The 112,613-nt window shown below is 60.6% G+C and carries 107 protein-coding genes, 1 tRNA gene and 2 pseudogenes (1 of these 110 cut by a window edge); 47 read left to right on the top strand and 63 right to left on the bottom strand.

Annotated elements, in window-relative coordinates:
* The 5 genes in view from phnN to ACIQAL_RS04980 are tightly spaced (at most 42 nt apart) and all read right to left on the bottom strand, a layout consistent with a single transcriptional unit that may run on beyond the window.
* Nucleotides 1–853, bottom strand: the 5' end (the start) of a protein-coding gene (gene phnN / locus ACIQAL_RS05000) for a phosphonate metabolism protein/1,5-bisphosphokinase (PRPP-forming) PhnN (RefSeq protein WP_401143110.1). 1,193 nt of this gene lie to the left of the window's left edge; only the first 853 of its 2,046 coding nucleotides appear in the window; the start codon lies at nt 851–853; the stop codon falls past the left edge of the window.
* A gap of 5 nt (nt 854–858) precedes the next feature.
* Nucleotides 859–1,695: a carboxylating nicotinate-nucleotide diphosphorylase gene (nadC, locus tag ACIQAL_RS04995; protein WP_401143107.1), complete on the bottom strand. Its 837-nt coding sequence runs from the start codon at nt 1,693–1,695 to the stop codon at nt 859–861.
* 42 nt (nt 1,696–1,737) lie between these two features.
* Nucleotides 1,738–2,469, bottom strand: coding sequence for an ABC transporter permease (locus ACIQAL_RS04990; protein ID WP_401143104.1), 732 nt, complete (start codon nt 2,467–2,469; stop codon nt 1,738–1,740).
* A gap of 5 nt (nt 2,470–2,474) precedes the next feature.
* Nucleotides 2,475–3,224 (bottom strand): ABC transporter permease, encoded by a 750-nt coding sequence (locus tag ACIQAL_RS04985; RefSeq protein ID WP_401143101.1) that lies wholly within the window; start codon nt 3,222–3,224, stop codon nt 2,475–2,477.
* Nucleotides 3,225–3,255: 31 nt separating this feature from the next.
* Nucleotides 3,256–4,104, bottom strand: a complete 849-nt coding sequence (locus ACIQAL_RS04980; RefSeq protein WP_401143100.1) for an ABC transporter ATP-binding protein — start codon at nt 4,102–4,104, stop codon at nt 3,256–3,258.
* 606 nt (nt 4,105–4,710) lie between these two features.
* On the opposite strand from ACIQAL_RS04980, the gene ACIQAL_RS04975 reads away from it, so the two are divergent.
* Nucleotides 4,711–5,697, top strand: a complete 987-nt coding sequence (locus ACIQAL_RS04975) for an ABC transporter substrate-binding protein (protein WP_401143098.1) — start codon at nt 4,711–4,713, stop codon at nt 5,695–5,697.
* 308 nt (nt 5,698–6,005) lie between these two features.
* The gene (locus ACIQAL_RS04970; protein WP_401143095.1) at nt 6,006–7,247 is read left to right on the top strand and encodes an MFS transporter; all 1,242 of its coding nucleotides are present in this window, start codon (nt 6,006–6,008) and stop codon (nt 7,245–7,247) included.
* A gap of 102 nt (nt 7,248–7,349) precedes the next feature.
* Here the strand turns inward: ACIQAL_RS04970 and ACIQAL_RS04965 are convergent, their stop codons facing one another.
* The 4 genes from ACIQAL_RS04965 to ACIQAL_RS04950 form a co-directional block, all read right to left on the bottom strand.
* Complete coding sequence (locus tag ACIQAL_RS04965; protein ID WP_341958447.1) at nt 7,350–8,024, bottom strand: GntR family transcriptional regulator; 675 nt, start codon at nt 8,022–8,024, stop codon at nt 7,350–7,352.
* A 161-nt stretch (nt 8,025–8,185) separates the two neighbouring features.
* Nucleotides 8,186–9,469 (bottom strand): aspartate aminotransferase family protein, encoded by a 1,284-nt coding sequence (locus tag ACIQAL_RS04960; RefSeq protein WP_401143092.1) that lies wholly within the window; start codon nt 9,467–9,469, stop codon nt 8,186–8,188.
* Nucleotides 9,459–10,469: a transketolase family protein gene (locus ACIQAL_RS04955; protein WP_401143090.1), complete on the bottom strand. Its 1,011-nt coding sequence runs from the start codon at nt 10,467–10,469 to the stop codon at nt 9,459–9,461. The genes ACIQAL_RS04960 and ACIQAL_RS04955 overlap by 11 nt, the downstream gene beginning before the upstream one ends.
* A complete protein-coding gene (locus tag ACIQAL_RS04950) occupies nt 10,466–11,350 on the bottom strand; it encodes a transketolase (RefSeq protein WP_401143088.1) in 885 nt (294 codons plus the stop codon). Before ACIQAL_RS04950 ends, ACIQAL_RS04955 begins: the two co-directional genes overlap by 4 nt.
* 187 nt (nt 11,351–11,537) lie before the next feature.
* On the opposite strand from ACIQAL_RS04950, the gene ACIQAL_RS04945 reads away from it, so the two are divergent.
* The 6 genes from ACIQAL_RS04945 (at nt 11,538) to ACIQAL_RS04920 (ending at nt 18,205) form a co-directional block, all read left to right on the top strand.
* Nucleotides 11,538–12,929 carry an aminotransferase gene (locus tag ACIQAL_RS04945; protein ID WP_401143086.1) on the top strand — a complete coding sequence of 464 codons (1,392 nt, stop codon included), beginning with the start codon at nt 11,538–11,540 and terminating at the stop codon, nt 12,927–12,929.
* A complete protein-coding gene (locus ACIQAL_RS04940; RefSeq protein ID WP_401143084.1) occupies nt 12,929–14,035 on the top strand; it encodes an ABC transporter ATP-binding protein in 1,107 nt (368 codons plus the stop codon). Before ACIQAL_RS04945 ends, ACIQAL_RS04940 begins: the two co-directional genes overlap by 1 nt.
* A gap of 151 nt (nt 14,036–14,186) precedes the next feature.
* Nucleotides 14,187–15,239 carry an ABC transporter substrate-binding protein gene (locus ACIQAL_RS04935; RefSeq protein WP_401143081.1) on the top strand — a complete coding sequence of 351 codons (1,053 nt, stop codon included), beginning with the start codon at nt 14,187–14,189 and terminating at the stop codon, nt 15,237–15,239.
* A 71-nt stretch (nt 15,240–15,310) separates the two neighbouring features.
* Nucleotides 15,311–16,564: an ABC transporter permease gene (locus ACIQAL_RS04930; RefSeq protein ID WP_401143078.1), complete on the top strand. Its 1,254-nt coding sequence runs from the start codon at nt 15,311–15,313 to the stop codon at nt 16,562–16,564.
* 13 nt (nt 16,565–16,577) lie between these two features.
* Nucleotides 16,578–17,396 carry an ABC transporter permease gene (locus ACIQAL_RS04925; protein ID WP_401143075.1) on the top strand — a complete coding sequence of 273 codons (819 nt, stop codon included), beginning with the start codon at nt 16,578–16,580 and terminating at the stop codon, nt 17,394–17,396.
* A 71-nt stretch (nt 17,397–17,467) separates the two neighbouring features.
* The gene (locus ACIQAL_RS04920) at nt 17,468–18,205 is read left to right on the top strand and encodes an SDR family NAD(P)-dependent oxidoreductase (protein ID WP_341958456.1); all 738 of its coding nucleotides are present in this window, start codon (nt 17,468–17,470) and stop codon (nt 18,203–18,205) included.
* 60 nt (nt 18,206–18,265) lie between these two features.
* On the opposite strand, the gene ACIQAL_RS04915 is transcribed toward ACIQAL_RS04920, so the two are convergent.
* From ACIQAL_RS04915 to ACIQAL_RS04905, 3 genes are all read right to left on the bottom strand, one after another.
* Complete coding sequence (locus tag ACIQAL_RS04915) at nt 18,266–19,861, bottom strand: GMC family oxidoreductase (protein ID WP_401143073.1); 1,596 nt, start codon at nt 19,859–19,861, stop codon at nt 18,266–18,268.
* A 73-nt stretch (nt 19,862–19,934) separates the two neighbouring features.
* Nucleotides 19,935–20,819: a sugar phosphate isomerase/epimerase family protein gene (locus ACIQAL_RS04910; protein WP_401143070.1), complete on the bottom strand. Its 885-nt coding sequence runs from the start codon at nt 20,817–20,819 to the stop codon at nt 19,935–19,937.
* 53 nt (nt 20,820–20,872) lie between these two features.
* Nucleotides 20,873–21,883 carry a glycoside hydrolase family 3 N-terminal domain-containing protein gene (locus ACIQAL_RS04905; RefSeq protein ID WP_401143067.1) on the bottom strand — a complete coding sequence of 337 codons (1,011 nt, stop codon included), beginning with the start codon at nt 21,881–21,883 and terminating at the stop codon, nt 20,873–20,875.
* A 650-nt stretch (nt 21,884–22,533) separates the two neighbouring features.
* Between ACIQAL_RS04905 and ACIQAL_RS04900 the strand changes: the two genes are divergently transcribed.
* Nucleotides 22,534–23,448, top strand: coding sequence for an XRE family transcriptional regulator (locus ACIQAL_RS04900; RefSeq protein WP_341958460.1), 915 nt, complete (start codon nt 22,534–22,536; stop codon nt 23,446–23,448).
* Between the two features lie 59 nt (nt 23,449–23,507).
* Here ACIQAL_RS04900 and tatA read toward each other — a convergent pair whose 3' ends face one another.
* Nucleotides 23,508–23,732, bottom strand: a complete 225-nt coding sequence (gene tatA / locus ACIQAL_RS04895) for a twin-arginine translocase TatA/TatE family subunit (protein ID WP_401143064.1) — start codon at nt 23,730–23,732, stop codon at nt 23,508–23,510.
* Between the two features lie 61 nt (nt 23,733–23,793).
* Nucleotides 23,794–25,506, bottom strand: a complete 1,713-nt coding sequence (locus tag ACIQAL_RS04890; RefSeq protein ID WP_401143061.1) for a thiamine pyrophosphate-binding protein — start codon at nt 25,504–25,506, stop codon at nt 23,794–23,796.
* Between the two features lie 783 nt (nt 25,507–26,289).
* Here ACIQAL_RS04890 and ACIQAL_RS04885 point away from each other — a divergent pair.
* The 4 genes from ACIQAL_RS04885 (at nt 26,290) to ACIQAL_RS04870 (ending at nt 30,507) form a co-directional block, all read left to right on the top strand.
* A complete protein-coding gene (locus tag ACIQAL_RS04885; RefSeq protein ID WP_401143058.1) occupies nt 26,290–27,453 on the top strand; it encodes a PotD/PotF family extracellular solute-binding protein in 1,164 nt (387 codons plus the stop codon).
* A gap of 290 nt (nt 27,454–27,743) precedes the next feature.
* Entirely contained in the window at nt 27,744–28,607 is an 864-nt protein-coding gene (locus tag ACIQAL_RS04880; RefSeq protein WP_401143056.1) for an ABC transporter permease, read from the top strand.
* A 33-nt stretch (nt 28,608–28,640) separates the two neighbouring features.
* Nucleotides 28,641–29,432 (top strand): ABC transporter permease, encoded by a 792-nt coding sequence (locus tag ACIQAL_RS04875; RefSeq protein WP_401143053.1) that lies wholly within the window; start codon nt 28,641–28,643, stop codon nt 29,430–29,432.
* A 4-nt stretch (nt 29,433–29,436) separates the two neighbouring features.
* Nucleotides 29,437–30,507: an ABC transporter ATP-binding protein gene (locus ACIQAL_RS04870; RefSeq protein WP_401143050.1), complete on the top strand. Its 1,071-nt coding sequence runs from the start codon at nt 29,437–29,439 to the stop codon at nt 30,505–30,507.
* A gap of 587 nt (nt 30,508–31,094) precedes the next feature.
* Here ACIQAL_RS04870 and hisD read toward each other — a convergent pair.
* Nucleotides 31,095–32,372: a histidinol dehydrogenase gene (gene hisD / locus ACIQAL_RS04865; RefSeq protein ID WP_341958467.1), complete on the bottom strand. Its 1,278-nt coding sequence runs from the start codon at nt 32,370–32,372 to the stop codon at nt 31,095–31,097.
* Nucleotides 32,373–33,337: 965 nt separating this feature from the next.
* Here hisD and ACIQAL_RS04860 point away from each other — a divergent pair.
* Genes ACIQAL_RS04860 through ACIQAL_RS04850 form a run of 3 tightly spaced genes read left to right on the top strand, consistent with a single transcriptional unit; the run spans nt 33,338 to nt 37,487 of the window.
* The gene (locus ACIQAL_RS04860) at nt 33,338–34,018 is read left to right on the top strand and encodes a ThuA domain-containing protein (RefSeq protein ID WP_401143047.1); all 681 of its coding nucleotides are present in this window, start codon (nt 33,338–33,340) and stop codon (nt 34,016–34,018) included.
* 60 nt (nt 34,019–34,078) lie between these two features.
* Complete coding sequence (locus ACIQAL_RS04855) at nt 34,079–35,866, top strand: thiamine pyrophosphate-binding protein (protein WP_401143044.1); 1,788 nt, start codon at nt 34,079–34,081, stop codon at nt 35,864–35,866.
* A gap of 16 nt (nt 35,867–35,882) precedes the next feature.
* On the top strand, nt 35,883–37,487 hold the full coding sequence (locus ACIQAL_RS04850) for a GMC oxidoreductase (RefSeq protein ID WP_401143041.1): 1,605 nt from the start codon (nt 35,883–35,885) through the stop codon (nt 37,485–37,487).
* Nucleotides 37,488–37,535: 48 nt separating this feature from the next.
* Here the strand turns inward: ACIQAL_RS04850 and ACIQAL_RS04845 are convergent, their stop codons facing one another.
* The 5 genes and pseudogenes from ACIQAL_RS04845 to ACIQAL_RS04825 all read right to left on the bottom strand — a co-directional run.
* Nucleotides 37,536–38,627, bottom strand: a complete 1,092-nt coding sequence (locus ACIQAL_RS04845; RefSeq protein WP_401143038.1) for a LacI family DNA-binding transcriptional regulator — start codon at nt 38,625–38,627, stop codon at nt 37,536–37,538.
* Between the two features lie 81 nt (nt 38,628–38,708).
* On the bottom strand, nt 38,709–39,824 hold the full coding sequence (locus ACIQAL_RS04840; protein WP_401143735.1) for an MFS transporter: 1,116 nt from the start codon (nt 39,822–39,824) through the stop codon (nt 38,709–38,711).
* Nucleotides 39,825–39,988: 164 nt separating this feature from the next.
* Nucleotides 39,989–40,996: a glycoside hydrolase family 3 N-terminal domain-containing protein gene (locus tag ACIQAL_RS04835; protein WP_401143035.1), complete on the bottom strand. Its 1,008-nt coding sequence runs from the start codon at nt 40,994–40,996 to the stop codon at nt 39,989–39,991.
* A gap of 63 nt (nt 40,997–41,059) precedes the next feature.
* Nucleotides 41,060–41,590, bottom strand: a pseudogene (locus tag ACIQAL_RS04830) (methyl-accepting chemotaxis protein); the annotation flags it as partial.
* 327 nt (nt 41,591–41,917) lie between these two features.
* Nucleotides 41,918–42,844, bottom strand: a pseudogene (locus ACIQAL_RS04825) (HAMP domain-containing protein); the annotation flags it as partial.
* 701 nt (nt 42,845–43,545) lie between these two features.
* Here ACIQAL_RS04825 and ACIQAL_RS04820 point away from each other — a divergent pair.
* On the top strand, nt 43,546–44,817 hold the full coding sequence (locus ACIQAL_RS04820) for an MFS transporter (RefSeq protein WP_401143032.1): 1,272 nt from the start codon (nt 43,546–43,548) through the stop codon (nt 44,815–44,817).
* A 136-nt stretch (nt 44,818–44,953) separates the two neighbouring features.
* Here ACIQAL_RS04820 and ACIQAL_RS04815 read toward each other — a convergent pair whose 3' ends face one another.
* Nucleotides 44,954–45,703, bottom strand: coding sequence for a glucose 1-dehydrogenase (locus ACIQAL_RS04815; protein WP_401143030.1), 750 nt, complete (start codon nt 45,701–45,703; stop codon nt 44,954–44,956).
* Nucleotides 45,704–45,904: 201 nt separating this feature from the next.
* Between ACIQAL_RS04815 and ACIQAL_RS04810 the strand changes: the two genes are divergently transcribed.
* Nucleotides 45,905–46,771, top strand: coding sequence for an AraC family transcriptional regulator N-terminal domain-containing protein (locus tag ACIQAL_RS04810; RefSeq protein WP_401143027.1), 867 nt, complete (start codon nt 45,905–45,907; stop codon nt 46,769–46,771).
* 21 nt (nt 46,772–46,792) lie between these two features.
* On the opposite strand, the gene ACIQAL_RS04805 is transcribed toward ACIQAL_RS04810, so the two are convergent.
* From ACIQAL_RS04805 to ACIQAL_RS04780, 6 genes are all read right to left on the bottom strand, one after another.
* Entirely contained in the window at nt 46,793–47,770 is a 978-nt protein-coding gene (locus ACIQAL_RS04805) for a saccharopine dehydrogenase family protein (RefSeq protein ID WP_401143024.1), read from the bottom strand.
* On the bottom strand, nt 47,767–48,168 hold the full coding sequence (locus ACIQAL_RS04800; RefSeq protein ID WP_401143021.1) for a VOC family protein: 402 nt from the start codon (nt 48,166–48,168) through the stop codon (nt 47,767–47,769). The genes ACIQAL_RS04805 and ACIQAL_RS04800 overlap by 4 nt, the downstream gene beginning before the upstream one ends.
* 34 nt (nt 48,169–48,202) lie before the next feature.
* A complete protein-coding gene (locus ACIQAL_RS04795) occupies nt 48,203–48,946 on the bottom strand; it encodes an SDR family NAD(P)-dependent oxidoreductase (protein ID WP_401143019.1) in 744 nt (247 codons plus the stop codon).
* Nucleotides 48,947–49,102: 156 nt separating this feature from the next.
* Entirely contained in the window at nt 49,103–50,344 is a 1,242-nt protein-coding gene (locus ACIQAL_RS04790) for a DUF1835 domain-containing protein (RefSeq protein ID WP_401143017.1), read from the bottom strand.
* A gap of 300 nt (nt 50,345–50,644) precedes the next feature.
* Complete coding sequence (locus ACIQAL_RS04785; protein WP_401143014.1) at nt 50,645–51,679, bottom strand: methionine synthase; 1,035 nt, start codon at nt 51,677–51,679, stop codon at nt 50,645–50,647.
* Between the two features lie 26 nt (nt 51,680–51,705).
* Entirely contained in the window at nt 51,706–52,689 is a 984-nt protein-coding gene (locus ACIQAL_RS04780) for a DUF1852 domain-containing protein (protein WP_401143012.1), read from the bottom strand.
* Between the two features lie 321 nt (nt 52,690–53,010).
* Here ACIQAL_RS04780 and ACIQAL_RS04775 point away from each other — a divergent pair, with 321 nt between their 5' ends.
* A complete protein-coding gene (locus ACIQAL_RS04775) occupies nt 53,011–53,907 on the top strand; it encodes an AraC family transcriptional regulator N-terminal domain-containing protein (RefSeq protein WP_401143010.1) in 897 nt (298 codons plus the stop codon).
* Between the two features lie 127 nt (nt 53,908–54,034).
* Here ACIQAL_RS04775 and ACIQAL_RS04770 read toward each other — a convergent pair whose 3' ends face one another.
* Nucleotides 54,035–56,569, bottom strand: a complete 2,535-nt coding sequence (locus ACIQAL_RS04770; protein ID WP_401143008.1) for an ATP-binding protein — start codon at nt 56,567–56,569, stop codon at nt 54,035–54,037.
* Nucleotides 56,570–56,904: 335 nt separating this feature from the next.
* On the opposite strand from ACIQAL_RS04770, the gene ACIQAL_RS04765 reads away from it, so the two are divergent.
* On the top strand, nt 56,905–58,509 hold the full coding sequence (locus tag ACIQAL_RS04765) for an inorganic phosphate transporter (protein WP_401143006.1): 1,605 nt from the start codon (nt 56,905–56,907) through the stop codon (nt 58,507–58,509).
* A gap of 30 nt (nt 58,510–58,539) precedes the next feature.
* Here ACIQAL_RS04765 and ACIQAL_RS04760 read toward each other — a convergent pair whose 3' ends face one another.
* Complete coding sequence (locus ACIQAL_RS04760; protein ID WP_401143003.1) at nt 58,540–59,727, bottom strand: ATP-binding protein; 1,188 nt, start codon at nt 59,725–59,727, stop codon at nt 58,540–58,542.
* A gap of 212 nt (nt 59,728–59,939) precedes the next feature.
* Here ACIQAL_RS04760 and ACIQAL_RS04755 point away from each other — a divergent pair, with 212 nt between their 5' ends.
* Together ACIQAL_RS04755 and ACIQAL_RS04750 are read left to right on the top strand one after the other, a co-directional pair.
* Entirely contained in the window at nt 59,940–60,740 is an 801-nt protein-coding gene (locus ACIQAL_RS04755; protein WP_401143001.1) for an EAL domain-containing protein, read from the top strand.
* 10 nt (nt 60,741–60,750) lie between these two features.
* The gene (locus ACIQAL_RS04750) at nt 60,751–61,080 is read left to right on the top strand and encodes a YceK/YidQ family lipoprotein (RefSeq protein ID WP_401142999.1); all 330 of its coding nucleotides are present in this window, start codon (nt 60,751–60,753) and stop codon (nt 61,078–61,080) included.
* Nucleotides 61,081–61,152: 72 nt separating this feature from the next.
* Here the strand turns inward: ACIQAL_RS04750 and ACIQAL_RS04745 are convergent.
* The 9 genes from ACIQAL_RS04745 to thrS all read right to left on the bottom strand — a co-directional run bounded on the left by ACIQAL_RS04745 (nt 61,153) and on the right by thrS (nt 68,611).
* Nucleotides 61,153–61,229: transfer RNA gene (locus tag ACIQAL_RS04745), tRNA-Pro, on the bottom strand.
* Between the two features lie 89 nt (nt 61,230–61,318).
* A complete protein-coding gene (locus tag ACIQAL_RS04740; protein WP_081566855.1) occupies nt 61,319–61,675 on the bottom strand; it encodes a MerR family transcriptional regulator in 357 nt (118 codons plus the stop codon).
* A complete protein-coding gene (gene ihfA / locus ACIQAL_RS04735) occupies nt 61,656–61,958 on the bottom strand; it encodes an integration host factor subunit alpha (protein WP_002553164.1) in 303 nt (100 codons plus the stop codon). The genes ACIQAL_RS04740 and ihfA overlap by 20 nt, the downstream gene beginning before the upstream one ends.
* Nucleotides 61,959–61,961: 3 nt before the next feature.
* Nucleotides 61,962–64,343 (bottom strand): phenylalanine--tRNA ligase subunit beta, encoded by a 2,382-nt coding sequence (pheT, locus tag ACIQAL_RS04730; RefSeq protein ID WP_401142995.1) that lies wholly within the window; start codon nt 64,341–64,343, stop codon nt 61,962–61,964.
* A gap of 32 nt (nt 64,344–64,375) precedes the next feature.
* On the bottom strand, nt 64,376–65,392 hold the full coding sequence (pheS, locus tag ACIQAL_RS04725) for a phenylalanine--tRNA ligase subunit alpha (protein WP_401142992.1): 1,017 nt from the start codon (nt 65,390–65,392) through the stop codon (nt 64,376–64,378).
* 105 nt (nt 65,393–65,497) lie between these two features.
* Nucleotides 65,498–65,854, bottom strand: coding sequence for a 50S ribosomal protein L20 (gene rplT / locus ACIQAL_RS04720; RefSeq protein ID WP_007905879.1), 357 nt, complete (start codon nt 65,852–65,854; stop codon nt 65,498–65,500).
* Nucleotides 65,855–65,882: 28 nt separating this feature from the next.
* The gene (gene rpmI / locus ACIQAL_RS04715) at nt 65,883–66,077 is read right to left on the bottom strand and encodes a 50S ribosomal protein L35 (protein WP_002553160.1); all 195 of its coding nucleotides are present in this window, start codon (nt 66,075–66,077) and stop codon (nt 65,883–65,885) included.
* 60 nt (nt 66,078–66,137) lie between these two features.
* The gene (gene infC, locus ACIQAL_RS04710) at nt 66,138–66,689 is read right to left on the bottom strand and encodes a translation initiation factor IF-3 (protein ID WP_178115747.1); all 552 of its coding nucleotides are present in this window, start codon (nt 66,687–66,689) and stop codon (nt 66,138–66,140) included.
* Nucleotides 66,689–68,611: a threonine--tRNA ligase gene (gene thrS, locus ACIQAL_RS04705; RefSeq protein WP_166597005.1), complete on the bottom strand. Its 1,923-nt coding sequence runs from the start codon at nt 68,609–68,611 to the stop codon at nt 66,689–66,691. The genes infC and thrS overlap by 1 nt, the downstream gene beginning before the upstream one ends.
* Nucleotides 68,612–69,004: 393 nt before the next feature.
* Between thrS and ACIQAL_RS04700 the strand changes: the two genes are divergently transcribed.
* Nucleotides 69,005–69,319, top strand: coding sequence for a hypothetical protein (locus ACIQAL_RS04700; protein WP_166596874.1), 315 nt, complete (start codon nt 69,005–69,007; stop codon nt 69,317–69,319).
* A gap of 297 nt (nt 69,320–69,616) precedes the next feature.
* Nucleotides 69,617–69,829, top strand: coding sequence for a cold-shock protein (locus tag ACIQAL_RS04695; protein WP_166596873.1), 213 nt, complete (start codon nt 69,617–69,619; stop codon nt 69,827–69,829).
* Between the two features lie 66 nt (nt 69,830–69,895).
* On the opposite strand, the gene ACIQAL_RS04690 is transcribed toward ACIQAL_RS04695, so the two are convergent.
* On the bottom strand, nt 69,896–70,219 hold the full coding sequence (locus ACIQAL_RS04690; protein WP_401142986.1) for an I78 family peptidase inhibitor: 324 nt from the start codon (nt 70,217–70,219) through the stop codon (nt 69,896–69,898).
* Between the two features lie 317 nt (nt 70,220–70,536).
* On the opposite strand from ACIQAL_RS04690, the gene ACIQAL_RS04685 reads away from it, so the two are divergent.
* Entirely contained in the window at nt 70,537–70,734 is a 198-nt protein-coding gene (locus ACIQAL_RS04685; protein ID WP_166596871.1) for a hypothetical protein, read from the top strand.
* Nucleotides 70,735–70,740: 6 nt separating this feature from the next.
* Here the strand turns inward: ACIQAL_RS04685 and ACIQAL_RS04680 are convergent, their stop codons facing one another.
* From ACIQAL_RS04680 to ACIQAL_RS04650, 7 genes are all read right to left on the bottom strand, one after another.
* The gene (locus ACIQAL_RS04680; protein ID WP_401142983.1) at nt 70,741–71,766 is read right to left on the bottom strand and encodes a nucleoside hydrolase; all 1,026 of its coding nucleotides are present in this window, start codon (nt 71,764–71,766) and stop codon (nt 70,741–70,743) included.
* Between the two features lie 43 nt (nt 71,767–71,809).
* A complete protein-coding gene (gene rbsD, locus ACIQAL_RS04675; protein ID WP_401142981.1) occupies nt 71,810–72,214 on the bottom strand; it encodes a D-ribose pyranase in 405 nt (134 codons plus the stop codon).
* Entirely contained in the window at nt 72,211–73,128 is a 918-nt protein-coding gene (rbsK, locus tag ACIQAL_RS04670) for a ribokinase (RefSeq protein ID WP_401142979.1), read from the bottom strand. Before rbsK ends, rbsD begins: the two co-directional genes overlap by 4 nt.
* A gap of 37 nt (nt 73,129–73,165) precedes the next feature.
* On the bottom strand, nt 73,166–74,188 hold the full coding sequence (locus ACIQAL_RS04665; RefSeq protein ID WP_401142976.1) for a LacI family DNA-binding transcriptional regulator: 1,023 nt from the start codon (nt 74,186–74,188) through the stop codon (nt 73,166–73,168).
* Nucleotide 74,189: 1 nt separating this feature from the next.
* Complete coding sequence (locus tag ACIQAL_RS04660; RefSeq protein WP_401142973.1) at nt 74,190–75,185, bottom strand: ABC transporter permease; 996 nt, start codon at nt 75,183–75,185, stop codon at nt 74,190–74,192.
* Nucleotides 75,185–76,735 carry a sugar ABC transporter ATP-binding protein gene (locus ACIQAL_RS04655; protein WP_401142970.1) on the bottom strand — a complete coding sequence of 517 codons (1,551 nt, stop codon included), beginning with the start codon at nt 76,733–76,735 and terminating at the stop codon, nt 75,185–75,187. The genes ACIQAL_RS04660 and ACIQAL_RS04655 overlap by 1 nt, the downstream gene beginning before the upstream one ends.
* A gap of 67 nt (nt 76,736–76,802) precedes the next feature.
* On the bottom strand, nt 76,803–77,762 hold the full coding sequence (locus tag ACIQAL_RS04650; protein WP_341958503.1) for a sugar ABC transporter substrate-binding protein: 960 nt from the start codon (nt 77,760–77,762) through the stop codon (nt 76,803–76,805).
* A gap of 344 nt (nt 77,763–78,106) precedes the next feature.
* On the opposite strand from ACIQAL_RS04650, the gene ACIQAL_RS04645 reads away from it, so the two are divergent.
* A complete protein-coding gene (locus ACIQAL_RS04645; RefSeq protein ID WP_166596863.1) occupies nt 78,107–78,379 on the top strand; it encodes a hypothetical protein in 273 nt (90 codons plus the stop codon).
* Nucleotides 78,380–78,457: 78 nt separating this feature from the next.
* Here ACIQAL_RS04645 and ACIQAL_RS04640 read toward each other — a convergent pair whose 3' ends face one another.
* Nucleotides 78,458–78,682, bottom strand: coding sequence for a YgdI/YgdR family lipoprotein (locus ACIQAL_RS04640; RefSeq protein WP_166596862.1), 225 nt, complete (start codon nt 78,680–78,682; stop codon nt 78,458–78,460).
* Nucleotides 78,683–78,858: 176 nt separating this feature from the next.
* On the opposite strand from ACIQAL_RS04640, the gene ACIQAL_RS04635 reads away from it, so the two are divergent.
* Nucleotides 78,859–79,134 carry a DUF1654 domain-containing protein gene (locus ACIQAL_RS04635; RefSeq protein ID WP_401142966.1) on the top strand — a complete coding sequence of 92 codons (276 nt, stop codon included), beginning with the start codon at nt 78,859–78,861 and terminating at the stop codon, nt 79,132–79,134.
* Between the two features lie 120 nt (nt 79,135–79,254).
* Entirely contained in the window at nt 79,255–80,289 is a 1,035-nt protein-coding gene (locus ACIQAL_RS04630) for an endonuclease/exonuclease/phosphatase family protein (protein ID WP_401142964.1), read from the top strand.
* Nucleotides 80,290–80,344: 55 nt separating this feature from the next.
* Here ACIQAL_RS04630 and ACIQAL_RS04625 read toward each other — a convergent pair whose 3' ends face one another.
* Nucleotides 80,345–80,674: a hypothetical protein gene (locus tag ACIQAL_RS04625; RefSeq protein ID WP_401142961.1), complete on the bottom strand. Its 330-nt coding sequence runs from the start codon at nt 80,672–80,674 to the stop codon at nt 80,345–80,347.
* 485 nt (nt 80,675–81,159) lie between these two features.
* Here ACIQAL_RS04625 and ACIQAL_RS04620 point away from each other — a divergent pair, with 485 nt between their 5' ends.
* Together ACIQAL_RS04620 and ACIQAL_RS04615 are read left to right on the top strand one after the other, a co-directional pair.
* A complete protein-coding gene (locus ACIQAL_RS04620) occupies nt 81,160–81,384 on the top strand; it encodes a DUF6555 family protein (protein WP_166596859.1) in 225 nt (74 codons plus the stop codon).
* A gap of 82 nt (nt 81,385–81,466) precedes the next feature.
* A complete protein-coding gene (locus tag ACIQAL_RS04615) occupies nt 81,467–81,715 on the top strand; it encodes a hypothetical protein (RefSeq protein WP_166596858.1) in 249 nt (82 codons plus the stop codon).
* A gap of 179 nt (nt 81,716–81,894) precedes the next feature.
* Here ACIQAL_RS04615 and map read toward each other — a convergent pair whose 3' ends face one another.
* From map to ACIQAL_RS04600, 3 genes are all read right to left on the bottom strand, one after another.
* Nucleotides 81,895–82,680, bottom strand: a complete 786-nt coding sequence (map, locus tag ACIQAL_RS04610; RefSeq protein WP_401142958.1) for a type I methionyl aminopeptidase — start codon at nt 82,678–82,680, stop codon at nt 81,895–81,897.
* Nucleotides 82,677–82,931 (bottom strand): ParD-like family protein, encoded by a 255-nt coding sequence (locus tag ACIQAL_RS04605; RefSeq protein ID WP_401142954.1) that lies wholly within the window; start codon nt 82,929–82,931, stop codon nt 82,677–82,679. The genes map and ACIQAL_RS04605 overlap by 4 nt, the downstream gene beginning before the upstream one ends.
* Nucleotides 82,932–83,006: 75 nt before the next feature.
* A complete protein-coding gene (locus ACIQAL_RS04600; protein ID WP_401142951.1) occupies nt 83,007–83,357 on the bottom strand; it encodes a helix-turn-helix domain-containing protein in 351 nt (116 codons plus the stop codon).
* Nucleotides 83,358–83,546: 189 nt separating this feature from the next.
* On the opposite strand from ACIQAL_RS04600, the gene ACIQAL_RS04595 reads away from it, so the two are divergent.
* Nucleotides 83,547–83,705: a hypothetical protein gene (locus ACIQAL_RS04595; protein WP_401142948.1), complete on the top strand. Its 159-nt coding sequence runs from the start codon at nt 83,547–83,549 to the stop codon at nt 83,703–83,705.
* A 42-nt stretch (nt 83,706–83,747) separates the two neighbouring features.
* Here ACIQAL_RS04595 and ACIQAL_RS04590 read toward each other — a convergent pair whose 3' ends face one another.
* On the bottom strand, nt 83,748–83,975 hold the full coding sequence (locus ACIQAL_RS04590; RefSeq protein ID WP_401142946.1) for a hypothetical protein: 228 nt from the start codon (nt 83,973–83,975) through the stop codon (nt 83,748–83,750).
* A 120-nt stretch (nt 83,976–84,095) separates the two neighbouring features.
* The gene (locus tag ACIQAL_RS04585) at nt 84,096–85,127 is read right to left on the bottom strand and encodes an Ldh family oxidoreductase (protein ID WP_401142943.1); all 1,032 of its coding nucleotides are present in this window, start codon (nt 85,125–85,127) and stop codon (nt 84,096–84,098) included.
* Between the two features lie 141 nt (nt 85,128–85,268).
* Here ACIQAL_RS04585 and ACIQAL_RS04580 point away from each other — a divergent pair, with 141 nt between their 5' ends.
* Nucleotides 85,269–86,507, top strand: coding sequence for an NAD(P)/FAD-dependent oxidoreductase (locus ACIQAL_RS04580; RefSeq protein WP_401142941.1), 1,239 nt, complete (start codon nt 85,269–85,271; stop codon nt 86,505–86,507).
* Between the two features lie 5 nt (nt 86,508–86,512).
* Here the strand turns inward: ACIQAL_RS04580 and ACIQAL_RS04575 are convergent, their stop codons facing one another.
* The 3 genes from ACIQAL_RS04575 to ACIQAL_RS04565 form a co-directional block, all read right to left on the bottom strand.
* Nucleotides 86,513–86,938 carry a GNAT family N-acetyltransferase gene (locus ACIQAL_RS04575; RefSeq protein WP_401142938.1) on the bottom strand — a complete coding sequence of 142 codons (426 nt, stop codon included), beginning with the start codon at nt 86,936–86,938 and terminating at the stop codon, nt 86,513–86,515.
* A gap of 113 nt (nt 86,939–87,051) precedes the next feature.
* On the bottom strand, nt 87,052–87,318 hold the full coding sequence (locus ACIQAL_RS04570) for a PepSY domain-containing protein (protein ID WP_401142935.1): 267 nt from the start codon (nt 87,316–87,318) through the stop codon (nt 87,052–87,054).
* A gap of 169 nt (nt 87,319–87,487) precedes the next feature.
* Nucleotides 87,488–87,676, bottom strand: coding sequence for a hypothetical protein (locus tag ACIQAL_RS04565; RefSeq protein WP_166596850.1), 189 nt, complete (start codon nt 87,674–87,676; stop codon nt 87,488–87,490).
* Between the two features lie 213 nt (nt 87,677–87,889).
* Between ACIQAL_RS04565 and ACIQAL_RS04560 the strand changes: the two genes are divergently transcribed.
* Nucleotides 87,890–89,710 (top strand): monovalent cation:proton antiporter-2 (CPA2) family protein, encoded by a 1,821-nt coding sequence (locus ACIQAL_RS04560; protein WP_401142932.1) that lies wholly within the window; start codon nt 87,890–87,892, stop codon nt 89,708–89,710.
* Between the two features lie 21 nt (nt 89,711–89,731).
* Here ACIQAL_RS04560 and ACIQAL_RS04555 read toward each other — a convergent pair whose 3' ends face one another.
* Nucleotides 89,732–90,637 (bottom strand): LysR family transcriptional regulator, encoded by a 906-nt coding sequence (locus ACIQAL_RS04555; RefSeq protein WP_401142929.1) that lies wholly within the window; start codon nt 90,635–90,637, stop codon nt 89,732–89,734.
* 115 nt (nt 90,638–90,752) lie between these two features.
* Here ACIQAL_RS04555 and ACIQAL_RS04550 point away from each other — a divergent pair, with 115 nt between their 5' ends.
* Nucleotides 90,753–91,604: an NmrA family NAD(P)-binding protein gene (locus ACIQAL_RS04550; RefSeq protein ID WP_401142926.1), complete on the top strand. Its 852-nt coding sequence runs from the start codon at nt 90,753–90,755 to the stop codon at nt 91,602–91,604.
* Nucleotides 91,605–91,611: 7 nt separating this feature from the next.
* On the opposite strand, the gene ACIQAL_RS04545 is transcribed toward ACIQAL_RS04550, so the two are convergent.
* Nucleotides 91,612–92,487, bottom strand: a complete 876-nt coding sequence (locus tag ACIQAL_RS04545) for a LysR family transcriptional regulator (protein WP_401142923.1) — start codon at nt 92,485–92,487, stop codon at nt 91,612–91,614.
* Between the two features lie 241 nt (nt 92,488–92,728).
* On the opposite strand from ACIQAL_RS04545, the gene ACIQAL_RS04540 reads away from it, so the two are divergent.
* Nucleotides 92,729–94,258: an MFS transporter gene (locus tag ACIQAL_RS04540; protein ID WP_401142921.1), complete on the top strand. Its 1,530-nt coding sequence runs from the start codon at nt 92,729–92,731 to the stop codon at nt 94,256–94,258.
* 20 nt (nt 94,259–94,278) lie between these two features.
* On the opposite strand, the gene ACIQAL_RS04535 is transcribed toward ACIQAL_RS04540, so the two are convergent.
* Nucleotides 94,279–95,100 (bottom strand): helix-turn-helix domain-containing protein, encoded by an 822-nt coding sequence (locus tag ACIQAL_RS04535; protein WP_401142918.1) that lies wholly within the window; start codon nt 95,098–95,100, stop codon nt 94,279–94,281.
* 133 nt (nt 95,101–95,233) lie between these two features.
* Between ACIQAL_RS04535 and ACIQAL_RS04530 the strand changes: the two genes are divergently transcribed.
* Both ACIQAL_RS04530 and ACIQAL_RS04525 read left to right on the top strand, forming a co-directional pair.
* On the top strand, nt 95,234–95,953 hold the full coding sequence (locus tag ACIQAL_RS04530; protein ID WP_401142915.1) for a cysteine hydrolase: 720 nt from the start codon (nt 95,234–95,236) through the stop codon (nt 95,951–95,953).
* 353 nt (nt 95,954–96,306) lie between these two features.
* On the top strand, nt 96,307–96,564 hold the full coding sequence (locus tag ACIQAL_RS04525; protein WP_166596842.1) for a DUF2790 domain-containing protein: 258 nt from the start codon (nt 96,307–96,309) through the stop codon (nt 96,562–96,564).
* Nucleotides 96,565–96,580: 16 nt separating this feature from the next.
* Here the strand turns inward: ACIQAL_RS04525 and ACIQAL_RS04520 are convergent, their stop codons facing one another.
* A complete protein-coding gene (locus ACIQAL_RS04520; protein WP_401142913.1) occupies nt 96,581–97,717 on the bottom strand; it encodes a glycerate kinase in 1,137 nt (378 codons plus the stop codon).
* 282 nt (nt 97,718–97,999) lie between these two features.
* On the opposite strand from ACIQAL_RS04520, the gene ACIQAL_RS04515 reads away from it, so the two are divergent.
* Nucleotides 98,000–99,205: a diguanylate cyclase gene (locus ACIQAL_RS04515; protein WP_401142910.1), complete on the top strand. Its 1,206-nt coding sequence runs from the start codon at nt 98,000–98,002 to the stop codon at nt 99,203–99,205.
* Between the two features lie 162 nt (nt 99,206–99,367).
* On the opposite strand, the gene ACIQAL_RS04510 is transcribed toward ACIQAL_RS04515, so the two are convergent.
* Nucleotides 99,368–100,453, bottom strand: a complete 1,086-nt coding sequence (locus ACIQAL_RS04510; protein ID WP_401142907.1) for a CdaR family transcriptional regulator — start codon at nt 100,451–100,453, stop codon at nt 99,368–99,370.
* 252 nt (nt 100,454–100,705) lie between these two features.
* Here ACIQAL_RS04510 and ACIQAL_RS04505 point away from each other — a divergent pair, with 252 nt between their 5' ends.
* The gene (locus ACIQAL_RS04505; RefSeq protein ID WP_401143733.1) at nt 100,706–101,797 is read left to right on the top strand and encodes an alpha/beta hydrolase; all 1,092 of its coding nucleotides are present in this window, start codon (nt 100,706–100,708) and stop codon (nt 101,795–101,797) included.
* A gap of 263 nt (nt 101,798–102,060) precedes the next feature.
* On the opposite strand, the gene ACIQAL_RS04500 is transcribed toward ACIQAL_RS04505, so the two are convergent.
* Nucleotides 102,061–102,774, bottom strand: coding sequence for a FadR/GntR family transcriptional regulator (locus tag ACIQAL_RS04500; RefSeq protein ID WP_401142904.1), 714 nt, complete (start codon nt 102,772–102,774; stop codon nt 102,061–102,063).
* Nucleotides 102,775–103,114: 340 nt separating this feature from the next.
* On the opposite strand from ACIQAL_RS04500, the gene ACIQAL_RS04495 reads away from it, so the two are divergent.
* From ACIQAL_RS04495 to pncA, 5 genes are all read left to right on the top strand, one after another.
* On the top strand, nt 103,115–104,473 hold the full coding sequence (locus ACIQAL_RS04495) for an MFS transporter (protein ID WP_341958528.1): 1,359 nt from the start codon (nt 103,115–103,117) through the stop codon (nt 104,471–104,473).
* A 60-nt stretch (nt 104,474–104,533) separates the two neighbouring features.
* Nucleotides 104,534–105,877, top strand: coding sequence for a glucarate dehydratase (gene gudD / locus ACIQAL_RS04490; protein ID WP_401142901.1), 1,344 nt, complete (start codon nt 104,534–104,536; stop codon nt 105,875–105,877).
* A gap of 147 nt (nt 105,878–106,024) precedes the next feature.
* The gene (locus ACIQAL_RS04485) at nt 106,025–106,678 is read left to right on the top strand and encodes a DUF1345 domain-containing protein (RefSeq protein ID WP_401142899.1); all 654 of its coding nucleotides are present in this window, start codon (nt 106,025–106,027) and stop codon (nt 106,676–106,678) included.
* 247 nt (nt 106,679–106,925) lie between these two features.
* Nucleotides 106,926–107,891, top strand: a complete 966-nt coding sequence (locus tag ACIQAL_RS04480) for a D-2-hydroxyacid dehydrogenase family protein (protein ID WP_401142896.1) — start codon at nt 106,926–106,928, stop codon at nt 107,889–107,891.
* The gene (gene pncA / locus ACIQAL_RS04475; RefSeq protein WP_401142894.1) at nt 107,891–108,541 is read left to right on the top strand and encodes a bifunctional nicotinamidase/pyrazinamidase; all 651 of its coding nucleotides are present in this window, start codon (nt 107,891–107,893) and stop codon (nt 108,539–108,541) included. Before ACIQAL_RS04480 ends, pncA begins: the two co-directional genes overlap by 1 nt.
* Nucleotides 108,542–108,769: 228 nt before the next feature.
* On the opposite strand, the gene ACIQAL_RS04470 is transcribed toward pncA, so the two are convergent.
* Nucleotides 108,770–109,255, bottom strand: coding sequence for a GNAT family N-acetyltransferase (locus tag ACIQAL_RS04470; protein ID WP_401142892.1), 486 nt, complete (start codon nt 109,253–109,255; stop codon nt 108,770–108,772).
* A gap of 153 nt (nt 109,256–109,408) precedes the next feature.
* On the opposite strand from ACIQAL_RS04470, the gene ACIQAL_RS04465 reads away from it, so the two are divergent.
* From ACIQAL_RS04465 to ACIQAL_RS04455, 3 genes are all read left to right on the top strand, one after another.
* Nucleotides 109,409–110,302: a formate/nitrite transporter family protein gene (locus ACIQAL_RS04465; RefSeq protein WP_401142889.1), complete on the top strand. Its 894-nt coding sequence runs from the start codon at nt 109,409–109,411 to the stop codon at nt 110,300–110,302.
* Nucleotides 110,303–110,518: 216 nt separating this feature from the next.
* Nucleotides 110,519–111,202 (top strand): response regulator transcription factor, encoded by a 684-nt coding sequence (locus ACIQAL_RS04460; protein ID WP_401142886.1) that lies wholly within the window; start codon nt 110,519–110,521, stop codon nt 111,200–111,202.
* The gene (locus ACIQAL_RS04455; protein WP_401142884.1) at nt 111,180–112,571 is read left to right on the top strand and encodes a sensor histidine kinase; all 1,392 of its coding nucleotides are present in this window, start codon (nt 111,180–111,182) and stop codon (nt 112,569–112,571) included. Before ACIQAL_RS04460 ends, ACIQAL_RS04455 begins: the two co-directional genes overlap by 23 nt.
* The last annotated feature ends 42 nt before the right edge of the window (nt 112,572–112,613 follow it).

The following is a 112,613-nucleotide window of genomic DNA, read 5'->3' as shown; positions in this document are numbered from 1 at the left end:
GAACCTTCTGAATCAGGGCCTGACGACTGGCCGGTGATGGCGTGCGGCGCAAGGCGATCTCGGCGCCCTCGGCAACCCGCCAATGGGCGAACGCTTCCTCGCTCAACCCGATTTCGTCCGCCGCCAGCAACCCCGGCGCGTCCAGCCCTTGAATCTGTACGCTCAATGATGCGGTGTCGGCCAGGAGGTCGACTTTCGAGCCGCCCAAATAATCGCCGACCGACAGCACGGCGCTGTGAAGGGGCAAGTAAGCCACCCGTTCCAGGCCCGTCGAGATCGGTACACGGCGCAGACGTACCCGTTGAGAGGCGTTCGCCAACGCATGAACGAACGCGCTGACCCCCTGTTCAAGTGCGCCGTCGTTGTTGACACGGATCGTTTCGATGTCCACGGGCAACGGCTCGACCTGACGCATCACCCGCGCGCCCGCCTCCAGGGCATTTTCCCGGCCACGGGCGAGAATGCGCGCCGCCAGCACGTCGATCGACGCCGTGACTTCCACCACTACGAGCCTGGGCACCAGCCCGGCCAGTTGACGAATCATTTTGCGTGAGCCGTTGGCGATGACGTTGCAGCCCTCGCCCAACGCTGTCAGCAAATCAGCAGACAAACCGTATGACAGTCCATGAGCGTCCCAGGTGACCAGAAACGCCCCTGCACTCACGGACGCCGAGAATTGAGCCTCGGTGACGCCGATGTGGTCCTCGCCCGGTGCGCCCGAGGGGCGCGTGATCGTGCGGCGGGCGAACACGTATCGACCGGTGTCACCGAGTTGGGCGCGGGCGCCTTCGATCAACGAATCCTTACCGGCACCGCTGGGGCCGACGACAAAGAAGAAGATGCCCTGCGCCATGTGACTTACTCCGCCTCGTCCAGGCCGATGTCTACACACACCGCGGCCTGATTGAGCTTGCTGGTCGAGATGTAGTCGACACCGGTCTTGGAAATCGCGCCGATGGTCGACAGGTTGATGCCGCCGGACGCTTCCAGTTTGGTGCGCCCATTGACCATGTTCACCGCCTCGGCCATGTCCGCCACGCTCATGTTGTCGAGCATGATCACGTCGACATTGGCCTCCAGCGCTTCGGCCACTTGGGTGAGGCTGTCGCATTCGACTTCGAGCTTGGTCAGCACGGGCAACTGGCGACGCGCGCGCTGTACCGCCTGGGTGATGCCGCCGCACACCGCAATGTGGTTGTCTTTGATCATCACGCCGTTGTCCAGGCCCAGGCGATGGTTAAGGCCGCCACCGCACGTCACCGCGTGCTTTTCAAGCATGCGCAGGCCGGGCGTGGTTTTGCGGGTGTCGATCAGGCGTGCACGGCTGCCAGCAACGGCGGCCACGTATTTGGCGGTCTCGTTGGCGATCCCCGACATGCGCTGCACGATATTCAGCGCCGTCCGTTCGGCGGTCAGAACGCTGCGCGCGTTGCCACGGACATCGATCATCACCGTACCGGCTTCGATTTTCTGACCGTCCTTCACCCGCACGATCACCTCCAGCGTTGGGTCGTAACGCTTGAACACCCGTGCGGCGATATCGATGCCGGAGACGATCAGCGTCTCGCGAGCGTTCATGTAGAAAGCGCCCACCTCATCCGCTTCGATCATCACTTGAGCGGTCAGGTCGCAATAACCGATGTCTTCGGCCAGCCAAAGGTCGATCAGGCGGTCAGTCTGGAATACGTCATACATCGTGGTTACCCCTATGTGTGGATACAGTTCGGTGAAGGTCGGTTATCGGTGCTGCAATTTTTTGTCGAGCATCAGCATCAGGCTGTTGCAGGTGACGGCGATGACGGTGAGCAACAACGCGACGGCCATGATGGTCGGGATATCCCCCAGCCCCATCGCGTTGACCGCCAGGTAGCCCAGCCCCCGTTGAGAAGCGAACATTTCGCCGATCAGCACCCCCAGCAACGTCAGCGCAAAACCCAGCCGTACGCCGGCCACGATTTCCGGCAGGATCGCGGGCAGCAGAACGTGGAACAGCGATTGGAGGGGGCTCAGGCGCAGGGTCCCGGCGGTGCGCAGGTACACCGGTCGCATCTGGCGAATGGCGTTCATGGTGAACAACAGAATCGGAATCAGCCCGTGCATGACGCCGAACGCCACTTTCGACGAAAGCCCCAGGCCGAAACACAGCAAGACCAGCGGGTAGAGCGTCACTTTGGGGATCGCGTACAGATTCAGCAGAATCGGTTCGGCGACCGCACCGGCGAGGCGGTTGATGCCCAGTAACACGCCCAGCACGATGCCGCCGATCAACGCCAGGCTCATGGCGTAGGCGAACGCCTTGGCGGTCGCCCCCACGTTGGCCCACAGCTCGGCCGTGCCCATCATTGAAATCAGGTGTGTGAGCGTCATCCAGGGCGAGGTCAGCGCGCCGGCCCCAATCATGAGGTGCAACGCCTGCCAGGCGGCAATCAGGGCCATGACCAGTAAAAACGTCGGAACCATTCTTTGCATGGTATTCACCGTTGACGACGCGCTTGCAGGCGACGGTCCATGAAATTGAGCAGCGCGTTGATCAGCGTGACACTGATCAGCACCAGCAACATGAGGGCGTACATGCTGTCGCTCTCGAAATTGTTGTAGGCAAAGGCAATGGCGTAGCCGATCCCGGCGCCTGAGAGGATGAACTCGGAGGCAATGACGCCAATGAAGGCGTAGGCCACCGCCAGTTTCACCCCGCCGAACAGGTACGGCAGCGCGGCGGGCAGCTCGATGCGGTACGCCGTCTCAAGCCTGGACATGCGCATGACCGCAGCGCTCTTGCGCAAGACCTTGGGGATACGATCAAGCCCGGTCAGCGTGGCGGTGATCATGGCGACGATGGCCAGCAGCACCGCGATGGCGATGATCGAGCCGTGACCGACACCGAAAACCACGATGAATACGGGGTAGAAAATGAACGTCGGGACGGCGTAATAGCTCGCCAGCAACGGTTCCAGGGCCGCCCGAAAACGCGGCATCGAATGCACCGCAAGGCCAATGAAGAACCCGCTGATGACCGCGATGAATGCCGACACCAGAATGTTGGTGAAACTGAACAGAATGTCGGCGCCGTAATGCCCCGACGACACCAGTGCCAACAGATGCGTGAGCATTTGCGAGGGTGGAATCAACACGCTTTGAGGGATGATGTGCGTCCGGCAGAGCAGCTCGATCAACCCGATGAAGCTTGCGACCAATGCAGATCGCAGCACGCTTTCGATATTCAACTCGACGTCCTCGCTAGATGGCCCGACCGGATCAGTGCTGGGTGCCCATGACCTTCATGGTTTCCACGCGCAACTTCTCCCAGAGACGGGAATTGATCTCGCCGAAGCGTGGCGTGGACACCACGCGGCTGTCGCGGTCGCGATCCCAGCCGGTGTCCACCATGTCAATGAACAGCCCTGGCCGTGAGGACATCACGCCGACGCGATCCGAGAGCATCGCGGCTTCGTCCAGCGCGTGGGTGATCAGCAACACAGTGGCGGACGTTTCGCGCCACAACCGCAGCAGTTCGTCTCCCATCAACAAGCGCGTCTGTTGGTCCAGCGCACCGAAGGGTTCGTCCATCAGAATCAGGCGCGGCTGCATGACCAACGTACGGGCGATGCACACCCGCTGGCGCATGCCTCCGGAAAGTTGCGCAGGGTAGGCAGTCGCAAAATCCCGCAGGCCCATGAACCCCAATGCGTAGGCCACCCGACGCTCCACCTCCGGGCCATCGACGCCGCTGCGACGCAGGCCGAAAGCGATGTTGTCGCGCACGTTCAGCCAGGGAAACGACGCATCTTCCTGAAACACCACGCCCACGCCGTCTGGCACGCTGGAAATGACCTTGCCTTCGAACATCACCTCGCCCGACGTCGGTCGCGCAAGGCCGGACAGGACGTCCATCAATGTGGATTTGCCGCACCCGGAAGGGCCGACAACGGAGAAGAACTCACCTTTGTTCAGCGTCAGGTCGATGGGCCCGAGCGCCGCAAACAGTTCACGCGTACCCGCCTTTTTGAACGAGCGAGTCACATGACTCAGAGTGACGTGCGCCGTGCGAGATTCCGGGGCCGCCCTTAACGGTTCAACCGCCCCACCCTTCAATGCAAAGGTCATGCTTCACTCCTCCAGATTCGCTGGTAAGCCCTGAGCCCGCCAAGGCTGAAAGCGCTCAACTTATAATGCATACGCTACATATGAAGGACACAGCAAGATCGCTGCCAAGAAATAAAAACTCGCATTAAAGTAACGATAACATTCAATTAAACAAATGATTTATAAGGATTTCTGCAAGATTAAATCTGATTTTAAAGCCGATAAATGAGCACGAGAAAAACTAGCGCCATAAAACAGAAAGTTAATCGATTGCAATGTGTACGCTACTCGCTCCAGCTTAGTGCTGCCGTTCGTACAATCGCACTAAAACGGGACGAACTCACCCGTCTTCCGCTCAGCGGGAGGTGCGCGCAACGGCCGGCAAAAAGCAACGTACACACTGATTCAACGCGGCACGCAGCCGTTTGGGCGAAAGACACTGAAAACACCATAAGTTCATGTTTATCAGCGTGTTAATGCCTGAGACTGCAAAAAGCCTGTTTCAGAAAATACCCTTGGCCTGCATTTTGCTGCCCGCAGTTAATAGCGTACAGAAACTAATAATAACGACGCCTCGCCCCCTCTTGCCATGCCCCATGCACCCTGAAGCCAATAGGAGTTTCAAGAATGACTGCACAGCAAGCCCTTTTGCACTCGACCCGCAAGTTCGCCGCAGCCGGCCTGGCGATGTTGTCGCTGATCGCCACGTCTGCGCACGCCGACGAGATTTCGGTGACTCAATGGGGAACAAGCCTTTATGGCCTGCCTTACGCCGTGGCGATGGAGACCGGGTTGTTCAAGAAGGCTGGTATCGATATCACTGGCATTCTGGGATCGGGCGGTGGGGGCACCACCGTGCGCAATATTCTGGCAAGCGATACGCCCTACGGTGAAGTGGCCGTGGCCGCAGCGCTCGCCGCCCAGCGTCAGGGGCTTGATTTGGTCATCGTCAACATCGGCACCCGCTCGGTGGCCGAATCTTCGGTCGTGACCCTCAAGGGTTCTCCGGTGAAGGACATCGCTCAACTGGAAGGGAAAAAAGTCGCGATCACCTCGCCCAAGGGTGTCTCGGAAATGCTGCTGCTGATGTCGCTCAAAGCCAAGGGCATCGACGCGGACACAGTGACCCGAGTGGCCTCCGGCGGCTACGTGAACGGCCTGACGTTGCTGGATCAGAAAGCCGTGGACGCGGCCGTGCAGATCGAGCCTCTGTCGATCTTGCGCAAAGATCAGTACACCACGCTCTACAAGTCCAGCGACTTGCTGCCGCCGATGACGACCTCTGTGGGCATCACCACCCGCGAATTTGCCAAGGCTCACCCCGACAAACTGCGAGCAATCATCGAAGGCCGCCGACTGGGCGTCAAAGCCATCTACGACAACCCGCAGCAGGCTGCCAACATCCTGGCCAAGAGCTTCAAGCTGGAGCCGGCCATCGCCAAGGAAGCCGTGGACAACATGATCGCGCCCCACATGTGGAGCGAGGGTGATTTCAACACGGTCGAACTGGAGCGCATGGCCGACGGCCTTAGACTCAACGGCGAACTCAAAGGCACGGTGGACTGGGCCGCCATCATGGACAAATCCTACCTGCCGAGCGATTTGCAGCATTAATCGCGGCTGATGCTCCCCTGCGAACGGCCCGTTTGCCTGTGTGACAGGCGACGGGCCGTCGTTTTTTTCACGACCCGGAGGCGGCCATTGGCGATCAGTGTTGAGCACCCTCTCTTGGGGCAGGCCTGCCGACAGCACACGCGAGAGGCTCTATTCAGGGCGTTTCGAGGGGTCTTATCAATCTTACTGATGATTACTATCGAACCGCTCGCCTGTTGGCGCTCGAAAGCTGACTCCTACAATCCCCTCCTCTTTTCCCCCGCTCCTGCGCCTCCTTGAGGCGACACTCTTCCTTGGAATTCGAAACCATGCCAAGCGCCAGTCATACCCCGCCCGAACACAATCAACAGAGCGTCAAACAGCAGTGGCTGGCGATTCTCTCGGTCGCCGTCGGCGCCTTCGCCCTGGTCACCAGCGAGTTTCTTCCGGTCGGCGTGCTCAACGACGTTGCGCGCGACCTGGGCATCAGTGCGGGCCACGCCGGCCTGATGGTGACCCTGCCCGGCATCATGGCCGCCCTCGCCGCGCCGTTGTTGTCGGTGGGCATTGGCGCCATGGACCGTCGTTACCTGCTGATCGGCCTGACGCTGATCATGATCATCGCCAACTCGGTCGTGGCCTATGCCAGCGACTTCAGTCTGCTGCTGTTCGGTCGCGTGCTTCTGGGCGTCAGCATCGGCGGGTTCTGGGCCACGGCGATTGCCCTGAGCGGCCGTCTGGCCCCCAAAGGCGTAGGCGTGGCGCAAGCGACGTCGATCATTATGGTGGGCGTGACCCTGGCCACGGTGCTGGGCGTGCCGGTCGGCACCTGGCTGAGCGAACTGATGGGCTGGCGAATGACCTTTCTGGTGACCGCGCTGCTGGGCGTCCCGGTATTGCTGGCGCAGCTTTTCCTGCTGCCGAGACTCAATCCGGACAAAGCCATTCGCATCAGTGACCTCCCGGCCCTGTTCATCAACCCACAGGCGAGGGTTGGACTGATCGCGGTCCTGCTGATCGGCCTGGCGCACTTCGCCGCCTACACCTACGTCGCGCCCTTCTTCAAACACAGCGCCGGTTTCGACGGCCCGACCATTGGTTCGCTGCTGTTGCTCTATGGCATCGCCGGGGTCATGGGTAACATCTTTGCCGGTTTCGCTGCCAACCGCAGCGTGCGCCACACGCTGATGCTGGTCGCGGTGCTGATTGGCGTCAGCACCGCGTTGTTCCCATACTTCGCCACCGGCCTGACGGGCGCTGCCATGCTGATCGCGCTCTGGGGCTTTGCCTTCGGCGCCTTCCCGGCCTGCGCCAGTATCTGGATGTTTGTCGTGGCCCCCAAAGATGTCGAACGCGGCATGCCGCTGTTCGTCGCGATGTTCCAGGTGATCATTGCGCTGGGTTCGTTCTTCGGCGGGCAGATCGTCGACCAACTGGGCAGCTCGGTGTTGATGAGCCTGGCGACGGCGTTGGTGGGCTGCGGCCTGGCGACGGTGCTGGTGCTGGGACGTAACGTCAGTAACAGCCAGGCCGGAGATGCTGACCCCACGGTTGTGGTCAGTCAGCACTGAAACGGGAGGGCCGGGTTTCCTGCGTAGCGCGCTGGAAACCTGATCCGCGGACCGGCTGCGATGAGCATTGCAGCGCGGTCAGGGCCTCTGGAGAGGCCCTGATCAGGCCAGTTTCTCCTCGGTTTCATCAATGAATTTCAGAATGCTGACACCGCCGCGCAGGATGTCATCAGCAATGGCCTTGCGGGCCTTGGCGGGTTTTTTATCGCGCAACGCATCCATCAGCACCATGTGCTCATCGGCCCCGATGTAAGAGTTGTGGCCGAAGGTATAGAACAGATTCAGGATCGGCCCCATGGAAACCCACAAGCCCTCGATCTGAGCGGTGAGCATGTCCATGCCCGACAGCCTGTAGAGCGTGAAGTGAAACTCTCGGTTGTGGTGCATCGCCGCCAGGCCGTCGTTGTTTCGATCCGCTTCTTCGAACAAGTTGTGAAGCGCCAGAAGCCTGGCCAGGTCGGCTTCAGTCACGTTGTGCGTGGCCATTTCGGCGGCCAGCCCTTCCAGCGCCATGCGGATGGTCCGAACCTCCAGATACCGCGCACGGGTCAATGCCGGCACCGTTGCAAACCGGCCCGAGCGGAGTTCCAGACCGCGTTCGCTGACCAGCCGAAGACAAGCTTCGCGCACAGGCGTGACGCTGGTTCCCAGTCGTTCTGCGAGGTCCTGCATGACCAACCGCTCCCCCGGCTTGAAGTTTCCAGCGATCAGTCCTTCACGAATCGAAAAATACGCCCGAGCGGACAGGTTGCCTTGTTCCAAGGGTTGAATCTGCACAGTGAGCTCCTGATGGTTTCGGTCCCGGATGGCGGCACGACGGCTTGCACACCCATACGCGATAAGGCGCCACTTATAACATATAGGCACTGAGGTGCCGATGGGTGCCCAACGCCAAAGGCGGCTGCAATGCCGTCTTCGGCGCATCGCGACATGAGCGGCTAGACCAGCGTTTTCAACACATCCTCAATCACGCCAAGGGACTCATCCAGTATCTCCCGTGTGTGCGCGGTCGACAGGTACAGTCGCTTGAGTTGCATCGGCTGGAAGATATGCCGTTTCTCGATCAGGCGCTGACGAAAGGCCATGTCGCGCGCGTCATCGTTGCGCAGCAGATCGGTGTACTGCCGGTACGGCCCCTCGAAAAAGTACAGCAGCCAGGCCGAACCATAACCGGCGCTTTGTGCCGGAATGCCCAGGCGTTGCACGATGATGTCCAGCTGTGCGCGCATGTAATCACCCAAGGCGAACAGCTTCTCGTACGTCCCGGGGCGCGCCAGTTCTTCGAGGGTGGCCTGCACCGCCGCCAGCGTTGAAGGGGTGCCATTGCAGGTGCCGCCCATGAAGACGCCCTTGGGACCGGTCAAACCGATCAAGTGCATCAACTCACGCTTCCCGGCAATGAACCCCACGGGATAGCCCGACGAAGCCGCCTTGCCGAACGTGGCCAAATCCGGTGTCACCCCAACGATCGACTGATAGCCGCCCAGCGCGTGCCTGAAACCGGTGATCACTTCATCGAAGATCAGCACGACGTCATGGTCGCGTGTCAGGCTGCGCAGGTCTTTAAGAAAAGCGTCCGTCGCCGCCACCGCCCCCATGTTGTGAGCGATGGGCTCGACGATAATGGCCGCCACCTCCCCCGGATGAGCCTTGAGGTATCGCTCGACCGCTTCGGCATCGTTGTACGGAAGGACAGCCGTGTATTCGGCGGCGGCGTGGAGAATGCCATCGGACATCGGATCGAACTGACCGATCCTGTCTCTGGCGGTCTGGCCGTTCATGGCGACGTAATCGTGCCAGCCGTGGTATCCGCCTTGAAACTTGATGATCCGTTTGCGTCCCGTGGCCGCTCGCGCGAGGCGTAGCGCGTGATAGGTCGCCTCCGAGCCGCTGTTGCAAAACGCAATCTGCTCGGCGCAGGGAATGTGACCGACCAGCGTCTCCGCCACTTCGACTTCCAGGTCGGTGATCCCTGCGCCCATCAGGTCCATGCGCTGCGCGACTTCGAAGACCCGATCACGGATTGCCGGATGCCCGTGCCCCAGGACATGGGCGCCGAATCCGCAATGAAAGTCTGTGTGGCGATGACCGTCGGCGTCGAACAGGTAGGCGCCTTCTGCGCGCACGAACGCATAGGGTTGTCCAAGCTTGCGGCTGGGACTCAGATGACCACCGGGCAGCACTTTTTCGGCACGGGCATACCACGCTTGATTAGCCGACATGCCGCTGCTCCTTGCCTGAAACGTTGGCCAAGGCCTCGCGGGTCACCGCTTCGATGCCTGGCGCGTCCAGCCGGTAATGCCGGTAGAGATGGGTCGGCGGCGCAATAAGGCTGTACTCGTCATGGATGCCATGGCGAACCAATCGAACCCCGGCGCCCTCATCGGCCAGCACTTCGGCCACAGCGCCCCCCAGTCCGCCGAGCACGTTGTGCTCTTCCACGGTGATCAACAGATTCGTTGCGGCGGCAGCGTTCAGAATCGCCTCGCGGTCGATGGGCTTGAGGGTGTGCATGTCGATCACGCCGACCGCAAGACCGCTTTCGGTCAGTGCTTTGGCGGCTTCCAGGGTCGGGTGCAGCATGCTGCCGGTGGCAATCAGCGTCACGTCGCGGCCTACGGAATGCACGATGGCTTTGCCAAACTCAAAGGTGACGTCGTCAGGATAAACAGACGGTTCCTGACCTCGACCGATGCGGAAATAAATCGGCTGCGGATGGTGAATCGAGGCGCGAATCGCGGCTGCGAGCTGCGGGCCGTCTGCCGGAGCAACCACCGTGAGATCGGCGATGCTGCGCATGATCGCGATGTCTTCAGTCGCGTGATGCGAGGTGCCATAAAAGCCGAGGCTGATGCCGGTGTGATGGCCGATCAGACGCACCGGCAACGCCGAATACGCCACGTCCATGCGGATCTGCTCACAGCACAACAACGCCAGGAATGACGCGAAGGTCGCCACGAACGGCATGGTCCCGGTGGTGGCGATACCGGCTGCGGCGCTGACCATGTTCTGCTCGGCGATACCAAACTGGATAAACAGATCCGGGTGTTTCTCGGCGAAGCGGTTCAGGCCGTTGGAGTATTGCAGGTCGGCCGTCCCGACAGCGATGGGATGGCCGTCGGCAACCAGATCAAGCAGCCCTTCCGATAAATAATCGAGCCCCGGATTGATCGCGTTCAGTTGGCGGTACTGCCAGCTTTTCGGGTTGACTGGCGCACTCATTGAACACCTCCATTGGCTTTGATTTCTTCGATGGCGAGCAACTCGTCTTCCGGCGCGAGCCAGCCGAGGTGCCAGCCAGGCTCGGTTTCCATGTATTCCACACCCTTGCCCTTGGCGGTCAGGGCGATCACGCAGACCGGACGTTCCCGCGCAGGCTCGGCCTTCAACTCGCGGAATAACGTCGCCACAGCGGCCACGTCATGGCCGTCCACTTCCCGGACGTCCCAGCCGAACGCCCGCCATTTGTCTGCCAGCGGTTCGATGCCCACGACATCATCGACCTTGCCGTCGAGCTGATAGCCGTTGCGATCGACGATGGCGATCAGGTTGCCGGTCTTGTGATGCGCAGCCGCCAATGCGGCTTCCCAGACCTGTCCCTCTTGCATCTCGCCATCACCCAGCAGCACGTAGACGTCGAATGCATTGCCCCGCAAACGCCCGCCCAGCGCCATGCCCAGGCCGCCCGATAACGCGTGGCCGATGGACCCCGAACTGAAATCCACCCCCGGCACCTTGCGCATGTCAGGGTGATCGCCCAGTGGGCTGCCGAGGCGCGTGTAGTCATCCAGCCAGGCCTTGTCGAAGAAATCCCAGTCGGCCAACAGCGGGTAGAGGCCGACGGCAGCGTGGCCCTTGCCCATCAGAAACCGGTCGCGTCCCGGCCACTTGGGCTCGCCGCGTTTCAAGCGCATGGCGTCGTAGTACAGCGCGGAGAAAATCTCGGCACACGAAAACACCGAGGTGTAGTGGCCAACCTTGGCGATGGAAATCAGCCGCACCGTCTCAAGGCGCACGAACAGTGCGCGCTCTTTCAGACGAGCGATGTGCTCGGGCGTCAACGGCGTTACGGGATCACGAACCGCACGATTTTCAGCGGGCATGAGGGCACTCCTGAGTGGGTTGATCGAGGCCTGATGCGGCCTTCTTCTTACAACTTATAAGTTATATTTTGTAGAATCAACCACCGATTGGCGTTTTTATTTTTTCTCGACGAGGGCTTGCGCGACGTCAATTTCAGTGTCAATCATATAAGTTATAAGTGATCAGTAACGCTCAACGAGGCTTTTCATGATGCAGGAAACCACCCTTCCCTTAACCGAACTGGCCCGCACGGACGTGCGCTTCCACCTGCATTCGCAGACCAATCTGCGGGCGCATCAGCAACAGGGCCCATTGGTCATCGAGCATGGGTCAGGGATTTATGTGACCGATGAACACGGCCGCGATTACATCGAAGGGATGTCGGGCTTGTGGTGCGCGGGGCTTGGGTTTTCCAACCCTCGGCTGGTGGAAGCGGCGCAGCGCCAGATGGCCGTGCTGCCCTATTACCACACCTTCAACCACCGGGTGCCAAATGTGGTCGCACAGCTGGCCGAACGCATTGCCAGCCTGGTGCCGTTCGAACAGCCGAAGATTTTCTTCGCCTGTTCGGGTTCGGAAGCCAACGATTCGATGATCAAACTCGCCTGGGCGTACCATCGGGCGCGCGGCAAGGGCAGCAAGCGCAAGGTGATTGCCCACCAGAAAGGTTTTCACGGTTCGACGGTGATGGGCGCCAGCCTGTCGGGGTTGCCCAACATGCACGCGGCGTTCGGCTTGCCGCTGGAAAACAGCGTCTTGCATGTGCAATGCCCACATTTCTATCGCTACGGCATCGAGGGGGAAAGCGAAACGCAGTTCACCGAGCGCCTGTTGCGGGAGCTGGAAGCGCGCATCGAAGCGGAAGGCGCCGACACCATCGCCGCGTTCATCTCGGAACCGGTGATGGGCGCCGGTGGCGTGATCGTCCCTCCTTCGGGCTACTTCGCAGGCGTTCAGGCGCTGCTGAAGAAGCACGACATTCTGTTCCTGGCCGACGAAATCATTTGCGGGTTTGGTCGCACCGGTCGCTGGTTCGGTCATCAGACCCTGGGCTTTGCACCCGACATGATGGCCTGCGCCAAGAGTCTGTCATCGGGTTATCAACCCATCTCCTGCGTAATGGTGGCGGGAAATGTCTATCAGGCCATCGAGGAGCAGAGCCAGCAACTCGGCGGTTTCGGTCACGGCTTCACCTATTCGGGTCATCCCGTGGCGGCCGCCGTCGCGCTGGAAACCCTGACCATTTACCAGGAAATGCACTTGCCGCAACACACCGAGGAGCTGGGCCACCTGCTGCACCAACGACTGGAACCCTTGCTGGCGCACCCACTGATCGGCGAGCTGCGCGGCATCGGCCTGGTCGCCGGGCTGGAACTGGTCGCGGATAAAACGACCCGTGCGTCCTTTCCGGCTCACATCGGCATTGGCGCGCAAGTCGAGCGGGCAGCCCGGGAACAAGGCCTGATCGTGCGCAACATGGGGGACTCCATCGCCCTCGCGCCGCCGTTCATCATCACCGCCGACGAGATCGCCGAGCTGGTCGCCCGGCTGACGCGCGCGCTGGATGTCGTCGCCTTGGCCAACGGGTTGTCACTGTGATGAACGCCAAGGCCGCTGTCCCTCAAACCACCTTGCCCTTGATCGAGTTCAACGGCGTTCAGAAAAGCTATGACGGCAAATCGCTGGTTATCAAGGATCTGAATCTCGGCATCAGCCGGGGCGAATTCCTGACCCTGCTGGGCGCCTCGGGCTCCGGCAAGACCACGACGCTGATGATGCTCGCCGGTTTCGAGACCCCGACACGGGGCGAGATTCTCATGGGTGGCACGCCGATCCAGAAAAAACCGGCCCATCAGCGGGGCATGGGCATGGTGTTTCAGAATTACGCGCTGTTCCCCCACATGAGTGTCGAGGAAAACCTGGCCTACCCGCTGAAAATGCGGGGTCTGAATCGCCCGGACTTACAGGCCAAGGTCAAGCGCGCCATCGACATGGTGCAGTTGCATGGCATGCAGCAGCGCCGCATCACCGAGCTTTCCGGTGGTCAGCAGCAGCGTGTCGCTCTGGCAAGGGCGATGGTCTTCGAACCGGAAATCATTCTGATGGACGAGCCGCTGGGCGCACTGGACAAAAACCTGCGCGAGCACATGCAGTACGAGATCAAGCAACTGCACAAATCCCTGGGGGTGACCATCGTCTACGTAACCCACGACCAGAGCGAAGCGCTGACGATGTCGGATCGGGTGGCGGTGTTTCATCAGGGCGACATCGCCCAGATCGGCTCGCCGACGGCGCTGTACGAGCACCCGGAAAACGCCTATGTCGCGAATTTCATTGGCGAGAACAACGTGCTGATCGGCGCCGCCCGGCCTCGCGATGAGCAGACCTGTGAAGTGATCCTGGAAAACGGCCTGCAGGTCATCGGCTCTACAAAAGCGCTCAAGGGCCGGCGTCCTGAGCGGGTTGAGCTGGTGATCCGCCCGGAGAACATTCGCCTCGGCCCCATGGCAAGCATGCCCTGGCAGGCCACGGTGACCGATACCGTTTACCTCGGCGACCACCTGCGGGTGCATCTGCGCCTGAGCAACCAGCAAGCGCTGATTGTGAAAGTGCCCAACAACGCCCTTTTCAAACAACTGCGACCCGGCCAGATGACCGGCTTTGACTGGAGTACCGACGACGCCCATCTCTTTGAATTGAGCTGATCCACCGCTGCACCTGATAACGATAAGTCTCGACAACAATAACGATCCGAGAGGCAACCATGCACACCATCCCTGACACCGTTTAGTTCGTCACTGCCCGTTTGTGAACCTTGTCTTCCTTTTACATCCTCAAACAGCAGGAGGGACAAACATGTCCTCGATATTCCGTCGCACCGCACTGGTCTGTTCGATTTGCGCCGCCACTTTGCTTGCCAGCCACGCCGTGCAGGCCCGAGACCTGACCGCGGTCGGTTTCGGTGGCGCTACTCAAGAAGCGTTCGATAAGGCCTACTTCAAGCCCTATGCCGCACAAAGCGGCAAACCCGTGGTGCAAGACACCTACGATGGCGGCATCGCCAAACAGAAAGCCATGGTCCAGTCCGGCAACCCCACGTGGGACGTGGTGCAGATGGACGAAAACGAAATGGCCCTGGCCTGCGAGCAAGGCCTGCTGGAACCCTTGGATCATAGCAAGCTGAGCAACGCCGTCGACATCCCCTCGGACAAGTTCGCACCGTGCGGGGTCGGCGCGATTGTCTGGTCGGAAGTCATGACCTACGACAACAAAAAGTTTGCCAGCGATGACCCGAAAACCTGGGCCGACTTCTGGAACATCAAGAAGTGGCCCGGCAAGCGTGGCCTGCGCAAGCAAGCGCGCATGACGCTGGAAATCGCCCTCATGGCGGACGGCGTCAAGCCTGCCGATGTCTACACGGTACTGGCGACCAAGGGCGGTCAGGATCGCGCCTTCGCCAAGCTGGATGAGATCAAGCCCTACATCCAATGGTGGGAAACCGGCGCGCAACCCCTTGAATGGCTATCGTCCGGCAGCGTTGCGGTCACGGCCGCCTATAACGGTCGGATCGCCATCGCCAATCAGCAAGGCGGACACTTTCCCCTGATCTGGAACCAGCAGCTCTACAGCATGGATTACTGGACGATCATCAAGGGCACGCCAAACCTCGCAGACAGCTACGCCCTGCTCGACTACATGGTCAGCCCCAAAGCCCAGACCGCGTTTGCTCAAGCGATCCCCTACGGCATCGTCAACGCCAAGGCCCAGGCTGCACTGGACAAACAGACGCTGAGCAATTTGCCCACCGCTCCCGCCAACCTGGAAAACGCCTTGCTGCTCGACACGCCGTTCTGGGTCAACTACGAGGAAGACCTGATGGCGCGCTTCACCAATTGGGCGGCGAAGTAAGCCCGTCCTTTGCTTGAATGGCGGCTTCGTTCACCCGAAGCCGCTGCCATCGAATTCCGAGGTCAGCCACTATGTCCGCCCCTGCGCTGGAATCACTTGCAAGCGCCCACCAGAAGTCGAGTCGACAGAAACGCCTCGTCTCAGTGTTGCTGCTGTTGCCCCTGTTGATCTACACCGCCGTCTTTTTCGTTCTCCCCATCGGCATGATGCTGTACCGCGCCGTCAGCAACCCGGAGCTGATTCAGGCGTTCCCACGCACGGTTCACGCACTGGAGCAGCAAGCGCGGAGCGAGAGCCCCGGCTTGCCGAGCGATGCCGTGTTCGAGGCGATCGAGCAGGACTTCATTCACGTCGAGAATCTAGGCGCCGTGGGTGAAGCGGCGCGGCGCATGAACTACGAAAACAGTGGCTACCGTTTTCTGATCACCGCCACCGCTCGCCGCTATCAGTGGCCCGCCAATCAGCAACCGGTCAGCGGTGAATCGCCTCGCGCACGCCTGACCGCCATCGACCCCCGCTGGTCAACGCCTGAGCTGTGGGAAGCGTTTGAGCGCGCATCACCGGCCTACACCTCCTATTACCTGCTCAGCGCCCTCGACCTGGAACGCACGGCCCACGGTATTCAGCGCGTCGCCCCGGAAAAACGGGTGTACCTGGACCTCACGTTCAAGACCTTGAAGATCGCGTTTGTCGTGTCTGTGTTGTGCCTGTTGCTGGGCTTTCCGTTCGCCGTCCTGCTGGTCAAAGCCTCGCGACCGTTTCAGATGCTGCTGATTCTGGCGGTGATGCTGCCCTTCTGGACATCACTGCTGGCCCGAACCACTGCCTGGATCGTGGTGCTGCAAGAGAAAGGCATCGTCAACACCCTGCTGCTCAAACTGGGCCTGATCGAGCAACCGCTGCCGATGATCTTCGATGCGTTGGGGGTGTACATCGTCATGGTGCACATCCTGCTGCCTTTCACCGTGCTGCCGCTGTACAGCGTGATGAAAGGCATTCCGGCTCACTACATGCGCGCGTCGGGGTCCCTGGGTGCGCATCCGGTGCGCGGGTTCCTGCATGTTTATTTGCCCATGACCCTCACGGGCATCGGCTCCGGCACGCTGCTGACCTTCATCGTCGCGGCCGGTTACTACGTCACCCCCACGCTGGTGGGCAGTGCACGGGAACAGATGCTCGGCTATTTCATCGCCTTCTATACCAACACCACGGTGAACTGGGGCATGGCCTCGGCACTGGGACTGGTGTTGATCCTCTGCGTCATGGCGATCTACCTGGTCGCCGCTCGGCTGGTCGGCATCCGCCAGATCGCCGGTCTCACGTAATCGGGAACCTGCCATGAACCATTTCACCCTGTGCTTCATCAGCCGCAATCTGCTGCGTCTGTTCGGGATCGTCATGATCGTTTTCATGATCGTGCCGTTGCTGGCCGTGGTGCCGATCTCCTTCAGCAGCGGCACGTTCCTGTCCTATCCGCTGCCGGGGCTGTCCTTGCGCTGGTACGAGAAAGTCTTCAGTGCCGGTCCCTGGCTTCAGGCCTTGCGCAACAGCCTGCTGGTCGGTTGCGCTGCGACGTTACTGGCCACGTTATTGGGCACCCTGGCAGCGTTGGCATTCGCACGGCGCAACCTGCCTGGAGCCACCAACGTGCTGGCGCTGTTGATTTCGCCGATGATCATTCCGCCGGTGATTTCCGGGCTGGGCATGTATTTTCTGTTCGGCCAACTGGGCCTGACAGGCACGCTGACCGGGATGATTCTGGCTCACACCGTGCTCGCGACCCCCTTCGTCCTGATCAACGTCGCCGCCAGCCTGCAAGGTCTGGACATGAGCCTGCTGAAGGCCGCTGCAATGTCCGGGGCATCGCCGCTGCGCGCCTTCATCAACGTCGCGCTGCCGATCATTGCGCCGGGCGTGATCTCGGGCGCGCTGTTTGCCTTCATGACATCGTTCGACGAAATCGTCGTCGTACTGTTCATCGGTGGGCCCGGCCAGCGCACGCTGCCACGGCAGATGTTCGATGGCATTCGTGACACCATCGACCCGTCGATTGTCGCGATGTCATCTTTCCTGCTGGTGGTGGGCCTGGCGGGTCTGCTAGCCACGACCTGGCTCTCGTTGCGCTCAAGCAGAACCTTGAATCAACCGGCCGCCTGACTTTCAGCGCCACGTCTTCTTTCACAGCCGCCGGCCTGACCATGGCCGGCGATACTTTCAGGAGCAGTACCATGTACATCGTCACAGGCGGCACCCAAGGCATCGGCGCCGCAACCGTGGAAAAACTCGTCAGCCTTGGCCACCCGGTGGTGTTCACCGGACGCGATGAAACGGCAGGCGCACAATTGGCGGCGCGCCTGCCCCACTGCACGTTCGTCCCGGGCGATGTCGTGAACGAAGACGAATGCCGCAACGTCGTCGCAACCGCACTGCAATTGAGCGACGGCAAGCTGGCAGGCCTGGTCAACAACGCAGGCATGTCCGGGCGCAAAGCGTTTACCGAGACCACCCAGCAAGAGTGGGACACGCTGTTCGCCGTCAATACGCGCTCGGTGTTCTTCTACACAAAACACGCGCTGCCAGGTCTGATCGCAGGCCGGGGCGCCGTGGTGAACGTCTCCTCCATCGCGGGCAAAACCGGGGAACAAGGGCTGGCCACCTACTGCGCGAGCAAAGCCGCGCTCTTGGGTCTGACTCAGGCATTGGCCTTGGAATACGGTGGGCAAGTACGTTTCAACGCGGTCTGCCCCGGCCAGATCGCCACGCGCATGATGGACAAAATCGTCAACGACGAAGCCCGCCTTGCAGCCCTGACCGCCCGAATCCCGGAAGGTCGCCTGGCATCGGCCACGGAAGTCGCTGACGCCATTTGCTGGCTGCTTTCGCCGGGGGCCAGCTACGTGAACGGCACCACGCTTACGGTCGACGGGGGTGAGACCGCCGGATTGCTGTCGCCAAAGTCCCTGTAGTGACCGGGGTCGGCAGGCGTGCTCAGGTTTTGTCAGTCGCCTGAGCCTGAATGCACGTATTCATCCAATGTGGGAGTCGCGACGAATCAAGTCCGCCGCCTTCTCGCCAATCATGATGCACACCGAATTCGGGTTGCCTGAAATCAGGGTCGGCATGATGGACGCATCTGCAACGCGCAACCCCTGAATGCCGTGAACCTTGAGGTCCGGCCCGACTACCGACTGCGCATCGACCCCCATGCGGCAAGTGCCGGAAGGGTGCAACGCGGCGTGGGCGTGTTCGATGCAGAACGCCTTCATCTCTGCCCGGGTGCGCTGGGCGCCGTCGGGCACATGGCGCCGGGCAATGTAAGGTTTGAACGCCGCCTGGGACATGATTTCCTCGCCGACCATGCAGCCGTCCACCAGCGCTTCGATGTCATACGGGTCAGAAAAATAGTTGGGCACGATGCGCGGCGGGCTTGAAGGATCAGACGAATACAGCTCGACGTAACCCCGGGAGCGCGGGCGAATCTGCCCAAGGTTCAACGTGCAGCCGTTGCCGCCGGGCACCGAGTCGACGCCCTCTTCGATACCGGCACCGACCACCATGAAGTACTGAATGTCCGGATTCGTCGACGCCTTGTCGCCCCACCAGAACGCGCCGCCCTCGATCAGGTTCGACGCGGCCGGTCCTTGCCTGAACAGCGCGTATTGCAGACCCGCCACGGCCTTCCAGTGCAGCTTCTTGTACTTGTCGTAGCTGTGGGGGCCGGTCAACTCGTACACCAGCGAGATTTCGATGTGGTCCTGAAGGTTTTGCCCCACGCCGGGCACGTCCCGAATCGCGCGAATGCCCTGCTTTTCAAGGTGCGCAGCAGGGCCGATGCCCGAGAGCATGAGCAAGCGTGGCGAGTTGATCGCCCCTGCCGACAGGATGACCTCTTTGGCGGCGTGCATGACCTGGTGCTTGCCGTCCTGCATGTACTCCACGCCAACGGCCTTGGTGCCCTGCATCAGGATGCGCAGCACCTTGCACGAGGTCTTCACGGTCAGGTTCTTGCGCGCGCGAGCAGGCGTCAGGTACGCCACCGCTGCACTGCTTCGCCAGCCGTTCTTCGCCGTGATCTGATACAGCCCGCAACCTTGCGGCGTGCCGGAGTTGAAATCTTCGTTGTACGGCAGGCCATATTGCTGACACGCCTGCAGCCATACCTTGGTCAGCGGGTGCACGTTGATCGGGTCGGACACGCCCAACGGTCCACCGACGCCGTGAGCATCGTTGCAGAAGCGTTCGTTGTCTTCGGCCTTCTTGAAATACGGCAGCACGTCCTTATACGACCAGCCAGCGGCACCTTGCGCGGCCCATCCGTCGTAGTCGGCGGGCACACCACGAATGTAGATCATCGCGTTCACCGAACTGCCGCCGCCGAGCACGCTGGCCTGGACCATGGTCGGCGTCTCGGTACGGCGTTGCTCATCGGTGGGCTCCCACTCATAGCGCTTGAGCAACGGACCTTGCGCCGTTTTGTAATAAGCGCCGGGAATGTGGATGTAGGGGCTGCGATCTCGTGGCCCCTCTTCGAACAGGACGACCGATGCCGACGCGTCTTCGCTCAACCTCGACGCGATCGTGCAGCCCGTCGAACCGCCGCCAATAACAATGAAATCCACCATGAAGACCCCGACCTGTTCTGATTGAAAGCGAGGCTGGCCCTGCGGCGCAGCCCAGTGAGCGCAGCCGGTCGGCTTAGCGTCCGACCAGTGCGCTCATGAGTGTTTTGAGGTTCGCCGCCACGTCGTAGCTGTTGCTTTGCTGCTGCCGGGTGCAGAACAGCTCACAGCTCCACCAGCCCTCATAGCCGGTGGCCTTGACGGCGTCCGTCCAGTCCTGAAGATTCAGGACGCCCTGCCCCGTGGGGATATTGCGCAGCACCCCTTCATCGGGCGTGCCGCCATTGAACGGCAACGAATCGCAGATGTGCACGCCATAGATAACGTCCTTGTCCAGCCGCGCGACGTCATCTGGCGTCACCCCGGCAGTGAAGTAATGCCAGTAGTCGACCACCAGCTTGATGTTGTCGCGGCCAGCGCGGTCGACCAGCTCCAACTGCTGATGCAGATGGTTGAGCGGCGTCCATGACAACGCCTCCAGGTAAAGCAGAACGCCGTACTGGCTAGCCAGATCCGCGAGAGCCGCCAGGTTTTTTGCGGTGAGCGCCAATTGGTCGGCCTGAGAGCGTCCCACCAGCCCCGCGTAGTGATCGCTGCGCCCACGCTGCTGAATATCGAGGACGGCCTGCACGTTGATCGGGCCTGTCAGCACCTGAACACCTTTGGCCCCCGCGAGATTCGCCAGCTGAAACAGCCGCTCGGCCTCCTGAAGCATGTCGTCGCGTTCAGCGCCTTGCCGCTCGATGTCCCTGAGATAGCCGATGCCGGTGACCTGCACATCGCTCAAAAGTGTCTTCAGGTCGGCCTCCGAGAAGCCCGCCGCCAGATAGGCCTCCAGCTTGCCGCTGTACATTTCCACGGCGTCGAAGCCCACCGTTCTGGCGATGTCGAGATCGATGGCCAGCGGCGAATGTCTGGCGACCGTGGAATGCAGTGCCAGGATGTTTTTTTGCATGTCCATAAACCCTCCCAAACCTGTGACAGGGGGTTCTGCGGGCGCAGAACCCTGAGCGATCACGCGACGGCGTTGGCCGTATCGCGAACCTTTTGCGCGGCGGCCAGCAGAACGTCGGCGTGCAATTCGCCGGTTTCCACGGCGGCAACAATGGTGCGCACCACCTCGTCGAGCCCCGCCTCGCTGGACAGCAGCAACAGGTGTGCGCCGGCCGCCAGCGAGGCAACGGCCGCGGCTGCCACGCTGTTGCCGCGACTGATGGAAACGGCATCGAGGTCATCGGAGATGATCAGGCCAGAAAAGCCCAGCGCGTCGCGCAGCATCGAGATCACTGCGGGCGAGGTGGACGCCGACTGGTTCGGGTCGATGGCTGTCACCACGGCAGGGCCCGGCATGATGGCCTGGACGTTGGCCGCGATGAGGGTCTTGAAGACATCAATGCCTTCTTGCAGCACCTCCAGCGAGCCAGGCACGTGGGCCTCAGCGATGGCCGGATCAGATTCGGTGATGTGATGCCCCGGAAAGTGTTTGGCCGTTGCGATGACGCCCGCGCGCTGCACACCCGCGACAAAGGCGCGGGCAATGCGCGCAACCTCGTCGGGATCGGTACCCAACGTACGACCCTCAAGCCAGGGATTGGCGCCAGTGACAACATCCACGATGGGGGCGAGGAACAGATTGACGCCCAGCGACCGGGCGGCTTTGGCGGTCTCGAAGGCGCGTTGCTCAATGTCGTCAGCGCTCAGGCCACCCAGTTGCGACGCCGTCGGCAGCGCTGGCACCAGACGATGCAAACGCTGTATGCCCGCCAGTTCTTGATCGACCGCAATCAGCACCGGCGCATCGGCCAGTTGCTTTGCGCGCTGGGCGATGGCGTGAAAATGCTCGGCAGTTTCGGTGGCCTGACGTTCTGCGCTCATGGCCCTGGCGAGGTATTCCTCGCGGGTTTCACCCAACAGAATCGACACGCCGCCGCGCTCCAGAAAACGCGAGACGGCGTCATCCAGCTGGAGACCGCCGAACGCTGGCAACAGCACGGCATACGCCGCTTTTACGAGATCGCTAGACATAAATACCCTTGAGCCATGTGAGAAGTGACAGGAACAAACTGGGTCGAAACGCGGGCAGGCTTTTCATCGGCGCGTGTGGCCGTGACAGAGGCTCCCCCTCAGGCGTTCGAGTATCCGAGGAAGGCCCTTGCCGCTCAATTTCGCAGCTGCCCACGCAAGCGACGCACGTTGACGCGCACGCTGCGTCAGTTACCCGAAAGGTGCGCATGGAGCGCACGCCTGTTACTGACGGCTTTGTGCCTGTTACCGCAATACGCATGGGTCACAAGCGGGTATCGCAATCCTGAACACCTCTCGATCCTTCGGGTCGCCGACGTCCGAAAAAAACCGATAAAACGCTTACCATTGGACGCACTTTTTCTTGGTTATACGTTTACACTGTGTCACGTCGATGCCTCGCCCACCAGTAGGAATCGGCGTTTCTGGGAAACGGTCATCAATGCCATTTGACGATGTTTTGGTTATATCAGGCGAATTCTATAACTGATCAGAGGATGCCCGGCGGTAGCGTGCCCTCTGCGAATGACCGGCATGGAATTTGCTCATAGAATGGCCAAGCGCGTTGACACTACGCACTGTTTCTTGAGCGGCTTATATAGTTTTTTGTTGAACGGTTTATTCAGCGCTGAAGCTTTTTGAAGATGTGTTCAATGCTTCTTGCGCGTTCCATCCCTATGCAAAGCGGAGACTCCCTAACCATGCCTTCGATGGGTTCCCTCTCTCATCCTGAACGTCAGCAGCTTCGCAGTGACGCGCAGACCCACGTGCAAAAAAACCTCAGCACGCTGGTCGATTCCTGCCGCTCAGTGGCGGATATGTGCAGGAAAATCGACGTCAACCGCCAGCAATTCAATAAATACCTGGTGGGCCAGCACATTCCGTCGCAGAAGATTCTGCAGAAGATCGGGCGCTATTTCATGATGGAGGCCGAGGACCTGTTTCGACCGCCCGCCGAGTTTAAAAAGTTCTACGAGGGGTTCGAAAACGAACTTCCGACCGACTTGCGTGCCTCCACGCAATTCAATCACTTTCTTCCCCTGGCCAAGGGTTCCGCTGATCAACTAGAAGATTACTTGGGCGTTTATTACCGCTATCACAACTCTTCTATTTATAAAGGCAGGATATTGCGTTCGGTCACCTGCCTGTATCGTTCGGACTCGATGGTGCAGTACGTGACGGTGGAGCGTTTCCCGCTGCAGGATGGCAGCGGCAAGATTGGTTATTCGTTTACCTACCATGGCTTTTGCCTGCTCATGGGGGATCGTATCTTTCTGGTGGATTTCGAGGGCAAACAGCGCAACGAGATGACATTCTCGATCCTGACGCCGCAGCATCGTCGGCCTGTTCGCTTTCTGTCGGGGCTGGTGACAGGCGTGGCGTCCTCCTCGTTCCGCCAGCCGTTCTCCACCCGCATCATGCTGGGCCTGGTCGACAAGGGAAACATCCGCAAGCACCACCTGCGCAACGCCACCGTGCTGTTGCCCAGTGATCAATCGCTGCCGCTGGAAGTGCGCGAATACATGACCGGTGAAAATTCCGCGATCATCTGGGGCGGCCAATCCTGACGGCATGGCCGGGAAGCGCGAGCCGCCACTCGCGCATCCTTTGCTTCAGCCCGCGCTCATCAGCGCTGCTGACGAGAGACGTCCGCCACCACCGGTTTGGTGTCAACGCCCTGCCCCTCGTGCGTTGGCACGGGCGAGGTCCCGCCCTCATCGCTCATGGCCTTGCGAAACCCCTTGATGGTTTCCCCCACGTCCGCGCCAAGGTTTTTCATCTTTTTGGTGCCAAAGACCAGCACCACGACGAGGAGGATCACGATCCAGTGTTTGAAATCGAAAATGCCCATGTTGACTCCTGTGACGGCCGTGCCGTTGAGTGATGATTGAAGTGCTAATGCGCTGGCCTCTTCACCCTCCGTGGGCAAGGTGGCTCGCGCGTGCGGTGATGATCTCGACCAACGACGGCCCCGGGCAATTGAGGGCCTTGGTGAACACGGCACTCAGTTGAGAGGCGAACTCCACCCGCCACGCCTGCAGGCCGAAGCTGCGGGCAATGGAGGCGAAGTCGGGGGAATAGGGTTTGCCGTCCGGCAGGTTGAATTCGCCACCCAGGTAATGCTCGCCACGGGCCTGATGCAGTTCGCTCACAGCGCCATAGCCACTGTTATTGAGGACCACGAACACCACCGGAATCGTGTGCATCACGCAAACCGCCACTTCCTGCATCGACTGCAGAAAATCACCGTCGCCCACCACGCACACGACCTGCCTGGCGGGCATCGCCAGCTTGGCGCCTATGGCGGCGGGCACCGCCCAACCGACATCGCCAAAACGACCCGCACACAGGTGGCTGCGAGGGGTGTACACCGGAAAGACCTGACGCACCGCCGCCTGAACGTTGCCTGCACCGACCACCAGAATCGCATCGCGCTCCAGCAGCTGGCGCAGCTTGATCAAGGGCCGCTGCACCGGCAATGCCACACCATCGTTGCCGTTGTCGGCCTGCGCCACGGCGTGCTGACGCTCGCGAAGCAAGGTCACAGAGGCGCGGTATCGGGCGCGTCGGCGCTTGAGATCGCCCAGTCGAGAAGGCGTGATCCACGCAGATACGGCCCTCAATTGCGCTCTCAACCCATCCACGATCGCGACGTCAATCAGTGCCCGTGCTTGAGGCGCAGGCCCAACCGGATCATCGTCGAGGGTGATTAGCGTCGCCTCGATCACCTTCTTCAAGGGCGCCTGGTGGGCAGCGTGCAGGATGTCCGGATCGCACGCGCATCCCATCGCAATGACGACATCCGCCGAGACCAATAGCGTGTTCGCCCCCTCGCGCGCTCCGCGCCCCAACGTGCCGCCGCTCAGCGGGTGATCCTCAGGAAAAGCCCCCTTCCCTTGCGCCGTGGTGATCACCGGGCACAGAAAGGTCTCGGCAACGTTCAACACGTCGGCACTGGCTTCCGCACGGATCACGCCTGCGCCAGCGAGGATCACCGGTTTGCGTGCACCCGCCAACCGCTCACCGACACGCGCAAGCTGCGTATCGTCCAGCGCCACAGCGTCAGCCACTGGCAGCCGCGACGCTCCTTTGAGCACTTTTATCTCGACGCTTTCAGCCTGCACGGCCATGGGAATTTCAAGGATCACCGGGCGCGGCGGGCCCGACATCATGGTGTCGAACGCCCGGCGCAGTGTGGACGACAGCTTGTCGGCGGACGAAACGGTCAGTCGGGTTTTGTCCGCTGATGCGCGGGTCGCGCTGACACCCGATTGCCCGTCAACGGGCTCGAACAACACCGCCACTGAATCCTCGGGCCTGCCCGCCGTCACGACCAGAAGCGCAGAGCCGTCGGCGGAGGCGGTCTCGATGCCGCTCAGCGCTCTGGAGCGTTGCGGCGAGGTGGACAGGAGTGCCGCCATCGGACGACCACAGGCGCGAAAATAACCGTCCGCCATGTGCACCGCGCTCTGCTCTTGCATCACCTGAATGAACGGCACACCTGCACCCGGCGTCGCCAGCGCTTCGACCAGAGGCCAGGAACCGGACGCGGGAATGCCGGCCACGTAATTGACGCCAAGTGCCTTCAACTCTTTTGCAAAAATTTGACTACCAGTGAGCTTCAAGGGCTTCTCCAGTCGTAAGGACGTGGGCTTGGCGCAATGCGCCCAGGAGTCGCCTGAGTATTGATTCGCCTGTCCGCGCGCTCAATTTCGCACTCTCGCGAAATACGACGCACGTTGACGCAAACCCGCGTGGCGACAGAGGACCCACCACCCTGCCGCCCAGACGCTCGCCTTTAACCTCAGGGCGTTCATGGCCAGCAGGGCATTGTATTTGCTTGCATAGCGAGGACCCGACAACGCGGGGTTTTACGAATAAACGCAGGGCGCCGGGATCAACGGAGCACGGCGACAAGCGTTGCCCCACTGAGGCGCATGAGGGGTTGCGCAGGTTCGGTCACATCGATGCGTCAGAGTGCGTCGCTTTTCAAAGCGGTGCGAAATTGAGCCGGTTTGCCCGGCGGGCCAATACTCGACTCAGCAAAACAAGACCCGAACCTATCAGGCGCCAGGCATCCGGTTTCAAGCGCCCGAATCAGCGCTCGATGTCCAGACCGATGCCCGGCAGAAGAAGAGTCAATCGGAACCGTGGAAGCATGCGTCATCGGGCCTTCCCGATGCGACGGAACTGCGCAACGCTCCAGCTGCAAGGACACACGCTGGCCATAACACTGCCGATGCAACTAGCTGCAACTCACGCGACCTGCCCGCACCGCTGCACCTCGAAGGCTGATGCCCGGAGGCTGTTCGGACAAGCAAACACCCGGCTTGGCGGGGTGCACGGGTCGCAGATTGTGATGGGTCAATAACTATTTCAACACCACCACCCTAGGCAGGGCACTCAGAATGAAAAAAGAATCAGAGATGGGTTATGGATCATCTGGCGTCGATCTTCTGGACTCGATCACGATGAAACGTCGCACGTTCTTGCTCGGCGCGGCCGCGTCTGCTGCGGGTCTGTACCTGGGCTCGTTTGCCCCAGGCGTGATGGCCGCTGCGGGCGGTCATCTGGAGCTGTTGGGCTGGGAAGGTGAAACCGGGGACGCGGAACTCGCCGACTGGCGCAAAAGCCGGGGCATCACCGTGCATTCGAGCTACGCCAGCAACCAGGACGACATCACGGCGCGCCTGGCCGGCAGCGACCCGGTGCAGCTTGACCTGACGATGTACGCCCTGGGCTACGAAGTCATCTACAAGGACATGGGCATCCTGCGCGAAATCGATGCCTCGAAAATCCCTAACTATTCGGCCAGCACCATCCTCCCGCTGTTCTACAAGGGCAGCCGTTGGTTCTGGGACGGCAAGCAGTGGGGGATTCCGCTGCTGTGGGGCATGAACACCATCGTCTACAACCCCAAGAAACTCGCCAAACCAAAGCAATACACGGACCTGCTCGACCCTAAACTCAAGGGCAAACTGACGTTCGTGGACGACGGCACGTCCAACTGGTCACTCATCGCCATTCTGGCGGGGTACGGCGACAAATTCCCGAACCTGACCCGCGCCGAATTCGACGATGCGTTCGACAAGCTCAAGCCTTATCGCGATCAGTGCCGCGTGTTTGCCGCGTCCTCGGGTGATGCGGTGTCGCTGCTGGTGTCGGGTGAAGTGGACGCCGTGTTCTCGCTGTCCGCCAGCGGCCCGAGCGAGACCAAAAAGCGTGGCGTGGACACCGAGCTCGCCATTCCCAAGGAAGGCGCGGCGCTGTGGTGCGATGCCCTGTTCATTCCGAAGACTGCCAAGGACGTGCCGCTGGCGCTGGAGTTCATCGACAAGGTGCTGGAACCCGAAACCCAGGCAAAAATGGCCACCACCATGTACTCCGCCGTGGTCAACCCCAAGGCCGTGCCGCTGCTGCCGCCGGACCTTCGCAGCACCTTCGATTACGACCACCTGGACAGCTTTTTCGAGAAGTCGAAACTCTACGGCCAGCCTCCGCTGCAGTCCGATAAATACGTGACCTACGCTGAGTGGATCGATCAGTGGGCGACGTTCAAAGGCTCGTTCTGATCGTCGTTGCTGGTTTACCGAACACGAAAAAGATCCGTTTGAAGCATCGTCAAACAAGCGCGAGCCGCGTGGCTTGCGCTCTCATCCTGACGCAACGGGATGGGGTCTGCGCCGGATGCGCTGCTGCCGTCGAAGGGCCAACGAGGTGACATCACCTTCGGCCGATTCGACGTCAGCCCCTGCCCCATCCCGAAAGAATATGTATAGGCAATTTCGACATGAACGTAATCGACAATCGCGATGCCGTCGCGCTGGCCACTCCTGTTGCTGAGCCCCGCAGGCGAATGAGCATGGACAAGAAGACACTCACCGGTTACCTGTTGGCCTCGCCGCCCTTCCTGTTTCTGATGGTGTTCTTTCTGGTGCCTTCCGTGCTGCTGCTGGTCGCCAGCTTCTGGAAAGCCCAGACCTTCTCCATGGAGCCAGCCGCCACGGTGGTCAGCTATGCGCGGGCCCTGAGCGCCAGCGGTTTCTACAGCTCGCTGTGGATCGCGATGCAGAACGGCTTTTTCACCGCCATCCTGTCTACCGTGATCAGCGCCCCGGTGGCGTATTACATCGTCTATCGCACCCGTTCCAACCTGACGCTGTACATGGCCCTGATCTCATGGTTTTCCAGCTACCTGGTGCGGGTTTATGCCTGGCGTTCGATCCTGGGCACCAACGGCGTGATCAACTCCACCCTGATGCATTTCGGCCTGGTCGATCAGCCGCTGGAATGGCTGGTGTTCAGCAAGTTCGCGGTGGTGCTGACGCTGGTGCACATCATGTTGCCCTTCACCCTGCTCCTGCTGGTCTCGGGCCTGCGCGACATCAAGAAAGACTACCTCGAAGCCGCCGCCGATCTGGGCGCCAGCGGTGCGCTGACGCTGTGGCGGGTGATCGTGCCGATGGCGCACAAGAGCATCGTGAGCTGCTTCATGTTCACGTTCGTACTCGCCGCAAGCGATTACGTGACCCCGCAACTACTGGGTGGACGGGATGCGATGACCACCGGCCTGATGATCGCCAACCAGTTCCGCTCGGTCGGCAACTGGCCGCTGGGGGCTGCCATGGCCTACCTGCTGTTGATCGTGTTCATGCTGGTGTACGCGCTGCTGCTGGCGTTCTTGCGCGTGACGAATCTGGCACCGGGCAAGCGTTACCACGACTGACCGTCGCCCCATCAACATTTGAGGTAGCTCGCCATGATCAGGTTATTCACTTACGTTTACATGCTGTTTCTCTACGCCCCCATCGCGATCATCACGCTGTTCAGCTTTCACGCGTCGGCGTCGCTGTCGTTTCCGTTCGAAGGGTTTTCGACCCGGTGGTTCGACGAGCTGTTTGGCAGCCTGGACTTCATGACCGCTCTGAAGAACAGCGCCATCGTCGCCCTCGCTTCGACGGTCATCACCACCCTGTTGGGCACCTTTTCGGCCCTTGCGTTGATGAGAATGAAAGGCCGCGCCAAGGCCGCGTTCGCTTTTCTCAACTTCGCCCCCATTGCCCTGCCCGGCCTGTTTCTGGGCATCGCTCTGGTGATCTTCTTCTCGCTGATCGGCGTGTCCCGCTCGCTGCTGACCGTGGTCATCGGTCACACACTGTTCACCTTTCCGTTCTTCGTCGAATCGGTGCGGTCGCGGCTTGAATACTTCGACCTGTCGTTCGAGGAAGCGGCGCGGGACCTCGGCGCCTCGCCCTTTCAGGCTTTTCGCCTGGTCACCCTGCCCATCATCGGACCGACCATCACCGGCGCTGCGATCCTCGCCATCGCGCTGTCACTGGACGAGTTCCTGATCACCGTGTTCGTCACCGGCAGCGACACCACCCTGCCGCTGATGATCCTGTCGATGATGCGCCGGGCCGTGAGCCCCACCATCAATGCTGCCTCGGTGTTCATGCTGGCCGTGACCATCGCCATTATCGCCATCGCCGGCCTGGTCATGACCCTGCGCCGTCGCCGCATCGAACTTGAACGCGCTGAACCTGCGGAGTAACCCCATGAACAACAGCATCGAACTGACCGGCATTTCCAAAAGCTACGGCGGCCTCACGGCTCTGGGCAAACTGGACCTGACCATCAAGCGCAACGAGATCCTGACCCTGCTCGGCCCCAGTGGCTGCGGCAAGACCACCTTGATGCGGATCATTGCAGGCTTCGAAGAGCCCTCCAGCGGCCGCGTCGTCATCGACGGCAAGGACGCCACCCGGCTGGCGCCAGAGCACCGCCCGGTGAACATGGTGTTCCAGAAATACGCGCTGTTTCCGCACCTGGACGTGTTCGACAACGTGGCGTTCGGGCTGCGGCTGAAGAAAACTCCCAAGGACGAAATCAAGCGCGAAGTGATGCGCGTGCTGGAACTGGTGCAGCTGGAGAGTTTCAAGAATCGCTGGATTTCAGAACTCAGTGGCGGCCAGGCGCAACGGGTCGCCCTCGCCCGCGCACTGGTCAACCGCCCTGCCGTGCTGTTGCTCGACGAGCCCTTGGCGGCGCTGGACCTGAAAATTCGCCACCACATGCTCAACGAGATCAAGCGCATTCATGAAGAGACCTCCACCACGTTCGTGTACGTGACCCATGACCAGGACGAGGCGATGATCCTCTCCGACCGCGTGGTGCTGTTGAACAAGGGCGGCATCGAGCAGATCGGTGGCCCGGAAGAAATGTACTGGTCGCCGCGTACCCTGTTCGCCGCCAAATTTTTCGGCGACACCAACATCGTCAACGGCACCTACGCACGGGGCAGCGACAGCTACGTGCAGCTGCCGTTTGGCCGCTTCTCGTGCGGCGCCAAAAACGAGGTCGGCGCGGGGCCGGTCAACGTGTCCATTCGCCCTGAAACCCTGACGCTGACCCCCACTCAGGGCAACGCGGCTGAAGGCGAGTTTCTGGGCAAGGTCAAGGACACCTCGTTCATTGGCAACCGCGTGATCTATCGGGTCGCCGTGGCGGGCGAAACCCTGGACCTCAAATGCCAGCAACTGCCAACGCCGGGCGCCCACGCACTGACGCCCGGAACGCCGGTCTCGATGCGCTGCCAGCCTGACAGCTTCGTCGTGCTGCCCGCTTGATCAACGCGTCTGTGCATTAGCACGTCGGCGCTGCTACGTTCGCTGTCCTGAACGCCTGGGTTTTTTCTTCCTCACGAAGACGAACCCAGGCGTTTTTTTATGGGCTGAAAACAGGTGAGTGTCGGGGGCCAATGACAGCGTGGAAAGCGGAGGGTCGACCGGTTGAGGGGTGGCCGCTCGCTTGAGCGAAGAGGCGCCCATTGCTTGGCACCCGCGCCGATTGCATCGCCCTGGTTCTCCCGCAAAGCCGATGCCGCCTTACACCCTGGTCGGAGCTGCAGGGGCCAAGGGTGGCAGACAACATGATTGCGCCAAATCTGTGTCGAGCAACAGCAACGCAACCGCGAGCATGATGGGCGGGAAAGCTGCCGATCAGATTCGTGAGTGGGTCTGATTCGGGCAAAAAAAAGGCCTCCCGAACGGGAAGCCAAATGCACTTGCAGAGCGAAGCCTGAGACCCGCCGTGAGGGGTGACCAAGCCCCTCGACAGCCTTGAGCAAGTGCGTCGACGCGCAACGCCTGGTGAGTGGGTTGCGCGTCGAATTCACGATGGCCAGCGTCGAACGCGCTGGCCGGAGCTCAGCGATTCATTTCTTGTAGCGACGAATCCGGATGTCAGCCTGTTCCTTGTGACCGGCAAAGCCTTCCATCGCGCACAGCCGTGAGCAATATTCGCCGATCAGCACCGAGGCCTCATCGGTCAGCACGCGTTGATAAGTGCAGGTCTTGATGAATTTCCCCACCCACAACCCGCCCGTGTAGCGCGCAGTGCCAGTGGTCGGCAGCGTATGGTTGGTACCGATCACTTTGTCGCCATAGGAGACATTGGTGCGCTCCCCAAGGAACAACGCGCCGTAGTTAGTCATGTGCTCAAGGAAGTACAGCGGGTCGCGGGTCATGACCTGAACGTGCTCGGAGGCGATGCGGTCGGCCTCTTGCACCAGCTCCTCCAGGGTGTCGCAGAGGATGATTTCGCCGTAGTCACGCCATGCCACCGATGCGACGGGCGCGGTGGAAAGGATCGCCAGCTGACGGTCGATTTCGGCAGGCAGCGCGTCGGCCAGTGCGGCGCTGTTGGTCAGGAACACCGCCGGGGAGTTCACCCCGTGTTCCGCTTGCCCCAGCAAATCGGCGGCGATGATTTCAACGTCTGACGAGTCGTCAGCGATGACCAGGGTTTCGGTGGGGCCGGCGATCAGGTCGATGCCGATCTTGCCGAACAGCTGACGCTTGGCTTCGGCGACATAGGCATTGCCGGGCCCGACGATCATGTCGACCTTGGAAAACTCATCGGTGCCCAAGGCAAAACCGGCAATCGCCTGAACGCCGCCGACGCAGTAGATTTCGTCGGCGCCGCCCAGGTGCATGGCGGTGACGATGGCCGGGTGTGGCTTGCCGTCAAAGGGCGGCGCCATGGCCACGACGCGTTTGACCCCGGCGACCTTGGCGGTCAGCACGCTCATGTGCGCCGAGGCCAGCAGCGGGTATTTGCCCCCCGGGATATAGCACGCCACCGAGTTCACCGGGATGTTGCGATGGCCGAGGATGATGCCCGGCAGGGTCTCGATTTCCACATCGTGCAGTGACGCTTTCTGCGCCTCTGCAAACCGACGCACCTGCGCCTGGGCAAAGCGGATGTCGCCGATTTCCTGCTCCGACAGGCTCGCCACACAGGCGGCAATTTCAGCGTCGCTCAAGCGAAAGGAGGTCGGCGCCCACTTGTCGAACTTCTCCGAATACTCGCGCACGGCGGCGTCGCCGTTCTTGGCCACGTTGGCAATAATCCCTTCCACCGTGTCGCGCACATTCAGCGCAATCTCGGCTTGGGCTTCGACCGGTTTACTTGTCTTCAGGTATCGAATCATCACTTGGCTCCAGGTAGATCTTGATGCACGCGGTATGCATTCAGCATGGCGTCATCTTTTCCTACCCCTTGGGCCGGGACAATTTCGCAGCTCCCGCAATGGTGACGCGATATGACGCAGTGGCGACGCATGGACTGGGCAATGGCTGGCTGGCTGGCTGGCTGGCTGGCTGGCTGGCTGGACAACGGTGCAGCCCTCGATATCGACTCAACAACGCTTACGCGCTCAAACGTTCATCCTGAACACGCATGTATCCGTAGCAGTCCCGATTGCCGGGGGCAGTGGTTTCAAGCACGCCTCCGCTGGCAAGCCGTGCTGCTGCGGGGGAAGCGTCACAGGGGGAAACCCGACGCGGGATAAACGGCTTCTGGGCGGAGCCCGTGGGAGCGCAGCTTGCTCGCGATCTGCCTGGAACCGGCAGTCAATCTTGCACACCGGGGTCACCTGACACAGCGCAGGTGGCTGGGTTTGCTGTCGCTGCGCAACAGATCGCGAGCAAGCTGCGCTCCCACGGGCTTCGCCCAGAAGCAGAACGTGTTCCCAGGCGATCACCGATGGCGGCTTCTGGCGGGGTCAACATCTCCCTGAACTCACAGGTATCCGTAACAGCACGGCTTGCCGACGGCAGCGGGGGTTAAAGGACGCTTGCGCCGGCAAGACGTCCTGCCGCAGCGGAGCGATGCCCGGGGGACATGTTTCCCTCAAAACCCGATGCGCTGAGCATTTTTCGGCTAGATCGTTTTCGTATAACCGAATTCATTCATCCAACCGCAAGCGAGCGCCGGGACCGTGTCGCTTTTGTCACGCCTTCTCACATTCAACCCCCTTTAAAACTGCCGATAACGTTGATCGTCAATTCAAAAAACGACAACCGGGATTGACTTGGTCATTTTGAGTGTTAAGTTAAATACGAGAGTTATACGTATAAGTTAAATCACTCCCAACCAACAAGCAGGTGACCTACCGTGAGTCGAGTTTTGTATTTATACGGGGGCTGGCCCGGCCACTTTCCCTATGAAATCGCCGCTTGGGCGCGAACCGTGTTTCAGGAGCTGGACTTCGATGTCGAAGAGTCCACCGACATCTTCACGCTGGATCGTGACCTCACAGGCTACGACCTCATCGTGATCGGCTGGAACAACGCCGTGACCACTGAAACCCTGACCGCCGCGCAGGAAAACCGTTTGCTGGAGGCCATCGAAAGCGGCACCGGGCTGGTCGGCTGGCACGGCGCGGGCGCAGCGTTTCGCGCCAGCCTGAAATACCACTGGGTGCTCGGCGGCTCGTTTCTGGAGCATCCGATGGGCGAAGGCTTCCCGCACCCCTACCAGGTCAACTTCATCGATCGCGAGCATGAGGTGACGCAGGGCGTGGAGGACTTCGAAGTCCGCTCCGAGCAGTACTACATGCAGGTCGACCCGAACATTCACGTGCTCGCCGAAACCACCTTCGACGGCAACCCGTTCCCGTGGCTCAAGGGCAATCGCAGCCCGGTGGCCTGGGTGCGCAACTGGGGTGAAGGCCGGGTTTTCTATCACTCCATCGGCCACGACACCAGCAACCTGGCCGACCCCAATATCCGCCGCCTGACCAAACAGGGCCTGGCGTGGGCCACTCGCGGCCGTAGCAAAAATTCACCGGTTTAACGCCCCTACAAAAGCGCTGAAACCGTTTTACCCGTTCCATCCACCCAAGGAGTCCAGGTCATGGCAAAGCTGACTGGCAGCCAGATCGTTGCACAAACGCTTAAAAATTATGGGGTCGAGTACGTCGCAGGCATCCCGGGTCACGGGATCTGGACACTGACCGACGCCTTCCTGGAAGAAGAATCCAACATCAAGTTCATCCAGGTCTTCCACGAACAGAGCGCGGTTCACCTCGCCGACGGTTACTACCGCGTGGCCGGCAAGCCCATGGCAGCGGTCACCTCCATCGGCGCCGGGGCGAGCAACACCGTTATTGGCCTGGCGACGGCGTTCACCGACTCCACCAGCCTGATGCTGATCACCGGTGGACCGCCCACTCACATGCGCGGCCATGGCCTGCTGCAAGAGCTGGAACGCTACACCGACAACGATTTCCCGAAGATCGCTGAAGCCGTGACCAAGCGTCACTGGGTCGCCACGCGGGTCGAGGAATTGCCGTTCATGATGCACCGCGCCTGGAGTTCAATGGTGACCGGGCGCCCAGGCCCCGTGCACCTGGAAATCCCGATGGACGTGCAAGCCGAAGGGGCTGAAGTCACGCTGCATGCGCTGGAAGAACGCACGCCGATCGGCAAGTCGTTCCCGGACCCGGCCGCCATCAGCGCCGCCGTCGCCGAGCTGCAACTGAGCAAGCGCCCGGTCATCGTCATCGGTGGCGGCGTGATCACCGGCGAAGCCAGCGCAGAAATCCTCGCCCTGGCCGAAGCCTGGAAAATCCCGGTCGTGACTACTTGGAACGGCAAGAGCGGCTTCCCTGAAGACCACCCGCTGTTCGCTGGCAGCGTCGGCCAGACCGGCACGATGTGCGGCAACACCGTGGCCTCGAAAGCCGACGTCATCATCGCCGTGGGCTGTCGCTTCACCGACTGGTCGTCGTCGAGCTACGCCAAAGGCGTGACCTTCGCCATTCCGCCGTCCAAGCTGATTCACATCGACATCGATCCCCACGAGATCGGCAAAAACTACCCGGTCACCGTCGGGATCTGTGCCGATGCCAAACACGCCGTGGCGCACATCGTCGAGGCGCTGAAAGGCCAGACCGTCGACCGCACCGAGTACCTGAATGACCTCAAGGGCTACCAGGACGAGTGGGAAGCCAAGCTGTCCAGCCGTCGTGATTCGGACCGTTTCCCGTTCACGTCGCAACGTCCATTGGGCGCACTGCGCAAGATTTTCCCGCGCGACACCATCGTGGTAGTGGGTTCCGGCAATACCCAAGGTGCGGTGAAACAAACCTTCCCGGTGTACACGCCGCGCACCCACCTGACCTCGGGCGGCTTCTCGTCCATGGGCTGGGCAGTGCCTGCGGCTATCGGCGCCAAACTGGCGGCGCCGAACCAGCCGGTGGTGTGCATCCTCGGTGATGGTGACTTCCTGATGACCTCGCAAGAGATCGCCATCTGCGTCACCAACAATATCCCGGTGGTGTTCATGATCCAGAACAACGCGGGCTACATGTCGATCCGCGGGGGCCAGCGCAAGCAGACCAGTCGCCACATCGGCACCGAGTTCAATCGCCCGGACGGCACGCCGTACAGCCCGGACTTCAAGGCCGTGGGTGAAGCGTTCGGCCTGAAATCCTACCGTGTGGAGCGCCCTGAAGACCTGGAACCTGTGCTGCAGGAGGCGCTGGACCTGAACGCCCCAGTGCTGATCGAAATCCCGACCGACCGTGACGCGGCAGGCCCGTGGGTGCCCGGCTGGTGGGACTTCCCGATTCCCGAGTACATTACCGACGAACGCCAGGACGAATACTGGGAAATCCGTAACTCCGAGCAGCATTTATAAGAAACGGAGCGGCTCCATGACTGATGTACCCAATACGCCTCAGCCAGAGCTCGCTCCACACCCAAAGGCACGCTCCCCGCGTGCCTTCGGCATGGCGCAGCCAGATGCTCAAGGCAACATCGACTGTGATGTGGTCATTATTGGCTCGGGCATGGGCGGATCAACCTTCGCCCATGAACTGAGCGCGACGGGCCTTAAGGTGGTGATCGTCGAGCGCGGTGATTTCCTGCCCCGCGAAATACAGAACTGGGAGGCCTCGTCGGTGTTCGGCCAGGGCCGTTACCGCAACGCCGAACCCTGGCTGGACGCCCAGGATCAGCCCTTCAACCCCGGCGTGTTCTATTACGTAGGCGGCAACACGAAATTCTACGGCGCCATGCTGCCGCGCTTTCGTGAGGAAGACTTTTCCGAGGTCCAGCACTACGAAGGCACGGCGCCCGCCTGGCCCATCACCTACGCCGAGATGGAGCCTTGGTACACAAAAGCCGAGACGCTGTACCGCGTTCACGGGCAAGCCGGAACCGACCCCAGCGAACCCTGGCGCTCGGGGCCCTATCCCCACGCGGCACTGACCCACGACCCGGCGCTGCTGCCGCTGGAGCAAAGCATGCGTCAAGCGGGGCTGAAGCCCTTCGTCATGCCCGCCGCCGTGGATTACGGCGACGGCGGGGATTGCGTGCTGTGTTCGACCTGTGACGGCTACCCGTGTCTGGTCGATGCCAAATGCGATGCGGAGATGTCGGCCCTGCGCCCAGCCCTGCGCACCGGCTCGATTCAGCTGCTGACCAACACCTTCATCGACAAGCTGACCACCAGCGCTGACGGTCGCAGCATCCTGTCGGCCAACGGCTCCCGCCTGGGCCAAGTAGTCTCGCTGCGTGCGCCGCGTTTCGTGCTGGCTTGTGGTGCGGTCAACAGCGCGGTGCTGCTGCTCAAATCCGCCAACGATCAGCACCCCAACGGGTTGGGCAACAGTTCGGGCCAAGTGGGGCGCAACTACATGGTGCACAACAGCACTTTCATGCTGGCGGTGGACCCGCGCCGGAAAAACCCGGTGAGGTTTCAGAAAACCCTGGCGCTCAACGACTGGTACACAGCCGGTGCGCACAACGCCTATCCGCTCGGCAACGTGCAAATGCTGGGCAAGATTCGCGAACCCATGATCACGCCCATGCGGCCCTGGCTGCCGAAATTCGCCTCGCGCTACGTGACCGACCACAGCGTCGATCTCTACCTGACCTCAGAGGACTTGCCGACTCCAAACAATCGAGTGACCTACGACGCCAGGCAGGGCGCCGTGAAAGTGTTCTGGCAACCCAACAACCTCAAGGCCCACGACGAGCTGGTCAGCAAGACCCGGCAGATCATGCGTCTGGCCGGCTACCCGCTGGTGCTGACCGAACGAATGGGCATCGCCACCAACTCCCACCAATGCGGCACCTGCGTGATGGGCACCGACCCGAAAACCAGCGTGCTGGACATCAACTGCAAGCTGCATGATCTGGACAACGCCTGGATCGTCGACAGCTCGTTCTTTCCGTCCTCGGCGGCGGTCAACCCGGCGCTCACCATCGCTGCGAATGCCATGCGCGTGGCAGCGCACTTCATCGCCGCGAACTGAGTGGGTTGTTTCAATCAGAGGGGAAAGCCTGGCCTTCCCCTCCTCTCTTTACTCGGCGAGCCGGGCCGTGGACTGCCGAACGACCAGCTTGGTGGGGAAGATTTTCTGCACGGGCGCAGGCACGAAATCCGGCCCGCCATTGAGCTGCTCGATCAACAGCTGCGCCGCCGTCACGGCTTTTTGCACCATGGGCTGGGCGATGGTGGTCAGGCCGTACTGCACCGCTTCCGGAATATCATCGAAGCCTACGACCGACAGCGAAGACGGCACCTCACGCTGCAATGCCGCAGCGGTCTTCATGCAGGCGATGGCCATCACGTCGGAACAGGCGACGACTGCCGTGACCTCGTTCGAGGTCAGCAGGGTAAACGCCGCCGCCTCGCCAGAGGTGGAATCCAGGCCGCCCGCTTCGACAATCGCCAGATCATCGAAGCTCAACCCTGCCGCTGCTGCGGCTTCGACATAGCCGGTCAGTCGCTCACGGACAATACGCTCGCTGGAGTGGGCAAAACGTTGCGCACTCACCGCGCCGCGCTCGCCGTCCGGATTGAGACGGTCGACCAGAATGCCGATCATGCGATGCCCCAGGTCCAGCAAGTGTTGAATCTGCGCCATCGCGGCCGTCCGGTCGTCAATCCCGACAAAATAGCTGCCTTCCAGCAACGGCGAGTCGATCACCACGTAGGGCAGATTCTGTTTCTGAATGGCCACGATGGCCGGATGATCGTCCGGCAGCGTCGAAATGATCAGCCCATCCACCAGCCCCCGAAGTGCGAGGCTCGATTCAGAGTCGGACTTTCCGCCCCTGAGCAGGCGTTTGGTGTTCAAGGGAAACAGCGTGAGCGCGATGTTCTCCAGCTCGCCGATTTCGCTCACCCCGCGCAACACGGCGATGGCCGAGGGGTCGGCGAAGGCGACGGAGAGTTTGTCCATCATCATCAGGCCGATGGCCCCGACTCTCCCGGATCGCAAGCTGCGGCCCATGATGTTCGGCCCGGGATACCCAAGCTTTTCGGCGACCTCAAGGATGTGCTTGCGCTGCGCCTCGGAGAGCTTGGAGGGACGGCTGTACGCGTAGGACACCGCAGGCTGCGAAACCCCGGCGGCACGCGCCACATCTTTCATCGAAACGTTCGCCATAGCGCCTTCTTAATCAAACTTTCGTAAAAACCCATAGCATACAAGGCCGCAGCCGATGCAAACCAATGCGTGAGTTGAATATCACGCGCTGCGCGCCGCGAACAGCCGTGGCGCACTGGCGATGATCACCAGCATGCCCAGCGCCGTCATGAACAACGCCCAACCCAGCGACGTGGCCTTCGCGGCAAAACCGATGAGCGCAGGCCCCAGCAGGATACCCAGATAGCCGATCGAGGTGGCGATGCTGATCGCAAGCTCACCCGGCATGCTGCGCTGAGCCCCGGCGAGGGACAGGTAAACCGGGGCGATATTGGACACGCCTATGCCGATCACGGCAAAGCCCGCCAGGCTGATCAGCCAGTTGTCCAGAGTAAGCACGACAGCGAACCCCGCCATGGCGATCAGGCCGCTGAGCACCAGCACTTTGCGGCTGCCGAGACGCGCGACGATACGGTCGCCATTGAGCCGTCCGGTCGCCATCATCACCGCGAAAACGGCGAAGCCAAGCCCGGCGATCGAATGATCGACACCCCGGTAGTCGGCGAGGAAGATCGCGCTCCAGTCCAGCACCGAGCCTTCGGTGAGAAACGCCAGCAGACACAACGTGCCGAGGGCCAGCACTTGCCGCGTCGGACGAACGAACAGGGGCGCGCCCTTCTCACCTGAGACTCCCAGCGCATGACGGCCAGCCGTCAGCAGAAAGAGAACGATGCCTGCGATCAGGACGCTGGAGGCGATCAGTGGCGACGCCCCCAGCCACAGAAAGAAGGTGATGCCCGCCGCGCTGACGATGGTGCCGAGGCTGAACAGACCATGAAACCCGGACATCAGGGACCGGCGCATGCTGCGCTCAACCATCACGCCCTGCACGTTCATGGTCACGTCCACCAGGCCGCAACCCGCCCCAAACAGGGTCAGGGTGAGCATCAGCCCGTAGAAATGATCGAGGGTGGCGAGCAATGGCAGCGTTGCGCAAACCAGCGTCAGGCCAAAGTACAGGGAAAAACGACAGCCGTTGCGGGCGTTCATGATGCCTGCAAGCGGCATCATGACCAGCGACCCCAGGCCCAGACAGAGCAACAACAGCCCCAGTTTCCCGTCATCGATACCCGCACGCTCGCGGGCATAGGGCACCAGCGGCGCCCAGGCGCCCATGCACAGGCCGGACATCAGAAAGGTCAGCCGGTAGGTGAGCATGTGCGGCGTTGCGTGCAGCCGCGGAATTTCCTGTGATGACACGTAAACCTCTTCGACCCGTCGCGCAAGTTCACGCGCCATAAAAGTTATACGTATAACGTATTTATCATCGGATGGCTATTCCAACGCACAGGGGCCGCACCCGCCGCGGAAGACCGGTCTGATCAGAGACCCGCCGCGACACGACTCACCGCTTGCGCCGCAGCATTCAACCGCGCCACGCTCAAACGCCCCTGCGTCACCGCATCGACAATCGCCTGAGCCAGAACGCCGGCCTTGGGCAATAACCGGGGGGAGATCAGCAGCAGATCGGCCCCGGCATTCAGGGCAGCCACCACCACCGCTTCAATGGGCGCGTCGCGCTGCACCGAGCGATGATCCAGGTCGATGGTCATGACCAGCCCGTTGAAGCCCAATTCGCTACGCAGGATGCTCACCAGATCCGGCGACAACGAGGCCGAGACCGCCGGGGTCACCGCCTCGACAATGGCCGGCCCCAACATCACCGCGTCGGCCCCCGCATCGATGCCGGACCTGAACGCCGACCAGCCGCTGCGCAATGCCGCCATCGAGGAGGTGAGAAAGGCCTCCTCGGTTGCCGGAAGTTTTGCCAGCTGCGGATGCCCCGGAAAATGCTTCAACGTGCTGCCCACCTTCGCCCGTCGCACGCCCCGCACGTAGGCCGCTGCCATTTCGGCGGCCTTGGCCGGATCGCTGGCGAGCGTCTTGCCGTCCAGCCAGACGTTCGGTCCACTGAGCACATCAGCGGTCGGCGAAAGCACCAGATTGACACCCGCCTCGCGCACGCCCAAGGCCATCTGGAAACACACCTCCTCAAGCTCGTACGCGTTCATGGCCCGCGCAACCTCCGGCGAAGGCAGCGCGCAGGCGACGCCCTGCAAACGGTGCACGGCAGAAATGTCGGCGTCAGCGGCCAGGATCATGTCGCCCGCCAGTTCCCGAGCCTGGCCGACGAATCCCTGCCATTTGTCCAGGGTTTCGATGTGCAGACGCTCGGCGCTCATCTGGCCAAGCCGGTATTCCTCGGCGGTTTCGCCAAACAACACGCTGCGCCCTCCGCTGCCGAGGAATCGGCGCAGGTCGTCGTTGAGCTCAAGTGGGTCGACCACGGGGAATAACACGCTGAACGCTGTCGCTAAAAGCTGGCTCATGGGAAGTCCTGAGAAGGGAGGGGTTGGAGGAACAATCATGCTCGGGTCAACGGCATCCGCGACCTAAGCCCGAAAGTGACTCATCAGGTGTTGCTGGTAATTGGCCAAGGCATTCAGGCTTTTGCTGACCCTGGCGGATTCGTCTGCCTGCTCCGCCAGCGATTCCGTGACATCGCGAATGGCAGAAACGTTGCGGTTGACCTCTTCAGAGACGGCGCTTTGTTCCTCGGCGGCGCTGGCGATCTGCAGGTTCATCTCGTTGATGATGTCGATGCTCTGATTGACGCGCGTCAACGCCTCCACCGCTTTCAACGCATGGAACGCACTGGCATCGGCCTGTTGCCGATGAGCCTGCATCGTCTCGACCACCGCATGCGTGCCGGTTTGCAAGGTTTCGATCACGCCCCGGATTTCGCCCACGGACGTTTGCGTGCGCCTGGCCAGATGACGAACTTCATCGGCCACCACGGCAAACCCACGGCCGCTTTCCCCTGCCCGCGCGGCCTCTATAGCGGCATTCAGCGCCAGCAGGTTGGTCTGTTCGGCAATCGACTGGATCACTTGCAGGACGTTGCCAATCTGCTCGCTGTTCTGCGCGAGCAGGGTCACCTCCTCCATCGACGTGTGCATGTGTTGCGCCAGGTTCTGGATGGAGGTCGCGGTGGTTTCGAGCGTGCCCTTGCAAGATTGCGAGGCCGCCTCGCCGTCACGGGCTGCCGTGGCGGCCTTCGACGCGTGGCGTGCGACTTCCTGGGAAGTGGTGCTCATTTCGTGGGCGGCGGTCGCCACCTGCTCGACCTCGCGCAACTGATGCTGCATCCCCGCGCTGGTCAGGCTGGCGATTTCTGATGCCGTGTCAGCGGTTGTCCGCGTCTCGCCCACCCCTTGACTGACCTGCGCAATCACCGGTTGCAGCTTGTCGAGGAAACGGTTGAACCCACCCACCAGACGGCCCATTTCGTCAGTGCGATCAAAGATCAGGCGCCGCGTCAGATCGCCCTCGCCCTCGGCGATGTCTTCGAGCATGTCGGACACGCGACGGATTGGCTTCACTACGCTGGACGCCATCAGCCACATGAGCACACACCCCAGAAGCAGCACGCCCAGCCCGACTGCCAGTTGCATCTGGACGGCGGTGTGGCTGGACCGGGTCAGCGTCTGATCCAGTTGGGCGACGGCGGCCATGAGGGTCGCCTGAGGCACTTCGATGATCGCCATCCACACGCCGGAATCCGGGATTGGCGTGAACGGCACCATCACTAGCGCGTGGCCAGTACTGGCATTGGTGCCGACGAACGTCGCGCCACTTCGTGCACTGCCCACCAGTGCCTCCGACTGATTGGGATAACTTTCGGCCAGGGTTTTGCCCAATAACGCCGGGTCGTTGCTCTTGCCCATGACCGTGCCCGCCGCACTGACGAAGGTGACTTGGCCTTTGCCCTCGAACAGCGACGCGCTGGCCTTCTGCGAGAGATTCTGCAGGCTGCTCAGGGTCAGGTCGACACTGGCGACGCCGATCAGCTTCCCACCATCGATCAGCGGGACGGCCACACTGGAGGTCAACGTGGGCACGCCGTTCAACAAGAAACTGTAAGGCTCGACCAGGCAGGGTTTGCGGGTCGTGTGCGGGCATTTCCACCAGGCTTTGTCGGGCTCGTCGCCGAGGATGTCTTTCTCTTCGACGGTGAAGTTTTCCACGCCCGACACGTAGGTGGCGAAACGGCCCGAAGCGTTGCCAGTGTGGTCGGGGCCGTTGATCGAAACTGCGTCCCCCGCATCCAGACCGTTGGGTTCGAATGCCACGCCAATGCCCAGCAACTCAGGGGTGGTCGCGATCATCGCCCGCATCAAGCGGTAAAGATCGCCGCGTATCTGCGGCGGCGTCAGGCCATTGAGTTTTGCCTGGCGCTTTAGCATGACCAGTTGCGTCGCCAGGGTGCGGGTGAACATCAGGCTGCTGACGAATCGCTGCTGCACCACGTCAGCCTGAACCCGCCCCATGGCTTCCAGATATCGTGTGGACGCCTCACCCAGCGAGGCGCCGCTGGAAGCGGCGACCACCGACGCTGTGCGCTGCATGTGCTCAATCGAGAAGGCCAGCAGAAACACCACCATGCACAGCATGCACACGCCTGCGACCACGGTGATGCGGGATTTGATGGTCAGGCGTGTGCGGGTCATTGCGGGGCCTCGGAGCATTCTGTCGACACGACATTGGGATTGTTGTGACGCCTTCAAGACCGCCTGCATCGTCGGCCAGGCGTACCTGTCCCGCGCCATCTTCCTCAGCCGCCCTTTCGTCCACAATTTCGCAGCGCCGCCCCTGCTGACGCAGAGTGAAGCGCCGCTGACGCGCCCCGCGCAGCAGAACGCGACACAGACATGTCGCAATCCAGCACGCCGATAACCGTTCGCGACATTGCCGGCGAATCAGTCCTTGTCATGCATTGACATCGCACCTGCATAGCACGTTGAATGAAAACTTATACGTATAACAAAAAGAGCGGATTCCTCTTTGATCCGACTCTGCGCACTGAAAGGCAAACGGTATGAACAGCGACAACAATCCTCTGATCTCCAGCCGCATCCGAAAAGCCCGCGTGGCGACGTTCATGAGTTTCATGATGATCGGCGCGATGATGTACATCTGGTCCACCGGCGTCAGCGTGTTCCGCCAACAGCTTGGCCTTGCGGGCGCACCAGGGGATGGCGATTTCGGGCTGATCGCGTTGAGCATCGGCGTGGGTTCGGCGGCGGGGTCGCTGTTCGTCGGCAAACTGCTGGACCTGTACGGCGCCCGGCCAGTCATCAGCCTCTGCGCCATCATTTATCCCCTGTCCATCATTCCACTCGGGTACATCAGCGGCTTCTGGTTCGCGTTGGTATTCGGCGCCGTGCTCGGTCTGTTTCGCGGCGCGCTGGACACCGCCCTCAATGCTCATGGCGTTCAGGTCGAACGCTTCTATCGACGCTCGATCATGTCGGCCTTTCACGCGTCGTATTCGTTCGGCGGATTTCTGCTCGGGATGATCTGCAGCTGGCTGACCGGCCTGTTCACCGAGAGTGTTGCCGTGCCTTTTTCCGTGCTCGGCGGCGTGATGTTGATCACCGGTTGTCTGCTGAGCCGCTGGCTGCTGGGCAAAGACGATGTACCGCTCAAACAGCCCGAGACGCAGCACCCGCTTGCCGCCCACGCCGCTCACGCGCCGAACACCAAGACCGTGCTGCTGATGATCGCGTTCGGCACCCTGTTGCTTGGGAGCATGATGGGCGAGAACGCCATCGGTGACTGGGGTCAGGAGTACGTGCACCGCGTACTGGGCGCCAGCACGTCGTTCGGCGGCATGGCCGTTTCAGTATTCATCGGCGCGGTGACGTTCGGACGGCTGTTTGGCGACAAACTGGCCGGACGCTTCGGCAACGCCCGGGTGATCGGCGGCAGCGGTGCGCTGTGCGTGGCGGGCACCCTGCTGACCCTTCTCGGCGCCAGCGCCGGGACCGGCATTGTCGGCTTTGCCCTGTTCGGTCTGGGACTGTCCTGCATCGCGCCGCTGATGGTGTCGTCGGCCGGGCGCAAAGACCCCGAGAACGCCGGTCGAAACATCGGCATCGTCAACGGCATCGGCTTCTCCGGCATGCTCATGGGCCCCGCCGCGATCACCGTGATTGTCGGCCACTTCGGCCTGGAATCGCTGATGTACTTCCCACTCATTCTGCTCGGCCTGCTGGCCGTGTTCGGCCCGATGCTAGTGCGCACGGGCACGCCGAACGCCCGACCGCTGACGCATACACGGCCAGGCAGCGTCGTCAAAACCGGATGAATGCCGGGGGATCGTGACGCTCTCTGGCTGGCCCTTGTACTGATGGACCCGGCGTGTGTGCGTTTTGGTGGATCGCGGAGAGGAAGACTCTCCTGACGTCAAACCGTACAGTTGTCCTCAAGGGGCAACTGTTGCATCAGTAACCCACCCCGCGAACACCACCCGAAGCGCGAATGGATTCGCCGGTCACCCAGTGCGCGTCTTCGGACGCCAGAAACACCGCCAATGGCGCGATGTCCTCGGGCTCCCCAAAACGCCCCAGCGGGGTTCCAGCCACCAGCTTTTCTCCGAACTCGCCGGCAAAATTCCCATCAGTCGCCGGGGTGTTCGTGTGCCCTGGCAGAATCGAATTAACCCTGATGCCGCGCGCGCCCAACTCCCTGGCCAGTGCGAAGGTCAAGGTATCGACCGCGCCTTTGGTCGCCGAGTACACGCTTGACGCCAGATAGGGGTCGGTGCTGAGGATCGAGCTGATGTTGATGATGCTGCCTGTCGGCCCCAGCAATTTGACGGCCTCACGCACCGCCAGCAGATAGCCCAGCACGTTCAGGTTGAATTGCTTATGGAAAGCTTCTTCGGTCAGGTCATCGATCATCTGGAACACTGCCACACCGGCATTGTTGACCAGGATATCCAGAATGCCGTAGTGCTCACGGACCGTTTCAAACAGGCGCACCACATCGGTCGCCTGACCCATGTCTGCCTGCATGGCGACCGCTGATCCGCCGTTGGCCTCGATCCCGGCAACCACGGCATCGGCATCCGCCTGGCTGGTGGCGTAATTGACGATGACCGTTGCACCCTGCGCCGCCAAAGCCTTGGCGATCCCGGCGCCGATGCCTTTCGATGCGCCGGTGACAACCGCTATTTTTCCTTCGAGTTTCATGACGTGCCCTTTTGAAGTTGCGTGACAGGTGACTGCATCGCGCTTGGTCTTGAAAAACGCAGGCAACGCGCCGCTTGCCATCATTATTCAGCCAGCGAGGGCGCCGACGTTTGCCGGTTACTCGCACATGCTTGCCTATTCTTCTCAGTCGGCTTGCCATGCATTGGGATATGGCTCACGGTGGGCGGCATGGAACGATCAATGGCAGAACTGCGCAGCATCGTGATGCGCGCGCAAGACAAGTGGACCGAGACCGGGCTACCCCGCGTGACAATGGTGCGTGCCGAGGCCTGTGCAAGTCAGGTCTATCAACCGATGCTGCACCTGGTGCTTCAGGGCACCAAGACCTTGTCGATTGGGGATGAGGTTTCCAGGTATTCAGCAGGCCACTATTTTCTGGTGCCGGTGGATGTGCCCGCCACCGGGCAGGTTCACGCAGACGCGGTTGGCCAGCCCTATCTGGCGGTCAGTCTGACGCTGGACCCGGATGTGATCGCCACGCTGTTGATGGACGAAGGCAAGACGCCGAGGCCACCGCAGAACACCTGTTTTGAAGGCGTTCTGGCGCCTGCGCAAATGATCGATGCGTGGTTGCGCATGATGCGGCTCATGGATCATCCCCACGAGGCCACGATCCTGGCGCCGATGATCGAACGGGAGATTCTGTTCCGCGCCTTACAGGGGCCGTTGGGCGGCATTCTGCGTGACGTCGCGCGGCCGGATGGCCGGATGACGCAGATCCGCCGCGTCACCCAGTGGATTCGTGACCACTACACCGAGCCTTTTCGAGTAGAGCCGCTGGCACTCATGGCGGACATGAGCGTTGCCGCGTTTTACAGGCACTTCAAATCGGTGACGGCCATGACGCCGATCCAGTATCAGAAACGCCTGCGTTTGCTCCGGGCGCGGTGGTTGCTGCTGTTCGACACACTGGACGCGACGTCGATCGCCTATGCCGTGGGTTATGAAAGCGCCTCGCAATTCAACCGTGAATACGCGAGATTATTTGGCCTGCCGCCCGCGCGGGATGCGGCGCGATTCAAGTCCCCCCTCCCCGCCACAGGCTGACAGCGCCCGGTTGAGCTGCCTTCAGAAATCGGTGATCAACGTCCCCTCGATACGCTCGGCAAACCCATCACCGAAGACATTCGCGGGTGTGGCGAACCCGGATAGACGCTCGCCTTCTAATACGCGCCGCGCTGCCTCTACTGCGGCCAGCGGCGTGTAGGAATAGCCGTTCACGGTTTCGATCACGGACCGGGCGATGGCTCCGTCAACGCCAGTGACCTCAACCACTGCACGGGCATGATGCGCGTCCCGCTGCGCTTGAGTCGGGCCATCGGGCAGTTGTGAGAGATCGCCTTCTGGAAACGCGTCGCCTGAGATGTGCACGAACATCGCGATGTTCGGGATGCCCGTCGAATGCCAGGCTGTCACCAGATCTCCAAACGACAGCGGCACACACAGGACCGGGCCTTCTCCAAAATCGAAATGACGCGGCGTTGCATCCGGTGTGGCGACCAGTTCGCCATCAATCCTCGCCATGACCCCTGCCCCGATGATTTCACTGACGCTCATGGCCGAGCCACGTGACATCGAACCTGGAACGTGAAGCGCAATGCTCAGCGCAAAAGGCTGTTCGACCCGCTTGGCGACCTGCACCGCCAGCGAATCGGTCGGCACGACGTCCCAACCCACACCCGGCAAGAGCATGACCTGATGCGCAGCGGCTTCCGCTCCCAGTCGCTGGGCCAGCCGGTAGACGTTGATCTCCGCGGTGATGTCCAGGTAGTCGACCCCGGCCTTGATGCATGCGCGCATCAGCGGCTCGGCGGTGTGCGCAAAGGGGCCGGCGAAGTTGAGCAGGACCGAGATGCCTGAGAGCGAGCTCGCCGCATCCGCATTGGCATCGAACATTCGAAACGGCACGTCCAGTTGCGCAGCGAGTTCCGCCAGACGTGCGTGATTGCGCCCGGCGATTTCAAATGGCAGGCCCAGCGCTTTCGCCCGTTCAGCGGCCATGCGACCGGTGTAGCCGGTGGCGCCGTAGATCAGAAGAGTGCTCATTGGACGTGCTGCCATTTTTTATGAACGAATTCGAGGCTGTACCCATCCGGGTCAAGCACATTGGCGGCGTAGTAATCGGGATCGTAGTGCAGACGCGCACCCGGCGCGCCGTTGTCGACAGCGCCCTCCTTCATGGCGGCGGCGTAAGCGGCGTCCACTACGGCCAGGCTGTTAGCGACGAACCCCACGTGCGCGGCGCGTCCCTCGACGACCCCTTCACGCAGCCAGAAAAACATCCGGCCATTGGCACCAAAGCCCTTGAGATCGGGGTGGCCAGGTGGGCCGTCCTTGCCGTCGTAGTCAAGGCGCGCAGTAATGCCCAACGGGGTTAACGCCGCTTCGTAGAAACGGATGGAACGGGTGATGTCGCTGACCGACAAAAAGACATGATCCAGCATTGCGTGCTCCTCAAAGGATGTAGCTGTCGGCGGTTCAGACGTTGTAGCCGCCTGCGACTTCGATGGTCTGGGCATTGATCCAGCTGCCGTCGTGCGACAGCAGCATGGCAATCACGCGGGCGACGTCTTGCGGCTCACCCACTCTGCCAAGCGCGGTCTGCGCTGCGAGCATGGCCTCGAATTCGTCGTTCAAGCCGCCGCCTAGCTCCGTGCGGATCGCGCCGGGTGACACGGCGTTGGCCCGAATCCGCCGCTCGCCAAACTCCTTGGCCATGTAACGCGTGAGCACTTCGAGCCCGCCCTTGAACGCTGCGTAAGGCGCCACACCCGCCGTGGCAACGCGGGTGGTTGCGCTGGTCAAGTTGACGATACTCGCACCGTCCGCCAGCAGCGGCAGCAATGTTTGCGTGAGGAAAAAGGGGCCTTTGAGATGAACATTGAAAAGGCCATCGAACTGCGTTTCGCTGACAGTGGCCAAGGGGTTGAACAGGCCATACCCGGCATTGTTGACCAGGCCGTCGAGCGTGGCGACGCCCCAGGTCTCGCGCAACGCCAGTGCCACCGACTCACGAAACCCGGAGAAACTTGCCACCTCCGACACATCGAGCTTGAGCGCTACCGCCTTGCCTCCCGCGTGCTCGATGCGCTCGACGACCGAAACCGCCTCCTCTGGATGACTGTTGTAGGTCAGGATGACACCCATGCCCCGCTGAGCAATGTGCTCGGCGGCACTGGCACCGATGCCGCGACTCCCGCCCGTGACGACGATTACGCTCATGTGCTGTTCCTCTGTGCTTCGAATGAGGACCCAGCCTACGGATCAGCCCGATCAAGAGCGCACCCGTTCCTGCTCGAAACCTGCCTGTTTCTGCTTTTTGCTCGCAGCATCCGAGCGTCTGCCCTCAGCCTGTGCGAGCTGGACAGATGGATCGACTCAACGCCGCCACACCTGGCCTTGATCGCTCACGACCCACGGTTGGTCATCGGACACGACATGGACCCCGCCGACCCATCGCTCTGCTGGTGCGTGGTCGAGCCAGTTCAAGCGGCCCGACAATACCTGCTCGCCCAAGGCAGTGATTCGGATAACCCGCTTCTGCCACTCGGGTCCCGGCTGCTCATGCACGAGAGGCTGCGGTGAATCGATCAGGGGGCGCAGCAGTGCGTGGAACATCAAATCCCCCAGAAAGGGCAACGGCTCATAACTCATCATCAAATGGCCAAAGACTTTTCCGGAGGGCAGCTCACCGTGATCGGCCAGCACGCGCAGTGTCAGGCGCTCGGTCATGCTTAATCCGTCATTGGCGCCTGGAAGCTCTTGCAGTTGCCTGGCCAAAGCGGGCCCCAGCAGCGGCAGTGCTGGATGCGCTCGCCCAGCAATGCGGGCCCAATCGGCCGGGGTCGTCGACGTGTAGGCGGCCCATGCTTCACGCGCCACTGCCAAGGCGTCTTCGCCCAACGGGCGCCGTTGTGGCCACAGCCAGGCGAGCAGATCGGGCGCCAGTTGCCCAATGCCGATAAATCGCTCCACGCCGGGAACCTGAGCGAGTTCGATCAATTCAAGTCTGCGCGGTAACGCGGGCAAGCTCGCCAGTATCCGCGCCAGAAACAGTTGATCGTAGGCGTCGGCTTCGCACCACAACACCAGTTCGCTTTCGGCATCCAGTTGCGCCAATGCCTTGCGCTGCGTGGCTTGGCGCTGCTGGATATCTCGCGTTGGCAGACCGAAGGCCTGTTCGGCGAAAGCCGCTCGCACGGCCCAGTAATCATCCTCAGGCAAAGCCGGCACCGGGCCCATCACCATCGGATCATCGAACATATGGAACGCACCCGAGAAACCGGCGATTCGCAGGCTGTGCTCGATATCGTTGCCGCAGCGCCAGTGCTGGACCGCCGCCTCACCCGTTGCGATAAAATCCGGATGACGTGCAGCGAAGGCAATGCTGTCGGCATGGGCAATCAGTTTGGGCCAACTGGCGAAACCCGCCTCGCGCGCCACCAGCCACTGCGTGTCAGCGAGTCGATAGTCAGGGCCCGACAAACCGATCACCCGCAACTGCATGCGGGCATCGTCGGCTTCGTGGTTTTTCAGTGCTTTCAAAAGACGCTTGGCGCGCTTGCGCAGCGAGGCCAGATCAGGGAGGCCGTGATGACAGGAAGCGTTTATGGCAGGCATGCCAACTCCTTTTAGGGCTCGGTCCGCCGACAAGCCGGGAGCTGGAATGAAAAATTGAAGACGCCTGCCTGGGTGACCCCTTCGCGCGGACCGCAGGCGTAGCAAACGCCCGGCGCTGACTGTAGCGGGAAGAGCCGAAGGAAGCAAAGCCCGATTGGTAATCCCCAAGCGCTTCGCGAAAGCTCAATGGCTCAATCGCCGTACCGGGGAATGACATGGCAAATCCTGAAGCGTGTCGGCGCACACCTGAAGCCGCCCGTTCAACAGGCTGACTTCAGGCTTTCCAATGACGAACGCGATTCAACGCGCGTCCAACAGTTCTCTGCGAACGATGTCTGCGCCCGCACTCAGCGCCTTCAACTTGCCGCTGGCGATTCGTCGCGGCAATGGCGCCATACCGCAATTTGTGCAGGGGTAGAGTTTGTCAGCATCCACGAACTGAAGCGCCTTTCTCAAGGTATTGGCGACGTCTTCCGGCGTTTCGATCGCGTGGTTGGCCACATCGATGGCCCCTACCATCACCTTTTTACCCCGGATGAGTTCGATCAGGTCCATGGGGACGTGGGAGTTGTGGCACTCCAGGGAGACGATGTCGATGCTGGATTTCTGCAGCTTGGGAAAGGCGTCTTCGTACTGTCGCCATTCGGAACCCAGGGTTTTCTTCCAGTCGGTGTTCGCCTTGATGCCGTAGCCGTAGCAGATGTGCACCGCCGTTTCGCATTTCAGCCCTTCAATGGCCCGCTCCAGGGTCGCCACGCCCCAGTCGTTCACCTCATCGAAAAACACGTTAAAGGCAGGCTCATCGAATTGAATGATGTCGACCCCCGCGGCCTCCAGCTCCCTGGCTTCCTGATTGAGAATCCTGGCAAATTCCCAGGCCAGTTTTTCCCGGCTTTTATAGTGGGCATCGTAGAGGGTGTCGATCATCGTCATCGGGCCTGGCAGCGCCCACTTGATCGGCTGATCGGTCTGCTGGCGCAAGAATTTGGCATCTTCAACGAACACCGGCTTTTGGCGAGCGACTGCCCCGACCACCGTCGGCACGCTCGCGTCATAACGGTCACGAATCCTGACGGTTTCGCGCTTTTCGAAATCAACGCCATCAAGGTGCTCGATGAAGGTCGTGACGAAATGCTGGCGGGTTTGTTCGCCATCGCTGACGATATCGATGCCCGCCCTTTGTTGTTCTTGAAGTGCAAGCAATAGCGCGTCTTGCTTGCCTTCAATCAATTCGCCTTCCTGCAACTTCCAGGGTGACCAAAGCGTCTCCGGTTGTGCGAGCCAGGAAGGCTTAGGCAAGCTGCCAGCCGTCGACGTGGGCAACAATTTTTTCATGAAAAAAGACCTTGTGTATTAATGAATCAAAGCGCGCAGCTAACGGACCACTGTTTAAGAGCGGTCTGGTAGGGCTTGATAAAGTGCTCTTCGGCAAACTTTCCTTGCTCGATGGCCAACTGACTACGCTCTTCGCGGTCATACACAATTCGGGTCAATGAATAGTCCTCGTGCTTCAAGCTGGGCTGATACGACTTTCCTGCGGCGGAGTTCGCGTTATAAATCTCAGGCCGATAGATCTTCTGAAAAGTGTCCATCGTGCTGACCGTGCCAATCAGCTCAAGGGCGGTGTAATCAGTCAACAAATCTCCTGAGAAATAAAAGGCCAACGGCGCTGCGCTATTAGGGGGCATGAAATAACGAACGTTCAAGCCCATCTTTTTGAAATACTCATCGGTCAACGAGTCGTCATCCTGCTGGTATTCAAAGCCCAGCACCGGATGTTGATTCTCGGTGCGGTGGTAAGTCCTGGCGCTGGAGACGCTCAAGCAGATGACGGGGGACTTGTCGAAATGCGCTTTGTAAGCGCTTGAATTAACGAAGCACTTGAAGAGTTTGCCGTGCAGCTCTCCAAAGTCCTCGGGCGTGCTGAACCCGGATCGGTTCTTGTTGTGCTCTGTCAACCGCACGCTAAAGTCGTAATCTCGAACGTAAGAAGAGAAATTGTTCCCGACGATGCCATTCAGGCGCTCGTTCGTTGTTCGATCGATAATGATCGTTTTCAACACCTCAATCATGGGGATGGCGTGGTCACCGTCTTCACCATGGATGCTCACTTCAACAGAGATGATGTCCAACTCGACCGTGTAACGATCAGCGGCAGGGTTGTCCCAGTGCGCCAAGGCATTGAAGCGGTTATCAATCATCTTCAAGGTGTTGCGCAAATTCTCCTGCCGACGTTCTCCTCTGGCGAGGTTTGCGAAGTTGGTTGTGATGCGCGTCGTGTCTGACGGAATATAATGCTCATCAAAACTAATGCGCTTGATCGCAAATTCAAATGCTGTGCTCATGTTGATCCGACACCCTGTTTTTTAGCCAGACCTGAATAGGCTGTTTGTCTTTATCAGGAATGGCTGTCGTTCCGTTCTTTCACCCGGCTGGATTAACAGTGCCTGCAGTGAAAAGCTGTACGAAGTTTAGGCGGGGACCCTGCATGAATAAAAACGAATTGAATTCAGTGAAGGCATTAGCCGGGCTCATGATCAACTTTAAAGAATGCGGTCCCTCCGTCTTGATCGTCCGGATAAGGAACGCACCTGTTCCTGCTCAAAACCTGCCTGTTTCGGCTTTTCACTTGCGGGGTACGGCCGTCACCCCTCAGCATGCCGGTCATGGACAACTCACTGAACGAACTCAGGTCACTCGCGGCCCAAGCTGAAAACCGGCGAACCGACACCGGCATCCCTCGCGTGGCCATGGTCAAGGGAGCAGTTCCCGAGCACCTGCTGGCAGCGGTGTACGACCCGATGATCAATGTGATTTTGCAAGGCAGCAAGACCATGACAGTGGGTGACCGGACGCTGCGCTATGACCCCGCCACCTACTTCGTCATGTCCATCGATTTGCCTGCCGTGGGTTCGGTGCACCCGGCTGCCACCGGCGAGCCCTACCTCGCGGTCAGCTTGACACTCGATCTCACTGTATTGTCCACACTGTTCGCTGACCTGCCCGAACCTGCGCTTCGAGCCGAAACGAATCCCGGTTTTTCAGTCGCCCCCATGACCTGCGATCTCACGGACGCCTGGGTGCGAATGCTCAGGTTAATGGGTGACCCGCCAGCCATCGCAGCCCTCGCGCCAGTCTACGAACGAGAGATTATTTTCCGCGTGCTTCAAGGCCCGCTTGGCTGGATGCTTCGGGAAATCGCCGCACCGGACAGCGCGATGGCCCGCGTGAACCTGGCAGTCCAGCGGATTCGTCGCGATTTCGCCCAACCCATCCGCGTCGAACACCTGGCTGAGCGAGCCTCGATGAGCGTCTCGGCATTCCACCGCCATTTCAAGGCCGTGACCAATTTGAGCCCGTTGCAATATCAGAAACGTGTGCGCCTGCTTCAAGCCCGAATGCTCATGGTTGCCAGTGCAAAAAGTGTCATGTCGGCAGCGTTCGAAGTGGGTTATGAAAGCGCGACACAGTTCAGCCGGGATTACGCGAAAGCCTTCGGGCTGCCCCCTTCGCGAGATGCCAGCAGGATAGTAGGCGATGGCGCATTCGCAGGCGGCCAGTGAGTGGTGAGCAGGTCTGGTCGCACCCGCCAGCGTGGAGGTCGATGCTGGTAAAATCCCGCGCCGAATCGCACAAAGATCGCCGGCGCGCGCACGTCTTTGGTCGGTCCGGAGTGGGCGTTTGGCGGTTTCAAGCCCCACGACCAAGGTGCACCAGACTCTCCGCCAGCTCGTTTTTGCGGAAGGGCTTGGTGAGACGAGGCAGATCTGGGTCGAGGCCCTCACGTTCCGCGTAGCCGGAGACGAGCAGAATCGGCGTCCCCGGCCGGGAGTCCCGAACCACCTTCGCCAAGTCGGTCCCGCTGATACCGGGCATGAGGTGGTCCGTGACGAGCAGGTCAAACGACTCCCCGCCCTTCATCAGCTCCATGGCCTCTTCTCCTGACGCGGCTTCGATCACGCAATAGCCCAGTTCGGCCAACATATAGGACGTGCTGGCGCGAACCAGTTCTTCATCATCGACCAGCAGCGCAACCCCGCGCGTCAATGGCGGCTCCGGCGCCTCCGCCATGCGGAGTACCGCCGCAGGTACGGTCATGCTGCGCGGAAGCCACAGCTCCACGTTCGTGCCAAGGCCGGGCGAACTCTGGATCGTGAGGGCGCCGTTCAACTGCGACGCCAGGCCGTGCACCATCGAGAGCCCCAGGCCCGTCCCTTTGCCGACGCCCTTGGTGGAAAAGAACGGCTCGACCGCGAGGGCGAGTGTCGCGGGGTCCATACCGACGCCGGTGTCGGCCACCGACAGACACAAGTATTCGCCAGCGGGAAGCCTGGAGCGGTGGTCGACGCCCACTGCCTCCATGGTGGCCGAAATGCGCAAGGTGCCGCCTTCCAGCATCGCGTCCCGCGCGTTGACAGAGAGGTTGAGCAGTGCCATTTCGAGCTGATTGAGGTCGGCGATGGCGGCCGGGAGATGGTCAGGTGCATCGACAACCACCTTGATTTGCGGCCCGGTGGTGCTGGCCACCAGATCACCCATGTCACTCACCAGCTTCGCCACATCGACGGGCACCGGTTGCAGCGGCTGACGGCGGGCGAACGCCAGCAGCCGCTGGACGAGCGTCTTCGCCCGCTCGGCGGACTGCATGGCGCCTGAGATCAGCCGTTGCTCCCGCTCGCCGCCCACGCCCCGGCGTTGAAGCAGGTCGAGCGTACCGACGATCGGAGTCAGCAGGTTGTTGAAGTCGTGGGCGACGCCGCCGGTCAACTGCCCCATGGCTTCCATTTTCTGGCTCTGCCGCAGGGCCTTTTGAACCTCTTCCCGTTCGGCGATGGCTTGGGCCACCCGCCCTTCCAGCGTGGCGTTGAGTTCTCGAAGGGCGTCCTCGGTCGCCTTGCGGGCCGTGATTTCCATCGCCGTACCGGTCACCCGCAAACAGCGACCCGTGGTGTCGAACACGCCCCGTCCCTTGGCCGCCACCCAACGCACGATGCCGTCCTCACGGCCCACCGTACGGTAGTCAACGTCATAGAGCGCGCGATGCTCAGGGTCGATGGCGGCGCTAAATGCCTCAATCGTTGCGTCACGGTCCTCGGGGTGCAAACCGTCGTAAAAATCCTGCAGCGTGACCGGCACGTCCGCCGAAATACCAAACATGGCCTTCGTCTGTGCGGGCCATACCAAGGTGTTCTGCACGAAATCCACATCCCAGAAACCCACGTCTGCGTGGGCCACGGCCAGGCGCAAACGCTCCTCGCTGATCCGTATCGAAGCATCCGTCCGCGCCCGGTGCACGACCAGCCCGACCGTCTGAACCACGAAATCGACGATCTCGATATCCGCCAACAACGGATCGCGGCGCTCGGGGTGATACAGCACAAACGCGCCCAGCGTGACACCCTGCGCCGAACGGATCGGGATTGACCAACACAGGTGCAGACCCTGTTCGATGGCCCGCTCCCGGCACGTGAACCAGAGCGGATCGGCACTGACGCCAGCGATGGCGTCCCTATAAGCAGCGGGCAGGCTCGGGCCGGAGCAGGACTGGAGACGCCGGCCGTCGTCGTCCAACAGCACAATGCTGCCGAGAAAACGGGACGGGGACAGCGCTTCCACCTCGCGGACGATAGCGTCCAGTGAAAACGCAAGCGGCGTCTGCGCGACGGCCAGCTCCAGAATGCGGTTCTGAGCGGCGCCCAGTGCTGCCGCACGATTGCGCGCTTGGGTCAGGCGCGCATTCTCGATGGCGATCGTCGCCAGACGCGCGAGGCTTTCCAGACGCTTGAGCGTGTCCTGATCATGATCCCCGACTTCAGCCCAATAGGCCCCGAGCGCGGCGACTGGAACAGGGCGACCGATGGGCACCATGACGAGACTGCGCACAAAAGTCGCCGCATAGGCGTCTTGGGGGACACGGGAATCCAGCCGGACATCAGGAATCGCGACGGTCGCGTTATGGCGCATCGCCCAGCCCGAAACGCAGTGGTCCGCAGGAAACGTCTGGCCTTGCCAGAGTGGCGAGACCGCGTCCTCCGCCACATAGGAACAGAAGCCGCCCGTCTCGATGACGATCGCGACGCCTTCTGCCCCGACCGCCGCGCGCGCCGTGTCGCGGAGCACGGCGACAACTTCGTCCACTGAACCGGCCAGCGCCAGCCGTTCGCTGGCATTCAACACGTGGGACAAACGGTCATTACGGTCGGGACCGACGAGATCAGTAGGCAAACGGGCTTCCTCATGAACGCCGCACAGACGTTCTGCGGGCGGGTTCAGCGTGAACGTGAGGAAAGCGTGCCGTGCAGCCCCCTCCCTGTTCGGCAGTGTGAAATCCAGTCTGTCAGAAATGTGGCCACGAAGCATCACCCCACCGGCCGCGACCAGGAACACGACGTCCGATGGCACGCCGTTGTACGAGAAGGGGGCGAAAACAGGGTCGTTTGAGTGGCGTTTCAGGCCGTTAGTCTAAAGGCCCGACGTATCGGCCCTGATTGCGTCCCAGGTAAGAAAAGCGTCATCTGCCCTGACTAGGTTGAAAGCTCACTCCGAGCTGAGACAAGAACGTGAACACTTCAGCCACCCCCGACAACGCCCACCTCTCCCGCCCAAAACTCGATCACGCGCTGAGCCCCCGAAGCCTCGCGCTGTTCATCGGCCTGCTGATCGTCGGCGTCCTCGTCAGCGGCTGGGGCATCGTGCAAGACGTTGACGAGGCTGGCGCCGTGGCCACGACCTGGCTGCCGTACGGCCTGCTGTGTCTGGCACTGGTCATCGCGCTGGGCTTCGAGTTCGTCAACGGCTTTCACGACACGGCCAACGCCGTGGCCACGGTGATCTACACCCATTCGCTCCCGGCCAACATTGCGGTGGTGTGGTCGGGCCTCTGCAACTTCAGCGGGGTGCTGGCGTCAAGCGGGGCCGTTGCGTTCAGCATCATCGCGTTGCTGCCAGTGGACATGATCCTCCAGGTGGGCTCCGCAAACGGTTTCGCCATGATCTTCGCGCTGCTGATCGCCGCCATCGTCTGGAACCTGGGCACTTGGTGGCTCGGGCTGCCGGCGTCTTCATCGCACACGCTGATCGGTTCGATCCTTGGCGTCGGCCTGGCCAATGCCTGGCTGCAAGGCCGGTCGGCCGCGGACAGCGTCGACTGGTCACAAGTGTCTAAAGTGGCCTACGCGCTGTTGCTGTCTCCGCTGGTGGGCTTCGTCTGCGCGGCAGGGTTACTGCTGTTACTGAGGCTGCTGGTCAAACAGAAAGCGCTGTACCAGGAGCCGAAGGGCCAGAATCCGCCGCCACCGTGGATTCGCGGGTTGTTGATCCTGACGTGCAGCGGCGTGTCCTTCGCCCACGGCTCTAACGACGGCCAGAAAGGCATGGGGCTGATCATGCTGATTCTGGTGGGCACACTGCCCATGGCTTATGCCTTGGACCGCGCCGTGCCGGTCACCCAGACGATTCAGTTCGTGGCGGTTGCGCAGGTCACCCATCAAGGGCTGACGACCGAAGCCAAAGGGCGTCAAGTGAATGACCCGCGCACGGTGTTAATGGAATACGTCCGCACCCGAAAAGCCAGCGACGACACCGTGCCTGCGCTGGCGGCCGTGACCGGAATCATCGCCGACGAGGTGAAGAACTACGGCACCCTCGCCAAGGTGCCAGCACAGGCCATGACCAACGTGCGCAACGACATGTTCCTGACCTCGGAGAGCATTCGGCTACTCGGCACTCAGCACCTCGATAATTTCTCTGCGGGCACCCGCACCAACGTCGCGGAATTCAAACGCCAGATCGACGCGGCCACGCGCTTCATTCCGTTCTGGGTGAAGATCGCCGTGGCCATCGCCCTGGGGTTGGGCACGCTCGTGGGCTGGCGCCGGATCGTCATCACCGTGGGCGAAAAGATCGGCAAGGCGCACCTGACTTATGCCCAGGGCGCCAGTGCCGAACTGGTGACCATGGCCACCATCGGCGCGGCGGACGGCTTCGGTCTGCCCGTCTCCACGACCCATGTGCTCTCCTCCGGCGTCGCCGGGGCCATGGCGGCCAATGGCAGCGGGTTGCAGATGGCGACTGTGCGCAACCTGATTCTCGCGTGGGTGTTCACCCTGCCCGCCGCCATGGTGCTCTCGGCACTGCTGTTCTGGCTGTTTCATGCCATTTTTTGAAGGGTGAATCGTGACAGGCCGTCAATCCGCTCATTTCACTCTGGCGGGAAATCGGGCGGTAAAAGCAGTTCCGGCCGCAAGCGTCGACGTCACCCCCAGGGTGCCTCTGTGGGCTTGGGCAATCTGCGCTGCGATGTATAAGCCCAGCCCCAACCCTTCCCCGCGCTGCCCGGCCTCCGAGCGCGTAAACGGTTCGAACAGTAGCGGCATCAACGCGACCGGAATCGGAGGGCCCTGGTTGGTCACCAAGATGACGATGTCCCCGCTTTCCTGCCACGCTTTCACCCGAACGGGCGCATCCGTCGCCCCATGCGTCACGGCATTGCCCACGAGATTGGACAGCAATTGCGTGATGCGCAGCGAATCGCAGTAGATCCCGGTGGGCAGATCGAGCGAGTGGCTGATACGTGCCTGCGGGTTGGAGTGCTGCACCTCACTCAGCGCCTGCTCCAGAACAGGCCCCAGGTCATCCACCCATTGCGGCTTCACCGGAATCCCGCCGCCCATGCGACCCCGAGCAAAATCGAGCACGTTCTCGATGAGCATGCCCATGCGCGATGCGCTGTGGCGGATGGCAGCCAGGAGCCGCAGCGGACGCGTTTCCGTGGTCTGGGTTTCCAGCAGATCGGTGCTCATGCGGATCGCACTCAAGGGCGTGCGCAGGTCGTGCCCCAGCACCGCCACGAATTGATCACGCAAGCGCTCGTGTTCCCTGGCGGTCGCCAGCGCAGCTTGCGTCACCTCCAGGTCTTTCTGGGCATCGAGGCTCATCCCGATCAACTGTGCGAACAGGCTGAGCGTCTTGAGAATGGAGGGTTCCTCCAGATTGGCCGGCAGTGAATCAATGGCGCAGAGAGTCCCAAAAAACGCGCCGTCGCCCGTGATGATCGGAATCGAGACATAGCTCTCCAACCCATAGGTCTGGGGCGTGTGATGCAACGAGAAATGCGGATGCGCACTGGCGTGGCCAAAAATAACCGGGGTTCGGTGCTGGCGGATTTCGTGGCAGATAGTGGATTCGAGCCGCAACTCCCCACCGGGCTCAAGGCCAAAATCGATGGAGTCGTCCACCGCGCAGGCCACCCAGTTCTTGTCCGTGACTCGGGCCACCGCCGCGAAACGCATCCCGGTCAAATGCTTCACCATGCTCAGGATCACGGGCACGGCCCCAATTGCCTGCACGGCGTCAATGTCAGCTGAAAAATCCGGGCGGACCATACGGGGCGGGCCTTTGATCGAAGATTGGAGCGGAGACTACAACGAATAGCGCCCGGCTTACAGACACACTCGCTCCGATTCCACCATGAGTCCCTTAGTGCACCTCCAAGAAGAGTTAGCGATGACGCTTGCCACACGCAAATGAAGGTAGAAAAAAGAGATCATGCGTGCATTAATTGGCCATCACTGGCGACATCAATCGGAAGGTTGGCATGACTCAGATATATCCTTCCCTGCCTTTCGAACCGATTGGCTGTGCCCAATGCCGCAACCTCGAAGGCCTGGGCTTCGACTTCACCATGGCTTTTCAGCCGATTTTCAACGTTCACACCCAGACAGCGTATGCCTACGAGGCTCTGGTTCGCGGCATCAATGGCGAATCGGCTGCGAGCATCTTGAGCAAAGTGGATGACACCAATCGCTATCGCTTCGATCAGGCCTGTCGTGTCAAAGCCATCGAACTGGCGGCCACGCTGGGGCTGTTACAGCAGCCCAGGTGCAAGCTCAGCATCAACTTCCTGCCCAATGCCGTCTACCGGGCCGAGACTTGCATCCGGGCGACACTTGAGGCAGCCCACCTGTTCGACTTCCCGTTGGACAGGCTGATGTTCGAGGTGACCGAAGGCGAACGCGTCGATGATCCCGATCACTTGAAATCCATTTTCCAGGCGTACGAGCGTCACGGCTTCACCACCGCGATCGATGACTTCGGGTCAGGCTATTCAGGCTTGAACTTCCTGGCCATGTTCCAGCCCCACGTGCTGAAAATTGACATGGCACTGACCCGAGGCATCGACGCTGACCCGGTGAGAAAAGCCATCGTTGAAGGGATCGTGCTGGTTTCGAAACGCCTGAACATCGAAGTCATCGCCGAAGGGATCGAAACGCCTGAAGAATATTGGGCGCTCCGGGGGCTGGGCATTTCGCTGATGCAAGGGTATCTGCTGGCACGCCCGGCCATTGGCGCGTTGGTGTCCGGCGACTTTTCGCGAGTCGGCGCTACGGCTGAATAAGGAGTCTCACATGAACCCAAGGATTGCAGGCTGTCTGGCCATAGCCGTATCGATGTCCGGCTGCGGCACGATCGCGACGTTGACCAACGAAAAAGATGCGGCCGACGAACTCGCCAGCTGGCATTCGCACTGCCAGACCATTCCCCGCGCCTACAGCGGCGTGGCCTACGATTTCTGCACGCTGAATGGCCCGGAGCGACATGGACAACCACCTTCAGCCACCGGGATGGTCATCGACATCGCGCTGTCCAGCATTACAGATACGCTGGTCATTCCGTACACCGGTTATCAGCAGTATCAACGGGGAAGTATTCCGGTGCGCAGGAAACATCTGGATTAGGCACCGCCTCAAGCATCCAGAAATGAAAAAGCCCAACCTGAGAAGGTTGGGCTAAGTCATTGAAAAATAAGTTGGTCGGGACGGAGTGATTCGAACACTCGACCCCTAGCACCCCATGCTAGTGCGCTACCGGACTGCGCTACGCCCCGACTAGGCGTGAATCTATTGGTCTTCCTGCGAAAGCGTCGAGAAATATACCCTAAGCATTTGAATGATGGAAGTATTTTGAGTCATCGGCCTACTTGCGCAGAACGACCAACACGTCTTCCAACTCAGCAATCATCTGCTTGATCAATTGCTTGTACTGCAGGGAATCGTCCTTGACCTCATCGCTGGACATACGAAGGCGCGCGCCACCGATGGTGAAGCCCTGGTCGTACAGCAACGCGCGGATCTGTCGGATCATCAGCACGTCCTGTCGCTGATAATACCGACGATTCCCGCGGCGCTTGACCGGGTTGAGCTGAGGAAACTCCTGCTCCCAATAACGCAGAACGTGCGGTTTTACCGCGCAGAGCTCACTGACCTCACCGATGGTGAAGTAGCGTTTGCCGGGAATAGGCGGTAGCTCGTCGTTATGACTTGGTTCCAGCATAAGCCTCAACTCGGGCCTTCAGTTTCTGCCCTGGGCGAAAGGTGACCACACGGCGAGCTGTAATCGGAATTTCTTCCCCTGTCTTGGGATTTCGACCCGGTCGCTGGCGTTTATCTCGCAGGTCGAAATTGCCGAATCCGGACAATTTGACCTGCTCGTTATCTTCCAGAGCGTGCCTGATTTCCTCAAAGAACAGCTCAACCAGTTCCTTGGCTTCTCGTTTATTCAGGCCTAGCTCTTCGTACAGACGTTCGGCCATCTCAGCTTTCGTCAGAGCCCCCATACGCTACTTCCTTAACGTGGCGTTTAACCTTTCCTCTAGCGAGGTGAGAATTTGCTGCGTCGAAGCGTTTACCTCATCGTCAGTAAGAGTGCGCGATGGATGTTGCCAGGTCAAGCCAACTGCAAGGCTTTTTCTATGCGGATCAATGCCTTTACCCTGATAAACATCAAAGAGCCTGAGGTCTGTTAGCCATTCCCCTGCATTTTCACGAATAACGTCCATTACCGCAGTTGCTGCAACATCACGATCCGCCAGCAACGCCAGGTCACGACGGACCTCCGGGAAGCGTGACAACTCGTGGAATTTCGGCAGACGCCCCTCGACCACATCGGCCAGCACCAGCTCGAACACGAACACCGGACGATCCAGACCCAACGTCTTCACCAGCTCAGGGTGCAGTGCGCCGATGTAACCGACTTCGCGGCCTTCGCGCTCGATGCGGGCAGTTTGGCCTGGGTGCAGTGCAGGATGTTTGCCCGGTACGAAACGGAAATCATCCAGTGCGCCCGCGAAGCCCAGTACCGCCTCCACGTCAGCTTTGACGTCGAAGAAGTCCACTAGCTCACGACCCTGTGCCCACCCCTCCGGCAAGCGACTGCCGCAGATCACACCTGCCAGCATAGGCTCTTGTTTTAAACCGTCCAGCTGACCGACAAAACGCAGGCCGCTTTCGAACAGGCGTACACGGTCTTGCTGACGATTGAGGTTGTGCTGGAGCACCTTGATCAGGCCGGGCCACAGCGACGAGCGCATGGCAGCCATGTCGGCGGAGATCGGGTTGGCCAGCAACAATGGCTCAACACCCGGATTGAACAGCTCAAACCATTTCTGATCGATGAAGCTGTAGGTGATCGCTTCCTGATAACCGCGCGCGACCAGCAGACGGCGTAGCGCAGGCAGATCGCCACGGGCTTCGGCGCGGGCTTGCGGGGCCAGACGCGCTTGCGGGTAACGAACCGGCAAACGGTTGTAGCCGTAAAGGCGGGCCAGCTCTTCGATCAGGTCGACTTCGAGGCTGATGTCGAAACGGTGGCTAGGCACCTCAACGCGCCACTGGCCAGCCGTTTCATTGGAGACTTTCAGGCCGAGCGCAGTGAGCAGACGCTCCACTTCGGCTGCATCCATGGTCATGCCGAGCATTTGCTCGATGCGCTCAGCGCGCAGGATGACCGGCGCAATCGACGGCAAATGTTGCTCGCTGACGGTTTCGATGACCGGACCGGCTTCGCCGCCCGTGATTTCCAGCAACAGGCCAGTGGCACGCTCCATGGCTTCGCGAGCGAGCTGCCAGTCAACGCCACGCTCGTAGCGATGCGACGCGTCGGTGTGCAGACCGTAGGACCGAGCCTTGCCGGCGACCGCGATCTGATCGAAGAACGCGCTTTCCAGAAAGATGTCACGGGTGGTCGCGGTATTCACGCCGCTGTGCTCGCCGCCCATCACGCCAGCGATCGCCAGGGCGCGCTGATGGTCGGCGATGACCAGGGTATCGGCGCGCAGGCTGACTTCCTGACCGTCCAGCAACACCAGCTTTTCGCCTTCTTCCGCCATGCGGACGCGGATACCGCCGTTGATCTCGGCGAGGTCGAACGCGTGCAGCGGCTGACCCAATTCGAGCATCACGTAGTTGGTGATGTCGACGGCGGCGTCGATGCTGCGCACTTCCGAACGACGCAGGCGCTCGACCATCCACAGCGGGGTCGGGCGTGACAGATCGACATTACGAATGACACGGCCCAGGTAACGCGGGCAGGCAGCCGGTGCCAGCACTTCCACCGAACGCACCTCATCGTGCACGGCAGGAACGACCGCCACTGACGGGCGAGTGACCTTGGCGTCGTACAGCGCACCGACTTCGCGAGCCAGACCTGCAACGGACAGGCAGTCGCCACGGTTCGGCGTCAGGTCGACTTCGATGCTGGCGTCATCCAGCTCCAGATAATCACGGAAATCCTTGCCAACTGGCGCATCGACCGGCAACTCCATCAAACCGTCGTTGCCCTCGCCCACTTGCAGTTCGGCCTGAGAGCACAACATGCCGTTGGACTCGACGCCGCGCAGCTTGGCTTTCTTGATCTTGAAGTCGCCCGGCAGTTCTGCGCCGATCATGGCGAACGGAATCTTCAGGCCTGGACGCACGTTGGGCGCGCCGCAGACCACCTGAAAGGTTTCCGAGCCATTGCTGACCTGACACACGCGCAACTTGTCTGCATCCGGGTGCTGTTCGGTGCTCAGCACCTCGCCCACCACGACCCCACTGAAAACACCGGCGGCCGGGGTCACGCTGTCGACCTCCAGACCTGCCATCGATAGACGGGCAACCAACTCGTCACGGGACACTTGCGGGCTTACCCAGCCGCGCAACCACTGTTCACTGAATTTCATCCTGCTCTCCTAAAAAGTTCGTTACGGGCGACCTAGCGAAATTGCGCGAGGAACCGCAAGTCGTTGTCGAAGAACAGGCGCAAGTCATTGACGCCGTAACGCAGCATGGCCAGACGCTCTGCGCCCATGCCGAAAGCAAAACCCTGGAATTCTTCCGGATCGATACCGGACATGCGCAGCACGTTCGGGTGAACCATGCCGCAGCCCATCACTTCCAGCCAGCCAGTCTGTTTGCAGACACGGCAGCCCTTACCGCTGCACATCACGCATTCCATGTCGACTTCAGCGGATGGCTCGGTGAACGGGAAATAGGAAGGACGGAAACGCACTGCCAGTTCTTTTTCAAAGAACACGCGCAGGAACTCTTCGATGGTGCCCTTGAGGTCGGCGAAGTTGATATCGCGGTCGACCAGCAGGCCTTCGACCTGGTGGAACATCGGAGAGTGAGTGATATCGGAGTCGCTGCGGTACACACGGCCTGGACAGACAATGCGGATCGGCGGCTTGTTCGCTTCCATGGTGCGGACCTGTACCGGCGAGGTATGGGTGCGCAGCAGCATGTTGGCTTTGAAATAGAAGGTGTCGTGCATCGACCGGGCCGGGTGATGGCCTGGGATGTTGAGCGCCTCGAAGTTGTGGTAATCGTCTTCGACCTCAGGGCCTTCGGCAATGCCGTAGCCGATGTGGGTGAAGAACTGTTCGATGCGTTCCAGAGTCCGGGTAACCGGGTGCAGACCGCCTGTCGTTTGGCCACGGCCTGGCAAGGTTACGTCAATGGATTCGGCAGCGAGTTTCGCGGCAAGATCCGCTTCCTCAAGCGACGCCTTTCGCGCATTGAGAACCTCTGTGACACGCTCCTTGGCAACGTTGATGAGCGCGCCAACCTGCGGACGCTCTTCAGCCGGCAAATTCCCCAGGGTCTTCATCACCTGAGTCAATTCACCCTTCTTGCCGAGGTAGTGAACCCGGATTTGCTCCAGGGCATTGATATCTTCGGCGCTTTGCACAGCCTCAAGTGCTTGAGAGACCAGCGCGTCCAGGTTTTCCATGTACAGACTCCAGATACGAAATAGGGGAAGAGCTTACAAGGCTCTTCCCCTATTTATGACGTTTAACACCGAACCCCGAAACGAGGCCCGGTGATTGCCGGGGACTTAGGCCAGAGTGGCTTTAGCTTTCTCGACAATCGCAGCAAACGCCGCTTTTTCGTTCACTGCCAGATCAGCCAGAACCTTACGGTCGATTTCGATCGACGCTTTTTTCAGGCCAGCGATGAAACGGCTGTAAGACAGACCGTTGATACGCGCACCAGCGTTGATACGAGCGATCCACAGAGCGCGGAACTGACGTTTTTTCTGACGACGGTCACGGTAGGCGTATTGGCCAGCCTTGATTACCGCTTGCTTGGCAACACGGAATACGCGTGAACGCGCGCCATAGTAGCCTTTAGCAAGTTTCAGAATTTTTTTGTGACGCTTACGGGCAATGACGCCACGCTTTACACGAGCCATGAGTTACTTCCTCTATTCTTGATCAAAATTAACGAAGGCGCAGCATGCGCTCGACTTTTGCGACGTCAGACGGATGCAGCAGGCTGCTTCCGCGCAGTTGACGCTTACGCTTGGTCGACATTTTGGTCAGGATGTGGCTCTTGAAAGCGTGCTTGTGCTTGATGCCATTCGCGGTTTTCAGAAACCGCTTAGCTGCACCACTTTTAGTCTTCATCTTTGGCATGTTCGGATACTCCGCATTCAGTTGATAAACATAACCGCAAGGCCTGCCGTGCCCTGGTGGTTATTTCTTCTTTTTCGGGGCGATGACCATGATCAGCTGGCGTCCTTCCATCTTAGGATGCTGTTCGACGGCGCCGTATTCGAGCAGGTCAGCCTCAACCCGCTTCAACAGCTCCATACCCAGCTCCTGGTGGGCCATCTCACGACCGCGGAATCTCAACGATACCTTGGCCCTGTCCCCGTCACTCAGGAAACGTACCAGGTTGCGTAGTTTTACCTGGTAATCCCCTTCCTCCGTCCCTGGACGAAACTTGATTTCTTTAACCTGAATCTGCTTCTGGTTTTTCTTCGCCGCAGCAATCTGTTTCTTCTTCTCGAAGATCGATTTGCCGTAGTCCATCACGCGACAGACAGGTGGTACTGCGTCGGCAGAAATCTCTACCAGATCAAGCTTGGCTTCTTCAGCTATACGAAGCGCTTCATCAATCGAGACGATGCCAATCTGCTCGCCGTCAGCGCCAATTAACCGAACCTCGCGTGCCGAGATATTCTCGTTGATCGGGGCCTTCGGTGCAGCTCGTTTATCTTGTCTCATTTCACGCTTAATAATAATTACTCCGAATCTTGGCGACCACGCCGGGAAACCGCTTGTGCGAGGAACTCCGAGAATTGGGCGACCGGCATCGAGCCGAGGTCTGCGCCTTCACGGGTACGCACAGCGACAGTTTGCGTTTCAACCTCCCGATCTCCGATGACGAGGAGATAGGGAACCTTGAGCAAAGTATGCTCGCGGATTTTAAAGCCGATCTTTTCATTTCTCAAGTCGGACTTGGCACGAAACCCGCTTTCAGCCAGAGTTTTTTCCACTTCAAGGGCAAAATCTGCCTGTTTATCAGTGATATTCATGATCACTGCTTGGGTTGGAGCCAGCCACGCAGGGAATGCACCTTCGTAGTGCTCGATCAGAATTCCGATGAAACGCTCGAAGGAACCGAGAATCGCACGGTGCAACATGACCGGATGCTTGCGACCGTTGTCTTCCGAAACGTATTCGGCGCCCAAACGGATGGGCAGGTTGAAATCGAGCTGCAATGTACCGCATTGCCACACACGACCCAAGCAGTCCTTGAGAGAAAATTCGATTTTCGGACCGTAGAACGCCCCCTCGCCCGGCTGCAGATCATAGGGCAGACCGGCGCTATCGAGTGCTGCGGCGAGCGCGGATTCGGCGCGGTCCCACAGATCATCGGAGCCCACGCGCTTTTCAGGACGAGTGGAGAGCTTCATTTCGATGTCCTTGAAGCCGAAATCGGCGTAGACATCCATGGTCAGCTTGATGAAGGCTGCGGACTCGGCCTGCATCTGCTCTTCAGTACAGAAGATGTGGGCGTCGTCCTGAGTGAACGCACGCACACGCATGATGCCGTGCAATGCACCTGATGGCTCATTACGGTGGCAGGCACCAAATTCGGCCAGGCGCATCGGCAGCTCGCGGTAACTCTTCAGACCTTGATTGAACACCTGCACGTGGCAAGGACAGTTCATCGGCTTGATGGCGTAGTCGCGACTTTCGGATTCAGTGGTGAACATGTTTTCGGCATAGTTCGCCCAGTGACCCGACTTTTCCCAAAGAGAGCGATCCACCACTTGCGGGGTCTTGATCTCAAGGTAGCCGTTTTCACGCTGGGTCTTGCGCATGTACTGCTCAAGCACCTGATACAGGGTCCAGCCGTTCGGGTGCCAGAACACCATACCCGGCGCTTCCTCCTGGGTGTGGAACAGGCCAAGGCGCTTGCCGATTTTACGGTGATCGCGTTTTTCAGCTTCTTCGATACGCTGAATGTAAGCCGCCAGCTGCTTTTTATCGGCCCAGGCGGTGCCGTAAACACGCTGCAACTGTTCGTTCTTGGCATCACCGCGCCAGTAGGCACCAGAGAGTTTGGTCAGCTTGAACGACTTCAGGAAACGGGTATTCGGCACGTGCGGGCCGCGGCACATGTCCACGTATTCTTCGTGGTAGTAAAGACCCATGGCCTTTTCATTCGGCATGTCCTCGACCAGACGCAGTTTGTAATCCTCGCCACGCGCTTTGAACACTTCGATCACTTCGGCACGCGGAGTGACTTTCTTGACGACGTCGTAATCTTTTTCGATCAGCTGCTGCATGCGCTGCTCGATGGCCGCCAGGTCATCAGGGGTAAACGGGCGCTCGTAGGCGATATCGTAATAGAAGCCGTCATCGATGACGGGGCCAATCACCATTTTGGCTGTCGGATACAACTGCTTGACGGCATGACCCACCAGATGCGCGCAGGAGTGACGAATGATCTCGACGCCTTCCTGATCTTTGGGGGTGATGATTTGCAGGCTCGCGTCGGCGTCGATCAGGTCGCTGGCATCGACCAGTTGACCGTTGACCTTACCGGCGATGGTAGCTTTGGCCAGACCTGCGCCAATGGACGCGGCGACCTCGGCGACGGAGACCGGGTGATCGAAAGAACGTTGACTGCCGTCGGGAAGAGTAATAGTTGGCATGGCGCCTCCTCTCCTAGTGGTGACCCCTACCAAAGGTCACGTGGGTTGGGATAGAGCCAGTACGCGATTCGGCGGTGTACCTGCCTCACAGTGGCAGGAGCCCAAGGGCCAACCATTTGACCGAACCAGAGTGACTGGAATGTACGAAATCGACAGGTGCGCACTCGGCGAAACCTGACCCGCGAGACGCGAGCGAATCTGCAGGACGCGCATCCTAACACAGCCTGACAGCTCTACGTCAGGCCGACCCCGGCGAGTTGTGAATAAAGATGCTGACAATTGCCGTGAGAATTGTCCGGAACTGAACTGCGACATCTCGCTGTCGTCAGATAATCCGAGATCACCGTTCCAGGCCCTTGACTCTCGGGGCCCATCGACAAGAAGGAAACCACCATGAAGCTTCTACGTGTTGCCGCCCTCCTCGCACCTTTGGCGCTGGCTCTTCCGATCAGCGCTCATGCCGCCATGGATGCGAACACCAAGACCACCTATATGAATGAATGTGCCGCCGCAGCGACTCAAAATAATCCCGGCATGGATACCAATGCAGTCAAGGCGCACTGCGAATGTGGCGCACAGCAGATCAACAAGAATTTCTCGGACAAGGAAATTGCGTCACTGAATGACAAAACGACGCCTCCGAGTACCGAAATGACCGCTCGACTGCAAAAAGCCGTGAGCGAAAACTGCCTGAAGGGCAAAAAATAAAAAATTTACATTCTGCAGTCATGGGTCAGAGGCATTGGGTAGGTAATGCTCAGCGCAACCTTCTGAAGCCCTCGCCGTTCGTGGGCTTCAGCCACTTCAAAGGCATGAGAAGGCTTCAGTTGAGCGCCGGTGATCCGGCTGATCCCACGCGAATTTTCCCTATATATTTGCGGCACTGGCGCAAAGTTCTAATCGAAAAAGTCCAGCATCGACACAATTCGACTATGATAGCCCCCGTGTGCCCAGTTGGCCTGAGCAGCACAGCACTACTGAATATTATGTTTCTGGAGATACACCATGTCTAATCGCCAAACCGGCACCGTAAAATGGTTCAACGATGAAAAAGGCTTCGGCTTTATCACTCCACAGGGTGGCGGTGACGACCTGTTCGTACACTTCAAGGCTATCGAATCCGAAGGTTTCAAAAGCCTGAAAGAAGGCCAGACTGTTTCCTTCGTGGCTGAGAAAGGCCAAAAGGGCATGCAAGCCGCTCAGGTTCGCGCGGAGTAATCCGAGCGCGCTAAAAAAAACCCGTCTCTGACGGGTTTTTTTATGCCTGCAAACAACCTGGCGCCATCAGCCGCAATTTACGCGGGTTACCGTGGCGCCTTGGTCAGTATTGAGGTTCAGTCGGTCGGAGCGATACTCCAGAGTCACCATGTCGTCTGGCCCCAGCACCCTGGCCGTCTGGGCACCCGCTTTCGCCCGGGCCTGATCGAGCAACGCAGGTGAAGCTGGCTTGCCGACCGCGAACTGTGCCGCGGCCGCATCACAACGGGACTGGCTGGAGTCTGACGTCGCCGCACCTTTGGCGGGGGATGAAGACTCTGATGTGGTGCTGCATCCCGCCAGCAGCGCCACTGCCAGAATCAATCCCGATGATGCATATTTCCAGGGCATACGAACTCCTTACGTTTAACGAAAACCAGAACTTCTGCGACAGCGTCACTACGGCTTGGTTTCGCAAGCCCAGGCAGAACAGGCCCTTGGACGGTGTCGGGATGCGCTGGAGTCTGCCCGAGCCCGATCCCGATCCCCTGCGGGCAATCAAATCGTCACAAAACGTAAGCCATTTTGTGTATTCATTGCGCAAATTAACCGTCATGCCTAAGTCGCAGTGCGCAACGTTGTCCGGGATGCTTTACTGCACGCCCGCCCAGGGGTAACCCGCGCGTCAGGGCAGCGCCAACACCTATTTCGCAGAGGAATGTTTCACCATGGCACTCGTGTCCATCGATGCTGATATCAAGGCCAAGTGGTCGCAAGGGCAATGCGCCCACAGCCCGGGCAGTCCTGAAGAATTGGCAATCATTGCAATCGATTTGCTGGTGAAGGAACTGGGCACTGAAAGCGCCCAGAATTTCATGAACCAGGTATTTCTGCGCTACTCGACCGAGGTGTTGAGCAGCGCATGATTGGCGTTATTTGAGCCGTGCCAGACGCTGCGTCAGCAGGTCGAAGAACCCCTGTGCATCGCCGTTCTCAATCCAGAAAACATTTTTAGGCTGTCCCAGCGTGTCATACCAGTCGGCCACGGTCTGACCGAAGCCTGGCCCCTCCCGGCTGTCAATCGCCACATTGATCAGCCTGCCACTAAACAACTCCGGTTTCAGCAGCCAGGCAATCACACTCGCATCGTGCACCGGTCCACCCGGCAAACCGTAATGCACCATATCGGCCTTGACGTACTCGTTGAGGATGCTGCTGACCAACTTGCCCGCGTGATTGTTCAGCCCCTCTATCCGCTGAATACGCTGATCGCTGGTGAGAACCTTGTGCGTCACGTCCAGCGGCACGTAAGTCAGCTTGACGCCACTGGCCAATACCACTTTGGCGGCATCCGGATCAGCGTAAAGATTGAATTCAGCCACTGGCGTGATGTTGCCACCGTTGAAGTGTGCCCCGCCCATGACCACCACTTCCTTGATGCCCTGCGTGATCTCCGGTGCCTGAATCAACGCCAGCGCGAGGTTGGTTTGCGGCCCGAGCATGGCGATGGTGATGCTGTGGGGCTCGGCCTTGCTCAGCGTGTCGATCAGATACTGCACCGCGTTACCGTCGGCGAGCCCCTTTTTAGGCTCATGGACGTCGACGCCCGGCAGGCCTTCCTTGCCATGGATGTTTTCGGCGTAGATCGGTGGTCGTACCAACGGCCTGCCTGCCCCTGCATAGACCGGAACCTCTTCACGCGCCGCCCACTCCCGGGCCAGACGCGCATTACGTGAGGTCTTGTCGATCCGCACGTTACCGGCGACGGTGGTGATCGCACGGATGTGCAGTTCTTCCGGCGACGCCAGCGCCAGCAGCAGCGCGACCACATCGTCTGCCCCTGGGTCGGTGTCGATGATCAGGTCGCGTTTTTCGGCGGCGTGGGCAGCAGTGGAAAAGATGGCCAACAGTGCAATGCTCCTGATCAAGCGAAGGAGAAAGTGACGGCAAAGGTGCATAGGAAACTCCCTGTTTCATGAATGTGACGCGAATCGCCAGCGATCAGAAGACCACGCCCGCGATCAACGCCACGTTGGTGTATGGCTGGCATTCTCCCGTGCGCACGACGGCCCGGGCGTTGCGACTCAGTTGTTTCAACGCCTCGTGACTCATCAGCCGCTGTTGCCCCAAGTGTCCAGCGGCATTGAGCTGATCGATGACCGACAAGGCCGGGGGCTGCTTATCCCGCATTTCATCGGCGATGACGTGGCTTTCGACCTGCATTTCCGCCAGCACCGTGTTCAGCACACTGACGAAATCCGGCACGCCGTGCGTGACCGCCAGGTCGATGAGCTCTACACCGGGCGGGACAGGCATCCCCGCGTCCACGATCAACAGCACATCCCCATGCCCCAGGGACGCGACCACGCGGGACAGTGCGATATTAAGCAACGGTGTTTTCTTCATGGTTGATAACTCTGAACGTCGACGACGGTGGGTATGGAAGGCTGGGCGCCTGAACGCGTGACCGACAGTGCCGCTGCAATCTGTCCGAAACGGATGGCGTCCGACTCGGATTTCCCTTCAGCCAACGCAGCCGCGAAACCGCCGACGAATGTGTCGCCCGCCGCCGTGGTGTCGACCGGCTGGACCTTGGGCGCCGGGAAGTGCTGAGAACGGGCCTGACTGGCAAACAGCGCACCCTGCTCGCCCAATGTGACGATCACTTTCCTGACGCCCGCCTTCATCAACGCCGTGGCGGCGGCATCGGCACTGCCTACGCTGTCGACCGGCAAGCCTGTCAACGCGGTGGCTTCGCTTTCGTTCGGGATCAGGTAGTCAATCCAGCCGTACCATTCTGCGGGCAAGGGGCCACTGGCTGGAGCCGGGTTGAGGATAACCGTCTTACCCAGTTCGCGACCCCGCTTGAGCACATACCCCACCGTCGTCATCGGGACTTCCAACTGGCAGATGATGACATCGGCCTGGCTCAAGAGCGTGTCGAATCCGTCGACCACCGCCGAAGTCACGTGTCCATTGCCGCCGGCCACGATGACGATTGCATTCTGGCTGCTGTCATCGACCACGATCAAAGCCACCCCCGAGGACTCGCCCTCGATCCGGGTCACGGCCTGGCAATCGATCCCTTCGGCCAGCAGCGCTGAACGCAACTCTTCGCCATACGCATCGCTGCCCACGCAACCGATCATGGCCACGCTGGCCCCGAGGCGGGCTGCCGCCACTGCCTGATTGGCGCCCTTGCCCCCAGGCACGGTCACGAACGACTGGCCGGCAAGTGTTTCACCCGCTTTCGGCAGCCTTGGCGCTCGCGTGACGAGGTCCATATTGAGACTGCCCACTATCACTACTTTTGCTTGCATGACGTTGTACTCTTCCATCCGGACCCTTCGATCCGGCTCAGCGAAACTCATTGAATGCGTTGGTGGGCGGCGCCGTGGATTCGCGCAATACGATGCTCGGCGCCACGATCATCCGCTGCACCGGACTGTCGCCCCGTGCCGAAATTCGTCGCAGCAACACTTCAGCGGCGCGTTCCCCCAGTTGCAGAATCGATTGTCCGACCGTGGTCAGCGCAGGATAAACGTACTGGCTCATCTGGATGTCGTCGAAACCGATGACCGACAGATCCGCTGGAACGCGCACATTGCGCTCGGCCGCCGCACGCAATGCGCCGATGCCGACCATGTCGTTGGCCGCGAAAATCGCCGTGGGGCGATCACCGTCCAGCAACAGGCTCGCCGCCTGGTAACCGCTGGGACCGGTGAAGTCGCTCTCGACTACCCAATTGTCAAGCACGTTCACGCCGGCTTCCTGCATCGCCCGGTGATAACCGGCAAGACGCATCCGCGCGACGCTGGTTTCAGCCGGACCACAGATACAAGCGATGTGGCGATGCCCCAATTCGAGCAGATGCGAAGTGGCGAGATAAGCGCCCAATTCGTGATCGATTCGCACCAGATCGGCACTGATGTTTTCCAGATCGCGGTCGACAATGACCATCGGGGTGCGCACCGACGACAAACTGTCGACAAGGCTGTCACCCCCGCCGACCGACGACACGATGAGGCCATCGACCCGCTTTTCCAGCAGCACGCGTAAATAGTTGCGCTGCTTCTCCAGGTTGTCGTCGGAGTTGCAGAGGATCACGCAAAAACCGTTGCGCTCGCAGAAATCCTCGATGCCCCTGGCCAGTTCGGCAAAGTACGGGTTGATGCCGTTGGGAATCAACAAACCGATGGTCGCGGTGGACTTGGCCTTCAATGAGCGGGCGACGGCGCTGGGCACGTAATCCAGCTGCGCGATTGCCGCCTCGACTTTCTTGCGAACCTCGTCACTCACCGGCCGTGTCCGGTTTACGACATGGGACACAGTTGTGTAGGAAATGCCGGCAATGGCGGCCACGTCTTTGATGGTGGCCATATCAGCCGCGCCGCCGTGCGCGGTTGCTGCGGTAGGTGTCCAGCACGACGGCCACGACGATCACAGCGCCGGTGATGATGCGTTTGGTGGGCTCGGTGGCGCCAATTTGCGCAAGGCCTGCCGCCAACACCGAGATGATCAGAACACCGAAAAACGTGCTGATCACTGACCCACGCCCGCCCATCAGGCTGGTGCCGCCAATCACCACCGCCGCGATGACCTGAAGTTCGAGGCCCGATCCGGCATTGGGGTCAGCCGCTTCAAGACGGGAAATCTGGAGCAAGGCAGCGACACCTGCCAACAGTCCCATTAAGGAAAAGACCAGAATCTTGTAGGGCTTCGGATTGATCCCTGCCAGACGCACGGCTTCTTCGTTAGTCCCGATGCCGATCAGGTAGCGGCCGAAGACAGTTCGGGTCAGCACGGCCTGGGCGGCAAAAATCACAATCAATGCGATGACGAACGAAGGCGAAATGCCGAACGCGAAGGGGTTGGACAGCCAGGCGAAGGAATCGCCGATGTACGCCGTGCGCGAATCCGTCAATTGGTACGCGACGCCGCGTGCCATCTCCAGCACACCCAGCGATACGATGAAGGACGGAATGCGCCAAGCCACGGTGATCGAGCCGGTCACGGTCCCTGCCACTGTTGCGCACGCCACACCGAGCAGCGCGGAAGGCAACACGCCCCAGCCCCAACCCAGCATGGCGACACTGACGGCGGAAGCAGCCAACGCCAGCACCGAGCCGACAGACAGATCGATACCGCCAATGATCAGAATGAAGGTCATGCCAACAGCCAGCACCATCAGATCCGGGATCTGGTTGGCCAGCGTGCTGAAGGTTTCGTAAGACAGAAAGTGATCGCTGAGAAAGGAGAACAGCACGATCATCGCCAACAAGGCGCCCGCCAGACCGAGGTACGTGCCAAGGCCAAAATAATTGCCGGCGCGCTTGCCCGGCGAAGGCAGTGCGGCAGGAGTAGTCGAGGTTTTCATTAGTCGTTCCTGGGCGCGGCTTCAGAGAGCAGCGCATCACGTTTTTGGTAGCCAGCGAAGGCCGCGGCGAGCAGTTCGTCCTGGGTCCAGCTGTCGCGCTCGAATGTGTCGATCAACCGACCGGCCGACAACACGCCGATGCGATCACAGATCAACATCAGTTCACGCAAATCGCTGGAGACCACCACCAATGCCCTGCCCTGTCGCGTTAACTCGCCGAGCAGCGCGTAGATGTCGAACTTGGCGCCCACATCGATTCCTCGCGTCGGCTCGTCGAACAGCATCACTTGGCAGTCGCGCTCCAGCCAGCGGCCGATGACGACTTTCTGCTGGTTACCACCCGACAGCTCCGAAACCAGTTGCGTTGGGCTGGAGCTGCGAATGCGCATGGCTTCGACCTGACGTCGGGCGAGAGCCATTTCGGCGTTGCCGTTGACCACGCCGCCGCTGGAAATCGCCTCCATGTTGCCCAAGGCGATGTTGGCGCTGATGGACTGCGACAACAGCAGACCTTCGCCTTTGCGGTCCTCGGTAATGAGCGCGATGCCATGACCGACGGCGTCCACTGGCGAGCTGACGCGCACGGTTTGCAATGGGCTGCCCACCTGGATGCTGCCGCTGTCGGCGGTGTCCGCTCCGTAGATCAGACGCAACAGTTCAGTGCGGCCTGCGCCAATCAGCCCGGAAATGCCAAAAATCTCACCGGCGCGGACATCGAAAGAAACATCCCGCACTTTGTCCGAGCGGCTGAGGCCTTTGACTGAGAGGGCGACGCCGCCAATCTTGCGCTCGCCAAGGTCGATGTGTTCGCCCAACTCGCGCCCCACCATGAGCGTGACGAGTTGTTCGCTGTTGTAATTGGCCATGGCATCGACACACACGAGCTTGCCATCGCGCAGCACGGCGATGCGCTGAGCGACACGGGCCAACTCTTCCAGGCGGTGAGAGATATAAACGATGGAAACGCCGCGATCCTGCAGCCGGGTAATCTGCTCGAACAACATCTCCACTTCACGGGCCGTCAGCATCGCGGTCGGCTCGTCGAGAATCAGCACATGGCAATCGCCGATCAGGTTGCGGGCGATCTCGACCATTTGCTGATGACCAATGCCCAATTCACCGACCAGGGTGTCGGGATCAATGGCCTCGAGACCCACTTGCGCCATGGCCTTGATCGAGTCTTCGCGCAATTTTTTGCGGTTGATGAACCCGGCCCGACTGGGCAGGTTATCGAGAAACAGATTTTCAGCGACCGACAGCGTCGGCAGCAGATTGAGTTCTTGCATGACCATGCGCACGCCCAGTTTTTCCGCTTGGGTGCGGCTGGCCGGTGCATAGGGTTGCCCCTGAAACTGCATGTCACCTGTGGTCGGGGTAACCAGTCCACCGATGATTTTCGACAGGGTGCTTTTGCCCGCGCCATTTTCACCGGTCAGCGCCAACACTTCCCCGCGCAGCAGCGTCAGGTCGATGTCGCCGAGGACAGGTTGGGCGTAGGTTTTGCCGATGTTGCTGACAGACAGAACAGCGGCCTGAGCAGACGCTGACATAACGCTCTCCACGCGCCCGCTCCCGGTGAGGAGCAGGCGGTATGTACGGATGATTGACGGGTCAGGCTTATTGCGGCTTGGTGACCAGCTCGACCGGGGTCTCGATCACACCGTCCTTGATGTCGAGCTTGTCGCCCTTGATCATCTTCAACGCGGTGTCGATGCCGAATACAGCCTGACGCGCAGCGAACTGGTCAGCGGTAGCGAGCACTCGACCGTCCTTGAGCATCGGCTTGATGGCGTTGATGTTGTCATAGCCCACGACCTGCACTTTGCCCGCCTTGCCTGCGGCACGTACCGCCGATACTGCACCCAGCGCCATGCTGTCGTTACCGGCCAGCAGGGCTTTCAGGTTCGGGTATTCGTTGAGCATGGCCGAAGCGACGGCGTTGCCCTTGTCGATTTCCCAGTTACCCGACTGCGTGGAGACGATCTTCATCTGTGCAGCGTCCATCGCGTCCTTGAAGCCCGCGGTGCGTTGCTGCGCGTTGGTGGTGGTCGGCACACCTTCGATGATCCCGACCTGATCGCCCGCCGTCAGTTGCTTGGCGAGGTAGTCACCCACCAGCTTGGCGCCCTTGCGGTTGTTCGGGCCTACGAACGGCACTTCGATACCTTTGCTTTTCAGCACGTCCGCGTCGAGCTGGTTGTCGATGTTGACGACCTTGATTCCCGCTTTCATGGCCTTGTCGATCACCGATGCCAAGGCCTTCGAGTCAGCGGGTGCGATCACCAGCGCGTCGACTTTCTTGACGATCATCTGGTTGACGATATCGATCTGCGCGGCCGTATCAGACTCGTTCTTGATGCCGTTGGAGATCAGGTCGAAATCACTGGAATGTTGTTTCTGGTACTGCTTCGCCCCGTCTTCCATGGTCAGGAAGAACTCGTTGGCGAGGGATTTCATTACCAGCGCGACGGTGGGCTTTTTGGCGTCGTCAGCGTAGGCAGAAGAGAGAGGCAGGGTTACCGCACTGGCGGTGAGCATGGCAACAGCAAGAAGACGTGCAGCGAATGGCAGCTTCATGGAATCACTCCGACATTATGATTATTGTATCGGCATCGTCCGCGAGGTCAGGGTACACCCGGCCAATCGCAAACGTTTGCGTGAACGAAACTATGAGAATGGTTGCATCGTTTGTCAACAGCCTGAACCCTGGCGACAGGCTTTTTCAGATTTGCCCTACAACCGCCGGATGGATTATTCCCCGTTCACAGGCCACGATGTGATGGCTTAAACGTGCGCAATACCGCATTAAATACGCTATTTAGTCCGCTGCACCCCTCAATGCTGCGCTAATATGACGGCGATCTGACATCGCGCATCGCCAATGTCGCTGTCACTCACATAAGAACGTCGTTGGAGTGGAAATGATAGACCCGGCCGTACAGAACACCCTCGCAGAGCAAGGCAACGACCCTGCTTCGGATTTCATCCAGTCGATGATTTCCGCCTTACCCGGTGTGGGTCCTGTAGGAAAAAGCCGCGCAGCTCACCGGCAGTGGTATGAATCGCTGTCCGAAGAAGATCAAATGAAAGTCCGTGACAAGCTGCGAGAAGAAATTGCCAAGGTCAGGGAGCAATTCGGCCGTCGCTCCAACGCCGTGTCAGCGCAATCCGTCAGGCTCAGAGACCACGGCTGATCCGCGGCCCTCATCTTGGGTTTAGACCGATCGCCTAAACCCCACCAGGCCTGATCGCCTCTTTCGGTCAGGATCTGTTCAATCCTCCTTCTTCACCGTCGCCACTTCATCGGCGCGCACTCTGACAGTTTTGCCAGAGATGTCTTTGAACTCATAAAACCCGTCAACACTCTTGGTCTTGGGCACATCCTCGGTGATGTACTGCGTGCCGTTCTGCAACGTGACCACGGTCGCGGTCGAACACCCCGCCAACGCCACGCAACCTACGAGCGCCAAGGACAGCCCCAACCCTCTGATCTTCATGCCGACTCCTCTATTTTTCCAGGTCATTGCGAACCGATTCGCCAATAGGGACTCTGATCGACGCAATCGCTTTTGGTTCGCGAAGAAAAGAATTGGTCGGACAAATCAACGACTTGGGTGGCGATGAATATTCTTCTTACTGCACGGTTGCGAAACGTCCCACACTGAAATACTGTATGCGCATACAGCTAAAACAAGGGATCACTCTCGTGTCTACCACCGCCGCTACAGCCCCTGCGCCGTACGAACGTATGGCCATCCGCATTCAGAAAATCATCAATGCCCCGACCGCACAGAAATCGCGCTCTGCCCTGATCTTTCGCCTGACCGACGAACTCGAAGAGGACTGGAATCAACTGCTTGAGGAGATCGCCGAGAACGACAACGTGACCCTCGCATGGCGTGATGACGGTGGCGTGCAGATTTTCTGGACAGTGCCCAAAGAGGACTGAGCTGACCTGACCCCTCTTGCAGCCACATACCCGCCCTATCGGCGAGTCACAACTGTGCCTCGCCCCGCGCTAATCAGCCCGTAGTTGGATTCAATGCTCAGACTTTTCGTGTCATGCCTCTTGCTTATCTCCTCCCTGCAAACCGCACTCGCCGACGTCAACATCGGCACCTGGAACCTGGAGCACCTGAGTGTGCGGCCCAACAAGGATTTCCAGAGCATCGCTAAAGTCGCGAAAAACGTGGACTTTCTTGCGGTGCAAGAACTCATGAGCGAAGACGCACTGAACACCCTCGCCAAGGAACTGACCCGGCAGACGGGTAAACACTGGAGCGCGATGGCGTCACACGCGGTGGGTCGATCGACCTACAAGGAAATGTACGGTTTCGTCTGGCGTGATGACATCGTGGCCTACGAAGACGGCGCAGTGACTTATCTGGATCGCGGCGACACCTTCGAACGCGAGCCCTACTCCGCCCGCTTCCGATCGCTCAAGGACGACACGACCTTTGTGGTCGCCACGGTGCACATTCTTTACGGCAAGAATCAGGCTGACCGCGCTTCGGAAATCACCGCGCTGTCCAGCTACTGGGCGTGGTTGAAAGACACGTACCCTGGCAACAACCAAATCATGTTGATGGGCGACTTCAACACGCCGCCGAACGCACCGGCCTGGAGCAACCTGGACGCCAGCGCGAAGCCATTAATGCTGGAAGGTGCCTCAACGCTGTCCACCGTCGACGGCAAATTCGCCAACCTTTACGACAACGTCTTCGTGAGCAGGCAATCCGCGATCAAGGCCAGCGAGATCAAAGTCTTCAAATATCCAGAGTACCTGGGGATGACCAACGCAAAAGGCCGTGACAGCGTGTCGGACCATGCGCCGATCTTCTTCCGCGCCAGCTTTACGGGGGGCCGTCAGGTGGCAGCGTCTGCGGCGCCGAGCTCATCCTTGCCGAACCCGATGAAACCGGCGTCGCCGGATTCCAGCGGAAAAAACTTGACCGTGGCGATTCGCGGGAACAAAAAAACCATGATCTACCATCGCCCGGACTGCCCGTCATACAACTCGGTTTCAGAGAAGAACCGTATCGATTTCGCCAACGCCGCCGCTGCTGAAGCCCAGCATTATCATTTGGCGGGCAACTGCCGCTGATAGAGACCTCGTCGTGAAGGGCGCGCCTGATATCAGGTGGCGCCCCTGGCCTGGCTTATCGACGTGCCAGATCGTGCTGGATGCAGCCGTCATAATACGTTCGCTTGACGGCTGCCGGTTTCAATCGCGATGGACTCTTATACGTCTGTTCGGTGATGCCTAGCGCCATTTTGCGCATCCAGGGTTGAGAAAACTTCTGTGCCTGAAGCTTCCGGCGCTGGCTGTATAAAGTCTTCCCGGACAGCTTCGATTGCTGCGCGACGCCAGCCATACCCGCTCCCCATTTACACACCTGTACGTCCTGCTTACTGACAGTACGCGCTTGTACAGGGAGTGCCGCCATCATCAAAACAAAGGCCGTCACGCCCAATCCCATCTTTCGCATACGCCCTCGTCCCGGAATCACTTGAAAGAAAAGGATTTTTCCAGAAAACCCACGCCCTGCGGGCCATCAGATTGCCTTTTTTATGCGGGAAGGCTTCTGTTGGCTCTACGGTCGCTGCCCACCGGGTCCCTGTCGCTCTTCGTACACCCAAAAGCGCATGGATTTGAGGCCATGCATCGCATCAAGGGCACATGGACACTCAAACAGATATGGCACATGGCCGCTTATCGGCGAGCGATTCAAAATGCCATGAAACAATGCAATTCTCTCTCGGTCGGTAGCCATTCGCAGCTGCAGAAGGCTACTCGTCTCAGGCAGAGAACACGCATTACGATCCATGGCCGGAATCCTGTTTTTTTGCAGCCTGTATCGATCTCGAAATGAAGTGACAGCACCGCTGATGCATTCCGCGGACACCCTGTCAGGTACATAAGGACGTACTCAATTTCAGACCGGCGTACTCGACGCCCAACAGGCCCATGACGATGAATGATTCCAGGGATTTTGAAATTCATTACCGTTTCCGAGGCGAACCCCGGCACTTCTGCCACCATGCCAGTCACTTGTGTGAAAGCGAGGCGTTGCACTTTGCGACCTTGCACGCGGGTGTGGGCAATCTGGATGGCGGTGTCGCTGCGGGCCCCATGCGTTTGGCCATGCTCTATGCCGAAGGGCTGGGCGTGACTCAGGTTCAGTGGAAGCGAACCTGACGCCACAAATCTCCAAACAAACCGCGAATCAAGTGGTCGGTATTTACTGCAGCGCTCATTAAATCAGCAACGCGAGGTAAATATGTCCATTGATAACGCGCTTAAACACGAGGTTCTGACTCGACTCTTGCACGCCCACCCTGCGGGTTTGGGGAAAGAAGTTCTGGACAACTATCGAGGGGAAAACGCGGTTGCGGATACCCTCGAGCATTTGCAGAAAGCCGGCTTGATTCACCACGGCTGTGTCGACAGCCCGGCAAAAGGTGAGCGAACGCTCAATTACCCGGTGAAGTTGAGTTCCGCTGGCGTAGAAGCCGCCAAGCAGCTTTGACCTGAATACCGTCGGTATCGAAAAGGGGGGAATGCTGGTGTTCTCCCCAAGTGCTGCAGACCCGATCATCCATGAGCCGGTCGGGTAGCAGCACTACAGGGGAACGAGAAGAATCCTACAAGCTACGTCTGTTTTCAGTCACTCAGACAATTGTGACTTAATTAGTCGAACAAGCCGCATCACACCGCTGGATAATCGCCCGTGCCGTCCGGCCAGGGCGTCAGCAACTCAAAACCCGTTTCAGTGACCACCACCATGTGCTCCCACTGTGCGGACAGCGACTGATCACGGGTCAACACGGTCCAACCGTCGCTCAACACGTGGGTGCCCGGCTTGCCGGCGTTGATCATGGGCTCGATGGTAAAGACCATGCCCGGCTTGAGCTTGAGCCCTTTGCCTGCTGCGCCATAGTGCAAGACCTGAGGTTCTTCGTGGTACTTGCGGCCGATGCCATGGCCGCAATACTCCCTCACGACGCTGAATCCCTCACGGTGGGCAACGGTTTGAATGGCGTGGCCGATATCGCCCAGCGTCGCGCCCGGTTTCACCACGCGAATACCCGCCAACGTCGCTTCGTAGGTGGTCTCGACCAGACGTTTCGCCAGCGGGCTGACCTCACCCACGTAATACATCCGGCTGGTGTCGCCGTACCAACCATCCTTGATGACCGCCACGTCGATATTGACGATATCGCCTTCTTTGAGGATGTCGTCTGGTGACGGGATGCCGTGACAAACCACCGTGTTGGGCGAGATACAGGTGGTCTTGGTGAAACCGTGGTAACCCACGTTGGCCGGAATGACTTTCAGTTCATTGACGATGAAATCGTTGCAGATGTCGTCCAGCGCTTCGGTGTTGATACCGGGTTTGACGTGCTGACCGATCATGGCGAGCACGTCTGCGGCGAGACGACCTGCAATGCGCAGTCCGACCAGATCGGCTTCGGTCTTGATACTCACGCTCATTGCGACACCACCCTGACCTGAGTCTCGACAGCCGCGCTCTCGTCAGGCAAGGCACCCAACAATGTATTTCCGGAAGCCTCGGCGCGGATCAGCAATTGACAGATATCGGAGTAGTTCAGCCCCGGATTGAGCTCAGCGAGCATGCCGACCCGCATCCAGTGCTCGGCCTGGGCATTGATTGAGCGGCTTAGCGCGGCGCTGGCCGAGCGAATATTGGCGTGCATCTGTTCGGAAATCTTGACCAGTCCCATGACTTACCTCGCGTTCGATATACGAAGCATATATGTTTCATATATTTTCACGCAAGCCGCAGAACTGTTCTCGCATCACGCCGACGCCTGGGCAGCCGCATCCATCGCACATTCCGAGAGCGACGTCGCCAGCTGAGAAATGGCCTCCTGATCGTCCTCGCTCAAAGCGCGGTAGTGAGTGATGATCGCGCGCTCGGCCTCATTCAACGATTCAGCGGCCATCGGCGTACGCTTGCCGGAAAGAACGTAAAGTACGTCAACGCCCTTTTTATCCAGGGCGGCCAGGTAATCGGAACGGGGAATGCGCTCTCCGCTTTCGTATTTCCCTTGGGCATTGGCTTCAACGCCCCCGACGGTGCCGAATTCCTGTTGCGAAAGACCGAGGCGTTTGCGTTCTTCTTTCAGGCGTGAACCAAGATCTTTCATAAACGCGGGCCTCGAATGTGACTGTGTCTAAACCAAGACCCCATTGGTCGAGGGGAGTTGCGAATCACCCGACAATTGTTCAAGCTTCGCGCTTTTCGGCTCAAGGAAACGCTCGACGCGGCCGATAACTCGGATGGACAGCTTGTCATTGATGTGGCAACCCGATTCTTGCAGTTCGGAGTACCAGACGTGATTACATTTTTGCTGGGTTGGTGTGCCGTTTCGGTCGTGGGAACGGTGATCGCAGTCGGTCTCATCAGAGCGGGCAAGAAGCGCCAGCCCGAAGTCGATGACGAGCCCGCCACCGAGGCTGTTCCTGTCGCTACGCCTGCGTCCTACGACCGCTAAGCCGTCCTTCGCTCTGCGTCACGCAGCGCTCGAGGCGAAGGCTCACTCCACGGCACAATGCGCCTGTTCACCTGAGTAGGACAACGGGCCTGTCGCAAAGCCCATCTGCTCCAGGCCAATGCTGAACTGGCGGACCCCTGCCGCCAGCGCCAGAAAATCCTCACGCTGCATCTCGTTGCCCCAAACGCTGCTGAACGACGCTTCGCGCACTTGGGAGGGTTGGGCCTGGGCCGGGAAAGCCAGGGTGGTTTCGGCTTGGTTCATTTGCATGGTCGATCCCTCTTCACTAAACACTGTGTGGATATACAGTATTTTCTTGGACAACCAAATGCAAGCCTTGATTCGACGAGCGGTCGTCTTTGAAACGAACCGCGCGCTGATGCGAAACGGTCAGACCCCGGCGAGGCCCTTGAGACGCTGGAGATCTTCGGCCGTGAGAACGATGCCTTCCGCGAGCGATATTTCACGCTGTTGATAACGGCGATCCCCCGGCATCCGCTGCTGACCCACCCCGTGCATCTGTCTCACCAGCTGTTCGCTGCGTTGCGCGAAGGCCTGTCCGCTGCCCTTGTCAGGGTCGATGACGATAATCGTCTGTCCAGTCCACGGCGTCTGGGCGCCCGGCTTGGTGGACATGTCGAACTCGAAGGAAAAATTGCCCCCCGTGAGCGCCGCTGACAGCAGTTCCACCATCATGGAGAGCGCCGAACCCTTGTAACCCCCAAAGGGCAGCAGCGCGCCGCCGTCAAGAATCGCCTTGGGGTCTTCGGTCGGTTCACCGGCGCGATCAACGCCCATGCCCGGTGGCAACAGGCGCCCTTCCCTTGCGGCGATCTGCACGTCACCGTGGGCAATGGCGCTGGTGGCCATGTCGAACACAATCGGCTGGCCACCGGCACGCGGCGCCGCGAAGGCGATCGGGTTGGTGCCGAAGAGCGGCTTTTGCGCATCATGGGGCACGACGCAGGTCATGCTGTTGACCACGCTCAACGCCACCAGCCCTTCTTGAGCGAAAGGCTCGACGTCGGGCCAGAGCGCCGCAAAGTGGTGGGAGTTGCGAATCGCGAGGATGGCGATCCCGGCCGTGCGCGCCTTTTCGATCAGCAGCGCCTTGGCGGCTTGCATGGCGGGCTGTGCGAAACCGCCACCGGCATCCACCCGAACGAATCCCGCGCCAACATCCTCGACGTTCGGCACTGCCTGACCATCGACCCAACCGGCTGCGAGGGATGACAGGTAGCCTTTGATGCGGAAGATGCCGTGACTGTGCGACCCATCGCGCTCGGCGCTGGCGCAATTTTCCGCCAGCACGCGCGCTACGTCTGCCGAGGTCCCATGGCGCAGAAAGATCTGGCGCAGGAGTTCGGTCAGGTCGCTGAAGGAAATCGTCTGGGTGTCAACCGCGTCGCGGGGTGAGGACATCTGAAGCTCCGGTGTGATTATTGGAAGTGGAAGCCGAACAGAACGTAAATCAGCGCCTGAGAGTACTGTGGGCGAGCAACCGGGTAAACTGCGCGCCTGCATCTTGCCCCTCGTTCGCTTCAACTGATCAAGGATCGTTCCATGGAGTGTCAGACCCTCGTTCTCGGCGCCGGCATCGTCGGCGTGTGTTCCGCCCTGCACCTGCAAGCCGCAGGCCAGAGCGTCGTATTGCTCGACCGCGATGAGCCTGGCACCGGGACCAGTCACGGCAACGCGGGGCTGATCGAACGCTCCAGCATCATTCCCTACGCCTTCCCCCGGGAATGGATGCGTCTGGTTCGCTATGGCCTCAACCGGCAATCGTCGATGCGCTTCAACCCGGTGTTTCTGCCTCGCCTGTCGCCCTGGCTGCTTGAGTACTGGCGGCAGTCCTCGCCGGAAAACCTGGCCCGTGCCAGCCAGGCCATGCAGCCGCTTATCGAACGCTGTGTCACCGAGCATGACCTGCTGGCCGAGGCGTCGGGCATGACCGGCTTGATGCGCGCCAAGGGCTGGATCGAGTTTTACCGCGATCAGAAGGAGTTCGATCTGGCATCCGCTGACGCCCGATCCTACGAGCAATACGGACTGCGCTTCGAGATTCTCGACGCCAGCCAACTGCGCGACCGCGAGCCGGACCTGAAAGGCGTTGTCGGCGGCATTCATTGGCACGATCCGAAGAGCGTGACCGATCCTGGTGCACTGGTGCGGGGATACGCGGCGCTGTTTGCCCGGCGCGGCGGCGTGGTGCTCAAGGGGGATGCGCGGACCTTGAAGCAACAGGGCGATGGTTGGGAGGTCGACAGTGTCGAGGGCCGAATCAGTGCCAGCAACGTGGTGGTGGCGATGGGGCCGCAATCCGCCGAGATCTTCTCGACGCTGGGTTACCGCATCCCGCTGGCCATCAAGCGCGGCTACCACATGCATTACGCATCGCTGCCGGGCGCCGAGCTGCAACATTCGGTGATCGATGCTCAGGCGGGTTTCGTGCTGGCGCCGATGGCGAGAGGGATCCGCCTGACAACGGGTGTCGAGTTCGACGCCAGCGATGCACCGCCCAATGAAATCCAGTTGCGTCGCTGCGAAGCCATCGCCCGTACGCTCTACCCATTGGGCGAACGGCTGGATGCCGAACCGTGGCTGGGGCGCAGGCCTTGCCTGCCAGACATGCGCCCGGTGATCGGCCCTGCCCCTCGTCACACGGGGCTGTGGTTCAACTTCGGTCACGCCCATCACGGGCTGACGCTGGGCCCCGTCACCGGACGCCTGTTGGCCGAGATGATGACCGGCGCGCCGACGTTCACCGACCCGACCCCTTACAGCCCCGCGCGATTTCAGTAAGGAGGTCAGCTCAGCCGTTTCTGGAAGAACAGGCGCTGATGCCCCGGCGGGTAATCGTCGAGCTGGCCGAACGAGGCGTAGCCGTGTTTGCGATAAAACTCGGGGGCCTGAAAGTCGAAGGTGTCCAGCCAGACGCCCACGCAGTTGCGCTCACGGGCATAGTCTTCGGCCATTTCCATTAACTGGCTGCCCATCCGCTGCCCACGGGCCTGCTCGGGCACGACCAGCAGTTCGATGAAGCACCAGCGATAGAGAACCCGACCGTGAAGCCCGCCGATCACTGCGTCGGTGGTTTCATCCCTGACAAAGAACGCGAACTTTTCCGACAGGCCATCCCCCGCTTTCGCCGCGTTGTAGGCCTTGAGGGGTTCGAGAATCTGCAGACGTTCGTCTTCGCTGGGGTTGCTCTTGAATTCGATTCGCACGCTCATGCGTCGCTTCCTGCTGACATGGAAAAGGAACGCAAGCGTGTGGGATTTGGCGGAATGAGTAAAGCGGGAGCAAACAGAAGGAGCCGCCGGATGGAGGCTCCCGGTGGGGTGGATCAGTCTTTCTGGTCGCGGAGGATGTTGCCGGAGGTGCCGTCTATGCGGAATTCGTACGTCAGGCTATCGGCCTTGCGGCCTTCACCTTCCCAGTATCCTTTGTCATCGGCCTCGATCTTGTAGATCTCCGTGTAACCGGACGACTTCGCCTTTTCGATGGCCTTCTCGATGGTGATCCAGCCTGGGCCGGGCTTGTCCGCGAGGGCGAACGGGGCAGTGGCCAGAGCGGCGGTGGCGAGGACGACAGCGGTAAGTGTCTTGATCATTTTTGAACTCCATTTCCCTTTGCGGGCTATTGACTTGCAGGGGGTTGGAGTCGGTCGAAAGACGGATGGTTCAGGCGAGGTTTTGTAACGGGGTGCTGCACGGCGACCGGCGAACATCATCCTGGGATGACGAGCGCCGGGAAGCCGGTGTTGCAGGGAGCCACATCAATCAGCGCTTGACCTTGCGACGCAGGATGCCGTTCAGCACCACGACCACCACGGCCACGAAAATGGCGATGTACTGGAATTTCTTCTCGTCGAGCACGCCGATGGTTTGCAGGTGCGACAGGCCGAGCATGATCACCAGCACGCTCAGGGCGATGAGAATCGAATAAATCAGACGCTGTTTGTTGGTCATTACGGAGGTTCCTGAAAACGGGTCTAGATCGTTTGCACTGCCGCAAACGCGCCCGACATCTTACGCCGTCACAAAGGTGATAGCACCCTGGGCCTGCGCCTTCGATACTGCGGCGAAGCGTCTCGGTGACTGAACCCTGTCACTTTGCCGTGGTTTAATACCGGCAGTTTACGTTCGTTGTACGCAATTTTTCGTCGTTGAAAGGAGTCCCCAATGCCCCATGAAGGCAGCCTGTTGCAGGCCGCAGTCGTGTTTCTGCTCGCCGCCGTTCTAACGGTTCCCCTGGCCAAACGCCTGCAACTGGGCGCGGTGATCGGTTACCTGATCGCTGGCGTGATCATCGGCCCGTCGGGGCTGGGCCTGATCGGTAACCCGCAGAGCGTGGCGCATATTTCCGAGCTGGGCGTGGTCCTGCTGCTCTTCATCATCGGCCTTGAGCTGTCGCCCAAACGGCTGTGGGTGATGCGCAAATCAGTGTTCGGCGTGGGTCTGGCGCAAGTGCTGCTGACGGGCCTGGTGATTGGCACCGTGGCGCTGCTGGGATTCGGCCAGCCGCTGAACAGCGCCGTGGTCCTCGGCTTGGGTCTGGCCCTGTCGTCCACGGCCTTCGGCCTGCAAAGCCTGGCCGAACGCAAGGAGCTGAACGCGCCCCACGGTCGCCTGGCCTTCGCGATTCTGCTGTTCCAGGACATCGCGGCCATCCCACTGATCGCATTGGTGCCGATGCTGGCGGGCGGCGATCACGAAGCGTCGTCCGGCGATTCCCTTCGCCATGGTTTGCAGGTGCTGGGCGGCATTGCCGTGGTCGTAGTCGGCGGGCGGTATTTGCTGCGGCCGGTGTTCCGCATCGTTGCCAAGACCAAGCTGCAGGAAGTGTCCACGGCCACCGCGTTGCTGGTGGTGATCGGCACGGCCTATTTGATGGACCTGGTCGGCGTCTCGATGGCGCTGGGCGCGTTTCTCGCCGGTCTGCTGCTGGCGGATTCGGAATACCGCCACGAGCTGGAATCGCAGATCGAGCCGTTCAAGGGCCTGTTGCTGGGCCTGTTCTTCATCAGCGTCGGCATGGGCGCCAACTTGGGTCTGTTGCTGAGTTCGCCAATCACCGTGCTGGCCCTGACCGTTCTGCTGATCGGCCTGAAGCTGCCGCTGCTGTTCTTCGTTGGCCGGTTCGCCGGAGGCCTCGGCAAACAGAGCGCCTTGCGCCTGGGGCTGGTGTTGGCGGCGGGCGGGGAGTTCGCCTTCGTGGTGTTCAAGATTGGCCGCGATCAAGGCCTGTTCGATGCCACGCTGTACGACACGCTGGTGCTGACCATCACCCTCTCCATGGCCCTCACCCCGCCGCTGTTGCTGGTGATGTCGCGCTGGCTCAAACCCAAGGCGGTGGTCAAGGAAGTGCCCGAGGAATACCGGGACATCGATTCGGACAACCCTCGCGTGGTGATCGCGGGCATGGGCCGGATGGGGCAGATCGTGGCGCGTATCCTGCGGGCGCAGAAAATTCCTTTCATTGCGCTGGACACCTCGGTGGAGACCATCGAATTCACCCGCAGCTTCGGCAATGTCCCGGTGTTTTACGGCGACCCGCTGCGCCCGGAAATCCTCCGCGCGGCCAAGGTCGATCAGGCGGAATACTTCGTGATCGCCACCGACGACCCGGACACCAACATCAAGACCGCCGAGCTGGTGCGCAAGCTGTACCCGCACCTGAAAATCATCGCCCGGGCCCGTAACCGGCAGCACGTGCATCGCCTGTTGGACCTCGACGCGCAAGCGGTTCGGGAGACCTTCTATTCCAGTCTGGAGATGACTCGCCGCACCCTGATTGGTCTGGGCTTGACCGAGGCGCAGGCGGCGGCGCGCATCAATCGCTTCAAGCGTCACGACGAACAGGTGCTCAACCGTCAGCACCTGATCTACGACGACGCGGCGAAGGTCATGCAAAGCGCACTGGAAGCCCGGACCGAACTGGCTGAGCTGTTCGAGTCCGACCGCATGGACGAAGAAGCCGAACTGGCGGCCAGCAAACCCTGACTTCGTCCTGCGCTGAGTCGGCTAACGACTCAGCGCAACGACGAACTCCAGAAAGGCGCGCACCTTGGCCGGTGGCAGATGGCGGGACGGGTACAACGCATACAGCGGGAAATACTCGTCCGGCCAGTCGGGAAACAGCTCCACCAGTCGCCCCTCCCGCAGCGCCGGTTCCACGCCCAACGCCAACACTTGCGCCACCGCCTGCCCTTCCTCGCAGATGCGATGCATCGTTCCCACGTCGTTGACCATCAGCCGCCCACGCGTGTTGACGAACAATCGCTCATCACCCCGATGAAATTCCCACGGAAACGGACGCCCGGTGTGTGAGTCGCGAAAATCGATGCAGACGTGCTGAGGGCTTTGCAGATCAGTCGGGTGGTGCGGCCTGCCGTGCTTTTTCAGGTACGCCGGGGACGCGACGGTCAACACCCTCGTTTTCAGCAATTGGCGACCGATCAGCGATGACGACGGCTGCTCCCCGAAACGCACGGCCAGGTCGACGCCGTCCGCGATCAGATCGCCCAGTTGCTCGCGGGTCACCAGGTCCAGTTCCAGCTCAGGATAGGTGGCCATGAAGTCGCCCAATGCCGGGGCCAGAATCAGCCGGGAGAAATACGGATCGACGTTGACCCGCAAACGCCCGCGCACGGCCATGGCGCTCCCGGACGCCTGCGTGGCCGCCTCTTCGAGCCCGGCCAGCAGCGGCGCAATCTCTTCGTAAAGGCGACGGCCCTCGTCGGTCAGCTTGACCGAGCGCGTGGTGCGGTCGAACAGGCGAATCCCCAGCCGCGCCTCCAACCGGGCCACTGCGCGACTGACACCGGATTGGGTCATGTCCAGCGCTTCGGCGGCCTTGACGAAGCTGCCGCTGTCGACCACCGCCGACAGCACGCCCATGCCACTGGCTAAACGTCCGTCGAAACTCATTGATGATTCTCCAGCATGGATGCAATGACACCCATGCTATCGGAGAATCAAACCGCCCGGCGCGATAATTCTCGCAACGGCGACATCAGGTCGCCCCGAATGAGGAAACGGATTCATGTACACGATCATGGGTGTAACCGGGCAAGTGGGCAGTGAAGTGGCGCGCAATCTCCTGGCAGCGGGCAAACCGGTGCGTGCAGTGGTGCGCAGCGCCGAGAAAGGTCAGGTTTGGGCGAATCAAGGTTGCGAGGTCGCGGTCGCCGATGTGGACGACGTGTCGGCGTTGACGACTGCCTTCCAGAACAGCACCGCGGTGTTCATTCTGCTGCCGCCGAATTTCTCGCCGACCGAAGGCTTTCCGGAAACCCGCAAGGTCATCGCCAACCTTCACGAAGCACTGGCCACGGCGGCCCCCGGCAAAGTGGTGTGCATCTCCACCATCGGCGCTCAGGCGACGCAGCCCAACTTGCTGAATCAGCTGCAACTGCTGGAAAAAAGCCTGAGCACGCTGGAGCTCCCGGTGACCTTCCTGCGTCCGGGCTGGTTCATGGAAAACTGCCTGTGGGACGTGGCGCCTGCGACAGAAACCGGTGTGATTCCCAGCTTTTTGCAGCCGCTGGACAAACCGGTGCCGATGATTGCCACGGCGGACGTCGGACGCGTCGCCGCCGAACTGTTGCAGGAACAGTGGTTCGGCAAGCGCATCGTCGAGCTGGAAGGTGAGCGCCACGTCACGCCGAACCAGATCGCCGACACCTTTAGCGAACTGCTGGGCAAGCCGGTGTCGATGCAGGTGGTGCCCCGCGACACCTGGCATGACCTGTTTACCTCGCAAGGCATGAGCAATCCGCTGCCGCGCATGCAGATGCTCGACGGCTTCAACGAAGGCTGGATTCGCTTCGAAGGGCTGCCGCGCAAGGGCCATGTGACGCTGAAAACCGTGCTGGCCGGGCTGTTGGCGCGCTAAGCGGCGATCAGGCCTCCCGCGAGTTTTTCACGTGTTCGATGAAGCGCGTGACCGCGGGGGCCTTTTCGTAGCGGCGATGGATCAGCGACAGGTATGAGGTGGGCTGACAGTCTTCGATGCGTCGATACAGCACGTTCGGCAACTGGATGTGATCGACCACCGATTCTGGGACCACTGCCACGCCCTGCCCCAGGCTCACCAGCGCGACCACGGACACCAGACCGCCCGGTTGCGGCCCCAGGGTCGGCGCAAAGCCGCCTTGGGCCGCCACCTCCAATGTCCCGGAAATCTGCTCGGGCAGAATGAACGCCTCGTTTTGCAGGTGCATCGCGTTAATCACCTTGAGCTTGCACAACCACGACGCGCTCGGCAGCGCCAGGGCAAACCCTTCGGTCAGCAGCTTCACGGCGCTGACCGATTCCGGCAGGTTCATGGGTGAACGAATGAAGCCCACGTCCAGCCGCCCCTCTTCAATCATCCTCGGCAACGCCGGCATCAGGTATTCGGTGATCGCGAACTCGACGTCGGGATGCCCTTGGCGAAACGCCCCCACCTGACGCTGCAACACGCCCGAAAACACGGCCGAAGCGACGTACCCCAATTCGATCTTTCCCGCTTCGCCCCGTCCGGCCCGCTGCACGTTGTATTGCGCGGTCTCGAACTGACGCACCGCCAGCTCGGCCTCGATTTGCAAGGCGCGGCCTGCATCGGTTAGACGAACCTCCCGTTGCTCGCGGACGAACAACCGTGTACCCAACGCGCTTTCGAGATCCTGAATCTGCCGGGTCAACGTCGGCGGCGCGATGCCCAGTTGCTCGGCGGCGCGCGTGAAATGCCGGTGCCGGGCAACGGCGAGGAAGTAGCGAAAATGACGGATTTCCATAGCACGTTACCTGGCAGGTAATTGATTCGTGGGAGTCAGGTAACGAAGCATACGCCTTTCGACGATATTCTGAATGTCACCGGCCCCCCTATCTGTGGGGCGTGCCGGGAGTGCGAGTATTGGTGCGCCTGCGTTGGCATGCCCGACCACTACAGGAGGTGCGCGCTCAGCCTGAAACATACGCATCGTGCCCCGAATGTCGCTCACTGAGCATTAGTCAAAACCTAACACTGGAGCTGCCATGCCTCATCCCAGCCCCCGCATGACCCTGCTCACCGCTTCCGGCGTGTGCTCGCTGATCGTGCTCGACACCAACATCGTCGCCGTGACCCTGCCGAGTATCGCCCGGGACCTGGGCGCCGGGTTCGCAGACATTGAATGGGTGGTCAGCGCTTACATGCTGGCGTTCGCCGCCTTGCTGCTGCCCGCGGGCAGTCTGGCGGACCGCTTCGGGCGCAAGAAGATGCTGCTCACAGGACTGGTGCTGTTCATCCTCGCATCAGTCGGATGTGGCGCCGCGCCGAACATTGTGTTTCTCGACATCGCCCGGGCGGTCAAGGGCGTGGGGGCCGCGCTGCTGTTGACCTCGGCACTGGCCACCATCGGCCACGTGTTTCACGACGAAGTGGAACGGGCCAAGGCCTGGGCGTTCTGGGGCGCGTGCATGGGGGTGGCGATGACCGCCGCGCCCACTGTCGGTGGCTTGATCGCGGAACTGGTGGGCTGGCGCTGGATTTTCTACCTCAACCTGCCAGTCGGTCTGCTATTGCTGGCGATGGTGTCGCGCAATATCGGCGAGTCGCGCAATGAACAATCGGCCCGCCTGGACCCTATCGGCAGTCTGTTTTTCAGTGCCAGCCTGCTGAGCCTGATCTGGGGTTTGATCGAAGCCAATCGCATCGGTTGGGACAACCCGTTGACCTTCGCCCGCCTGGCCGGGGGCGCACTGTTGCTGGGCCTGTTTGTGGTTGCGGAACGCTTGCAGCCTCGGCCCATGGTGGATTTGCAGTTGTTCAGACACCCGCGCTTCATCGGCGCGTTGCTGGGCATGTTCGCCTACGCCGGGTGCGCTCAGGTGATGATGACGCTGCTGCCCTTCTATCTTCAGAATGGACTGGGTTTCAGCGCCATCAGCTCGGGGCTGGGCATGCTGCCGTTTGCAATCACCATGCTGCTGTTCCCTCGGCTGGGGCCAAAACTGGCTCGGCACCTGTCGCCTGCCGCGATGATGGCGCTGGGGTTGACGCTGGTCAGCGCCGGCAACCTGCTGTGCGCTTGGGCCACCACGTTGGGCGGCTATCCGGCGTTCGCGCTGGCCATGGCGGTGACCGGTGCAGGGGCTGGGCTGCTGAACGGTGACACCCAGAAAAACATCATGGCTTGCGTGCCTCGGGAGCGCACCGGCATGGCGTCGGGCATGAGCACCACCATGCGTTTCAGCGCGATCATGCTGGCGGTGGGCGTCTACGGCGCGCTGCTCGCCAGCCACACGTTGAAAGCGTTGAACCTGAGCCTGCTCAACCTCGCGCCGGAATGGCTCGACCAGGCCGAATACATCGCGTCTCGCGTAGTGGCCGGTGACATGAGCGCCGCGTTGCAGGCTGTCGACACGGGCGCCCGCGTCGTGGTGCAACCCTTGGCGCAGCAGGCGTTCGTGACGGGTTTCGGCTCGGTGTTGTGGGTCGCCGGGTGCATTGGTCTGGTGGGCGCGGTGTTGGTGGGCACGCTGATGCGCAAACCCATCCCGGCCCTGCAACTCAATCCCGCCTGACTTTCCTTGATCCAAGGGGGTCAGTCCTGCCGTTTGAGCCATTCCCCAGGCGGCAGGCCCATTTCCTGGACGAACGCTTTGCTGAGCGCGGCTTGGGAGCTGTAGCCCACCGACGCGGCAATCACCTTGAGCTTCACGCCTTGCTTCATCAGGTCCCGCGCCAGCTTCATCCGCCACGCCGTGAGGTAGGCGATAGGTGACACGCCGACCACCTTGAGGAACTGCGCCGAGAATTTGCTGCGGGACATGCACGCCAGCTCGGCCAGTTGCCTGAGGTTCCAGTCCTGCTCCGGGTTCAGGTGAATCGCGTTGATCGCAGCGCCCAAGTGCGGGTCGAGGATCGCGCTCAGCCCGCCCCGCGCAATCATCCCGTCCTCCATCGCCCGCCGTACCAGCACGATGAAGATGTATTCGAAGAGCACGCTCAGGCCCTTGCGATGCCCGGCACCCTGAGCGCGAAATTCGGCCAGCAGCGCCGTGATCACCGGCACCAGCGGCTCGATGTCCTTGAACGGAAACACCAGCGTGTCGGTGACGCCCAGCGGAAACGAGCGGCCCATGCTGACGCCGAATTCGAAGGTGGCGCAGAGGATATCGGCGCCCTGCTCGGTGGTCGGTTGTAGCTTGTAACGACAGGTGCTCGGGCACAGGAGAACGGTGGGGCCGTCCAGCGCGATGCGCGGGTGGCCAGGACGAATCAACGCCAGGTCGCCGCGTTCGACGATGTGAATGAACGCCGTGCCGTCGGGCTTGTTGATGTCGAGGGTGTCGAACACCGTCCCGGCGTAGAACAGCCGTCCGTTCATGTGGATTCGGTCGAAAAACTCGGATAGCGCGTCCATTGAGTCACTTCAGGAAAAAAACGCGGACGTTGGGACAAAACCCCTCCGACGTAAAGAACGAGGATAATCCTCACTTGCGACGCCCCGGTCGGCGGCGACCGCAAGAGGTTATTCCAATCCGAGGAGCCTCACAATGAGCACTGATTCGAACGTCAATTCCCTCTACCGTGACCCCGAAAACGGTGTGTTGCCGAAGGTCGACTTTTCCCTGGACCTCACGCGTGCCGCGCTGGTGGTGATCGATCCGCAGGTGGATTTCTTGAGCGAAAAAGGCGTGACCTGGCCGTTGGTGGGCAACAGCGTCACCGAGAATGGCGTGGTTGGCCACCTGGAGCAGTTATTCGCGGCGTCCAAACAGGCCGGGATCGCGGTGGTCATTTCCCCTCATTATTACTACCCCTGTGACCACACCTGGGAGCATGGCGGACCGCTGGAAAAAATGATGCACGACGTCGGCATGTTTGACCGGACATCGCCGCTGGACCTGACTGGCTTCGACGGCTCCGGCGCCGACTTCATGCCGCAGTACAAACCGTACATTCTCGACGGCAAAACCATCATCTGCTCGCCGCACAAAATCTACGGCCCGCAGACCAACGACCTGACCCTGCAACTGCGCAAACAAGGGGTCTCGCAGGTGATTCTGGCGGGGATGGCGGCCAATTTGTGCGTCGAATCGCACCTGCGTGATCTGGTGGAGCAAGGCTTCGAAGTGATCGTGGTGCGCGACGCGACGGCCGCGCCACAAGTGCCGGAGGGTGACGGGTATCAGGCGGCGTTGATCAATTACCGGTTCATTGCGCATGGGTTGTGGACCACGGCGCAGGTGTTGGAGCAGTTGCAGAGCCGGTGATCGGACTGCGGCACGAGACCTTCGTGGGAGCGAATTCATTCGCGAATGGGTTCACAGGCGACATATCTGCGTCGGCTGTACCTCCTTCGCGAATGAATTCGCTCCTACAGTTACTCCTGCGTCACGCCGCGGATCTCGTGGCGATATCGAACCCCTGTGGGAGCGAATTCATTCGCGAAAAATGGGCCAGACCCTGGAGATGTACCGACTGTTCCACCGCCTTCGCGAATGAATTCGCTCCCACAGTTGAATCTGCATCAGGCAAAGAATTTTCACGCCTCCGGGAATAACCCTCCCCCGGCTTCGTCATACGGGCTCAAGAAGTTATTAACCCTGAAATGAGGAAGCCTCCCATGAAAACCACATTGATCGCCCTGACCCTGACCGTGCTGAGCAGCGTTGCCCTGACCGCCCACGCCGACATGAAGAACATGCCGCAGGTGCAGGAATACACCTACGGCACCAAGCTCGATATCGCCGAAGTCACCAAGACCCCGAACCTGAATTTCTGCGGCGTGCGTCCGGTGGACCTGGGCTACGTCGATCACATGGGCAAGGCCCACACCCTGCGTTATGAAACCAGCGGCAACACCTGCCTGGGCGACAACTGATTGACCGATCGCTCGGTCACTGCGCGGCGAGGCGCCACACCCGCGCCAGGTCCCGTGCCCGGTCGTGCAGCAGAGACGCGGCGTTGTCGCAGGCCTGCTCCAGCGTCATCGGCCCGCTGGCCAAGGCAAACGCCGCGCTGATGCCGTGTTCGTAAAGGTCCGCGTAGCCCTCGCCCAAGGTGCCCGCAAGCACGATCACCGGCACGCCATGACGCTGGGCGATTTTCGCGACACCGAACGGCGTCTTGCCGCGCAGGGTCTGGGCATCGAAGCGCCCTTCCCCGGTGATCACCAGATCGGCGCCCTGAAGGGCGTCGGCCAGACCGGTCAGGTCAGCAACCACTTCAACACCCGGACGGAACGAAGCATTGAGATAGGCTTTCGCAGCGAACCCCATTCCCCCTGCCGCGCCGGTGCCAGGGTACTCGCTGTCATCCTTGCCCAGCACGCGGGCAGAGACTTCGGCGAAGTGGCCCAACGCTGCGTCCAATGCCAGCACCTGCTCCGGCGAAGCGCCTTTCTGTGGCCCGAAAATATGTGATGCGCCGTTGAGTCCGCAGAGTGGGTTGTTGACGTCGGCGGCGACTTCGAACTGCACGTCCTTGAGGCGGGCGTCCAGCCCATCCAGATCAATCTGTGCGACCTGGCCCAGTGCCAGACCGCCGGGGGGCAGCGGCTCGCCCTCTTGATCGAGAAAGCGCGCACCCAAGGCCGACAGCATGCCCGTGCCCGCATCATTGGTGGCACTGCCGCCGATGGCCAGAATGACCCGCTGCGCACCGGCGTCCAACGCGGCGGCGATCAATTCGCCGGTGCCATACGTCGTCGTCACCGTGGCATCGCGCTGTTTCAGGGTCAGCATCTGCAAGCCGCTGGCCATCGCCATTTCGATGATCGCGGTACGGGTGTCAGGCAGCCATCCCCACTGCGCCTGGGTCGATGCGCCCAACGGTCCTGTTGCGTCGGTGGTCATCCATTGCCCGCCACAAGCGGCCAATACCGCTTCGATGGTGCCTTCGCCGCCATCGGCCATTGGGCATTCGACCAGCCGCGCGTCCGGCCACACCTCACGCAAGCCGCTGGCGATGGCCTGGGCGACACCTTGGGCGCTGAGGCTGTCCTTGAAGGAATCCGGGGCGATGACGATGTTCATGGTGTTCTCCTTATCGATGGTCGCGATCTTCGCACGGGTGCCGGAAAATTCCGCCTGCCCTTCGCACAACGCGGTCAGACGCTGTGTTGTTCATCTGAACAAAAGGCCCGGAGATGTCGACGGTTGGCGGGTTGTTCTCTATAACGTCTGCTGTATCGGAGACATTTCGGCCACACAAACCGGCGAATATGACACTATATAGCCACTATTTTTCTACGGGTTATCGCCACCTCATGGCCGGTCTGCCCGTTTTGGTTTTTTCATGATGAAAGCCGCAGCCCTATGCTTCTGAACGATCCTGTCACCCTGCTGTTCATCATCATCCCGTTCGGACTCATGACCACGTTGATGCTGTGCCTGTCCTACGTCGGCACCAGCCGTCACCGCGCGCCGCTGCACTGGTGGATTGCCGGGGATCTGGTGTTGGCGGCCTATCGCGCGGTCGACCTGTTGCAACCCGGCGTCATTCCCCAAGGCCCCGACTGGCTAGGCATTCTCACGCCAGAAACTGCCTTTATCGCCAACACTGCAGGGCTGTTGCTGGCCATCGGTTGCCACACCCTGGCGCTGCATCAACTGGCCGAACGTGCCCACGGTGTCGCGTGGCACCTGCGAATGCTGCTCACGCCGGTGCTGCTGTACGGCATCGGCGCCAGAGTGCTGCTGCACAACGATTACATGCTGTCGTGGTTTTTCCTGTTTTGCGTGCTGACCATCGGCGTGCAGTTCTACGTGACCTGGCCTTTGAGAACACGCTTTCGTGGGGCCTGGGCGTTGCTTGCCGGGCACGTCGCGCTGCTGATCTTTCATGCCCATTCCGCGATTACGCTGGCCGTCGATCCCCCGCCGCCCTTGACCTTCGACGAACCGGACATGTTCTCGCTGCCTGCGCTGGCAATGGATTTCATGGTCTCGTTCCTGTTTACGCTGAGCTTCGCCCTGATGTTGCAGGAGCAATTGCGCCAGCAGGTCGTGCAATTGAGCATCACCGACACCCTGACCGGCGCCCTGAACCGACGCGGTGCGGTGGCGAGCATTCTTCATCAGGAGCGTCGTCAGAACGGGCCGCAACGCTACCCGCTGGCCGTGGCGATGATCGACCTGGACAACTTCAAGCGCATCAACGACCAGTACGGCCATGCAATGGGGGATTCAGCCCTGCAACTGTTCGCCAACACCGTGACTCGGTTGATGCGCAAGGAGGACGTGTTCGTGCGTTGGGGCGGCGAGGAGTTTTTGTTGGTGTTCCCCGGCACCGATGTGCAACAGGCGCAGATGTTCATGAAGCGTTTGCGCGAGGCGCTGGACCCGCCGACGGGAGAATCGACGCTGCCGTTTCCGATTGGCTTCAGCGCAGGGCTGGCTCAGACCTCGACGTTGAACAGCCGGGAAGACTTCGAAGCCCTGTTGCGCTCGGTGGACAAGGCGCTGTATCGGGCCAAGCAGGTGCGCGGGCGGGTTGAGGTGGTCGAGGCGATGGATTTGTGAAGCGTGGCGGGTACCGGACTCAACCTGTGGGAGCGAATTCATTCGCGAGACATTATTGGCACAGGCCCCGCATCTCCATCGCCTGAAACAGCGCTTCGCGAATGAATTCGCTCCTACAGAGGACCCGGGATGCCATGGATTGCAGCGTCGGGGGCTGATGACTTAGCGCGGGACCATCTGCATCCCCAAGTACAACCTCAGCAGCTCATCGGTCCGGTACGGGTCACACCCGCTCACCTCGGCAATCTTCTCCAGCCGATAGCGCAGGCTGTTGCGATGAATCCCCAAGGCATCGGCGCAGGCCTGGCTTTCGCCGCTGTAATCGAACCAGGCGCGCAGGGTGTCGAGCAGTTGGCCGTTACCCTGCAAACGCAGCACCGGTTCGGCGATTTCCTCGGCCAGCCAGTCATGGCGATTGCGCCAGAACAGCACCGCGAGCCGATGACTCGCCAACCTCAACAGCCGGTGTTGCGGTTGAACGTGACGGGCGTAATCCAGCAGATCGCGGGCGGCCGTGCAGGCGTGGCGTAAAGAGGTCAAGTCTGACGACGGCTCGACCGTGGCCATGCGCGACACCGGCCAGCCCTGCTCGTCGAACTGCTCCAGTAACAAGGCATCATCGCGATCCTTGCCCGCCGCACGACACCAATACACCAGGCTCGGCTCGCACGACACACACCAACTGTTGGCGTAACGTCCGTTCAACCAGGCCGCCAGTGGACCCGCATAGCCCGCACCGTCAGGCAGTTCGATCAACACCGCCTGACGCGGCAATTGCGGCTGCAAACCCAGCTGTTCGGCCTCATCGACCAGATGCTCGGCGCTGTCGCCCCACAACAGCCGCGCCAGCAAATCCTCACTGCGCTGATGCCGCCACTGCTGGTCGGCCTGCTGACGACGGTGCTCCATGAGCATTTCCGCCGTCATCTTCACCAGCTCGGCATAGACCCGCACCTGATCCGGCTCCCCCGTGATGCCCAGCACCCCCACCAGCTTCTGGTCCAGCATCAACGGCAGGTTCACCCCCGGTCGCACACCGTCCAGTTGCCTGGCCGTGTGCGCATCGATTTCCACCACCCGACGATTGGCCAGCACCAACTGCGCGCCCTCATGCCGCGTGTACAACCGCTCCGCCTCACCGCTGCCAATGATGATGCCGAGGTAATCCATCACATTGACGTTGCACGGCAAAATCGCCATCGCCCGATCAACGATGTCTTGGGCCAGCGCGTGATCAAGGGCGAACATGGGGCACTTCCGGGGAGCGGCGCGTTAAACGGGTCATACAGGTCACATCTTGTTTTTAGGGTTCTGCGAAGTCTGCCTGATTTTTGCCGCGAGTTCCCGCATGACAATCACCCGCCCCGGATACCCAAGGCATCGACAGCATGGCAGAGTGCCAAGCATCGCCGATGCTTGTGAGGTCACACCACTTTGCCCCTATCCCGCCTCGCCCTGCTCCTTCCCCTGCTGACCTTGCCCGCCTGCGCGTCCACCGAGGTGCCGTTGGGTCAGTCGAGTTTTGCCGAGTATCGCCAGCAGACCCTGGCCTGGCTCCAGCAGAACCGTACCTTTCAAACCGATGATCACGCTGCCGAGCTGGAGTGGAATGCGCCCCGCGAATGGCGGCCTGTGGGGGTGGCGAAGCGCGGGATTCTGTTGGTGCATGGGCTGGGGGATTCGCCCTGGTCGTTCAATGATGTGGGGCAGGCGCTGGCTGATCAGGGCTTTCTGGTGCGCACGGTGTTGTTGCCGGGGCACGGCAGCAAGCCGTCGGACATGCTCGATGTGACGCTCAAGCAGTGGCAGCAAGTGGTACGCGAACAGACGCTGATTCTGCGTCGCGAGGTGCCGACGGTGTATCTGGGGGGCTTTTCCACCGGGGCCAATCTGGTGCTGGATTATGCCTATGCGCATGCGGACATCGCCGGGTTGGTGCTGTTTTCTCCCGCGTTTCGCCCGGAAAACACTTACGCCTGGATGACGCAATACATCGGCTGGTTCCGGCCGTGGCTGGCGAAGCCCGACGATGGCGTCCGACCGATGCAGACGCCGGTTCGTTATCTGAATGTGCCCACCAACGGTTTCGCCCAGTTCTACCGCAGCGCTTTGCTGGCGCAGGACCGTATTCAAGAGCGGCCTTACGACAAGCCGGTGTTCGTTGCGATCACGCAGCACGACTCGGTGCTCGACACGGCGTATGTGCTGGACACGTTCAATGCGCGATTCAGCCATCCGGACAGCCGCCTGATCTGGTACGGGGATCAACCGGCGAACGCCGCCCAATCTCCGCGCGTGCTGGTGCGCACTGACTACCTGCCAGAGTTTCGCATTGCCCAGTTTTCCCATATGGGCCTGCTGTTCTCGCCGGAAAATCCGTTGTACGGGCAGGATGGGAGCCAGCGGATCTGCTGGAACGGGCAGGAAGCGGCGGACATGCAGACGTGTTTGAAGGGTGATGCGGTGTGGTACTCGGACTGGGGGCATCGCGAGCCGGGCAAGGTGTTTGCGCGGTTGACGTTCAACCCGTATTTCCAGTGGCAGATGGGGGTGATGATGGGGGTGTTGGGGGCGGTATCTTCGACCGACTGAAGCATTAGGCAGGATCACACGCTTTTGATTCTGGCCGAAGGCCGTAGGAGTTGGCTTGCCTACGATCTGCTGCGAAGCAGTAGTAAAACCTGAGTATCGGATATGCCTGACACAACCGAGGTGTCTGATTTTGCTGCCGCTTCGCAGCAGATCGTAGGCAAGCCAACTCCTACGCCTCTGGCAGAAGCACACCCGACAGATCTCAGGCAAACCTACGCCCACGGCCTTCGGTCAGAAGCCTGAACAGCCGTCACCGTTCAACATCACTCCCCCGGCGCCAGCCGCTCTCGGCTGTTGCTCAAATGGGTCAGCATCGCGGCGCGGGCGGCGTCGGGGTCCTGGCGGCGGATGGCGGCGAGGATGGCTTCGTGTTCGAGGTTCGCCAGATACGCATGGTTCGTCAGACTAGTGCCAGCCCGTTCGCTGGTGGCGATGCGGCTGCGGGGGATGACGGCGTTGCCCAGGTTCTGCAGGATCTCGACGAAGTACGGGTTACCCGTCGCTTCGGCAATCAGCAAGTGAAAGCGGCGGTCCGCCTCCACGCAGCTGTCTTCCTTGGCCAGCAGGTCCTGATAGTCATCCAGTGCCAAACGCATGGCCGACAGTTGTTCCTGGGTTCGCCGCTGAGCCGCCAGCGCCACCGCCTGGGTTTCAAGGCCCAGCCGCAGTTCGATGATGTGACGCACGCTATACGCGGTCTCGACGTTCAAGCGCATACCGCTCTGCTCGGTGCGTTGCAGCACGAAAGTGCCCTTGCCTTGATGGGTTTCCACCAGCCCTGACGCCTGCAACTTGGAAATCGCTTCCCGCACCACGGTCCGGCTCACCCCGTGCTGACGCACGATTTCACTCTCGGACGGCAGCTTTTCCCCCGGCGCGATGCTGCCCATGAGAATCCGCTGACTGAGGTCTGTGACCAGGTCCGTGGCCAGGTTGTGCTGCCGCCGTTTGGGAAGTGTATGAGAGGGTGTTTGCATGGAGGTTGTCCTGACAGTGGCCTCGAATGATGGAGTATCTGCCCTGATTGCACTTGTCTTTTTTCAACCCGACAGACCGGAACGAGTGATCGCCACGCACCTCGCCCGTCTTGAGAAAATCCCGAGAGAATCCCTGTGGAACAGGCCACTCGACGGCTTGACCAGACTCGTCCAACTTGTCAGACAAGCAAGCCTATGACACCGAAATATTTCCCACAAGCCCATGAAAACCGCTTGCGGAGATAACGCGTACTTGTATGATGACTAACAACAAGGCGCACACACCTTGTCACACACATACGAAAGCCCCGCATAAAAATAATCAGTGGGAGTCAACAGAGTGAACACACCCTCATCACGAGTGGATGACGTCAACGATTCCGTCTTGCAATCGGCGGTTTCCAAAGTCAAACGTCATATCCTGCCGCTGTTCGTCATCATGTTCATCGTCAACTACATCGACCGGGTCAACATCGGTTTCGTCCGTAGTCATATGGAACACGACTTGGGCATCGGCGCAGCCGCCTACGGTTTCGGCGCTGGCCTGTTCTTCGTCGCCTACGCGCTGTTCGAAGTCCCCTCCAATATCCTCATGCAGAAAGTCGGCGCCCGCCTCTGGCTGACCCGCATCATGTTCACGTGGGGCCTGGTCGCTGCCGGCATGGCCTTCATTCAAAACGAAACCCACTTCTACATCCTGCGTTTCTTGCTGGGCGTGGCCGAAGCCGGTTTCTTTCCGGGGGTGATCTACTACTTCACCCGCTGGCTGCCGGGCGTCGAGCGCGGCAAGGCCATCGCCATCTTCCTCAGCGGCTCGGCATTTGCCTCGCTGATCTCTGGGCCGCTGTCCGGCATGCTCCTGCAAATCGAGGGCCTGGGCATGCACGGCTGGCAGTGGATGTACCTCATTGAAGGCCTGTTCTCCGTTGCACTGTGCGTGTTCGTCTGGTTCTGGCTGGATTCGAAACCCCAGGACGCCAAGTGGATGACTCAGGCGGAAAAAGATGCGCTGACCGAAACCATCGACGCCGAACAGCGCGCCCGTGAAGCCGCCAGCCCGGTGAAGCTGTCTATCGGCCAATTGCTGAAAGACCCGCAAATCATCCTGTTCTGCCTGATGTACTTCTTCATTCAGTTGACGATCTACGCAGCGACGTTTTGGCTGCCGAGCATCATCAAAAAGATGGGCAACATGAGCGACTTCCAGGTCGGCCTGTACAACTCGATCCCGTGGTTCATCGCCATCGTCTGTATGTACGGCTTCGCCAGCCTCTCGGCGAAGTGGAAGCACCAGCAGGCCTGGGTCGCCGCGGCGCTGTTGATTGCGGCGGCCGGGATGTTCATGTCCACCACGGGCGGTCCAGTGTTCGCCTTCGTCGCCATCTGCTTTGCGGCCATGGGTTTCAAATCGGCCTCGTCGCTGTTCTGGCCAATCCCGCAAGGCTATCTCGACGCCCGCATCGCCGCTGGCGTGATCGCCCTGATCAACTCGGTGGGCAACCTCGGCGGCTTCGTCGCACCGACCGCGTTTGGCATCCTCGAACAACAGACGGGCTCGATTCAGGGTGGGCTGTATGGCCTGACCGCCACGTCGATCATCGCCGCGATCCTGGTGTTCAGCGTGCGCACGACACCGAAACCCGGCGCGGCGCCCGTCACCGCAGGGTCAAAACCCGACGCCACGCCCAGCCATTCGTAACGACTTGAACCCCGATTCAACGGCGCCCTCGCGGCGCCCTGTACAACCAAGGATTTCGCCATGACGACACAGACTTCCGGCAGCACCCCCGTCATCACCGACATGCAGGTCATCCCGGTCGCGGGCCACGACGACATGCTGCTCAACCTGAGCGGCGCCCATGGTCCATATTTCACGCGCAACATCGTGATCCTGAAAGACAACGCGGGTCACACCGGCGTCGGTGAAATCCCCGGCGGCGAGAAGATCCGTCAGACCCTGGAAGACGCCCGCACCCTGGTCGTCGGCAGCACCATCGGCAACTACCAGAAGATTTTGAACGACGTGCGCCGCACCTTCGCCGAGCGCGATTCGGGCGGTCGCGGCCTGCAAACCTTCGACCTGCGCATCACCATTCACGCGGTCACCGGCATCGAAGCCGCCGTGCTCGACCTGCTCGGTCAACACCTGGAAGTGCCGGTCGCGGCCCTGCTCGGCGAGGGCCAGCAGCGTGACGAAGTAAAGATGCTCGGCTACCTGTTCTACGTCGGCGACCAGAAGAAAACCAACCTGCCCTACCGCACTGAAGAAGACGCCGACAACGACTGGTTCCGCGTGCGTCACGAAGAAGCCCTGACCCCGGAGCGCGTGGTACGCCTGGCGGAAGCGGCGTTCGAGCGTTATGGCTTCGAAGACTTCAAACTCAAAGGCGGCGCACTGAGCGGCGACGCGGAAATCGAGGCGGTCACTGCGCTGGCCGAGCGTTTCCCGAAAGCCCGCATCACCCTCGACCCGAACGGCGCTTGGTCGCTGAAAGAAGCCATTCGCCTGTGCCGTGATCAGCACAAGGTGCTGGCCTACGCCGAAGACCCGTGCGGTGCCGAGAACGGCTACTCAGGCCGTGAAGTGATGGCTGAGTTCCGTCGCGCCACCGGCCTGCGCACCGCCACCAACATGATCGCCACCGACTGGCGTGAAATGGGCCACGCGATCCAGCTGCAATCGGTGGACATCCCGCTGGCCGACCCGCATTTCTGGACCATGCAGGGTTCGGTGCGCGTGGCGCAGATGTGCAACGAGTGGGGCCTGACGTGGGGCTCGCATTCCAACAACCACTTCGACATTTCCCTGGCGATGTTCACCCACGCGGCCGCAGCGGCGCCGGGCAACATCACCGCCATTGACACCCACTGGATCTGGCAGGACGGCCAGCGCCTGACCAAAGCCCCGCTGCAAATCATCGGCGGCAATGTGCAGGTGCCGAAGAAACCGGGCCTCGGGGTCGAGATCGACATGGACCAGGTGGCCAAGGCCCACGAGCTGTACAAAGGCATGGGCCTCGGTGCGCGGGACGACAGCGTCGCGATGCAGTTCCTGATTCCGAACTGGAAGTTCGACAATAAGCAGCCTTGCCTGGTCCGTTAAAACGCAATCGCAGGGTTGCTTGAAACAGAACCACGATAACTGCCATATGGCGACCGGCGCGTAACCCCTTGCGCGCCGTTTTTCTTCATCCGCTCCACCGTTCATGGCGTGCTAAGGTTCCAGCATCTCACTGCCGTGAAGCCGTCCATGTCCCATCTGACCCAGACCCACCCTCGCCTGACCATCGCCATCGCGTTCGGTGTTGTCGCGGGCATCGTTGCCGCCTTCATCGCCCCTGCCATCACGGTTACCAGTAAATGCCTTATCGCCTGGAACGTCGCCGGTTGGGTGTACATGCTGCTGATCATGATCCGCACGTTTAAATCCAACGCCGAAGCGGTGCGACGCATCGCCGAAGTCGAGGATGAAAACGCGGGCTGGGTGCTGGTGATGGTCTGCGTGGCGGCGATTGCCAGCCTGGCCGCCATCGTGCTGGAACTGGCCGGCATCAAGGACATGTCTTCCAGCGACAAGGCGCTGCATTACGCGTTTACCGGGTTCACCATCGTCGGTTCGTGGCTGTTGATCGGGGTGATTTTCAGCCTGCATTACGCGCGAATGTTTTACACCTGGAACGGCGACGACGCGGCGTTGCGGTTTGCCGACGGTGAGCAGAATCCGGATTACTGGGACTTCCTGTACTTCTCGTTCACCATCAGTGTGGCGGTGCAGACCTCGGACGTGGGCGTGGCGACCCGAAATTTGCGCAAGGTGGTGCTGGCGCAGTCGTTGATCGGGTTTCTGTTCAACACGTCGATATTGGGGTTTTCGATCAACATCGCGGCGGGGTTGTTCAACTGATCCCAGAATCGACACCAATCCCCCTGTAGGAGCGAATTCATTCGCGAGACGTCGGTACAGCTGGCCGATTTTCGGGGTCTGAAAGGCCGCCTCGCGAATGAATTCGCTCCTACAGGTATGCATTCCAACGTATGGGGCAAGGTCAACAACACCCGGCGCAGAGCGGCGATGGGGTTCCACTGACGGTTGGGCAGGCGTATGTTGGCCTCCACAAATCCAATGTGCTCTTGAACGAGGCTTAACCGAAATGACTCAGGGTTCCGCGCTGAGAATTGCCGTGCTCGATGACTGGCAGTCCGTTGCCCAGAATGTGGTGGACTGGACCGTACTCAACCCGATTGGCGAGGTCAGCTTCCTCCACGACTTCCCCGCCGACACCGCGACCATGGTCGCCCGCCTCAATGACTTCAACGTGATTTGCGTGATGCGCGAACGCACGATTTTCGACGATGCCCTGCTCAGCCAGTTGCCCAACCTCAAGTTGCTGGTCACCGGCGGCATGCGCAACGCGGCGCTGGACCTCAAGGCCGCCGCGCGGCTGGGCATCACGGTGGTTGGCACCGAGAGCTACAAATACGCCGCCCCCGAGCTGACCTGGGCGCTGATCATGGGTGTCACCCGCAACATCGTCGACGAGGCCAATTCCCTGCGCGCGGGCAACTGGCAGATCGGCCTTGGCAGCGACCTGTATGGCAAAACCCTGGGGATTGTCGGCCTCGGCAGCATTGGCCAGAAGATCGCCCGCTACGCGCTGGCCTTCGACATGAAGGTCATTGCCTGGAGCGAAAACCTCACCGCCGAACGGGCCGCCGAGCATGGCGTCACCTACGTCAGCAAAGACGCGCTGTTCGAGCAGTCCGACATCATCTCGGTCAACCTGGTGCTCAGTGATCGCAGCCGGGGGTTGGTGGACGCCGATTCGCTGAGCCGCATGAAGCCCACGGCGTATCTGGTCAACACTGCACGCGGGCCGATTGTCGATGAAGACGCGCTGGTCGACGTGCTCAAGCAGAAGAAAATCGCCGGGGCGGCGCTGGACGTGTACAGCATCGAGCCGCTGCCCGCCGATCACCCGTTCCGCAGCCTGCCGAACCTGCTGGCGACGCCTCACGTCGGCTATGTCACGGAGAACAACTACCGGATGTTCTTCAGCCAGATGATCGAGGACATTCAGGCCTGGCACGCGGGTTCGCCGATTCGGGTGTTTGGCTGATGGCCGCCGCCCTCTCCCGGACGCCTTCAGACCCTCGTGCCGCGCTGTTGGTCATCGACATGCAGTACGACTTCATGCCCGGTGGCGCGCTCGCAGTGGCCGAGGGTGATCAACTGGTGCCGCTGATCAACCGCCTGGGCGCGCAATTTCGCAACGTGGTGATCACGCAAGACTGGCACCCGGCCGGGCACATTTCGTTCGCGTCGAGCCATGCCGGGCGCGCGCCGTTCGACAGCATCAACCTGCCTTACGGACCGCAAACGCTATGGCCGGATCATTGCGTTCAGGCCACGCGCGGCGCCGAACTGCACGCCGACCTCGACATTCCCCATGCGCAGTTGATCCTGCGCAAAGGCTGCAACGCCGGGATCGACAGTTATTCGGCGTTCGTCGAGGCGGATCGCACGACCCAGACCGGGCTGGCCGGGTATTTGAAGGAGCGAGGGGTCGACAGCGTGTTCGTGGTCGGCCTGGCGCTGGACTTCTGCGTGGCGTGGTCGGCGGTGGATGCGCGGACGGCGGGGTTCAATACGTGGGTGATCGCTGACGCGTGCAAGGCGATCGACCTCGGCGGGTCGCTGGAAAAGGCGTGGCAGGACCTGACGGCGGCGGGTGTGGTGCGGATCGACAGTGCTGATCTGACTGGCTGAACCGGATACCCGTCGCCTTTGCGCCAGACTGAGGCCTGGCGTGCGCTGACGATCCCGCAGTTAAACCTGCGTCAGACCGCACATTTCGTGGCGATATCAAACCCCTGTGGGAGCGAATTCATTCGCGAAAAGACTTGGCAGGCGCTACATCTACGTCGGATGTACCGGACTCTCGTCGGAATGCCGCCCAGAATGAATTCGCGCCTACAAACCATCCACCGTGCCAGCCTACTCGTTACCCAACGCAAACCGCTTCAACCCTTCCCCTTCCATCCGATACCGCACCCACTCGTCCTGCGGCTCGGCGCCAATCGATTTATAAAAATCGATCGCGGGCTGGTTCCAGTCCAGCACGCTCCATTCGAAACGACCGCATCCGATGTCATGGGCGATCTTCGCCAGATGCCGCAACAGTTGCTTGCCCGCGCCAATCCCGCGTTGGCTGGCAGACACGAACAGGTCTTCCAGGTACAGCCCCTTGCGGCCCTGCCACGTCGAGTAGCTGAGGAAGTACACCGCAAAACCGATGGGCTGGTCATCCAGCAGGCAGATCAGCGCCTTGGCCGGTGACGGCTCGTCAAACAGGCTGCGCTCGATGTCAGCGACGCTGGCCTTGACCTCGTGCTCGGCTTTTTCGTAGATCGCAAGCTCGGTGATGAAGCCCAGAATCACGGCGGCATCGGCGCGGGTGGCGTCTCGAATATGAAGGGTCACGGTGGGGTCTCCCGAATCAATGAAAAGGCCGCCGCGCAGGGGCGAACGACGGGGAGCGGATTGTGTCTCAACCAACAGCACGGCGCAGCAGGTACACCGAAAAAAACTGACCGTCTCCCTCAGCAAACCGCCAGACTACCCAAGAGAAGCAGCATGGACACTGAACAAGACGGCAAAACCCCCGGCCTTACCCCCGAGGAAGAACGCGACATCGACGAGAACCAGCCACCCCGCGCCGCCGTGCTGCACGAGACGATCCGCATGCAGGGCGACCAGGAGCTGGAGCGCAACGTCGCCGCGCTGTTCTGGTCGGCATTGGCGGCGGGCCTGACCATGGGCCTGTCGCTGATGGCCATGGGGCTGCTCAACTCGCGACTGCCGGACGGCGAAGCCTTTAAGGTGATCGCCAGCGTTGGCTACAGCGCAGGCTTTCTCGCGGTGATCCTCGCTCGCCAGCAACTGTTCACTGAAAACACCCTGACTGCCGTGCTGCCGGTGATGAGCAAGCCGACGCTGAACAATTTCGGCCGTCTCCTGCGGCTCTGGAGCGTGGTGCTGGTGGGCAACTTGTGCGGCACGCTGCTTGTGGCATACGTGATGCTGGAACTGCCGATTTTCGACACCAAGACCGACGCCGCCTTTCTGGACATCGGCCGCAAGGTGATGGAAAACGGCACCACGCAGATGTTCGCCAAGGGCATCGTCTCCGGCTGGATGATCGCCACCATGGTCTGGATGATCCCGTCCATGGAAAACGCCAAGATGTGGATCATCCTGATGATCACCTACCTGATGGCGCTGGGGGATTTCACCCACATCGTGGTCGGCTCGGCGGAGGTCTCGTACCTGGTGTTCGCCGGGGAATTGTCGTGGAAAGAGTTCTGGCTGGTGTTCGCCGGGCCGACCCTCGCGGGGAATATCATCGGCGGGAGCTTTATCTTCGCGCTGATCAGCCATGCCCAGATTCGAAGTGAGAGCGGGACGCCGAAGAAAGAACAGCGTTCGGATAAAAAGCGCGAGGGCAACCGCGACCCCAAGGCGGAATAAGTCATCTGTGGGAGCGAATTCATTCGCGATACGTAGGTACAGTCGATAGAGATGTGTTGCCCGCACCGACGTATCGCGAGTGAGTTCGCACCCACAGGTCATAGATCGTTTGCGAAATAAAGGCCGCAGTTCGTACTTAAATAATTTTTAAGAAATACCGGCTACGTTTAAAGGCAAAATGCAAGTCTCCAGTCGCAACGTGGTTCAGGCACTCCAATGACCCGAATTCTGACAATCGAAGACGATGCCGTCACCGCCAGGGAAATCGTCGCCGAGTTAAGCAGCCATGGCCTCCAGGTGGATTGGGTCGACAATGGCCGTGAAGGGTTGGTGCGCGCCGTCAGCGGCGATTACGACCTCATTACCCTCGACCGCATGCTGCCCGAGGTGGACGGTCTGGCGATTGTCACCACCATGCGCGCCCTCGGCATTGCCACGCCGATCCTGATGATTAGCGCCTTGTCCGACGTCGATGAACGCGTCCGTGGCCTGCGCGCCGGGGGCGACGATTACCTGTCCAAACCTTTCGCTTCCGACGAAATGGCCGCTCGGGTCGAGGTCCTGCTGCGCCGCAGCAACCCCGTCACCCAGGCCGAAACCATGCTCAAGGTCGGCGATCTGGAGCTGAACCTGATCACCCGCGAAGCCAGCCGCGCCGGGCAGCCGCTGAACCTGCTGCCCACCGAATACAAGCTGCTGGAATTCCTGATGCGCAACAACGGACAGATCATCACCCGCATGATGATCTTCGAGGAAGTCTGGGGTTATCACTTCGACCCCGGCACCAACCTCATTGATGTGCATATTGGTCGCTTGCGCAAGAAAATCGATCCCCCTACCCTGACGCCGCTGATACGTACCGTTCGAGGCTCAGGTTATGTCATTGCCGAACCCGTCTAAGGGCTGGCGCTCCTCCAGCAGCCGGCTACTGGCGCTTTACAGTTTTCTGTTCGTGGCCTGGAGCAGCATCCTTATGGGGGTGCTGTACTGGGAAGTCACAAGTTACCTGAACAACCTCGCCCGCCACTCGCTGATGCAGCGCCAGCAACTGTTCTCGCGCTTCGAAGGCGCCCAACTGGACGACGCGCTGCACACCAGCGAGCGCTTCGACATCCGCACCGTCGACGCCTATGGCCTGTTCGACAAGGACCTCCAGCCCATCGCCGGGCCGATCCGCGAGATTCCAGAGGGCCTGAAGCTGACCGGTGAAATCCAGGAACTGGACACCTGCATCGACTCCGACGACCCGAACCTGCCGCGCGCCAGTTGCGATGCCGTGGCCATTCACACGATGGACAACCGCTGGCTGGTGCTGGTCCGGGACAATGGTTCGCTGTTCGCCGTGGCCACGCTTATCCTGCGTGCGTTGCTCTGGGGCGTCTCGCTGACGATCATCCCTGGCGCCCTGGGCTGGCACCTGCTGCGCCGTCGACCCTTGCGGCGTATCGGCGCGATTCAGGCCAGCGCCGAAGCCATCGTCATCGGCGACCTGACCAAGCGCCTGCCGGTCTCGGACCGTCGGGACGAAATCGACATGCTCGCCGACATCGTCAATGCCATGCTCGACCGCATCGAGCGGCTGATGAACGAGGTCAAAGGCGTCTGCGACAACATCGCCCACGACCTGCGCACCCCGCTGACTCGGCTGCGGGCGCAGCTGTACCGCATTCAACAGCAATCCCCGGAACACTCGCCCCAGGGCGAGCAGATGGCGCAAGTGATTGCAGATGCGGACACCCTGATGGCCCGTTTCCGGGGTTTGCTGCGCATTTCCGAGCTGGAAGACCACCAACGCCGCTCCGCCTTCGGCCAACTCGACCCGGTGCCGTTGTTGCATGAGCTGTTCGACTTCTACCTGCCGCTGGCCGAAGAAGGTCGCGTCTCACTGCACCTGAAAGTCGCGGAAAATCTGCCGCCGCTGGTGGGCGACCGGGCGCTGTTGTTCGAGGCGTTATCGAACCTGCTCAGCAACTCGATCAAATTTACCCCGGCCGGTGGCCAGGTGCTGATAATCGCCCGGGCCGAAGGCGACACCACCTTCATCGAAGTCCAGGACACCGGCCCCGGCATCCCCGACGCCGAACGCGAAGCCGTGTTCAAACGCTTCTACCGCAGCGAAACCGGCAACAACCACAGCGGCTTCGGCCTCGGCCTCTCCATCGTCGCCGCCATCGTCAACCTCCACGGCTTCAAACTGCGCATCGGCAACAGCCCCTCCGGCGGCGCGAGCCTGGTGCTGGAGTGTCGGCAGGTGATGGCGCTGGGCTGAAACGACAAAGCCGCCTTGAGGGGCGGCTTTGGCGGGCGGGAT

Source organism: Pseudomonas sp. NPDC088368 (assembly GCF_044753445.1).
Taxonomy (GTDB): domain Bacteria; phylum Pseudomonadota; class Gammaproteobacteria; order Pseudomonadales; family Pseudomonadaceae; genus Aquipseudomonas; species Aquipseudomonas bambusae.
The sequence above is the reverse complement of the archived record's forward strand: the minus strand, read 5'-3'. Positions and strand labels throughout refer to the sequence as shown.

What these genes read in the sequence shown, in the direction of transcription:
- ACIQAL_RS04520 (WP_401142913.1), bottom strand. Translation starts at nt 97,717, where the DNA reads ATGAACATCGTCATCGCCCCGGATTCCTTCAAGGACAGCCTCAGCGCC.
- ACIQAL_RS04655 (WP_401142970.1), bottom strand. Translation starts at nt 76,735, where the DNA reads ATGTCAGCGTCTGCTCAGGCCGCTGTTCTGTCTGTCAGCAACATCGGC.
- pheT (WP_401142995.1), bottom strand. Translation starts at nt 64,343, where the DNA reads ATGAAATTCAGTGAACAGTGGTTGCGCGGCTGGGTAAGCCCGCAAGTG.
- ACIQAL_RS04685 (WP_166596871.1), top strand. Translation starts at nt 70,537, where the DNA reads ATGGCACTCGTGTCCATCGATGCTGATATCAAGGCCAAGTGGTCGCAA.
- ACIQAL_RS04565 (WP_166596850.1), bottom strand. Translation starts at nt 87,676, where the DNA reads ATGACCAACAAACAGCGTCTGATTTATTCGATTCTCATCGCCCTGAGC.
- ACIQAL_RS04810 (WP_401143027.1), top strand. Translation starts at nt 45,905, where the DNA reads ATGGCAGAACTGCGCAGCATCGTGATGCGCGCGCAAGACAAGTGGACC.
- ACIQAL_RS04800 (WP_401143021.1), bottom strand. Translation starts at nt 48,168, where the DNA reads ATGCTGGATCATGTCTTTTTGTCGGTCAGCGACATCACCCGTTCCATC.
- ACIQAL_RS04555 (WP_401142929.1), bottom strand. Translation starts at nt 90,637, where the DNA reads ATGAGTTTCGACGGACGTTTAGCCAGTGGCATGGGCGTGCTGTCGGCG.
- ACIQAL_RS04845 (WP_401143038.1), bottom strand. Translation starts at nt 38,627, where the DNA reads ATGGCGAACGTTTCGATGAAAGATGTGGCGCGTGCCGCCGGGGTTTCG.
- ACIQAL_RS04570 (WP_401142935.1), bottom strand. Translation starts at nt 87,318, where the DNA reads ATGATCAAGACACTTACCGCTGTCGTCCTCGCCACCGCCGCTCTGGCC.
- ACIQAL_RS04590 (WP_401142946.1), bottom strand. Translation starts at nt 83,975, where the DNA reads ATGCAAATGAACCAAGCCGAAACCACCCTGGCTTTCCCGGCCCAGGCC.
- rbsD (WP_401142981.1), bottom strand. Translation starts at nt 72,214, where the DNA reads ATGAAGAAAACACCGTTGCTTAATATCGCACTGTCCCGCGTGGTCGCG.
- ACIQAL_RS04785 (WP_401143014.1), bottom strand. Translation starts at nt 51,679, where the DNA reads ATGAAAAAATTGTTGCCCACGTCGACGGCTGGCAGCTTGCCTAAGCCT.
- ACIQAL_RS04775 (WP_401143010.1), top strand. Translation starts at nt 53,011, where the DNA reads ATGGACAACTCACTGAACGAACTCAGGTCACTCGCGGCCCAAGCTGAA.
- ACIQAL_RS04640 (WP_166596862.1), bottom strand. Translation starts at nt 78,682, where the DNA reads ATGAAGATCAGAGGGTTGGGGCTGTCCTTGGCGCTCGTAGGTTGCGTG.
- ACIQAL_RS04760 (WP_401143003.1), bottom strand. Translation starts at nt 59,727, where the DNA reads ATGGTCCGCCCGGATTTTTCAGCTGACATTGACGCCGTGCAGGCAATT.
- ACIQAL_RS04975 (WP_401143098.1), top strand. Translation starts at nt 4,711, where the DNA reads ATGACTGCACAGCAAGCCCTTTTGCACTCGACCCGCAAGTTCGCCGCA.
- ACIQAL_RS04935 (WP_401143081.1), top strand. Translation starts at nt 14,187, where the DNA reads ATGTCCTCGATATTCCGTCGCACCGCACTGGTCTGTTCGATTTGCGCC.
- ACIQAL_RS04535 (WP_401142918.1), bottom strand. Translation starts at nt 95,100, where the DNA reads ATGGACGCGCTATCCGAGTTTTTCGACCGAATCCACATGAACGGACGG.
- ACIQAL_RS04585 (WP_401142943.1), bottom strand. Translation starts at nt 85,127, where the DNA reads ATGTCCTCACCCCGCGACGCGGTTGACACCCAGACGATTTCCTTCAGC.
- ACIQAL_RS04815 (WP_401143030.1), bottom strand. Translation starts at nt 45,703, where the DNA reads ATGAAACTCGAAGGAAAAATAGCGGTTGTCACCGGCGCATCGAAAGGC.
- ACIQAL_RS04480 (WP_401142896.1), top strand. Translation starts at nt 106,926, where the DNA reads ATGACTCAGGGTTCCGCGCTGAGAATTGCCGTGCTCGATGACTGGCAG.
- ACIQAL_RS04515 (WP_401142910.1), top strand. Translation starts at nt 98,000, where the DNA reads ATGCTTCTGAACGATCCTGTCACCCTGCTGTTCATCATCATCCCGTTC.
- ACIQAL_RS04955 (WP_401143090.1), bottom strand. Translation starts at nt 10,469, where the DNA reads ATGAGTGCGCCAGTCAACCCGAAAAGCTGGCAGTACCGCCAACTGAAC.
- ACIQAL_RS04600 (WP_401142951.1), bottom strand. Translation starts at nt 83,357, where the DNA reads ATGAAAGATCTTGGTTCACGCCTGAAAGAAGAACGCAAACGCCTCGGT.
- ACIQAL_RS04485 (WP_401142899.1), top strand. Translation starts at nt 106,025, where the DNA reads ATGTCCCATCTGACCCAGACCCACCCTCGCCTGACCATCGCCATCGCG.
- ACIQAL_RS04945 (WP_401143086.1), top strand. Translation starts at nt 11,538, where the DNA reads ATGATGCAGGAAACCACCCTTCCCTTAACCGAACTGGCCCGCACGGAC.
- rplT (WP_007905879.1), bottom strand. Translation starts at nt 65,854, where the DNA reads ATGGCTCGTGTAAAGCGTGGCGTCATTGCCCGTAAGCGTCACAAAAAA.
- ACIQAL_RS04790 (WP_401143017.1), bottom strand. Translation starts at nt 50,344, where the DNA reads ATGCCTGCCATAAACGCTTCCTGTCATCACGGCCTCCCTGATCTGGCC.
- ACIQAL_RS04840 (WP_401143735.1), bottom strand. Translation starts at nt 39,824, where the DNA reads ATGCTCACCTACCGGCTGACCTTTCTGATGTCCGGCCTGTGCATGGGC.
- ACIQAL_RS04560 (WP_401142932.1), top strand. Translation starts at nt 87,890, where the DNA reads ATGCCCCATGAAGGCAGCCTGTTGCAGGCCGCAGTCGTGTTTCTGCTC.
- ACIQAL_RS04915 (WP_401143073.1), bottom strand. Translation starts at nt 19,861, where the DNA reads ATGGTGGATTTCATTGTTATTGGCGGCGGTTCGACGGGCTGCACGATC.
- ACIQAL_RS04990 (WP_401143104.1), bottom strand. Translation starts at nt 2,469, where the DNA reads ATGCAAAGAATGGTTCCGACGTTTTTACTGGTCATGGCCCTGATTGCC.
- ACIQAL_RS04930 (WP_401143078.1), top strand. Translation starts at nt 15,311, where the DNA reads ATGTCCGCCCCTGCGCTGGAATCACTTGCAAGCGCCCACCAGAAGTCG.
- ACIQAL_RS04510 (WP_401142907.1), bottom strand. Translation starts at nt 100,453, where the DNA reads ATGTTCGCCCTTGATCACGCGCTGGCCCAAGACATCGTTGATCGGGCG.
- ACIQAL_RS04540 (WP_401142921.1), top strand. Translation starts at nt 92,729, where the DNA reads ATGCCTCATCCCAGCCCCCGCATGACCCTGCTCACCGCTTCCGGCGTG.
- ACIQAL_RS04625 (WP_401142961.1), bottom strand. Translation starts at nt 80,674, where the DNA reads ATGCGAAAGATGGGATTGGGCGTGACGGCCTTTGTTTTGATGATGGCG.
- ACIQAL_RS04905 (WP_401143067.1), bottom strand. Translation starts at nt 21,883, where the DNA reads ATGTCTAGCGATCTCGTAAAAGCGGCGTATGCCGTGCTGTTGCCAGCG.
- ACIQAL_RS04875 (WP_401143053.1), top strand. Translation starts at nt 28,641, where the DNA reads ATGATCAGGTTATTCACTTACGTTTACATGCTGTTTCTCTACGCCCCC.
- ACIQAL_RS04870 (WP_401143050.1), top strand. Translation starts at nt 29,437, where the DNA reads ATGAACAACAGCATCGAACTGACCGGCATTTCCAAAAGCTACGGCGGC.
- ACIQAL_RS04465 (WP_401142889.1), top strand. Translation starts at nt 109,409, where the DNA reads ATGGACACTGAACAAGACGGCAAAACCCCCGGCCTTACCCCCGAGGAA.
- pncA (WP_401142894.1), top strand. Translation starts at nt 107,891, where the DNA reads ATGGCCGCCGCCCTCTCCCGGACGCCTTCAGACCCTCGTGCCGCGCTG.
- ACIQAL_RS04620 (WP_166596859.1), top strand. Translation starts at nt 81,160, where the DNA reads ATGAATGATTCCAGGGATTTTGAAATTCATTACCGTTTCCGAGGCGAA.
- ACIQAL_RS04680 (WP_401142983.1), bottom strand. Translation starts at nt 71,766, where the DNA reads ATGCACCTTTGCCGTCACTTTCTCCTTCGCTTGATCAGGAGCATTGCA.
- ACIQAL_RS04780 (WP_401143012.1), bottom strand. Translation starts at nt 52,689, where the DNA reads ATGAGCACAGCATTTGAATTTGCGATCAAGCGCATTAGTTTTGATGAG.
- ACIQAL_RS04910 (WP_401143070.1), bottom strand. Translation starts at nt 20,819, where the DNA reads ATGGACATGCAAAAAAACATCCTGGCACTGCATTCCACGGTCGCCAGA.
- rpmI (WP_002553160.1), bottom strand. Translation starts at nt 66,077, where the DNA reads ATGCCAAAGATGAAGACTAAAAGTGGTGCAGCTAAGCGGTTTCTGAAA.
- ACIQAL_RS04455 (WP_401142884.1), top strand. Translation starts at nt 111,180, where the DNA reads ATGTCATTGCCGAACCCGTCTAAGGGCTGGCGCTCCTCCAGCAGCCGG.
- ACIQAL_RS04940 (WP_401143084.1), top strand. Translation starts at nt 12,929, where the DNA reads ATGAACGCCAAGGCCGCTGTCCCTCAAACCACCTTGCCCTTGATCGAG.
- ACIQAL_RS04850 (WP_401143041.1), top strand. Translation starts at nt 35,883, where the DNA reads ATGACTGATGTACCCAATACGCCTCAGCCAGAGCTCGCTCCACACCCA.
- ACIQAL_RS04660 (WP_401142973.1), bottom strand. Translation starts at nt 75,185, where the DNA reads ATGAAAACCTCGACTACTCCTGCCGCACTGCCTTCGCCGGGCAAGCGC.
- ACIQAL_RS04980 (WP_401143100.1), bottom strand. Translation starts at nt 4,104, where the DNA reads ATGACCTTTGCATTGAAGGGTGGGGCGGTTGAACCGTTAAGGGCGGCC.
- thrS (WP_166597005.1), bottom strand. Translation starts at nt 68,611, where the DNA reads ATGCCAACTATTACTCTTCCCGACGGCAGTCAACGTTCTTTCGATCAC.
- nadC (WP_401143107.1), bottom strand. Translation starts at nt 1,695, where the DNA reads ATGTATGACGTATTCCAGACTGACCGCCTGATCGACCTTTGGCTGGCC.
- pheS (WP_401142992.1), bottom strand. Translation starts at nt 65,392, where the DNA reads ATGGAAAACCTGGACGCGCTGGTCTCTCAAGCACTTGAGGCTGTGCAA.
- ACIQAL_RS04970 (WP_401143095.1), top strand. Translation starts at nt 6,006, where the DNA reads ATGCCAAGCGCCAGTCATACCCCGCCCGAACACAATCAACAGAGCGTC.
- ACIQAL_RS04645 (WP_166596863.1), top strand. Translation starts at nt 78,107, where the DNA reads ATGATAGACCCGGCCGTACAGAACACCCTCGCAGAGCAAGGCAACGAC.
- ACIQAL_RS04575 (WP_401142938.1), bottom strand. Translation starts at nt 86,938, where the DNA reads ATGAGCGTGCGAATCGAATTCAAGAGCAACCCCAGCGAAGACGAACGT.
- ACIQAL_RS04950 (WP_401143088.1), bottom strand. Translation starts at nt 11,350, where the DNA reads ATGCCCGCTGAAAATCGTGCGGTTCGTGATCCCGTAACGCCGTTGACG.
- ACIQAL_RS04750 (WP_401142999.1), top strand. Translation starts at nt 60,751, where the DNA reads ATGAACCCAAGGATTGCAGGCTGTCTGGCCATAGCCGTATCGATGTCC.
- ACIQAL_RS04880 (WP_401143056.1), top strand. Translation starts at nt 27,744, where the DNA reads ATGGACAAGAAGACACTCACCGGTTACCTGTTGGCCTCGCCGCCCTTC.
- ACIQAL_RS04525 (WP_166596842.1), top strand. Translation starts at nt 96,307, where the DNA reads ATGAAAACCACATTGATCGCCCTGACCCTGACCGTGCTGAGCAGCGTT.
- ACIQAL_RS04530 (WP_401142915.1), top strand. Translation starts at nt 95,234, where the DNA reads ATGAGCACTGATTCGAACGTCAATTCCCTCTACCGTGACCCCGAAAAC.
- ACIQAL_RS04500 (WP_401142904.1), bottom strand. Translation starts at nt 102,774, where the DNA reads ATGCAAACACCCTCTCATACACTTCCCAAACGGCGGCAGCACAACCTG.
- ACIQAL_RS04925 (WP_401143075.1), top strand. Translation starts at nt 16,578, where the DNA reads ATGAACCATTTCACCCTGTGCTTCATCAGCCGCAATCTGCTGCGTCTG.
- ACIQAL_RS04885 (WP_401143058.1), top strand. Translation starts at nt 26,290, where the DNA reads ATGAAAAAAGAATCAGAGATGGGTTATGGATCATCTGGCGTCGATCTT.
- ACIQAL_RS04690 (WP_401142986.1), bottom strand. Translation starts at nt 70,219, where the DNA reads ATGCCCTGGAAATATGCATCATCGGGATTGATTCTGGCAGTGGCGCTG.
- ACIQAL_RS04665 (WP_401142976.1), bottom strand. Translation starts at nt 74,188, where the DNA reads ATGGCCACCATCAAAGACGTGGCCGCCATTGCCGGCATTTCCTACACA.
- ACIQAL_RS04795 (WP_401143019.1), bottom strand. Translation starts at nt 48,946, where the DNA reads ATGAGCGTAATCGTCGTCACGGGCGGGAGTCGCGGCATCGGTGCCAGT.
- ACIQAL_RS04605 (WP_401142954.1), bottom strand. Translation starts at nt 82,931, where the DNA reads ATGGGACTGGTCAAGATTTCCGAACAGATGCACGCCAATATTCGCTCG.
- ACIQAL_RS04855 (WP_401143044.1), top strand. Translation starts at nt 34,079, where the DNA reads ATGGCAAAGCTGACTGGCAGCCAGATCGTTGCACAAACGCTTAAAAAT.
- ACIQAL_RS04805 (WP_401143024.1), bottom strand. Translation starts at nt 47,770, where the DNA reads ATGAGCACTCTTCTGATCTACGGCGCCACCGGCTACACCGGTCGCATG.
- ACIQAL_RS04580 (WP_401142941.1), top strand. Translation starts at nt 85,269, where the DNA reads ATGGAGTGTCAGACCCTCGTTCTCGGCGCCGGCATCGTCGGCGTGTGT.
- ACIQAL_RS04635 (WP_401142966.1), top strand. Translation starts at nt 78,859, where the DNA reads ATGCGCATACAGCTAAAACAAGGGATCACTCTCGTGTCTACCACCGCC.
- tatA (WP_401143064.1), bottom strand. Translation starts at nt 23,732, where the DNA reads ATGGGCATTTTCGATTTCAAACACTGGATCGTGATCCTCCTCGTCGTG.
- ACIQAL_RS04695 (WP_166596873.1), top strand. Translation starts at nt 69,617, where the DNA reads ATGTCTAATCGCCAAACCGGCACCGTAAAATGGTTCAACGATGAAAAA.
- ACIQAL_RS04755 (WP_401143001.1), top strand. Translation starts at nt 59,940, where the DNA reads ATGACTCAGATATATCCTTCCCTGCCTTTCGAACCGATTGGCTGTGCC.
- gudD (WP_401142901.1), top strand. Translation starts at nt 104,534, where the DNA reads ATGACGACACAGACTTCCGGCAGCACCCCCGTCATCACCGACATGCAG.
- ACIQAL_RS04920 (WP_341958456.1), top strand. Translation starts at nt 17,468, where the DNA reads ATGTACATCGTCACAGGCGGCACCCAAGGCATCGGCGCCGCAACCGTG.
- hisD (WP_341958467.1), bottom strand. Translation starts at nt 32,372, where the DNA reads ATGATTCGATACCTGAAGACAAGTAAACCGGTCGAAGCCCAAGCCGAG.
- ACIQAL_RS04740 (WP_081566855.1), bottom strand. Translation starts at nt 61,675, where the DNA reads ATGCTGGAACCAAGTCATAACGACGAGCTACCGCCTATTCCCGGCAAA.
- ihfA (WP_002553164.1), bottom strand. Translation starts at nt 61,958, where the DNA reads ATGGGGGCTCTGACGAAAGCTGAGATGGCCGAACGTCTGTACGAAGAG.
- rbsK (WP_401142979.1), bottom strand. Translation starts at nt 73,128, where the DNA reads ATGCAAGCAAAAGTAGTGATAGTGGGCAGTCTCAATATGGACCTCGTC.
- ACIQAL_RS04960 (WP_401143092.1), bottom strand. Translation starts at nt 9,469, where the DNA reads ATGTCGGCTAATCAAGCGTGGTATGCCCGTGCCGAAAAAGTGCTGCCC.
- ACIQAL_RS04460 (WP_401142886.1), top strand. Translation starts at nt 110,519, where the DNA reads ATGACCCGAATTCTGACAATCGAAGACGATGCCGTCACCGCCAGGGAA.
- ACIQAL_RS04900 (WP_341958460.1), top strand. Translation starts at nt 22,534, where the DNA reads ATGCTTCTTGCGCGTTCCATCCCTATGCAAAGCGGAGACTCCCTAACC.
- ACIQAL_RS04700 (WP_166596874.1), top strand. Translation starts at nt 69,005, where the DNA reads ATGAAGCTTCTACGTGTTGCCGCCCTCCTCGCACCTTTGGCGCTGGCT.
- ACIQAL_RS04835 (WP_401143035.1), bottom strand. Translation starts at nt 40,996, where the DNA reads ATGAGCCAGCTTTTAGCGACAGCGTTCAGCGTGTTATTCCCCGTGGTC.
- ACIQAL_RS04615 (WP_166596858.1), top strand. Translation starts at nt 81,467, where the DNA reads ATGTCCATTGATAACGCGCTTAAACACGAGGTTCTGACTCGACTCTTG.
- ACIQAL_RS04550 (WP_401142926.1), top strand. Translation starts at nt 90,753, where the DNA reads ATGTACACGATCATGGGTGTAACCGGGCAAGTGGGCAGTGAAGTGGCG.
- ACIQAL_RS04650 (WP_341958503.1), bottom strand. Translation starts at nt 77,762, where the DNA reads ATGAAGCTGCCATTCGCTGCACGTCTTCTTGCTGTTGCCATGCTCACC.
- ACIQAL_RS04545 (WP_401142923.1), bottom strand. Translation starts at nt 92,487, where the DNA reads ATGGAAATCCGTCATTTTCGCTACTTCCTCGCCGTTGCCCGGCACCGG.
- ACIQAL_RS04820 (WP_401143032.1), top strand. Translation starts at nt 43,546, where the DNA reads ATGAACAGCGACAACAATCCTCTGATCTCCAGCCGCATCCGAAAAGCC.
- map (WP_401142958.1), bottom strand. Translation starts at nt 82,680, where the DNA reads ATGAGCGTGAGTATCAAGACCGAAGCCGATCTGGTCGGACTGCGCATT.